This is a genomic window from Pseudomonas anguilliseptica (assembly GCF_900105355.1).
Lineage (GTDB): Bacteria > Pseudomonadota > Gammaproteobacteria > Pseudomonadales > Pseudomonadaceae > Aquipseudomonas > Aquipseudomonas anguilliseptica.
In genome coordinates, this window is sequence record NZ_FNSC01000001.1 from 2056508 (window position 1) to 2165855 (window position 109348).

The 109348-nt window shown below is 61.4% G+C and carries 120 protein-coding genes, 2 other RNA genes and 8 pseudogenes; 93 read left to right on the top strand and 37 right to left on the bottom strand.

The window, feature by feature from the left end; all coding sequences use genetic code 11:
* Positions 1 to 154: 154 nt before the first annotated feature.
* Complete coding sequence (locus BLW24_RS09880; RefSeq protein ID WP_244161128.1) at positions 155 to 760, bottom strand: XRE family transcriptional regulator; 606 nt, start codon at positions 758 to 760, stop codon at positions 155 to 157.
* A gap of 292 nt (positions 761 to 1052) precedes the next feature.
* Here BLW24_RS09880 and BLW24_RS09885 point away from each other — a divergent pair, with 292 nt between their 5' ends.
* The 29 genes from BLW24_RS09885 to BLW24_RS10020 all read left to right on the top strand — a co-directional run bounded on the left by BLW24_RS09885 (position 1053) and on the right by BLW24_RS10020 (position 16962).
* Positions 1053 to 1391, top strand: coding sequence for a helix-turn-helix domain-containing protein (locus BLW24_RS09885; protein WP_090379832.1), 339 nt, complete (start codon positions 1053 to 1055; stop codon positions 1389 to 1391).
* Between the two features lie 2 nt (positions 1392 to 1393).
* Positions 1394 to 1834 (top strand): hypothetical protein, encoded by a 441-nt coding sequence (locus BLW24_RS09890; RefSeq protein WP_090379835.1) that lies wholly within the window; start codon positions 1394 to 1396, stop codon positions 1832 to 1834.
* A complete protein-coding gene (locus BLW24_RS09895) occupies positions 1827 to 2330 on the top strand; it encodes a DNA-binding protein (RefSeq protein WP_090379838.1) in 504 nt (167 codons plus the stop codon). Before BLW24_RS09890 ends, BLW24_RS09895 begins: the two co-directional genes overlap by 8 nt.
* Before the next feature lie 40 nt (positions 2331 to 2370).
* Entirely contained in the window at positions 2371 to 3351 is a 981-nt protein-coding gene (locus tag BLW24_RS09900) for an IS5 family transposase (RefSeq protein WP_090376416.1), read from the top strand.
* 223 nt (positions 3352 to 3574) lie between these two features.
* Positions 3575 to 5080, top strand: a complete 1506-nt coding sequence (locus tag BLW24_RS09905) for a Mu transposase C-terminal domain-containing protein (protein WP_167360351.1) — start codon at positions 3575 to 3577, stop codon at positions 5078 to 5080.
* A gap of 17 nt (positions 5081 to 5097) precedes the next feature.
* Positions 5098 to 5820, top strand: a complete 723-nt coding sequence (locus BLW24_RS09910; RefSeq protein ID WP_090379844.1) for an AAA family ATPase — start codon at positions 5098 to 5100, stop codon at positions 5818 to 5820.
* Positions 5820 to 6422 (top strand): hypothetical protein, encoded by a 603-nt coding sequence (locus BLW24_RS09915; protein ID WP_090379847.1) that lies wholly within the window; start codon positions 5820 to 5822, stop codon positions 6420 to 6422. Before BLW24_RS09910 ends, BLW24_RS09915 begins: the two co-directional genes overlap by 1 nt.
* The gene (locus BLW24_RS09920) at positions 6419 to 6808 is read left to right on the top strand and encodes a hypothetical protein (protein WP_090379850.1); all 390 of its coding nucleotides are present in this window, start codon (positions 6419 to 6421) and stop codon (positions 6806 to 6808) included. Before BLW24_RS09915 ends, BLW24_RS09920 begins: the two co-directional genes overlap by 4 nt.
* Positions 6792 to 7124: a hypothetical protein gene (locus tag BLW24_RS09925; RefSeq protein WP_090379853.1), complete on the top strand. Its 333-nt coding sequence runs from the start codon at positions 6792 to 6794 to the stop codon at positions 7122 to 7124. The genes BLW24_RS09920 and BLW24_RS09925 overlap by 17 nt, the downstream gene beginning before the upstream one ends.
* Before the next feature lie 11 nt (positions 7125 to 7135).
* On the top strand, positions 7136 to 7759 hold the full coding sequence (locus tag BLW24_RS09930; protein ID WP_090379856.1) for a DUF3164 family protein: 624 nt from the start codon (positions 7136 to 7138) through the stop codon (positions 7757 to 7759).
* 1 nt (position 7760) lies between these two features.
* Positions 7761 to 8048, top strand: a complete 288-nt coding sequence (locus tag BLW24_RS09935; protein ID WP_090379859.1) for a hypothetical protein — start codon at positions 7761 to 7763, stop codon at positions 8046 to 8048.
* On the top strand, positions 8049 to 8468 hold the full coding sequence (locus BLW24_RS09940) for a hypothetical protein (protein ID WP_090379862.1): 420 nt from the start codon (positions 8049 to 8051) through the stop codon (positions 8466 to 8468).
* Positions 8469 to 8476: 8 nt separating this feature from the next.
* Entirely contained in the window at positions 8477 to 8689 is a 213-nt protein-coding gene (locus BLW24_RS09945) for a hypothetical protein (RefSeq protein ID WP_090379865.1), read from the top strand.
* Positions 8688 to 8760: hammerhead ribozyme type II (locus tag BLW24_RS09950), an RNA gene on the top strand. The genes BLW24_RS09945 and BLW24_RS09950 overlap by 2 nt, the downstream gene beginning before the upstream one ends.
* An 11-nt stretch (positions 8761 to 8771) precedes the next feature.
* Entirely contained in the window at positions 8772 to 9443 is a 672-nt protein-coding gene (locus tag BLW24_RS09955) for a DUF2786 domain-containing protein (RefSeq protein WP_090379868.1), read from the top strand.
* Positions 9441 to 9510: hammerhead ribozyme type II (locus tag BLW24_RS09960), an RNA gene on the top strand. Before BLW24_RS09955 ends, BLW24_RS09960 begins: the two co-directional genes overlap by 3 nt.
* Positions 9510 to 9791 (top strand): hypothetical protein, encoded by a 282-nt coding sequence (locus tag BLW24_RS09965; protein ID WP_090379872.1) that lies wholly within the window; start codon positions 9510 to 9512, stop codon positions 9789 to 9791. The genes BLW24_RS09960 and BLW24_RS09965 overlap by 1 nt, the downstream gene beginning before the upstream one ends.
* A complete protein-coding gene (locus BLW24_RS09970) occupies positions 9788 to 10192 on the top strand; it encodes a gp16 family protein (RefSeq protein WP_090379875.1) in 405 nt (134 codons plus the stop codon). The genes BLW24_RS09965 and BLW24_RS09970 overlap by 4 nt, the downstream gene beginning before the upstream one ends.
* Positions 10189 to 10620, top strand: a complete 432-nt coding sequence (locus BLW24_RS09975) for a Mor transcription activator family protein (RefSeq protein WP_090379877.1) — start codon at positions 10189 to 10191, stop codon at positions 10618 to 10620. Before BLW24_RS09970 ends, BLW24_RS09975 begins: the two co-directional genes overlap by 4 nt.
* Before the next feature lie 4 nt (positions 10621 to 10624).
* Positions 10625 to 11092: a hypothetical protein gene (locus BLW24_RS09980; protein ID WP_090379880.1), complete on the top strand. Its 468-nt coding sequence runs from the start codon at positions 10625 to 10627 to the stop codon at positions 11090 to 11092.
* Between the two features lie 82 nt (positions 11093 to 11174).
* Positions 11175 to 11516 (top strand): hypothetical protein, encoded by a 342-nt coding sequence (locus BLW24_RS09985; RefSeq protein ID WP_090379885.1) that lies wholly within the window; start codon positions 11175 to 11177, stop codon positions 11514 to 11516.
* Positions 11506 to 12006 (top strand): lysozyme, encoded by a 501-nt coding sequence (locus BLW24_RS09990; RefSeq protein ID WP_244161130.1) that lies wholly within the window; start codon positions 11506 to 11508, stop codon positions 12004 to 12006. The genes BLW24_RS09985 and BLW24_RS09990 overlap by 11 nt, the downstream gene beginning before the upstream one ends.
* On the top strand, positions 12003 to 12623 hold the full coding sequence (locus tag BLW24_RS09995) for a hypothetical protein (RefSeq protein WP_090379891.1): 621 nt from the start codon (positions 12003 to 12005) through the stop codon (positions 12621 to 12623). Before BLW24_RS09990 ends, BLW24_RS09995 begins: the two co-directional genes overlap by 4 nt.
* Before the next feature lie 5 nt (positions 12624 to 12628).
* The gene (locus tag BLW24_RS10000) at positions 12629 to 13003 is read left to right on the top strand and encodes a hypothetical protein (protein WP_090387687.1); all 375 of its coding nucleotides are present in this window, start codon (positions 12629 to 12631) and stop codon (positions 13001 to 13003) included.
* A complete protein-coding gene (locus BLW24_RS10005) occupies positions 13000 to 13311 on the top strand; it encodes a hypothetical protein (protein ID WP_244161131.1) in 312 nt (103 codons plus the stop codon). The genes BLW24_RS10000 and BLW24_RS10005 overlap by 4 nt, the downstream gene beginning before the upstream one ends.
* Before the next feature lies 1 nt (position 13312).
* Positions 13313 to 13825 carry a DUF3486 family protein gene (locus tag BLW24_RS10010; RefSeq protein ID WP_090379894.1) on the top strand — a complete coding sequence of 171 codons (513 nt, stop codon included), beginning with the start codon at positions 13313 to 13315 and terminating at the stop codon, positions 13823 to 13825.
* Complete coding sequence (locus tag BLW24_RS26465) at positions 13822 to 14082, top strand: hypothetical protein (RefSeq protein WP_244161132.1); 261 nt, start codon at positions 13822 to 13824, stop codon at positions 14080 to 14082. Before BLW24_RS10010 ends, BLW24_RS26465 begins: the two co-directional genes overlap by 4 nt.
* The gene (locus BLW24_RS10015; RefSeq protein WP_244161133.1) at positions 14072 to 15406 is read left to right on the top strand and encodes a hypothetical protein; all 1335 of its coding nucleotides are present in this window, start codon (positions 14072 to 14074) and stop codon (positions 15404 to 15406) included. Before BLW24_RS26465 ends, BLW24_RS10015 begins: the two co-directional genes overlap by 11 nt.
* Positions 15406 to 16962 (top strand): DUF935 domain-containing protein, encoded by a 1557-nt coding sequence (locus tag BLW24_RS10020; RefSeq protein WP_090379897.1) that lies wholly within the window; start codon positions 15406 to 15408, stop codon positions 16960 to 16962. Before BLW24_RS10015 ends, BLW24_RS10020 begins: the two co-directional genes overlap by 1 nt.
* A gap of 3 nt (positions 16963 to 16965) precedes the next feature.
* On the opposite strand, the gene BLW24_RS10025 is transcribed toward BLW24_RS10020, so the two are convergent.
* Positions 16966 to 17235, bottom strand: coding sequence for a hypothetical protein (locus tag BLW24_RS10025; RefSeq protein WP_208600164.1), 270 nt, complete (start codon positions 17233 to 17235; stop codon positions 16966 to 16968).
* Positions 17236 to 17306: 71 nt separating this feature from the next.
* Here BLW24_RS10025 and BLW24_RS10030 point away from each other — a divergent pair, with 71 nt between their 5' ends.
* From BLW24_RS10030 to BLW24_RS25905, 28 genes are all read left to right on the top strand, one after another.
* Positions 17307 to 18584 (top strand): PBECR2 nuclease fold domain-containing protein, encoded by a 1278-nt coding sequence (locus tag BLW24_RS10030; protein WP_090379900.1) that lies wholly within the window; start codon positions 17307 to 17309, stop codon positions 18582 to 18584.
* A 103-nt stretch (positions 18585 to 18687) separates the two neighbouring features.
* Positions 18688 to 19251, top strand: a complete 564-nt coding sequence (locus BLW24_RS10035; protein ID WP_090379903.1) for a phage virion morphogenesis protein — start codon at positions 18688 to 18690, stop codon at positions 19249 to 19251.
* 241 nt (positions 19252 to 19492) lie between these two features.
* Positions 19493 to 20470: a phage protease gene (locus BLW24_RS10040; protein ID WP_090379906.1), complete on the top strand. Its 978-nt coding sequence runs from the start codon at positions 19493 to 19495 to the stop codon at positions 20468 to 20470.
* A gap of 33 nt (positions 20471 to 20503) precedes the next feature.
* Positions 20504 to 20869, top strand: a complete 366-nt coding sequence (locus tag BLW24_RS10045; protein ID WP_090387690.1) for a hypothetical protein — start codon at positions 20504 to 20506, stop codon at positions 20867 to 20869.
* A 26-nt stretch (positions 20870 to 20895) separates the two neighbouring features.
* Positions 20896 to 21801 (top strand): Mu-like prophage major head subunit gpT family protein, encoded by a 906-nt coding sequence (locus BLW24_RS10050; RefSeq protein WP_090379910.1) that lies wholly within the window; start codon positions 20896 to 20898, stop codon positions 21799 to 21801.
* A 9-nt stretch (positions 21802 to 21810) separates the two neighbouring features.
* Positions 21811 to 22227, top strand: a complete 417-nt coding sequence (locus BLW24_RS26170; protein ID WP_090379913.1) for an HI1506-related protein — start codon at positions 21811 to 21813, stop codon at positions 22225 to 22227.
* Between the two features lie 4 nt (positions 22228 to 22231).
* On the top strand, positions 22232 to 22399 hold the full coding sequence (locus BLW24_RS25900) for a hypothetical protein (protein ID WP_167360301.1): 168 nt from the start codon (positions 22232 to 22234) through the stop codon (positions 22397 to 22399).
* Positions 22396 to 22887: a phage protein Gp36 family protein gene (locus BLW24_RS10060; RefSeq protein WP_090379916.1), complete on the top strand. Its 492-nt coding sequence runs from the start codon at positions 22396 to 22398 to the stop codon at positions 22885 to 22887. Before BLW24_RS25900 ends, BLW24_RS10060 begins: the two co-directional genes overlap by 4 nt.
* Positions 22887 to 23450 (top strand): phage protein Gp37, encoded by a 564-nt coding sequence (locus BLW24_RS10065; RefSeq protein ID WP_090379919.1) that lies wholly within the window; start codon positions 22887 to 22889, stop codon positions 23448 to 23450. The genes BLW24_RS10060 and BLW24_RS10065 overlap by 1 nt, the downstream gene beginning before the upstream one ends.
* On the top strand, positions 23450 to 23695 hold the full coding sequence (locus BLW24_RS26175; RefSeq protein ID WP_208600165.1) for a hypothetical protein: 246 nt from the start codon (positions 23450 to 23452) through the stop codon (positions 23693 to 23695). Before BLW24_RS10065 ends, BLW24_RS26175 begins: the two co-directional genes overlap by 1 nt.
* On the top strand, positions 23695 to 24792 hold the full coding sequence (locus BLW24_RS10075; protein WP_090379922.1) for a phage tail sheath C-terminal domain-containing protein: 1098 nt from the start codon (positions 23695 to 23697) through the stop codon (positions 24790 to 24792). Before BLW24_RS26175 ends, BLW24_RS10075 begins: the two co-directional genes overlap by 1 nt.
* 14 nt (positions 24793 to 24806) lie before the next feature.
* On the top strand, positions 24807 to 25178 hold the full coding sequence (locus tag BLW24_RS10080) for a phage tail protein (protein WP_090379925.1): 372 nt from the start codon (positions 24807 to 24809) through the stop codon (positions 25176 to 25178).
* A 6-nt stretch (positions 25179 to 25184) separates the two neighbouring features.
* Positions 25185 to 25658: a hypothetical protein gene (locus tag BLW24_RS10085; protein ID WP_244161134.1), complete on the top strand. Its 474-nt coding sequence runs from the start codon at positions 25185 to 25187 to the stop codon at positions 25656 to 25658.
* A 49-nt stretch (positions 25659 to 25707) separates the two neighbouring features.
* A complete protein-coding gene (locus BLW24_RS10090) occupies positions 25708 to 27969 on the top strand; it encodes a phage tail tape measure protein (protein ID WP_090379927.1) in 2262 nt (753 codons plus the stop codon).
* Positions 27966 to 28688 (top strand): DNA circularization N-terminal domain-containing protein, encoded by a 723-nt coding sequence (locus BLW24_RS26470; RefSeq protein WP_244161135.1) that lies wholly within the window; start codon positions 27966 to 27968, stop codon positions 28686 to 28688. Before BLW24_RS10090 ends, BLW24_RS26470 begins: the two co-directional genes overlap by 4 nt.
* 115 nt (positions 28689 to 28803) lie before the next feature.
* Complete coding sequence (locus BLW24_RS26475) at positions 28804 to 29292, top strand: hypothetical protein (protein ID WP_244161136.1); 489 nt, start codon at positions 28804 to 28806, stop codon at positions 29290 to 29292.
* A complete protein-coding gene (locus BLW24_RS10100) occupies positions 29282 to 30394 on the top strand; it encodes a phage baseplate assembly protein (RefSeq protein WP_090379930.1) in 1113 nt (370 codons plus the stop codon). Before BLW24_RS26475 ends, BLW24_RS10100 begins: the two co-directional genes overlap by 11 nt.
* The gene (locus BLW24_RS10105) at positions 30394 to 30990 is read left to right on the top strand and encodes a phage baseplate assembly protein V (RefSeq protein WP_244161137.1); all 597 of its coding nucleotides are present in this window, start codon (positions 30394 to 30396) and stop codon (positions 30988 to 30990) included. The genes BLW24_RS10100 and BLW24_RS10105 overlap by 1 nt, the downstream gene beginning before the upstream one ends.
* Before the next feature lie 471 nt (positions 30991 to 31461).
* The gene (locus BLW24_RS26180) at positions 31462 to 31809 is read left to right on the top strand and encodes a hypothetical protein (protein ID WP_208600166.1); all 348 of its coding nucleotides are present in this window, start codon (positions 31462 to 31464) and stop codon (positions 31807 to 31809) included.
* A gap of 64 nt (positions 31810 to 31873) precedes the next feature.
* On the top strand, positions 31874 to 32224 hold the full coding sequence (locus BLW24_RS10115; protein ID WP_090379935.1) for a phage GP46 family protein: 351 nt from the start codon (positions 31874 to 31876) through the stop codon (positions 32222 to 32224).
* 1 nt (position 32225) lies between these two features.
* Positions 32226 to 33296, top strand: a complete 1071-nt coding sequence (locus tag BLW24_RS10120; protein WP_090379937.1) for a baseplate J/gp47 family protein — start codon at positions 32226 to 32228, stop codon at positions 33294 to 33296.
* On the top strand, positions 33293 to 33868 hold the full coding sequence (locus BLW24_RS10125; protein ID WP_090379940.1) for a YmfQ family protein: 576 nt from the start codon (positions 33293 to 33295) through the stop codon (positions 33866 to 33868). Before BLW24_RS10120 ends, BLW24_RS10125 begins: the two co-directional genes overlap by 4 nt.
* Positions 33868 to 34803: a gp53-like domain-containing protein gene (locus BLW24_RS10130; RefSeq protein WP_090379943.1), complete on the top strand. Its 936-nt coding sequence runs from the start codon at positions 33868 to 33870 to the stop codon at positions 34801 to 34803. Before BLW24_RS10125 ends, BLW24_RS10130 begins: the two co-directional genes overlap by 1 nt.
* A gap of 13 nt (positions 34804 to 34816) precedes the next feature.
* Positions 34817 to 35407, top strand: coding sequence for a hypothetical protein (locus tag BLW24_RS10135; RefSeq protein ID WP_090379946.1), 591 nt, complete (start codon positions 34817 to 34819; stop codon positions 35405 to 35407).
* 2 nt (positions 35408 to 35409) lie between these two features.
* Positions 35410 to 35901: a C40 family peptidase gene (locus BLW24_RS10140; protein WP_090379950.1), complete on the top strand. Its 492-nt coding sequence runs from the start codon at positions 35410 to 35412 to the stop codon at positions 35899 to 35901.
* 135 nt (positions 35902 to 36036) lie between these two features.
* A complete protein-coding gene (locus BLW24_RS10145) occupies positions 36037 to 36282 on the top strand; it encodes a Com family DNA-binding transcriptional regulator (RefSeq protein WP_090379953.1) in 246 nt (81 codons plus the stop codon).
* Positions 36200 to 37021: a Mom family adenine methylcarbamoylation protein gene (locus BLW24_RS10150; RefSeq protein ID WP_208600167.1), complete on the top strand. Its 822-nt coding sequence runs from the start codon at positions 36200 to 36202 to the stop codon at positions 37019 to 37021. The genes BLW24_RS10145 and BLW24_RS10150 overlap by 83 nt, the downstream gene beginning before the upstream one ends.
* A complete protein-coding gene (locus BLW24_RS25905; RefSeq protein WP_167360302.1) occupies positions 37011 to 37190 on the top strand; it encodes a hypothetical protein in 180 nt (59 codons plus the stop codon). Before BLW24_RS10150 ends, BLW24_RS25905 begins: the two co-directional genes overlap by 11 nt.
* Positions 37191 to 37379: 189 nt before the next feature.
* Here the strand turns inward: BLW24_RS25905 and BLW24_RS10155 are convergent.
* The 11 genes and pseudogenes from BLW24_RS10155 to dibA form a co-directional block, all read right to left on the bottom strand.
* Positions 37380 to 38678: pseudogene (locus tag BLW24_RS10155) on the bottom strand (glutamine synthetase family protein).
* Between the two features lie 23 nt (positions 38679 to 38701).
* A complete protein-coding gene (locus tag BLW24_RS10160; protein WP_090379955.1) occupies positions 38702 to 39259 on the bottom strand; it encodes a helix-turn-helix domain-containing protein in 558 nt (185 codons plus the stop codon).
* A gap of 11 nt (positions 39260 to 39270) precedes the next feature.
* Positions 39271 to 40287: pseudogene (locus BLW24_RS10165) on the bottom strand (NAD(P)/FAD-dependent oxidoreductase); the annotation flags it as partial.
* Positions 40288 to 40429: 142 nt separating this feature from the next.
* Positions 40430 to 40537: pseudogene (locus BLW24_RS25580) on the bottom strand (IS5/IS1182 family transposase); the annotation flags it as partial.
* Positions 40504 to 40710, bottom strand: a complete 207-nt coding sequence (locus BLW24_RS10170) for an FAD-binding protein (RefSeq protein WP_090379961.1) — start codon at positions 40708 to 40710, stop codon at positions 40504 to 40506. The pseudogene BLW24_RS25580 and the gene BLW24_RS10170, both read right to left, overlap by 34 nt.
* 85 nt (positions 40711 to 40795) lie before the next feature.
* The gene (locus BLW24_RS10175) at positions 40796 to 41251 is read right to left on the bottom strand and encodes a GNAT family N-acetyltransferase (protein WP_090379964.1); all 456 of its coding nucleotides are present in this window, start codon (positions 41249 to 41251) and stop codon (positions 40796 to 40798) included.
* Between the two features lie 8 nt (positions 41252 to 41259).
* Positions 41260 to 42911 (bottom strand): annotated as a pseudogene (locus BLW24_RS10180) (diguanylate cyclase).
* Positions 42904 to 43290, bottom strand: coding sequence for a response regulator (locus BLW24_RS10185; protein WP_090379967.1), 387 nt, complete (start codon positions 43288 to 43290; stop codon positions 42904 to 42906). The pseudogene BLW24_RS10180 and the gene BLW24_RS10185 overlap by 8 nt, the downstream one beginning before the upstream one ends.
* Positions 43283 to 47764 carry a PAS domain S-box protein gene (locus tag BLW24_RS10190; RefSeq protein ID WP_244161138.1) on the bottom strand — a complete coding sequence of 1494 codons (4482 nt, stop codon included), beginning with the start codon at positions 47762 to 47764 and terminating at the stop codon, positions 43283 to 43285. The genes BLW24_RS10185 and BLW24_RS10190 overlap by 8 nt, the downstream gene beginning before the upstream one ends.
* Before the next feature lie 40 nt (positions 47765 to 47804).
* A complete protein-coding gene (locus BLW24_RS10195; protein ID WP_090379970.1) occupies positions 47805 to 48938 on the bottom strand; it encodes an HDOD domain-containing protein in 1134 nt (377 codons plus the stop codon).
* A gap of 10 nt (positions 48939 to 48948) precedes the next feature.
* Positions 48949 to 51237, bottom strand: a complete 2289-nt coding sequence (gene dibA, locus BLW24_RS10200) for a phosphodiesterase DibA (protein ID WP_090379973.1) — start codon at positions 51235 to 51237, stop codon at positions 48949 to 48951.
* A 168-nt stretch (positions 51238 to 51405) separates the two neighbouring features.
* Between dibA and desA the strand changes: the two genes are divergently transcribed.
* Positions 51406 to 52593, top strand: a complete 1188-nt coding sequence (desA, locus tag BLW24_RS10205) for a delta-9 fatty acid desaturase DesA (protein ID WP_090379978.1) — start codon at positions 51406 to 51408, stop codon at positions 52591 to 52593.
* A gap of 161 nt (positions 52594 to 52754) precedes the next feature.
* Entirely contained in the window at positions 52755 to 53726 is a 972-nt protein-coding gene (locus BLW24_RS10210) for a GGDEF domain-containing protein (RefSeq protein ID WP_090379981.1), read from the top strand.
* 78 nt (positions 53727 to 53804) lie between these two features.
* On the opposite strand, the gene BLW24_RS25910 is transcribed toward BLW24_RS10210, so the two are convergent.
* Entirely contained in the window at positions 53805 to 53972 is a 168-nt protein-coding gene (locus BLW24_RS25910; protein ID WP_167360352.1) for a hypothetical protein, read from the bottom strand.
* Positions 53973 to 54204: 232 nt separating this feature from the next.
* Between BLW24_RS25910 and BLW24_RS10215 the strand changes: the two genes are divergently transcribed.
* From BLW24_RS10215 to BLW24_RS26480, 11 genes and pseudogenes are all read left to right on the top strand, one after another.
* Positions 54205 to 55467 (top strand): OprD family porin, encoded by a 1263-nt coding sequence (locus tag BLW24_RS10215; protein WP_090379984.1) that lies wholly within the window; start codon positions 54205 to 54207, stop codon positions 55465 to 55467.
* 177 nt (positions 55468 to 55644) lie between these two features.
* Complete coding sequence (locus BLW24_RS10220) at positions 55645 to 55971, top strand: ArsR/SmtB family transcription factor (RefSeq protein ID WP_090379987.1); 327 nt, start codon at positions 55645 to 55647, stop codon at positions 55969 to 55971.
* Entirely contained in the window at positions 55968 to 56399 is a 432-nt protein-coding gene (locus BLW24_RS10225) for a YeeE/YedE family protein (protein WP_090379991.1), read from the top strand. Before BLW24_RS10220 ends, BLW24_RS10225 begins: the two co-directional genes overlap by 4 nt.
* A gap of 2 nt (positions 56400 to 56401) precedes the next feature.
* Positions 56402 to 56818: a DUF6691 family protein gene (locus BLW24_RS10230; RefSeq protein ID WP_090379994.1), complete on the top strand. Its 417-nt coding sequence runs from the start codon at positions 56402 to 56404 to the stop codon at positions 56816 to 56818.
* Between the two features lie 38 nt (positions 56819 to 56856).
* A complete protein-coding gene (locus tag BLW24_RS10235; protein WP_090379996.1) occupies positions 56857 to 57720 on the top strand; it encodes an MBL fold metallo-hydrolase in 864 nt (287 codons plus the stop codon).
* A complete protein-coding gene (locus BLW24_RS10240; protein WP_090380000.1) occupies positions 57710 to 59431 on the top strand; it encodes a SulP family inorganic anion transporter in 1722 nt (573 codons plus the stop codon). Before BLW24_RS10235 ends, BLW24_RS10240 begins: the two co-directional genes overlap by 11 nt.
* Positions 59432 to 59537: 106 nt before the next feature.
* Positions 59538 to 59711: a hypothetical protein gene (locus tag BLW24_RS25915; RefSeq protein ID WP_167360353.1), complete on the top strand. Its 174-nt coding sequence runs from the start codon at positions 59538 to 59540 to the stop codon at positions 59709 to 59711.
* Between the two features lie 3 nt (positions 59712 to 59714).
* Positions 59715 to 60416, top strand: coding sequence for a PAS domain-containing protein (locus tag BLW24_RS10245; protein ID WP_276326460.1), 702 nt, complete (start codon positions 59715 to 59717; stop codon positions 60414 to 60416).
* Positions 60417 to 60459: 43 nt separating this feature from the next.
* Positions 60460 to 60855: an IS66 family insertion sequence element accessory protein TnpB gene (gene tnpB / locus BLW24_RS10250; RefSeq protein ID WP_244161054.1), complete on the top strand. Its 396-nt coding sequence runs from the start codon at positions 60460 to 60462 to the stop codon at positions 60853 to 60855.
* Between the two features lie 18 nt (positions 60856 to 60873).
* On the top strand, positions 60874 to 62430 hold the full coding sequence (tnpC, locus tag BLW24_RS10255) for an IS66 family transposase (protein ID WP_090375563.1): 1557 nt from the start codon (positions 60874 to 60876) through the stop codon (positions 62428 to 62430).
* Between the two features lie 142 nt (positions 62431 to 62572).
* Positions 62573 to 62926, top strand: a pseudogene (locus BLW24_RS26480) (methyl-accepting chemotaxis protein); the annotation flags it as partial.
* Between the two features lie 99 nt (positions 62927 to 63025).
* Here the strand turns inward: BLW24_RS26480 and aguA are convergent.
* The 5 genes from aguA to BLW24_RS10285 form a co-directional block, all read right to left on the bottom strand.
* The gene (gene aguA, locus BLW24_RS10265) at positions 63026 to 64132 is read right to left on the bottom strand and encodes an agmatine deiminase (RefSeq protein WP_090380013.1); all 1107 of its coding nucleotides are present in this window, start codon (positions 64130 to 64132) and stop codon (positions 63026 to 63028) included.
* A 74-nt stretch (positions 64133 to 64206) separates the two neighbouring features.
* Entirely contained in the window at positions 64207 to 65088 is an 882-nt protein-coding gene (gene aguB / locus BLW24_RS10270) for an N-carbamoylputrescine amidase (protein ID WP_090380016.1), read from the bottom strand.
* Positions 65089 to 65387: 299 nt separating this feature from the next.
* Positions 65388 to 65597, bottom strand: a complete 210-nt coding sequence (rmf, locus tag BLW24_RS10275; protein WP_090380019.1) for a ribosome modulation factor — start codon at positions 65595 to 65597, stop codon at positions 65388 to 65390.
* Positions 65598 to 65746: 149 nt separating this feature from the next.
* Positions 65747 to 67327, bottom strand: a complete 1581-nt coding sequence (gshA, locus tag BLW24_RS10280; protein ID WP_090380022.1) for a glutamate--cysteine ligase — start codon at positions 67325 to 67327, stop codon at positions 65747 to 65749.
* Positions 67328 to 67550: 223 nt separating this feature from the next.
* Complete coding sequence (locus tag BLW24_RS10285; RefSeq protein ID WP_090380025.1) at positions 67551 to 69866, bottom strand: Tex family protein; 2316 nt, start codon at positions 69864 to 69866, stop codon at positions 67551 to 67553.
* 224 nt (positions 69867 to 70090) lie between these two features.
* Here BLW24_RS10285 and ompR point away from each other — a divergent pair, with 224 nt between their 5' ends.
* The 6 genes from ompR (at position 70091) to BLW24_RS26975 (ending at position 77262) form a co-directional block, all read left to right on the top strand.
* Positions 70091 to 70825, top strand: a complete 735-nt coding sequence (gene ompR, locus BLW24_RS10290; RefSeq protein WP_090380028.1) for an osmolarity response regulator transcription factor OmpR — start codon at positions 70091 to 70093, stop codon at positions 70823 to 70825.
* Positions 70826 to 70920: 95 nt separating this feature from the next.
* Positions 70921 to 72234 (top strand): ATP-binding protein, encoded by a 1314-nt coding sequence (locus BLW24_RS10295; RefSeq protein WP_090380031.1) that lies wholly within the window; start codon positions 70921 to 70923, stop codon positions 72232 to 72234.
* 67 nt (positions 72235 to 72301) lie between these two features.
* A complete protein-coding gene (locus BLW24_RS10300) occupies positions 72302 to 72910 on the top strand; it encodes an MASE1 domain-containing protein (RefSeq protein WP_090380034.1) in 609 nt (202 codons plus the stop codon).
* Positions 72911 to 73018: 108 nt separating this feature from the next.
* Entirely contained in the window at positions 73019 to 73999 is a 981-nt protein-coding gene (locus tag BLW24_RS10305) for an IS5 family transposase (protein WP_090375570.1), read from the top strand.
* 112 nt (positions 74000 to 74111) lie between these two features.
* Positions 74112 to 76313, top strand: coding sequence for a sensor domain-containing protein (locus tag BLW24_RS10310; RefSeq protein ID WP_338062059.1), 2202 nt, complete (start codon positions 74112 to 74114; stop codon positions 76311 to 76313).
* Positions 76201 to 77262 carry a putative bifunctional diguanylate cyclase/phosphodiesterase gene (locus tag BLW24_RS26975; RefSeq protein ID WP_338062060.1) on the top strand — a complete coding sequence of 354 codons (1062 nt, stop codon included), beginning with the start codon at positions 76201 to 76203 and terminating at the stop codon, positions 77260 to 77262. The genes BLW24_RS10310 and BLW24_RS26975 overlap by 113 nt, the downstream gene beginning before the upstream one ends.
* Before the next feature lie 3 nt (positions 77263 to 77265).
* Here BLW24_RS26975 and rimK read toward each other — a convergent pair whose 3' ends face one another.
* Entirely contained in the window at positions 77266 to 78171 is a 906-nt protein-coding gene (gene rimK, locus BLW24_RS10315; protein WP_090380038.1) for a 30S ribosomal protein S6--L-glutamate ligase, read from the bottom strand.
* Positions 78168 to 78635, bottom strand: coding sequence for a retropepsin-like aspartic endopeptidase RimB (gene rimB, locus BLW24_RS10320; RefSeq protein ID WP_090380041.1), 468 nt, complete (start codon positions 78633 to 78635; stop codon positions 78168 to 78170). The genes rimK and rimB overlap by 4 nt, the downstream gene beginning before the upstream one ends.
* Positions 78636 to 78734: 99 nt before the next feature.
* Between rimB and BLW24_RS10325 the strand changes: the two genes are divergently transcribed.
* Positions 78735 to 79166 (top strand): RNA-binding S4 domain-containing protein, encoded by a 432-nt coding sequence (locus BLW24_RS10325; RefSeq protein ID WP_090387693.1) that lies wholly within the window; start codon positions 78735 to 78737, stop codon positions 79164 to 79166.
* A 53-nt stretch (positions 79167 to 79219) separates the two neighbouring features.
* Here BLW24_RS10325 and BLW24_RS26485 read toward each other — a convergent pair whose 3' ends face one another.
* Both BLW24_RS26485 and BLW24_RS10330 read right to left on the bottom strand, forming a co-directional pair.
* Entirely contained in the window at positions 79220 to 79444 is a 225-nt protein-coding gene (locus BLW24_RS26485) for a hypothetical protein (protein ID WP_244161139.1), read from the bottom strand.
* Positions 79445 to 79485: 41 nt separating this feature from the next.
* The gene (locus BLW24_RS10330; protein WP_244161140.1) at positions 79486 to 80013 is read right to left on the bottom strand and encodes a hypothetical protein; all 528 of its coding nucleotides are present in this window, start codon (positions 80011 to 80013) and stop codon (positions 79486 to 79488) included.
* A gap of 215 nt (positions 80014 to 80228) precedes the next feature.
* Between BLW24_RS10330 and hslO the strand changes: the two genes are divergently transcribed.
* The 3 genes from hslO (at position 80229) to BLW24_RS10345 (ending at position 85482) form a co-directional block, all read left to right on the top strand.
* The gene (hslO, locus tag BLW24_RS10335; protein ID WP_090380045.1) at positions 80229 to 81116 is read left to right on the top strand and encodes an Hsp33 family molecular chaperone HslO; all 888 of its coding nucleotides are present in this window, start codon (positions 80229 to 80231) and stop codon (positions 81114 to 81116) included.
* 159 nt (positions 81117 to 81275) lie between these two features.
* Positions 81276 to 82817, top strand: coding sequence for a phosphoenolpyruvate carboxykinase (locus BLW24_RS10340; protein ID WP_090380048.1), 1542 nt, complete (start codon positions 81276 to 81278; stop codon positions 82815 to 82817).
* 754 nt (positions 82818 to 83571) lie between these two features.
* Positions 83572 to 85482 carry a RecQ family ATP-dependent DNA helicase gene (locus tag BLW24_RS10345; protein ID WP_090380051.1) on the top strand — a complete coding sequence of 637 codons (1911 nt, stop codon included), beginning with the start codon at positions 83572 to 83574 and terminating at the stop codon, positions 85480 to 85482.
* A gap of 21 nt (positions 85483 to 85503) precedes the next feature.
* Here BLW24_RS10345 and BLW24_RS10350 read toward each other — a convergent pair whose 3' ends face one another.
* A complete protein-coding gene (locus BLW24_RS10350; RefSeq protein ID WP_090380055.1) occupies positions 85504 to 86247 on the bottom strand; it encodes an ArsR/SmtB family transcription factor in 744 nt (247 codons plus the stop codon).
* A 74-nt stretch (positions 86248 to 86321) separates the two neighbouring features.
* On the opposite strand from BLW24_RS10350, the gene BLW24_RS10355 reads away from it, so the two are divergent.
* Positions 86322 to 86669, top strand: coding sequence for an NIPSNAP family protein (locus BLW24_RS10355; RefSeq protein ID WP_090380058.1), 348 nt, complete (start codon positions 86322 to 86324; stop codon positions 86667 to 86669).
* Entirely contained in the window at positions 86666 to 87016 is a 351-nt protein-coding gene (locus BLW24_RS10360; RefSeq protein WP_090380060.1) for an antibiotic biosynthesis monooxygenase family protein, read from the top strand. Before BLW24_RS10355 ends, BLW24_RS10360 begins: the two co-directional genes overlap by 4 nt.
* Before the next feature lie 37 nt (positions 87017 to 87053).
* On the opposite strand, the gene BLW24_RS10365 is transcribed toward BLW24_RS10360, so the two are convergent.
* Genes BLW24_RS10365 through BLW24_RS10390 form a run of 6 tightly spaced genes read right to left on the bottom strand, consistent with a single transcriptional unit; the run spans position 87054 to position 91962 of the window.
* Positions 87054 to 87491: a nucleoside deaminase gene (locus BLW24_RS10365; RefSeq protein ID WP_090380063.1), complete on the bottom strand. Its 438-nt coding sequence runs from the start codon at positions 87489 to 87491 to the stop codon at positions 87054 to 87056.
* A 28-nt stretch (positions 87492 to 87519) separates the two neighbouring features.
* Positions 87520 to 88131 (bottom strand): ABC-type transport auxiliary lipoprotein family protein, encoded by a 612-nt coding sequence (locus BLW24_RS10370; protein ID WP_090380066.1) that lies wholly within the window; start codon positions 88129 to 88131, stop codon positions 87520 to 87522.
* Complete coding sequence (locus BLW24_RS10375; protein ID WP_090380070.1) at positions 88128 to 89045, bottom strand: MlaD family protein; 918 nt, start codon at positions 89043 to 89045, stop codon at positions 88128 to 88130. The genes BLW24_RS10370 and BLW24_RS10375 overlap by 4 nt, the downstream gene beginning before the upstream one ends.
* The gene (locus BLW24_RS10380) at positions 89046 to 89834 is read right to left on the bottom strand and encodes an ABC transporter ATP-binding protein (protein ID WP_090380075.1); all 789 of its coding nucleotides are present in this window, start codon (positions 89832 to 89834) and stop codon (positions 89046 to 89048) included.
* On the bottom strand, positions 89831 to 90976 hold the full coding sequence (locus tag BLW24_RS10385) for an MlaE family ABC transporter permease (protein ID WP_090387694.1): 1146 nt from the start codon (positions 90974 to 90976) through the stop codon (positions 89831 to 89833). Before BLW24_RS10385 ends, BLW24_RS10380 begins: the two co-directional genes overlap by 4 nt.
* 59 nt (positions 90977 to 91035) lie before the next feature.
* A complete protein-coding gene (locus BLW24_RS10390; RefSeq protein ID WP_090380078.1) occupies positions 91036 to 91962 on the bottom strand; it encodes a DHH family phosphoesterase in 927 nt (308 codons plus the stop codon).
* Between the two features lie 191 nt (positions 91963 to 92153).
* Between BLW24_RS10390 and BLW24_RS10395 the strand changes: the two genes are divergently transcribed.
* Positions 92154 to 92495 (top strand): cupin domain-containing protein, encoded by a 342-nt coding sequence (locus tag BLW24_RS10395; RefSeq protein ID WP_090380081.1) that lies wholly within the window; start codon positions 92154 to 92156, stop codon positions 92493 to 92495.
* A gap of 11 nt (positions 92496 to 92506) precedes the next feature.
* On the opposite strand, the gene BLW24_RS10400 is transcribed toward BLW24_RS10395, so the two are convergent.
* The 4 genes from BLW24_RS10400 to BLW24_RS10415 form a co-directional block, all read right to left on the bottom strand.
* Positions 92507 to 92998: a DUF3313 domain-containing protein gene (locus tag BLW24_RS10400; RefSeq protein ID WP_090380084.1), complete on the bottom strand. Its 492-nt coding sequence runs from the start codon at positions 92996 to 92998 to the stop codon at positions 92507 to 92509.
* Between the two features lie 72 nt (positions 92999 to 93070).
* A complete protein-coding gene (locus tag BLW24_RS10405; RefSeq protein WP_090375425.1) occupies positions 93071 to 94051 on the bottom strand; it encodes an IS5 family transposase in 981 nt (326 codons plus the stop codon).
* A gap of 40 nt (positions 94052 to 94091) precedes the next feature.
* Positions 94092 to 94355 carry a DUF3313 family protein gene (locus tag BLW24_RS10410; RefSeq protein WP_090380087.1) on the bottom strand — a complete coding sequence of 88 codons (264 nt, stop codon included), beginning with the start codon at positions 94353 to 94355 and terminating at the stop codon, positions 94092 to 94094.
* 131 nt (positions 94356 to 94486) lie between these two features.
* Entirely contained in the window at positions 94487 to 95425 is a 939-nt protein-coding gene (locus tag BLW24_RS10415) for a class I SAM-dependent methyltransferase (RefSeq protein ID WP_090380090.1), read from the bottom strand.
* Between the two features lie 152 nt (positions 95426 to 95577).
* Between BLW24_RS10415 and BLW24_RS10420 the strand changes: the two genes are divergently transcribed.
* The 4 genes from BLW24_RS10420 (at position 95578) to BLW24_RS10430 (ending at position 98920) form a co-directional block, all read left to right on the top strand.
* Complete coding sequence (locus BLW24_RS10420; protein WP_090380092.1) at positions 95578 to 96180, top strand: nitroreductase family protein; 603 nt, start codon at positions 95578 to 95580, stop codon at positions 96178 to 96180.
* 175 nt (positions 96181 to 96355) lie between these two features.
* Positions 96356 to 97846, top strand: a complete 1491-nt coding sequence (locus tag BLW24_RS10425) for a flavin-containing monooxygenase (protein WP_090380095.1) — start codon at positions 96356 to 96358, stop codon at positions 97844 to 97846.
* A 181-nt stretch (positions 97847 to 98027) separates the two neighbouring features.
* Positions 98028 to 98198 carry a hypothetical protein gene (locus BLW24_RS25920; RefSeq protein WP_167143638.1) on the top strand — a complete coding sequence of 57 codons (171 nt, stop codon included), beginning with the start codon at positions 98028 to 98030 and terminating at the stop codon, positions 98196 to 98198.
* 218 nt (positions 98199 to 98416) lie between these two features.
* The gene (locus BLW24_RS10430; protein ID WP_139272658.1) at positions 98417 to 98920 is read left to right on the top strand and encodes a DUF7482 domain-containing protein; all 504 of its coding nucleotides are present in this window, start codon (positions 98417 to 98419) and stop codon (positions 98918 to 98920) included.
* Here BLW24_RS10430 and BLW24_RS10435 read toward each other — a convergent pair.
* The 3 genes from BLW24_RS10435 to BLW24_RS10445 all read right to left on the bottom strand — a co-directional run bounded on the left by BLW24_RS10435 (position 98877) and on the right by BLW24_RS10445 (position 102888).
* On the bottom strand, positions 98877 to 101279 hold the full coding sequence (locus BLW24_RS10435; RefSeq protein ID WP_090380101.1) for a putative bifunctional diguanylate cyclase/phosphodiesterase: 2403 nt from the start codon (positions 101277 to 101279) through the stop codon (positions 98877 to 98879). The two genes, BLW24_RS10430 and BLW24_RS10435, sit on opposite strands and share 44 nt — an antisense overlap.
* Entirely contained in the window at positions 101276 to 101920 is a 645-nt protein-coding gene (locus BLW24_RS10440; protein WP_090380105.1) for a methylamine utilization protein, read from the bottom strand. Before BLW24_RS10440 ends, BLW24_RS10435 begins: the two co-directional genes overlap by 4 nt.
* Before the next feature lie 68 nt (positions 101921 to 101988).
* A complete protein-coding gene (locus BLW24_RS10445) occupies positions 101989 to 102888 on the bottom strand; it encodes a LysR family transcriptional regulator (RefSeq protein ID WP_090380108.1) in 900 nt (299 codons plus the stop codon).
* 99 nt (positions 102889 to 102987) lie between these two features.
* On the opposite strand from BLW24_RS10445, the gene BLW24_RS10450 reads away from it, so the two are divergent.
* The 6 genes and pseudogenes from BLW24_RS10450 to BLW24_RS10475 all read left to right on the top strand — a co-directional run bounded on the left by BLW24_RS10450 (position 102988) and on the right by BLW24_RS10475 (position 109320).
* Complete coding sequence (locus BLW24_RS10450) at positions 102988 to 104226, top strand: 3-hydroxyacyl-CoA dehydrogenase (RefSeq protein ID WP_090380111.1); 1239 nt, start codon at positions 102988 to 102990, stop codon at positions 104224 to 104226.
* Positions 104223 to 104690 (top strand): annotated as a pseudogene (locus BLW24_RS10455) (acyl-CoA dehydrogenase family protein); the annotation flags it as partial. The gene BLW24_RS10450 and the pseudogene BLW24_RS10455, both read left to right, overlap by 4 nt.
* A 50-nt stretch (positions 104691 to 104740) precedes the next feature.
* Complete coding sequence (gene tnpB / locus BLW24_RS10460; protein WP_244161054.1) at positions 104741 to 105136, top strand: IS66 family insertion sequence element accessory protein TnpB; 396 nt, start codon at positions 104741 to 104743, stop codon at positions 105134 to 105136.
* An 18-nt stretch (positions 105137 to 105154) separates the two neighbouring features.
* Positions 105155 to 106711, top strand: coding sequence for an IS66 family transposase (gene tnpC, locus BLW24_RS10465; protein ID WP_090375563.1), 1557 nt, complete (start codon positions 105155 to 105157; stop codon positions 106709 to 106711).
* A 45-nt stretch (positions 106712 to 106756) separates the two neighbouring features.
* A pseudogene (locus BLW24_RS10470) lies at positions 106757 to 108085 on the top strand (acyl-CoA dehydrogenase C-terminal domain-containing protein); the annotation flags it as partial.
* A gap of 70 nt (positions 108086 to 108155) precedes the next feature.
* Positions 108156 to 109320, top strand: a pseudogene (locus tag BLW24_RS10475) (iron-containing alcohol dehydrogenase).
* Positions 109321 to 109348 lie beyond the last annotated feature (28 nt).

Genomic DNA, 109348 nt, shown 5'->3' on the forward strand with positions numbered 1-109348 from the left:
AGCCGGGATTAGGCGCAAGGCCAGGCGCGGCGCGGGTTTGGGTGGTTGACGCGGCGGGCCGGCAGTGCCAAAGAGTTGCGAGAAGAAAACAGGCCGTTTTTGAGGGGTAAGGCCTGATTTAGCAAAGTCTTTGGCACAGCGAACTCCCCGTAACTCAGACCAGCCAGCCGCCAGCCCACACCGCCCGCCCGACAATCTGCAACTCGGCCAGGCGATCCTTGGGCACGGTCATTTCCTTGTATTCCTTGTTGTGGCTGATGATCAGCACTGAGCCATCAAACTGGCGCTGCAGGCGCTTGGCGTACAGGTGGTCATCAAGCATCACGACATAAACACCCTCACCCTCAAGGGTATTGCGGCGCTGGTCGATCATGACCGTGTCGCCGTCTTCCAGCAGGCCTGTCATCGAGTCGCCATCCACGCGCAAACACGCCAGGTCGGAGGGCGTCAGGCCCTTCTTGCGCAGGCTGTAGCGCGTGAACGATAGCTGTACCAGAACGCGGGAACGCTCGTTCCATGCGCCACTGCCTGCGCTACAGCGCGCGTCATAGAGAGGGACGAAGGCATAAGCATCGTCCTCAACCACCAGTGATGCGGACTGATTGGCAAATTTGTTGCCTTCGCCAGTCATGAGCCATACCAGGTTCACGCCACTGCATTCGGCCAGGCTAATCAGCACCCGGCGCGTTGGTTCCCCACCCTTCAGATAGCGCTGCAGCCCACCTTGGGAAATTCCTGCGGCTTTCGCTAAAGCACTCACGCTACCCGCTATAGAAGCGATTTCGCGGAGCCTATCGATGAACGCGGTATCACTTTCAGGTTCGTTACCCGAACCTGAAAGCCCAGCTGCTTCGTCGCTTTCAAGTTTCAACTTGCATAACCCTTTGAAATTAAAGGAATAAATTCTATAGAGTCACTCTTTCAATCATTTAGAAGTTGAAAGCGCGCTATAGCGCTTGTCTTTCAGCTTCTATAGAGCTATTTTTATGCCGTAGGTAACGTTAAACACCCCAAAAAACCACCCTGCCAGGTGGTTGAAATGGACGCCAAGCATGAACACAGCCGATATCCCCCTTGACCCCGCCCAGCGTTGGGAATGGATCAAGTACCAGCTCCGCACCAACGGTACGTCACTGGCCAAACTCGCCCGAGAGCTGCGCGTATCCGGCCCAGCCCTCAAGAACGTGAAGCGTACTGCTTATCCGCGCATGGAGCGGGCAATCGCCCAGGCACTCGACCTCCAGGTCGAGGTGCTCTGGCCGGAGCGCTGGAATGCCGATGGCACCCCGCAACGTCTGCGACCAAAGCGCCCAGAAGCTATAGCAGCGGATATGCAAAAGCATAACCCAGCCTATGACCTTGGGCACCGTAAAACCGGCACGGAGGCCTAGACATGCGTCACGGAAAAGACGACCGCACCTTGGACATCTTCGTTGTTCCCCAACCCAAGCTGGCTATCCCTGGCCACGGCAACTACGCCGCCCAGGTCAGCGAGTATGTAGGCGAGCTGCTGAAAGCCACCGATCTGGATCGTTATGAGATCGCCGCCCGTATGTCGCGCCTGTCCGGCGATGACGTGAGCAAGAACATGCTGGACGCTTGGGCCAGCCCGGCCCGCGCCGACCATAACCTTCCTTTCTATAGAGCGGCGCTGCTGGAAGAGGTGTGCGCGAGCCATCTGCTGACCAACTGGCAGGTCAACCAGCGTGGCGGTCGGGTGGCCTATGGCCGCGAAGCTCTGGATGCAGAACTGGGTCGACTGGAGCGTGTTGCTTCGGATGCCAGCCGCAAGGCGCGAGAACTGAAAAAGATCTTGGGGGATAACCATGCGTAAGTGGTTCACCGCCCAGGAACTGGCTGGACTGCCAGGTCTGCCTGGCACTGTTCAAGGTGTAAACCTTCGGGCCAAGCGTGAGGGTTGGGAAGCCCAGCTTCGTCTCGGGCGCGGTGGTGGTCAGGAGTACTGCCTCGCTGTACTGCCCGCCGAAGCACAGACCGCCCTGCTTGCGCGCCTAGTCAGTGACGAAGCGCCTCAAGCGGCTCCGATAGAGGCTAAAGAAATCGTATTGCGTGACGCGATTTCAGCATCACGCCTTACCGATGATCAACGCAACGTGATGACCGCGCGAGTGGCGATCATTCGCGAGATCGAGCGCATGAGTCAGATGACCAGCCAGCAGCGGGCCATCATGACCCTGGTCGGCCTGGCCCGTGATGGGCAGCTCAGCCCTTACCTGCAGGGGCGTGTGCAGGTAGCAAACGACCGCTTGAGCGATGACCGCACGCTGAGCGAGCGCACCCTTAAGGATGGTCTGAAAAAGACTTCCTGATTTTGGCAAAATATCCGCACTCCACCCGCCGAGTTTTCCGATGAAGCAGATGACCTTCGCCGACGCCGAGTACGCCGGCAAGCGCAAGCAGACCCGCAAAGAATTGTTCCTGATCGAGATGGATCGGGTAGTGCCATGGAAAGGGTTGATCGCTTTGATCGAGCCGCATTATCCAAAGGGTGAAGGCGGCCGACCGTCCTATCCGCTGATGGCGATGCTGCGAGTGCATCTGATGCAAAACTGGTTCGGTTACAGCGATCCGGCGATGGAAGAGGCGCTGTACGAGACCACCATCCTACGCCAGTTTGCCGGGCTGACTCTGGAGCGCATTCCTGACGAAACCACCATCCTCAACTTCCGCCGCTTGCTGGAAAAACACGAACTGGCTGCCGGCATCCTGGCCGTGATCAATGGCTACCTGGGTGACCGTGGTTTGTCGCTGCGCCAAGGCACCATCGTCGATGCCACGCTGATCAACGCGCCGAGTTCAACCAAGAACAAGAACGGTAAGCGTGACCCTGAGATGCACTCAACCAAGAAAGGCAATCAGTATTACTTCGGCATGAAGGCGCACATCGGGGTGGATGACGAGTCTGGCTTGGTGCACAGCGTGGTGGGTACTGCCGCCAACGTGGCGGATGTCACCCAGGTCGATAAGCTGCTGCACGGCGAGGAAAACATGGTGGGGGCCGATGCCGGATATACCGGTGTCGAGAAGCGCCCCGAGCATGAGGGCCGTCAAGTGATCTGGCAGGTTGCAGCACGGCGTAGCACTTACAAGAAACTCGGTAAGCGCAGCGCGCTGTACAAAGCCAAGCGCAAAATCGAGAAGGCCAAGGCCCAAGTGCGAGCCAAGGTCGAGCATCCGTTTCGGGTGATCAAGCGTCAGTTCGGTTATGTGAAGACGCGCTTCCGTGGCCTGGTCAAAAACACGGCGCAACTGGTGACTTTATTCGCGCTGTCAAATCTGTGGATGGCGCGCCGAGATTTACTGACGAATGCAGGAGAGGTGCGCCCGTAATGCTGGAAATGGCTGCCGCGAGGTGCTCGCGGCGGCTAAAAACACAGAAATGAGCCGGTAATCTGATCGTTTTTGATCGATTTATCACTTTCGAAATCAGCAGAGGCTGACGTCAGCCAGAAATGCATGGCTACTTCAGAGGATCCTTAAACGCTGGCTGGCGGACTTTCGCAAGCTGGGTGAAGTAGGCCTGGCCCCGGCCCGGCGCAAGGCGGATATGGGCGTGCCTGTCTGGGCCCTTGAGTTCCTGCGTTGCTACCAGCGCCCGACCAAGCCAGCGGTAGAGCGTGCTTATGCCGAGTTCAGCGAGAAGTACAAGGGCGACCGGCCGAGCATCCACCAGGTGCGCCGCTTCCTGGACAAGCTGAGCCCGGAGGCCCGCGAGCGTGGCCGCTACAGCCCGCAGGAATTGAAGGCATTCAAACCATTCCGCCGCCGCACTACCAAGAACATGCTGCCGGGCGACGTGTACACAGCGGACGGCCACAAGTTCGATTCCGAGGTGATCAACCCGCGCACCGGCAAGCCTTTCCGGCCGGAGATCACCACCACCATGGACGTGGCAACACGTCGCGTCCTAGGCGTGTCCGTCGGCGAGTCGGAGAACAGTATCGACGTGATGCACTCCCTGCGCGACGCCATCGAGCGCGGCGGCATGTTTGCCCTGTTCTACGTCGACAACGGCAGCGGCTTCGCCAATGACGCGGTGCGCGAGGTGGTTGATCGCCTGGGCGGTGAGATGGTGCATGCGCTGCCTTATAACAGTCAGGCGCGTGGCCTGATCGAGCGAGTGCACCAGTCGATCTGGGTGGCAACAGCCAAGCAGCTGGTCAGCTACATCGGTGCAGACATGGACAAGCATGCCGGTACCAAGGTGCACCGCATCAGTCGCAAGCAGCTGCGCGAGCATGGCACCACACGGCTGATCCCTACCTTGACCGAGTTTATGACCCTCGCCACGGTCGAGATCGAGCGATACAACAACCATCCACACCGGGCGCTGGGCAAGATCTGCGACCCGCAAACCGGGCGCATGCGCCACATGAGCCCCAACGAAGCCTGGGAAGCGGCCCGCGACTCAGGCTGGGAGCCGATGCTGGCCCCGCCTGAACTGGTCAGCGACCTGCTGCGCCCGCAAGTGGTGCGCCGCACCCTGCGCGGCGAGGTCTCCTGGGACAGCAACCGCTACTTCCTTAACGCGCTGCGCGATCTGCATGGCGAGGACGTGCGCATTGCCTACGACGTGCACGACGCCAGCCGCATCTGGGTGCGCACCTTGGAAGGTGAGCTGATCGGCGAAGCCCTGCTGGACGGCAATGCCAGCGACTACATGCCGCTGAACCGTATCGAGAAAGGACGCGAGAAGCGCGAGCAGGGCCAGATCAAGCGCGGTATCGACAAGATCGAAACCACCACCGGCAAGCGCGTCGAGTTGGTGGCCAGCCCGATCACGCCGAGCGCCAACCTGCTGCCCGCCCAGCTGGCAGCCGCACAGAACTATGCCGTCCTAGCCATGCAAGCCCAGGCCGAGCAAGAACAGTTCGAGGTGCCGAGCGATGCCATGGCCCGGTACCGCCTCTGGAAACAACTGGAAGTCCGCCAGCAGAGCGGCGAACCACTCACCGAAGACGAAGCCCGCTGGTATGGCCGCTACCCGGCACACCCGGACTTTGCCTCCATTCAACGCATGTTTGACCAATTCGCGGAAGCCGAACAGGCCCGCGCTTGACCTGGGGAGTAACACCAATGAGCGTTTCCAAGATCGTACCCTTGACCAACGTCGGCCTGCTGGCCAGCGCCATCGAGCGCGCCATGCTGCGCCCCCAGGGCCTGCCAGGCCTGGTGGTGAAGTACGGCCCCAGCGGCCTGGGCAAAAGCGTGGCCGCCGCCTGGGCCGCCAATCAGCACCGCGCCTACTACGTCGAGTGCCGCGACACCTGGACAAAAATGGCCTTCCTCAAGGCAGTGCTGCGCGAGATGGCCATCACCCCGGCCCGCACCTTGAGCGAAATGGTTGACCAGGTGGCCGAGCAGCTCGGCCGCAGCGGTCGCCCGCTGATCGTTGATGACGTGCAGTACCTGCTGGATAAGTCTGCCGCCAACATCCTCACCGACCTCTACAACGCCAGCCAAGGCACCATCGTACTGATCGGCGAAGAGCGTGTGCCGAGCAGCCTGGCCAAGCTGGAGCGCCTGCATAACCGCGTCCTGGAATGGGTGCCGGCGCAGCCAGCCACCCTGGATGACATGCAGCAGCTGGCGCGCAGCGCCTACCCCAATCACCAAATGGCCGAAGACCTGCTGGAGGATCTGCGCAAAGCCACTCGCGGTTGCCTGCGCCGCATCGCCGTCAACCTCTACCGCGTGCACAGCGAAGCCCAGGCCCTTTGCCTGGACGCCATCGACATGGCCACCTGGGGTAAGCGCGGCTGGTTTACCGGCGAGGCCCCAGCACGGAGGGGCCTGTAATGGCTGTAGGTCGCAAACCCGCCAACCTCGAAATGCAGGGCGGCAAGGGCAACCGCCAGCGCATCTGGCCAGCACTGCGCAAGAACCGGGAAGGCATCAGCCTGTACAGCCTGGCCCGCGCCTCGGGCGTGGAAGATGACACCGTACTCAGCTACCTGCGCTGCCTGATTGCCGGCGGCTACGTGGCTCGCAACGGCCGTACCTACGCCGCCGCCAACTACAGCCTGCTGCGCGATATCGGAGCCGAGGCCCCCAAGCTGAACCGTGACGGCACGCTCAACACCCAAGGCCGTGGGGTCGAGGCCATGTGGCGCATCCTGCGCGAAGTGGATGCCCGCGACCTGGTGCAGAGCACCCTTGCCTGTGGCGAGGCCGTCAGCCTGAACACGGCCAGGTCTTACCTGCAGTGGCTGCACAAAGCCGAGTACTTGGTGCTGGTTGTGGCCGGCAAGCCTGGTACTCCAGCCACCATGGCGCGCTACCGCCTGGCCCGTGGTGCCGACACCGGGCCGCGCCCGCCGATGATCCAGCGCATTGGCCAGGTGTTCGATCCCAACCTGGCTGAAGTCGTGTACCGCCAGCAACTGGGGGCCGACCAATGAGCCAGGCAGCCCGTGTAGATCTGACCGCTTGGGGCGCAGAGCCGCCCCAATGGATCAACCTGCTAGCCCGTGAGGTCGAGCAAAGCAACCGCACCCGAACCGGGGAGCGCATTGGCATTAGCCGCAGCGCGGTGAGCCTGGTACTGGCAAACAAGTATCCATCGCCGAGCACCGCCGCCATCGAGCGTCGCGTGATGGATGCCCTAGGCCGTATCGACTGCGTAGCCCTGGGCGAGGTGATCACCGCCGAGCAGTGCCAAAGCTACCGCGAACGCAAGGCACCCACTCACAACCCGATGGCTATGCAGCACTGGCGCACCTGCCAGAACTGCCCAAACAACCCCAACTGCAACGCCCAGGAGAACGCCCATGCACGCATCCACTGAACGGCCGTTGAAAGTATTGACCCCGCAACTGGCAGACCGCCTGCGCGTGTTCAACAGCGCCAGCCGCACTTTGCAGGCCATGGGTATTCGCCTGCATCGCATTGACCCAGTGGCAAACCTGCTGGTGGTCGGCCCCGAAGACGGCCACCGCCTTGTGCGTGACCGCCTGACCGAGGGCTATCAGTGCCACCCGTCAGCAGGCAGCACCCGTTACACCGTGATGTTCCAGGGCGTGTCCCTGGAGTGGCGCGAACCGATTAGCTACCGCGACTACGCCACCCAAGGCCCGTCCGGCATCGACCTGACTTTTCACTGAGGACAACCGACATGCAACAAGCACAACAAATCGTTATTCCAGAGGGCTGGGTGCGCAACGCCATTGGCAACCTGGTGCATGAAACTGAAATTCGCGAGCAGGACAAGCTGCGTGATGGCGTCGTGACCGAGATTGCCAAGAAGGCGGTTGATCTGAGCGCCGCACTCAAGGCGCTGAAAGAGAAGGCTCTGGCCGATATTGCCGACCTGATCACCATTGCTGGTGAGAAATACGACATGAAGCTGGGCGGGCCGAAGGGCAATGTCACGCTGACCAGCTTTGACGGCCGTTTCCGAGTGCAGCGGGTATGCGCAGACCGGATCACTTACACCGAAGAAATGGAGGTCGCGAAGGCCAAGGTATTCGAGTGCATTCGCTCCTGGAGCGATGTTTCGCATAAGCACCTGGTCACCATCGCTACCAATGCTTTTCGCCTCAACCGCCAGGGTGAAATCAGCGTCGCGCGTGTTGCCGAGCTGATGCGTATTGAGATTGACGACCCCGAGTGGCGTAAGGCTATGGAGGCGGTCAAGGACAGCTTGAGCGTAGCTGGCAAAGCGGTCTACATCCGAATCCAGGAACGCCAGACCGACGACTCCTACGAAACGATCATTCTTGATATTGCGGGGGTGTGAGATGGCCAAGACTTATGCTGTTTGCCAAATCGACGGCCTGATTAAGTTTGTCGAGCAGCCACCCGCCGAGGGGCACTTTGCCCTCGCCGTGGGCGACCTGGCAGTGGTTCGCCAGGTAATCCGCGAAACCTGCGCGCCGCACTCGGATGGCCAACGTCCAGGCATCACGCTGCACGTGCCTGGTATCGACCCGAAGGCCACCGACCGCGACAACCTCGGCAGCATTGCCCGTTACATCCAAACCCTTGGCAAACACAACGCGCCCGGTTTCCGGGCACTGGGGGCTTGAATGCAGCGCTACCACGACCCGCGCATAGACCCATTGCCGCAGCGTTCCGCGCATCTGGAAAACGAGGCAGCGCGCATTGAGCAGGCAACCCAGGCGTTTCTGGCCAATGGCGGAAAGATCGAGCAGATCGGCTACCAGATGAGCGATGCGCCAGCGGTATTCGTCATCAACGCCGAGAAAACGCCTGTCTATGCGCACCTGTTTCAGGCACCTGCCCCAACTGTTGTGGCTGACGAACCGCAGGCTGAACCAGTACCAGATACGGCCAGCGACCTAGAAACCAAGCAGGCCGCGCAGATCATGGCGCGCGCAGCCCTGGGCGAGCCGCCGAAGTGGATCGCCAAGCAGTTGCATATGACCGAAAAGCGCGTGCGCCAACTGGCCCGCGATTACCACATTAACTTTCGTGCGCAGCGTTAGGAGCATCAATGGCCAAGGTCACCATCACCCTGGAAGACAACATCGACCGCGTAACCGTATCCATGGATATGGCAGGCGCTCCGAGCAACTTGCTGGGCATGCCGCAACCAACGCGAGCCGTGCAGATGTCGCAAACGCTGTTCGATCTAGCAGCCGTAGACGCCAAGCTCAGCCGCTTACCGGCCTGCGCCCGCCAACCATCGAGCATGACCATTCACTGAGCGAAACCGCCCCGGCCTGGCCGGTGGTGGTCTGCCCAGCGTGGTTGCTGGGCACTGATGAGCAGCCAATACCGAGGACGATATGGATCACAAGAAAGCCCTGGACAAGATCAAGAAGTGCTTGAGCCTGGCCAATAGCAGCAACCCGCACGAGGCCGCTGCAGCAATGCGTCAGGCCCGCGCACTGATGGAGAAGTACCAGCTCGAACAGTCGGACGTGGACATGATCGACATCGAGGAGCACGGCACCCGCAGTTGCTCGAAAATGAAGCCCGTGCAGTGGGAGGCAAACTTGGCCGGCACAGTGGCTAAAGCCTACGCCTGCCGGCTGCTTTTCATGGCTGGACTCGGTGAATGGCGCTTCATCGGTGAAATGGCCGAGCTGACCAGCTACACGATGAGTGTACTGCTGCGTCAGGTACGCCAGGCGCGCCGCGACTACATCGGCACGGCACTCAAACGCTGTAAGTCGACAACCAAAACCAAGCGCGCCGACCAGTTCTGTGAGGCCTGGGTGTGGGGCGTCAGCTCCAAGGTAGCCGAGTTCGCAGGTGCTAAACCATCAGTTGCCGCTGATGCGTACATGCTCAAGCACCACCCCGAGATTACAACGGGCAAGACAGTGGATCGTAATGCCAAAACCAAGGCTTTGAGCCAGCGCGCCATGGGCGATGCAGCTGCTGGGTTATGTGCTGCCAGCGACGTTCAGCTAAACCATGGCGTCCAGGGGCAAGCCCCGCTAGCACTTCACTAGCGAAACCTCGCCCACCAGGGCGAAGGTCTGCCGGGCGTGGTTGCCCGGTACTGATGAGCAGCCAAGATGAGTAAGACAAAACGGACGGAGCGCATCCGCAAGCAGGATGCCGACCGGCAGCAGGACAAGCGCAACCGCGACGCGGCGCATCGAGAGCGTGTGGGCGCGGAAGTGACAAAACTGACCACCTACCGGGGCACCCGTGCCGACTGGGCGCTGATGCAGCAGGTTGGTGAGTTTGAGGAAGTCGAGGAAGTGATCACGCTGATGACCCGGTATATGGCGGGCATGGCCAGGCGCGACCCGCAGGCATTCCGCGATGCAATGAATCCGAGGAACCCGGTATGAGCGCAGGTAAGCAGAAAATCCAGATCGCGCGCCGCCAGCTCGGCCTAGACGATGCTGCGTACTACGCAATTCTGGCGCGCGTTGCAGGTGTGAAAAGCTCCAAAGAGCTGACCCCAGGTCAGATCAGCCGCGTACTGATTGAGCTGGAACGCCTGGGCTTCAAGCCAAAGCCAACGAAGAAAACCAGCCGTGCCGCCCCAAAGCCAGCGCCAGACCGCACCGCCCAGGTGGCCAAGATCGAGGCTTTCCTGGCCGAAGCAAAACGCCCTTGGAGCTATGCCGATGCTTTGGCCCTGCGCATGTTCAAAGTCGAGCGTGTTGAGTGGTGCGGCAGCGACCAACTGCGCCGCCTGATTGCGGCATTAAATTACGACGCCAAACGACACGGGAGAGCGAAATGACTGGTCAGCTTTTTGAGGATGACGCCAGCCGACTAGACCCGGCCAAGGTGCTTGCGCACATGTCAGACCCGACAGTGCTCAGCCGCTGGGAAGGCTCGATGCGCGAAATGGTTGAGATTGCCGAAGCGGCATTGCGTAAGAGCTTGGGCGATAATGAGCGGGTGCCTGAATTCGCCCGGCAAGTTGTGTTTGCCATCTGCGATACCATGGGTGGCAGTGTTATCTATCTGCCCCGCGGCGAGCTGCTAAAGAAGGCCATGCGGGATGCAACCATCTACCACGAATGGAAGCATGGCAGCGTCCAGCCTGCTCAACTGGTACGTAAGCACAGGCTGGCCCTGCAAACAATTTATGACATCATTGCCCGTCAACGGGCGCTGCATCGTCGGCAGGAGCCGGACTTATTTGGGTTTGATAAGGAGCTATAAACTGATGAAAACAATTGCAGCAATTGGGGTCACATTCCTAGCGCTCGTGGCGAACGCCTACGGGCAAAATTATACGAATGCCTCCATTGCCAATATTTTCGTCAGTAATGACGAAAAGCGCGGCATGCCAACTAGCGATGCTCGTATTGAACAAGTGAACTCTATGTTGGGTCGAGTAACGGAGCAGTGTCATAACAATCTCTCGGCTGGCCAAGAAGCCGAGAACATTGGGAACATGGTGATCTTCGTTCGGCAGAAATTGGACGCAGCGAACATCCCAATTACTCATTACGAGCTGCTTGATGTTCTCTACAGTACCTTGGCAGATGGTCGATCTAACTGGGACTGTGCTGCTGTGCTTTCGGTCTATCTGACTACCCGCACAGCCGATAAGGCCATGACTCACATCGCCGCCTATAAGACTGTTCAGGGGCTGCGAGATACTGGAATGATTGGTCTGAAAAGCAGCTAGCCCAAAGCCCCGCACCTCGCGGGGCTTTTTCTTACACCCGCCTGAAACTCTCGCCAAAGTCTTGCCGCAGCAACATAGCGGCATGAACAATCAAGCCCCTGTATCCCAAGCGAACCCCCGCGATCTGGCCGCCGCCGTACTGGCCGAGCCATTGCTGGAACAGCGCCGTCTGCTGCTAGAGCGCTGCCCGGAAGAGCTGCTGCCGCTGGTTCAGGAATACGTGAGGATCGGCTTTGCCAAGGTCAAAAGCTACCGAGCACACATCGACCGTCGCGCGCAAAGCGCACGCGAAACCCCACCAGCGGCACCCCGTCGCGAAGCCAAAAACAGCGTCATTCACCACACCAGTTCCGCGCCTGAGTTCGGTAACCAGCGCTTGGCCGAACTGCGCGCGTTGATCGGAGGTGCATCACGTGGGCATTAAAACCCGTATCGCGTTGGCAATCGTCGCCGCCACGCCTGTTGTCGCGCTCTATGAGGGCCGCAATTTGCTGGCCCACCTCGACCCGGTTGGTATTCCGACCATCTGCGAGGGGTGGACGCGCGGCGTGCGCCTTGGCGATGTTGCGACGGATGCCGAGTGCGACCAGAAAACCCAGCTCGCCCTCCAAGAGGCAGCGGCCGTTTTCGAGCGCTGGGTGCCTGTCAAGGTTATCGCTGGCATGGACACCAAAAGCATCGCGGCCTTTCTGTCCTTTATCTACAACGTCGGCCCAGGCAAACCGGGAGTAAAAGACGGCTTTGTCTGGCTCAAGAATGGACGTCACTCGACCATGCTGCTGCACCTCCAGGCCGGGCGTGTCCAGCCGGCCTGCGCACAACTCAGCTACTGGGTGAGCGCTGGCGGTCGCAAGTTCCGTGGGCTTGAGCGCCGCCGTGCTGCTGAACGCCAACTTTGCGAGGCCGCCCTATGAGTTGGGCAAGCCTGCTGCGCCCGCTGGTGCCGTTGCTGCTGATCGCCGCTTTGTTCTGGCTGCATGACTCAATGCTCCAGGACGCCCACGACGCGGGCTTTGCCCAAGCCAAAAGCGATGGCGACTTGGCCCTAGAAAAGCTGCGTCTGGAACATGCCGAGGCACAACTCGACCTGGCACGGCATGCCGTTTCCAGTGCCAAAGCCGCCGCTAAAAAGCTGCTCGATGAGCAAGCCCGCAACGACAAATTGGCCGCCGACCTGGCCGAGCAGCAGCGCACCCACCGCACCACCACCGACCGCCTCACAGGGGAGATTGCCCGTGTTAACGACCTCTATCGCGATGCCCTTGATGCGCCGCCTAAGCCTCTGCCTGCTTGCGTATTCACTGCTGGCTGGGTGCGCGTTTATGACGAAGCAACCGGAGCCACAGCGCCTGCCACCACAGATACCAGCCGAGCTACTGCGCAAGTCGCCGAAGGTAAAGCCGCTGAGCAACTCGATTCAGGCATCAGCCAGCGCGCAGTCCTGGAACACCACGTCAGCTACGCCGAGCAGTGCCGCAACACCTCCGCGCAGTTGGACCTTCTGATCGACGCCGTACAGGGGAAGCACTAATGCAAATGGACTTTGTGGAGGCTGTCGGTTGGGCGTTAACCCTACTGGGCATTTTCACCACGTTGATGTTCGGCCTAGTCAAGCTGCTGCTCGCGCAGTTCGAGAAGCGCCTGGCCGAGAGCTTTGCCGCACAGGACAAAGCGCGCCAGGAAGCGGGCAAGCACTGGGACGATAACTTTACCAAGGTGCTGGAGCGCCAGGACAAAGACGCCGAGGCAGTCAGAAGCCTGGAGCATTCCTTCCTGCGCTTCCAGGCCGAACTGCCTTTGCAGTACGTGCGGCGCGAAGACTACGTGCGAAACCAGACAGTGCTGGAAGCCAAGATCGACAGAGTGTTTACCAGGCTCGAATTAATCCAGGAGCGGAGCAATAAACAATGATCCCAATCGACGTAGCAAAAGTTCGCCGCGAATCCATGCGCTGGTACATCTTGGTCGCCCTTAACCATGCCCGGCCGGTAGACCCGCATGAAGCCCTGGTGCTGTCCACCATCCAGGGCATCTATACAGATGCCACCCAGCACGAGGTTCGCCGTGAGCTGGATTACCTGAAAGACCGCAGCCTGGTCACCCTGGATAAACAGCCCAGCGGTGTATGGATTGCTGGCCTGACTCACTACGGCGTGGATGTTGCCGAGTACACCATTCCCTGCAACCCAGGCATTGCCCGCCCGGCTCAGGGGGTCTGATATGCCGCCGCGCAGCAAGGTCGCCGCATTACCGGTCGAGGTCAAATCCTGGCTGGATAAAGCCCTGGCCGAGAACAACTTCAGCGATTACGAGGCGCTCGCCGATGAGCTGTCAGGTCGTGGCTTTGCTATCAGCAAATCTGCCTTGCACCGCTATGGGCAAAACTTCGAAGAGCGCTTATCTGCCCTCAAGATCGCCAGCGAACAAGCGCGAGCCGTGGTTGCTGCTGCCCCGGATGAGGAAGGTGCGGTCAACGAAGCCCTGATGCGTCTGGTGCAAGAACACCTGTTCAAGCTGCTGCTGACCGAGGGAGGCCAGATTGACCTGCCCAAGGTGGCCAAGGCCGTGGCCGAGCTGGGCCGTGCCTCGGTTGTGCAGAAAAAGTGGCAGGCCGAGTACCGTGAGAAGGCCGAGGCAGCAGCTGCAAAGGTTGAGAAGATCGCCAAGAAAGGTGGGCTCAACGCCGAAACAGTGGCCGAGATTCGCCGGGAAATTCTCGGGGTGGCGTCGTGACACGCACCCCCACCGCCGCACCGAAAAAGCCGGCGCTCGACCCGCTTTATCAGGCCATCAGCAACACCGCCAACGTGGCGGTCGTGCCTGCGGTTCTGCTCGGCTACCAGAAAGGTTGGATCGGCATACGCGCACCGCTCAAGGTTGGCGAGAAGAGCCGGCGTATCGGTCTGACCTGGGCCGAGGCAGCGGACAACGTGCTGGTCGCGGCCTCGGCCAAGGCCGCAGGCGGTCTACAACCAGGACATGACGGTTGAATACATCCAGGCGTGCGCCATGTGGTCGCGAGCCTTTGACTATGCAGCCGGGGAAATCGAGGAAGGCATCTGGCCGGACAGTGACCCGGACAAGCACATCAAGACGTACACCATCGTCTTTCCATCCGGTCACCGCATCGTTGCCTTGACCAGCCGCCCGAGCAACCTGCGCGGTCGCCAGGGCATCGTGGTGATCGACGAAGCCGCATTCCATGCTGACCTGGCACAGCTACTTAAAGCTGCACTGGCCCTGCTGATCTGGGGCGGTGAGGTGCATGTAATCAGCACCCATGATGGTACTGATAACCCCTTCAATGAATTGATCGAAGAGATTCGCGCCGGTAAGCGTAAGGGGCTGCTGTTTCGTTGCACCTTCAAAGAGGCCGTAAATGACGGGCTCTATCAGCGCGTGTGCCTGCGTAAGGGCATCGAGTACTCGCCCGAGGAAGAGGCCGCCTGGATGCAGGATGTCTACGACTACTACGGCGACTCAGCTGAGGAAGAACTTGACTGCGTACCGTCCCAGGGCGGCGGTGCCTACCTGAGCCTGGCGCTGGTTGAGGGGCGTACCAGCCGGGATGTGCCGGTGGTACGCCTGACTTACCCCGTCGGGTATGAGCTGATCGATGAGCACCTGCGCCTGGCCGAGTCGCTGGAGTGGTGCGAGCGTGAGCTATTGCCGCTGCTCTCGGCCATCCCCACCGATGTGCAGAGTTATTACGGCATGGACTTCGCGCGTAGCGGCGACCTGTCGGTGATCTGGCCGCTGGTAAAGGAGCAGAACCTGCGCAAGCGCACACCTTTTGTGGTTGAGCTGCGCAACGTGCCGTTCGCACAGCAACGGCAGATCAAGTTTTACATCATCCGCCGCCTGCCCAACTTCCTTAAAGGTGCGGATGACGCACGGGGCAACGGCTCCCAGCTTTCCGAGGAGACGGCGGTCGAGTTCGGCTTCAACCGCATCGAGCGGGTGATGCTGACCGAGGGCTGGTATCGGGACAACATGCCGCCCTTCAAGGCCGCGCTTGAAGACGACAGCTTCTATGCCATTCCCGCCGACAAGGATGTGACCGGCGATATCCGCGCCTTCCGCATGGTTAAGGGCGTCGCGCGTATCCCTGAGAAGCGCACTACGGAGAAAGGCGACTCCGGCCAGAAAGGCCTAAAGCGCCACGGCGATGCGGGTATTGCCGCCGTCCTGGCCGACTACGCAGCACGGCAAGAAGTTGAAATTTTTGAATACCACCGCGTACAGCCCACCGCGAATGCCGACCGGCAGATTCAAAGCGGCGCGGGCTGGCGCTCTAAGAAAGGCATCTGGTAATGGCTCAGTCACGCATCCTCGACCAGTACGGTCGCCCTATTGAATATGCCCAACTTAGCCAAGAGCTGGCCGCGCCCAGCCTGACCGGCATTCGCCAAGTCTGGCACCACACCGTTGCCAGTGGGCTGACGCCAGATCGGCTGGCCAACATCCTGCAAGCCGCTGCCGAAGGTAATGCCAACGACTACCTGACCCTGGCTGAGGAAATGGAAGAGCGTGACCTCCACTACGCCAGCGTGCTGGGTACGCGCAAGCTGGGCCTTGCTGGGCTCCAGGTGCGTATCGAGTCTGCCAGTGATGATGCCGAGGATGTGCGTCGGGCCGATGCCTTGCGTGAGGTGGTTGGGGCTCCAGAATTTGGCGAGATGCACTCTGACCTGACCGACGCCCTGGGCAAGGGTTATGCCGTGTCCGAGGTCATCTGGGATCGTAGCGGTAAGACCTGGATGCCTGAGCGTTTCGAGCCGCGTGATCAACGGTTCTTCCAGTTTGACCGGGCGACTGGGCGCGAGCTGCGTCTGCTCGATGAGGCTGACCCGATGAATGGCATCGCGCTAGCCCCCTACAAATTCGTTGTGCACTACCCGCGTATCCGTTCCGGCCTGCCGATCCGTGGTGGCTTGGCGCGCCTGGCGGCTGTGGGTTACATGTGCAAGGCCTGGACGTGGAAAGACTGGATGGCCTTCGCCGATATTTACGGCCTGCCCATGCGCGTCGGTCGCTATGGCCCAGGTGCCAGCAAGGACGATATCGGTGTACTGATGGACGCCGTCGCCAACCTGGGCAGCGATGCAGCGGCGGTGATCCCGGACAGCATGCGCATCGACTTTACCCAGGCAGCCAATGTGGCCGGTGCTGGCGACTTCTTCCAGGGTTTGGCCGAGTGGTGGGATAAGCAGATCAGCAAGGGCGTGCTGGGCCAGACCATGACCGCCGACGATGGCAGCAGCATGGCGCAGGCCCGCGTGCATGACGGCATCCGCCTTGATCTGCTGGAGGCCGATGCTAAGGCGCTCTCCAATACATTGCAGCGCCAGGTGGTGCGGCCGTTCTGTGATCTCAACTTTGCACCAGGGCGCGCCTACCCGCGCGTGGTTCTTGTTGTCCCACAGCCGGAAGACACCAAGCTGCTGGTTGAGGCTCTGACCAAGTTGGTGCCGCTGGGGCTGGAGGTGGAGCAGTCAGTGGTACGCGACAGGCTTAACCTGCCAGACCCAGACAAGGGCGCCAGCCTACTGCGTGCGCCCGCTGCGTCGCCTGTTGCGCCGGCTTTGGCACAAGCCAGCAACCGCGAGCAGCCCATCAGGCAGGCGGAGCCGTTGGATGTCGTCGACAACCAGGTGCGCACCCTGGAGCAATCCGCAGGTGTCTCTATAGATGACATGGTTGATCAGATTCGGGAGCTGCTGGATTCAGTGTCCAGCCTGGAAGAGTTCCGCGACCGACTGATTGAGGCCTACCCGGATATGAGTACCGGGCAGCTCGCCGACGCTATGGCTGATGGCTTAGCGGCGGCGAGTCTGGCGGGGCGGTATGACGTACTGCGGGGGTTGTAAACCCTAGGGGATCAGCTTGCTGACAGCGAACGCCCCTGCAAACCAGCCCACCAGGTAGATGCCTTTTTGAATGAGCAGGGTGAGGTTGCTGAAAATGTCAGAGAGGTTTTCCGCGTTCCCTGCACCAGGAAAGATAAAGACAACCACGATGAATGCCAGAACGGCAGTTATTAGACCGGCAAGCCCCTTGTCCTTCTTGGTCATCCAGTACGACAGACCATATACAGCAGCACCAGCAAGTGCCGCATAAAGCAGAAATTCATTAATCAGCATGTAGTCCTCAGTCCTTGGTATCCGTTGTGATGCCATGCACCAGTCGGCATGCATAGCGCTCGGAGATCATAATGGCCACTAGCCGTGGCGCTCTACCTTTCCGTGAGCAAATCGACTTTTTCCGCAGCAAGGTCAGTTTGCCCACCCGTGCCTGGACGGACGTTTATAGCGTTGAGCATGACTGGGCTTTCGTCGTGGCGGGCGCGATGAAGCAATCGCTGCTGGCCGATCTGCGTGGCTCGGTGGAAAAGTCGATCAGCAAAGGCCTTACCCTGGAGCAGTTCCGCAAAGACTTCGACCGGATCGTCAGCACCCACGGCTGGCAGTACAAGGGGGAACGCGGGTGGCGTACCCGTACCATCTTCGAAACCAACCTACGGCAGAGTTACAACGCCGGACGTGAAGCGCAGATGGCCGACCCTGAATTGCGCAAGCGCAGGCCTTATGGACTGTACCGCCACGGCGATAGCGCCAACCCACGCCCACAGCACCTGGCTTGGAATGGCACCGTATTACCGCTGGATGATCCCTGGTGGAGCAGCCATAGCCCGCAAAATGGTTGGGGCTGCAAGTGTAAGAAGTTTATGCTCAGCGAGCGTGATGTAACGCGCCAGGGGCTTAAGGTCGGCCCCGCACCCGTGGTTGAGTACGAAGATCAGGTGATTGGCAAGAACAGCCCCAATGGCCCGCGTACTGTAAGGGTGCCCAAGGGCATCGATCCCGGCTTCGAATATGCACCAGGTCAGTCCAGGTTAACTTCTGCCGTGCCTCCACTGCGAGCGTATGACCCGCTGCCCAAGCCAGGTCCCGGTGCCAAATCAAGCGCTACGGCGGTCGGGTTGCCCAATCGCCGGCCTGTTAGCGCCTTGCCTCCACCCCGCCCAGCATCGGCCGAGCGGTTGCTGCCGGAGGGGCTGGCCGATGAACAGTACATGGCACGCTTTCTGGGCGAGTTCGGCGGCAGCGCTGCTGCCCCGACGGTGTTCCAGGACGTGACCGGCGATGCCGTAGTGATTGGCCGCGAGCTATTCACTAACGCCAAGACAGGCGCGCTTAAGGTGGGCAAGCCCGGCCACTGCCGTGAGTTGCTGTTACTGGCTGATGCGCTCAAGTCGCCGGATGAAGTATGGGTGCGCCTTGAGTGGCAGTACGCCCAGGGCAAGGCCGTGGTGCGTCGTCGCTACATCAGCCGCTTTGAGGTCGAGGGCGAGTCAGTCCCAGCACTGGCGGTATTTGAGGTGGGCGATGATGGCTGGGATGGCATTACTATCTTCGCTCCGCAGAGCGGGAGCCCCGACTATCTGGAGACCCTTCGCGTGGGGGTACGGCTGTACCGGCGCGGGCAATAGCAAAACCACGCGCCGCCACACGTGGTTTTCCCCGGCTGTAGGGTTGGGCGTCCTGGCGGGGACTGCTCAGCCGATGGGTGTAGATCAATAGTAGGAGATGACCATGGCCGGTGCAATGCTGGATGTACAGGTAGACGATAGCCAGGTCGGTGCGGTGCTGGCCGAGCTGATCGAGCGCCTGGGCGACATTCGCACACCGCTGAACGATATCGCCGAGTACTTGCACCAGGCCACCGATGAGCGCTTCTTGCGCCAGGTCAGCCCCGATGGTGCGCCCTGGGCACCGCTCGCACCCTCGACCCTGGCCAGGAAGAAAGGCCCGCGAACCTTGCGCGAATCTGGTTTGCTGCAAGACACCATGCGTCACCAGGTCAGCGGTGAAGAACTAGAGTTCGGCACCGACCGGCCCTATGGTGCGATTCACCAGTTCGGCGGAACTATCGAGCAGGCCGCTCGTTCGCAGCAGGTGTATTTCAAACAGGGTAAAGATGGCAGCGTTGGCAACCGCTTTGTGAGTAAGCGCAAGGCGAACTTTGCCCAGTGGGTGACACGCGGTGCGCAGAGCGCGGAGATGCCCGCGCGACCCTACCTTGGGTTATCGACTGCCGATGAAGGCGAGATACTCACCATCGTTTCTGACTACCTTGTGGATGGTCTGGCGAGCTAGCTGCCAGAATCGCGCCTGACGAATTGAGCGGCAGTACAACCTAGAGCGGCCCCACATTGCGCGGCCGTACGCGTTAGACCTGCGTTAGATTCGGCTTAAGTGCTATTTGCAGCGCCCATGTAAGGTGGGCTCCCCATTCTCTACGTATAGAATGGGGTTGGCGTGCCAGCCATGATGCTGGCAATTGTTCTTGCGCCGTCCTGAAACACTGCCCTGCTGACATGCCGCCGACACTGGCGGCATGAACACTCAAATCGCCCTCAATACAGACCTCTCCGCAGCGCTGGCCAATGGCCAAGCGCCGGAGTGGGTCGAGCTGATTCCAGCAGGCCCGACCGTAACCGGCCGCGACGGTCGCCAATGGCTGTTCGATGAGTTCGCGCAGCAACTGGTGCAATCCAGTTTCACCGAACGCGCTATTGAGCTGCCCATCGACTGGGAGCACGCCACCCAGCACAAGGCCCCGAAAGGCGAAGAGGCACCCGCCGCCGCCTGGGTCAAGCAACTGGATGTCCGCGATGCCGCCCTGTGGGGCCAAGTCGAGTGGACTGCGCGTGCCGCTGAGCAGGTCGTGAGCAAGGCCTACCGCTTCCTTTCCCCCGTGTTCGACTTCGACCCCGATACCGGGCGCATCGCGCGTCTGGTCAGCGCGGGCCTGACCAATAAGCCGAACTTCCTGCTGACTGCACTCAACCATGAAACCTCGGAGACACCGCCTGTGAAAATTTCACCTGCGCTGTTGGCGTTGCTCGGCTTGGCCGAAACCGCCACAGAAGACCAGGCCATTGCGGCCGCCACTCAACTCAAGGCCACTGCCCAGGCGAGCAATAGCGAAAAGCCGAACCTGGCTCAGTTCGTTCCGCGCCCGGACTACGACGCCTTGATGCAGCGGGCAACCAATGCTGAGCAAGCGTTGGCCACCCAGAAGAAGGACGAACACGAAAAGGCCGTCGAGACGGAACTGGCCGCTGCCAGCAAGGCCGGCAAGATCACCCCGGCCACCCTCGAATATCACCGTGCATCGTGCAGCGACCAAGCCGGCCTGGAGCGCTTCCGTGCGTTCGTCGGTGCTGCTCCGGTGGTTGCCGATCCATCCGACCTGGGCGAGCGCCAGGCCCCAAAAACCGCCACTGCATTGAACGCCGAGGAACAGGCCATGTGCCTGCAACTGGGTGTAGATCCGGTGGAGTTCGCCAAAACCAAGCAGAGCGAGGGTTAAGCCGTGCCGCTGACTCAAGATCGCAACACCCCAATGAAGGCCACCGAAGTGCTGGTGGTTCCCGTAGCCGCTGGCGTGCGCATTTTTGGCGGCGCGTTGGTGATGGCTAACGCTGCCGGCTTGGCTCTGAGTGGTTCGACCGCTGTCGGCCAGACCTACCTGGGTCGCGCCGAGGAATACGTGGACAACCGAGACGGCGCTGCCGGTGCTGTCTCAGTCGAGGTGCGCCGTGGCAAAGCCTTCAAGTGGGCCAATGACGGCAGCGTCACCCAGGCCCACCTCCTCAAAACCGCCTACATCGTCAACGACGAAACCGTTGCCGCCACCGATGGCGGTGCCACTCGCTCGGCTGCCGGTCGCATCGTCGGCATCGACGCTGACGGCGTGTGGGTTGAGTAACCCTTCTATATAGGAGCGCATAGCGCATGCTGGTAAACAAAGATTCGATCCGGGCGGCGTTCGTTGCCCTGAAAACCCTGTTCAACAACGCTTTCGCGGCTGCCCCCAGCACCTGGGACAAGATCGCCATGAAAGTCCCTTCCACCACGGGCAGTAACCTGTATGCCTGGCTCTCGGCCTTCCCGAAGATGCGCCGCTGGGTGGGCGAGAAGCACATCAAGAACCTCAAGGCCTTCACCTACACGGTGGAGAACGAAGACTGGGAAGCCACCGTCGAGGTGGATCGCAACCACATTAAGGACGATCAGCTGGGCATCTATGCGCCTCAAGCGCAAATGGCAGGCTTCTCGGCCAAGCAATTGCCGGATGAGATCGTCTATGAGCTGGTCAACCGTGGTTTCACCAGCCACTGCTATGACGGCCAGTATTTCTTCGATACCGACCATCCAGTAGCCGGGGCAAGTGTCAGCAACAAGGGCACGGCAGCGCTCTCGGTTGCCACCCAGGCTGCGGCTAAGGCCAGTTATGGCGCGGCACGTACTGCCATGCGCAAGTTCAAGGATGAAGACGGCCGCCCACTGGGTGTGAATCCCCGCGTGTTGCTGGTTGGCCCAGGTGGTGAAGACACCGCCAAGGCACTGTTAACCAACGACCGCCTGGAAGACGGCAAAGCCAACCCTTACAAGAGCACGGCCGAGCTGGTGGTAGATGCCCGTATCGAATCGGACACCGCGTGGTTCTTGCTCGACACCAGCCTGCCGGTCAAGCCGTTCATCTACCAGGAACGCGAAGCACCGAACTTCGTGCAGCAGACCGACCCGGAAGCGGATGACGTGTTCAACCGCAAGAAATTCAAGTTCGGTGCGGAAGCCCGTGCGGCTGGTGGCTACGGCTTCTGGCAGCTGGCCTACGGCTCCACTGGCGAAGCGTAAGGGGGTCACATGGGTATTCGCATTACAGCTAAGCGTGATGGGTTTCGCCGCTGCGGCTTCGCCCACTCGGCGGCGGGCCACACCTTTCCCGATGCCTTCTTTACCCCAGAGCAGCTCGTTGAGTTGAAGGCAGAGCCGCAACTGGTGGTTGTGGAAGGCGTGGAGCTTGACCTGGAACAGGATGGTGGCGATGAGCAGGCCGGCACGAATCTGGAGCTTTCCAGCGGAGCTAAAGCGCCGCAGGGCGCGGCGGCGAAACCGGCAAAGCCTAAGGCAGCTCCTGCTAAGGCCAAGCCTGCTGCGGGTGCAGCTAAGCCTGTAGCCAAAGCAGCTGCCAAGCCAGCCGCATCTGCTGCCAACCCTGTGGAAGGTGCCCAAGAAGACCAGGACGGCGGTGATTCCAAAGACCAGGGCGAGCAGGAGTAAACGTATGAACCTGGGCCATGCCATCGCAGAGCTGACCATCGTGGCCGAGAACGCCACGCACAATGCCCCAATTCACGAGGCTGAGGGCAACCACGCCCAGGCCGAGCTGAGTCGGGCAGTCGCTGATGAGTGCCAGCAGGCCATTGCGCAGCTTGAGGAAGCTGCGCAATGAACCTTTCACTGCCGTCCGCCAGCCAGCTGCTGCTGCGCTTTGGTGCCCGCCAGGTCACTGAACTGTCGGTGCCAGATACAGAGCGCGTGATCGAACCGGAGCTGCTGCAAGCCGCTGCGGCCGGTGACGCCCTGGATACCTGGCCCGCCGATGACGTGGCCATCGCGGTACAGGCGTTGGCACGGATTGCCGACGCGGTGACGCGGGCGCGCAGTGAGGTCTCCTTTTACCTGCGGTTTCGCCCGAATGGGGTGGATGCGCCGGAGTGGGGCACGGATGACCTGATGGAGCTGGCCCGGTATCACCTGGTTGACGATGCGGGTAAGGAAGAATCGACCATGCGTGCCCGCTACAAGGATGTGCTCAAGCGCCTGGAAACACTGGCGACCGAGGATGAGGCGCGTGGTGCGGCCGAGGCCGGGCGCTCGGGGTTGCAAGTAAGTAGCCAGCCGCGGCTGTTTCGCCGCGATGGCTTAGGGCGCTTGTAATGCTGGGCGAACTGGAAGACTTGATCCAGGCCCGCCTGGAAGCGCTGCGCGAAAAGCTGCCGCGCCTCACCGTAGAGACCTACGGCGGCGAGCTGGGCGCCCCGGACTTATTGCCCGGCCTGCTCAAGCGTTGCCCGGCGCTGCTGCTGACCACGCCCCGCGCGGTCTTTCGCAAACGTGCCCAGGGGCGTTACGGCATTGCTATCACCTTTCGCCTAGTCATTGCGACCCGCCACCTGCGTGGCGAGCGTGAGGGCCGGCGCGGCAGTGCCGTCGATATCGGCAGCTATGCCCTTTGGCAGGCGTGCATGCACCAGTTGGTGGATTGGCAGCCCTGGCCGGATCGGTCGCGCATTGAGCCGACCGACCTGGCCAACCTGGTTAACGGCAAGTTCCAGGCTGACAGCCTGTCGGTGCTGGGTCGGTCGTTCGCCATCGAGCTGGATTGGGTCAAGCCCGAGGAGGCGCTGCCAGACCTGCTGGGCATCGACATGACCTACCACACACCGAACGGCCCACCCGAGGGGACGGCCACCGACTCAATTGAACTGAGGGACTTGTAATGCGTGTAACCGCCGCTCCCGAACTGCGTGTGCCCATGGAGGGACAGACGCGCAAATTCATCGACCATGCCCCCGATAAACCGGTGGACGTGCCTGACAACTCTTACTACCGCCGCCGCGTGGCGGCCGGTGAACTGGTGCTGGTTGCCGCTGATATGGCCGTGACCGCAACGGATGAGGCAAGTCCTGCCGCACCGGCAAGTGCCAAAGAAACCGCCAAACCCAGAACCAAAGGAGCATCCTGATGCCCGTCGCCTTTGACACGATCCCGGCCTCGATCCGCAAGCCGGGTGCTTACTTCGAGTTCAACACCAGCCTGGCCGTGCGTACCCTGCCGACCAATGCACAGAGCATTTGCTTGATTGTGCCGTTGGGCGAAGGCGCGCTTGCGCAGCCTCTAGTGCCTGCCCAGGTGTACAGCGCCGATGAAGCCAAGAAGCAATTTGGCGCGGTGGCTGCTGAAATGGTAGCGGCCGCCATCGCAGCCTATCGCTATGTGGCCATCTCCTGCGTAGGTGTGACCGTGGTCGGCGAAGCCGAGCCCGACATTACCGCTGCACTGGATGCTACGGCACTGGGTGGCTTTACCCTTCTTGTGCCTGCGTGGTTCAGCCAGGCGGCCATGACCGCACTGCGTACCCACCTCAACACCTACACCAACTCCATCGAGCAACAGGGCATCCTTGGCATCTGTGCAGTAATCAGCACCCTGTCCGCAGCCACCACCCTGGCCGACGTGCTGAATAGCGGCCCAATCAGCACGGCACTGCTGCCAGGCACCGCGTCTACTGTGCGCGAAGTGGCGGCGGCTTTTGCTGCCGTGCTGGCATCCGAGGAAGACCCGGCCCGGCCACTCAATACCCTGCCACTGGCGGGGATCAAGCCGCCGCCTGTGGCCAGCCGCTTGGGTCGTGTCGAGCAGGAAACCTGCTTGGCCAATGGCGTGACGCCGCTGGAAGTTGGCCCAGGTGAAGTGTTGCAGATCGTTCGTGCGGTCAGCACCTACACCACCTCGCCGGCTGGCGCAGATGACGTGTCGCTGTTGGATATCACCACCATGCGCACGCTGTATTACGTGCGTAAGGCGTGCCGTGACCGCATTCGCTTGCGCTTCCCGCGCTCCAAGCTATCTAGCAAGACGCCAGCGGCCGTGCGCGGCGAGCTGCTCGATGTGCTGAGAAAGTGCGAAGAGCTGGAGATCGTCGAAGAGGTGGACGCCAACGCCGATGGCCTGGTGGTGGAGCGCTCGCTCCAGGACGTGAACCGCCTCAACGCCTCCATTCCTGTTGACGTGGTGAACGGCCTGCACGTTTTCGCCGGGCGCATCGACCTGTTGCTCTAATTAGGAGAATTAGCATGGCTGACAATTACGTTGGGCAGATCGTTCTGTCCATCAATGGTGCGGATTACGAGATCAAGAGTCTCGACCACACCACCAAAACCGGCCGCACCGTGGTCAAGACCATGAACCGCAAGCGCCGCCCATTAGGCACGGCTGCGGGTGTGGCTGATCACGAACTGCGCGTAAGTGTGGCCATCCCCAAAAGCGGCGAGCCGAAATGGGTGGCCATGATGGACGCCAAGATCACCATCGAACCGGTGGATGGCGGTGGCCAGCGCGAAATCTGGACCGGTGTGGCGCTGATCGAAATGGGCAGCAAGTACCAGCTCGACGGCGAAGCCACCCGCGACCTGACCCTTTCGGCTTTGGATTACTACACGGAGTAAGCCCCTATGAACCAAGCAGACAACCGCTGGGATGGCCTGACCATTACCAAAGAGCTGGCCATCGGGGTGTACTACGCAGGCACCCGCCACAAATCGTTCACCTTGCGCGTGGCCATGGCCGGCGATCTGATCGCCGCTCAAGAAGCCCACCCGCAGGGGCCACTGCAACTGGTGACGCTGGAGGTTTATCGCCAGCAACTGCTGAGTTTGGGCGCTATTCCGGCCGAGGCGCTAACCACTGAGCTACTGCGTGCCGAGCTGTCCGAAGGTGACTTGGCACTGATTGCGGCCGCTGATGAGGCGCTGGAAAAAAGCTCGCGCCGCCGAGCGCGGCATCGCCGACTGGCGACGCATCGAGCACGCCTTTATCCGCCACGGCTACCGCCTAGAAGAAATCCGCTGCATGACCAGGCCAGAGATCGACGCTCGCGTCGATCTGCTGGTGGGTCGCAAGTCGGGCGGCACCCGTTACGTCAGTAAACGCCAGAGCAAGCCCCGCAAGAAATAACCCCACACTGGAGTCCCGCACATGAGTTCCGACCTGCGCGTCGCGCTGCGCATTCAGGCCAACTCTGGCAACAGCCGCCGCGAGGTGCAGGCGCTAGAGCGTGACCTGCGCAAAGCCGGTAAAGACGGTGCCAAGGCGCTGGGTGATGAGGCCGGCAAAGCCGGGGTCGCACGGACCCGGACGGCCCAGACCGGGGCCGCCAGTTACCGCATCGTGCGCCAGGTAATGCGCGATGCTGCCAGCCAGGGTGCTGGGGTCTTTCGCCAAGATGTAATGAAGACTCAGGCCGAACTCAAGCAGCTCGGACAGGTCGGCCGCCAGGCAGGGCGAGAGGCCAAAGCGGAACTGGTGAAGGCCGACCGCGAAGGCGTACAGCCGCTGGCCCGTAGCGTGGATAAAGCTGAAACCAGCTTGCGCCGCCTGGCGCAGAACGGCGGCCGTCACTTACGTGCACTGAAAACCGTTGCCGCTACTGTGCGCACTGAATTTGACCGACTGAAGAGTTTCGGCAGCTCGACCATGGGCCAGCTCGCCGGCTTTGGCGTGGGTGTCGGTGTGGCCTCGGGCTTAACGGGCAGTGCCAGGCTCGACCGCCAGTTAATCCGTACCCAGCAGACGGCAGGTATGTCGGTGGCCGAACGGGGGGAGTGGTGTGGTGAGCAGTGGCGTCTGGCGAAAGACTATGGTGTTGAGCGCGAGCAAGTACAAGTTGGCTTCGACACGCTTATCGCCAGTGGCCTTAGCTACCCGCAGGCGAAGAACAGCGCTGGCGCTATTGCTCAGGCCACAGCTGTAACTGGCGCAGATTCGGGGATTCTGGCCAAGGCTTTGGTATCCGGCGCTAATGCTTATGACATAGACCTTTCGCAGCCCAAGGCCGCTTACGACCTTTTGCAGAAGATGATTGTCGCTGGTCGTCTGGGCAATGCCGAGCTGGAGAACCTGGCCGACATCTTCCCCAAAGTTGGTGGTGATGCAAAAAAGGCTGGCATGAGCATGGCGCAGTCACTCTCTTTCGTGGAGACCTTGTCGCTGATCGAACTGGCCCCTGATCGCCTTGGCACCCTGGCGCAATCGACACTGCGCATGTTCACCAATGGCGCATATCGTGAGGATGTCACGGACAAGACAGGCGTTGAGTTTTTCAAAGGCGGAAAGACCCGCAACGCCCAGGATGTATTTGTTGACCTGCAACGAAAATATAAAACGCTAAAGAGCGACGAAGAACGCGCAAAGTTTATGAGCGTTGTATTCGGCAAGATGGATCAGGACACCCAGAAAGGCGTGAATGCCTTCATGACTGGTAATCGTCTTGATAAGTTCGCCGCCAGCACTGGCGATATCGACAACGCCAAGGGTGTCATCGAAAAAGACTTGGCGGATAACCTATCCAGCTCCACCGCTGTAGGCTCCAGGATGAAAGCCACTCTCGGCGAAGCCATCGACCGTATGGCTCAGCCGCTGAATAAGGGCTTTGCCGATATGGGCAGCTACCTGCTCGATGACCTCAATCTATCGGGCGAGCAGATGCTGGCCGGTGGCGTTGCGGCGGGTGTCGGTGGTTACTACGCCGGGCGTAGTGCCAAAGCCGGTGCAGGGGCATTGCTGAACAAGTTCATCGGCGGCCCGGACACCCTGAAAAACCTTGCCGTGGGCAAAGTATTGGAAGAGGCAACCGGGGTGAACTCGGTATTCGTCACCAACTGGCCTGCGGGGTTTGGTGGTTCCATGCCGGGGGTCGATATGCCTGGCCGGAAACAACCAGGTGGCAAACCGGGCGGTGGATGGTCGCCCCTATTGGCGTGGGCCGGTTTAGGTTTAACTGCCATGCAGCTGGGAGGCTCAACTGGCCAGAGCAGTGATGCAGAGCGCCTGGCCATGGTGCCGCGCAACAAGCTGCTGAACGATGGACAGCAGGCCTATCAGGCCGCGTTCTACCGTAACCGCATGGAGCTGGACAACCAGACTCCAACGGGACAGCCCTACGCAGAGCGGCAAACCTGGCTCAATGATTCGGCGCGCCGTTTGGCACAGGACGAAACGGGCCTCACCTCTTATGGCAGCCCGGTTGCCGGTGCCCAGGGCTGGGCTGCTGGGGTGGCAAACCGTCTTACCTCGGCGGCGCTGGTTCCGCCAGGCCAAGGCGCTGCACCTGGTGCTGCGGAAAGCCGCCTGGCTGCTTTGCTGAGTAAACCCCTGGTGGTGGAGGTGCGGACAGACAGCCATATGTTTACGGCTGAGGTTGAGCGCCGGACTGATATCCAGATGAGGCGCGGCCAATGAGCTGGTCAGAAACCCTGCTGGATGCCTCCTATCGGGGTGTGCCGCTCAACGTCGTTGATGAGAACCTGCAAGCGCAGCGCTCTATCGCCCAACATGGCACGCCTTACCGAGACGGTGACTCTTGCGAGGACTTAGGTCGGGGTGCTCGCCACTTCCCCATGCGCGTGGTGTTGTTCGGCGTTAACTACGAGATTGAGTTGCAGAACCTGCTGTTGGCGCTGGACATGATCGGCCCAGGTGAACTGGTGCACCCGGTCTATGGCAGCGTCACCGTGCTGGCCCAGTCCTGGGATGTAAAGCACTCGGCCGAGCGCCCGGACTATGCCGAGGTGAGCCTGCACTTCATTGAACAGAAACCGGATGAGCCTTTCTTCGAGCGGCAGTTCGAGTTTGTCGATGTCGGCACGCTCGCGCTGGAGGATGTCGAGACGTGGCAGGACGGCCTATTCGACATGCTGGGCCGGATCGACTCACTGATGGCCGAGGTGCAGTCCTGGATCGGCGGCGGATGGGTGGGATTGGTTGAGCAGGCACTGGGGCTGCCAGGTATCGGCTTACGCCTCCAGCAGCTGCGCTCGCAGATTCTGGGCGTTGTTTCGAGCGTCACCTCGTTGGCCGGCACCAGTTCCAGTGGGTTCGACCCGCTGACTGATGTGCTGCGCACACCAGCCGAGATCCGTGGCGCAATGCAAACTCAAACCCCCGAGTACGGCACGTGAGCTGCTATCCCGTAATGCAGTACCGGCCAGCATGCCAGGTGCTGGCTCGCTTACCACGGATGCGGCCCAGGTAGGGACGGCCTTGCTGGCCAGTGCGCGCCAGGGTGGCGAGCTTGTGACTGGGTCGTTGCCCGACACCATGCCTACTGACCCGGTAGCCGCCACTGCGTTCGGCCTGGTGGTGTTGGTGGTGACCGAATTGGCACTGGCCCAAGCCCAGGCTGTGGCGGTGATCATTGAGGGCGAAGCCGAGCGCCCAACCTTGAGTCCTGCCGACTTGGAGGGGCTGGCCAACCTTGGCCGAGCATTATTGCAGGCCGCCATTTTGCTGCACCGTCGGTTGTATGGCGTGGAAACAGCTCTGCCGGTGATCGAGGCGCTGCGCGCTATCGCGGCATTGATCCAGGCTCGTGCGCGCTTAGTGATCCTGCAAAGCCCGCCACTGCTTGAGCGTGTTGTGGAGTCGCCGGCCAGCCTGCGCCTGCTGGCTCACCGCTGGTACGGTGACCACGACCGCGCCATGGAACTGCTGCGCCTTAACCCTGGCTTGCGTACGCCGCACAACATCCCGCCCGGCGAGGTGCTGCGCGCTTATGCAGAATGAAACGATTCGCTTGGCCATTGGTGGAGTTACCCATGCCACCTGGGACGGCTGGTCGGTGGAGTCCGATCTGCTGACACCCGCTGATGCCTTTGAAATGGAGCTATACACCCGCGAAACCGTGCGCCTGCCTGATGTATTGGCTGAGGGTGCCCCTTGTACGTTATCGCTCGGGCGTGACCGGGTACTGACTGGGCAGATTGATGAGTTCGAACACGATGTGTCGCGTAACGGGGTGTTCATCCGTATCAATGGCCGCGACCTGGCTGCGCCGTTGGTGGACTGCTCATCACCCTTTGTGGCAATGCGTGATGCCGGCCTGGCTGAGATCATCGAGCAGGTGGTCAAGCCCCTGGGTATTAGCCGGGTAGATATCCGGGCCGCCAGCGCCAAGACGCGCCGACGCATCCAGATCGAGCCGGGCCAGACAGCCTGGGAGGCGCTATTGCAAGTGGCCGAAGCCAACGGCCTTTGGCCTTGGATGGAGCCGGATGGCCGCCTGGTTGTAGGTGGGCCTGACTACAACGCCGCGCCCGTGGCGACCCTGATAATGCGGCTTGATGGTCAGGGCAATAACGTCGAGCGCTTGTCCGTGCGCCGCTCCATTGCCAACCGCTTTAGCCAGATCACCGTGCTTGGCCAGCACGGCCAGTACGACAATGACGGCTACGACACCAGCCGTTCACACCTGCGCTCCGTGATCAGTGATGACGTGCTGGCCAAGCGCGGCATCTTTCGTCCCAAGGTGGTTATCGACAGCTCCAGTGAAAGCCAGGATATGGCCACCACCCGTGCCCGCAAGCTGTTGGCCGATAGCCGGCTGGAGGGCTTTGAAATTCGTGCGGTGGTAAAGGGACACCGTGCCGGTAACGGCAAGGTGTGGGCACCTGGTCAGCGCATCATCGTGCGCAGTGAACCGCACGGGATTGATGCGACTTACTTCCTGATGAGCCGCACCCTGCGCCTGACCCGCCGCGAGGGGGCCATTACCGAACTGCGCCTGCGCGAGGACAAGCTCTGGGTGCTGGACGCTAATCCAGTGAAAAAGCGCAAAGGCAAGGCCGACGCAGACGCGGCATTTATCGAAAAGATCAGGGCCAGTTGATGAAGAACATGGCGCGCATGATGCGCGAGCAAGCGGGCCGCGAACGGGCCAATTTCCGCCAAGCCTTTCGCGCCGTGGCCGCTCGCAATAAGCACGGTAAGTTGATCGGTGTAGAGATGCAGGGGCTTGCTGGCGAGTCGGTCAGTGGCGAGCTGTTCCAGCACTATGGCTTCACCTCGGCACCGCTGGCCGGGGCCGAGTTCATCGCCTTGCCTGTAGGTGGCAACAGCAAGCACACGGTTGTAGTGGCCAGTGAAGATGGCCGTTATCGCATTCAGCTCAAGGATGGCGAGGTGGCGCTTTACACCGATGAAGGTGACTACGTGCACCTGAAGCGTGGCCGGTTAATTGAGGTGGTAACCGAGACGCTGCTGGTCAAGGCCGGTACAAAGGTGCGCTTTGAAACGCCGCTGATCGAACAGACTGGCAACGTTGATATCGGCGGAAATACTCATGTGGTCGGCAATATCAAAGCTGACGGCGAGATTGCTGACCATACGCGCAGCATTCAGGCAGATCGGGGAGTCTATAACGGGCATGTGCATGGCTCTAGCCCAGGGCCTAGCGCACAGCAGTGGCTATCTGCTATTACATAGGCTCCTTGGTTTGGAGCAGTAACAATGGATGTAGCACTGTGTACAGCGGATGGAAAAGAGTATACGGGCAAAGATTTTGAGGATCTCCCGCCCCAAGATAAAGCTGTGAAACGACGCAATCGATGCAGCACCCCTGCCTTCTTTCGTAAGCGCGCGAAAAGCGGCCAGGCCGCATGCTTTGGTGCTAGACCGCATGAGAACTGTTCGCTCGCGGCACCTGAAAGTAATAGTGGGCCAGGCGGCGGCCCTGACCGGGATATCCTTCAAAACCCCGGTAATCATATAGTCATCGACGTACAGTTTGGTGGCGCTCCAGCTGGGCCTTTCGGGCCTAATGAGCCGGGTGCAAATGCTGGGCGGGGCGGTCGATTTGTTGGGCATGGGCAGCGCCAAAATGCTGTGATGCATAGGCGGCTGAGGCCCCTACTGAAAACACTCATATACTCCCAGGCGTTTCGCCAGTCCTTACAAATGATCGAACTGCCGGATCATGGTGCCTGGCCGGTACGGGAGCTATTTGTCAATTTTGCGGATATTAGCGCTGCGGATGTTGGCCGTTTCAAAGGATTCTGGGGGCCGGTCTATGACATCGGCGTTGGTATGAACGGTACTCGCTGGATCAATACCGGAAAGCGGGATGATGTAAGTGTGCCTCTCGCAGAAGAACAGCTTCGTCCTTTTAATAGTTACCACCGGATAGACGCCGACGACTTAGAGGGGACGCATATATTGGTCTTTGGCACTCTCAATCGCTCGGCTCAAGGAAAACTCTGGATCGATCTGGTAAGCATCGAGCATTTTGCCGTATGCGACGATTGACTGGATTGATCTTAAAGCCCGCTGAAACTCCGCCCCGCGCATACGCGGGGCACTCTGCCTGCCTATGGACGCAGGCATTGACCCCACCTCAGGCGACTTAAGCGGCGAGCGCATCAGCTCGCTGGCTAACGCCGTCTACATCCGCCTCACAACGCCGCTTGGCAGTTGGTGGGCGGACAAGTCTCTGGGCTCACGCCTGCACGAACTTAAGCGCAGTAAAGACCTGTCACGCATCGGCAAGCTTGCCCGGCAGTACGCAGAGCAAGCACTACAGCCGCTGCTCGATGACGGCCGGGCGAAGACCATCACTATCAGCACCGAGCAGCCGCACAACGGCTGGTTACTCATGCTGATCGAGGTCGTTGATGCCAGCGGTGCGCCACAGGTCTTCCGCCACTTGGTACGGGTAATCTGACATGGCCTACAGCGCGCCGCCTTTCGAGAGCATCCTTGCCAATATCCTGCGTGACATTCGCAGCCTGCAACCTGAGGCCGATATCGGCACGGACAGTGACCACTATGTCCGCTCGGCCGCCGTCGCAGCGGCTATCGAAGGCATCTATCAGAAGCTTGCCTGGCTGTACCGCCAGATTTTCCCTGACACAGCCGACAAAGACGAACTGGTGCGCACCGCAGCGGATCGCGGTGTGTTCCTCAAGCTGGCCGTAGGCGCTGGCGACAGCGTTGCACTAACCGGCGCACCGGGCGTCGAGTTGCTCCAGGGCGCCACGCTCAAGCACCTGGCCAGCGGTGAGCTATTCACTGCGACTTCTAGCGCGATGATTGGCACAGGTGGCACTGCCACGGTGAGCGTGGTTGCGCAGACGCCGGGCACTGCCCTCAATGATTTGACCGGGGCACTCACCCTCACCAGTCCGCCTCTAGGCATGGATGCGGCTGCCGCATTCATTGGCAGCACGACCGGTGGCGAAGATGAAGAAACTATCGAGTCGCTGCTGGTACGGCTGCTGGAGATCATGCAAGAACCGCCAGCCGGTGGCGCGACCTATGACTACGAACGCTGGGCCAAAGAAGTGCCAGGAGTAGTTGATGCGCTGGTGCTACCTAAGCGCCGTGGCGGCGGAACTGTCGATGTGGTGATTACTGGCAGCGATGGCGTTCCATCGGCCGAGGTAACCGCCGCCTGCCAGGCGCATATCGAAGATCAGTGCACTGTCATTGGTGACATCTGGGTTTTCGTCCCGGTTGAACGGGCAGTGAATAGCACAGCTCAAGTGGAGCTGAATGGCGACTACACGCTAGCGGAAGTTCGAGGCTTCGCGCAGAAAGCCTATACGGCGTTGCTCGGTGCAAAGAAGCCACGAGAGCCGCTCAAGCGCTCGCAGATCGAGGCGATGATCAACAACCTGCCAGGTGTGTCTGATCGAGTGGTGAATACGCCTGCGGGCAATGTGGCCGCGTCGGACGACCCTGCCCAAATCGGCTGGATTCGCCCAGGCACCATCACTCTTGAGTTGATGCCGTGACGCGCCTGGCTGACCAACTGCGGTTATTGCTCCCACCTGTTTCGTATGACAGCAACGCCCCGCGTCTTTCCGCTGTCATCGAGGCAGAGGCTGCGGCTCTCGAAGACGGGGAGAAAAGCGCCGAGAACGTTTATCTGACGATATTTCCCGACAGCGGCGAAGGCCTAGCGGATTGGGAGCGTGTACTGCGTTTGCCCGATCCGTGCTTGGCCGGCGAGCAGCAGACCGTTCGGCAGCGTGTGCAGGCTGTTCTCAGCAAGCTGCAAAGTCGTGGCGGTCAAAGTCGTCCTTTCTTTATCGCGCTGGCCAAGGCCCTTGGTTACGACATCACCATCACTGTCTTTCGTCCCGCACGCGCCGGCCTGGCCCGTGCGGGTGACGCCGTCAACGGCGGCGACTGGTCATTTACCTGGCGTGTTAATGCCCCAGCCGTAACGGTCACCCATGCAGCTGCCGGCTTAGCCGGTGCGGGAGCCCCGCTCGCTGCCTGGGGTAACAAGGCTCTCGAATGTCGGCTGGGTCAAATGAGGCCCGCCGAATCCATCCTCATCTTCGGCTATGGAGACAACTGATGCAGAAGATCAGCGACAGCACCGCGACGGCAACGCCAGCGGGTGAATTTACAGAAGGCAGTGCGGCCGGAGGTGTTCCGTCCACTTTAATCAAGGCAGCTTGGCTGACCACAATTCAGCGTGAGTTGATTGCTCTGCTTCAAGCAGCCGCATTGGAGCCGGATGTTGAAGATGATGCCCAGGTTTTGGCCGCCGTTCAGGCCTTGATCAGCGCCGGTCTTGCTAACAAGCAGCCGCAAGACGCAACCCTCACAGCTCTGGCCTCGCTGGGCACCGCCGCGAATCAGATGATTTACTCGACAGGGCCGGATGCTTTCGCACTGACCGCGCTCTCAGCCTTTATCCGTACCCTGCTGGATGACGCCGATGCAGCAGCTGCGCGCACCACGCTGGGCGCTGCACCACTGGCCAGCCCTGCGCTCACCGGCACGCCGACAGTGCCAACTGCTGCGCCTGGGACTAATAACACCCAGGCCGCCTCTACGGGCTTTGTGCAAGCTGCAATCGCGGCGATAGCAACGGCTACAGAAGTGCTGAAAGGCATCCTGCGGATTGGCACTCAAGCAGAGGTCAATGCGGGAACGCTCGATGATGTTGCCGTCACACCCAAGAAGCTTCGTTTCGGATTCTCCATGAGTCTCACGGCGAATGGCTACATCACATTCCCGACCTGGCTGGGCGGGCTGATCGTCCAATGGGGAACCTCTGGGGCGGTGACGTATGACGCCCGCCTAACAGTCAGCTATCCCATCGCATTCCCGAATGCCTGCTTCGCGGTTCTAACGAACTACAAAGCACCTGCCACCCAGACTGATCACTGCCAGTCATACGGCGTTGCCAACGTTGGTACGACCTCATTCCAGGTGGAGAACCAATGGGTTTATGGCGGCAACGCGGGCAACTTCACGGCCGTCTGGGTTGGATTCGGTTACTAAGAGGAAGCAGAAAATGCGCTATTACAGTAAGACTACCGGCTGCACCTATTTGGCGGGTGTCCACCAAAACCAAATGCCGGGCGATGCCGTTCCAATCACCGAGGAGCGCTATCTCTCGGTCATTGCCAACCCTCCACTGGGCAAGGTTAGAGGCCACGACTCTGAAGGGTTGCCGATCCTGATTGATCCGCCAGTGCAACCACTATCGGCTGCCGCCATATGCAGTTCAGTCGATGCCGCAGCTGACAAGGCCCGCGCCAAAGTCGCCGGTGACCCGCTGCGAGCCGTTGAGTACGAGCGTGCCGCCACCGATGCGCAGACCTTCGCCGCCGCCAACTACCAGGGCGCTGTGCCGCCAATGGTCGCGGCCTGGGCCATCAACGGCCGCACAGCCCAGCAAGCAGCAGATGACATCCTGCGCGAGGCCGCCCAATACAACGCCGCCCTGGTGCAACTGCGCACCGTGCGTCTGAATGCCAAGGAAATGATTCGTACGGCCATGGCCGCAGGCAACATCGAGCAAGCCCAGGACATCGCAGCGGAAACCATCGCCAGCATCGAGGCCGCCGTGGCAGGTGTGGGTAATAACGCGGTGGGAGCTTAACTATGGGCTCCGTTCGCGTTCTATTTACCCGCCGCCACCACCCTGGCAGCGTTGCTATTCGCGCCGCCACCTGGTCGGCTTGGTCGCACGTTGACCTGGTCGATGACTTGGGCACTGCGCCGGTACTGATCGGAGCCATCGCCTTAAAGGGCGTTGTCGCGGAAAGTCTTGAGCGCCGTCTGACCCTGGCCAGCCGCGCCGCCCTGGTCAAGTTCCCGGCCGCCAATCCGGCCGCCGTGATCGCCGCCGCCCGCAGCCAGTTGGGCAAGCCCTATGACTGGTCAGGCATTGCCGGCCTGGTAGCCCGCAACCGGGATTGGCAAGAAGACGACAGCTGGTTTTGCAGTGAGCTAGTGCCTTGGGCCTTCGCCCAGAGCGGATCGCCGATATTCCGCCAAGACATGGTCGGACGCATCACACCGCAACACCTATGGATGCTCGCCCACCCATACCAGCGGCCAGAACGGCCACTGGAGTTATTGAATTTGATGTAAGAGAGGGCGGCCAGTTCTCGTGTTCCAGCACCAGAACTGACCGCCAGCCAGCAGTCCAAGCCTGCAAGCCAGCCAAGGCCCTCCCACTCTCGCGAGAGCGGGGCAAGCCTATCTGAAATAAGGCTTTTTTGCAGAATGATTGACATACGTTGTGGCGGCTGTAGCCGCCTACTTGTCCGCGTTAGCGGGTGCTACACCCTACAAGTCAAGTGCCCGCGCTGCCGGACACTTAATAGTCAGACAGCCACGAGCTGCCCCCCTGAACGCCCACGAGCGTCTCCAAATATGGAAACGACTCGTGGCAAAACAGAAACCCTCGTATCACCCGCAACACCCAGGCACGTTCACTGCGCCGACAACAACGCAGCCAGGCTTCATTGAAGGGGCTGACGCCACCGCTGGCTTTGGGCACCGCGACTTCTATATCGCGGTCATCCCCAGGGTCGAGGCGGTTGGCATCATCAGGGCCAACCACTACTCCAGGCGCATTGTCGCCAATAGCTTTATTCACCTGGGCGTTTGGGTGGATGGGGTTATGCGTGGCGTGTTGCAGTTCGGCTATGCCCTCAACCCGAGGGCGGCCGACAAGATCGTGGCAGGCACGGAGATAGGCCAGTACCTGGAGTTAAACCGCATGTGGCTCGATGACGTAGCGCCCCGCAACAGCGAAAGTCGGGCGCTGAGCTACTGCTTCAAGTACATCAGACGAGCATGCCCAACCGTGGCCTGGATTCAGTCCTTCGCGGATGAGCGCTGCGGGGCTTGGGGAGTTGTCTATCAGGCCGCGAACTTCCATTACTTTGGCCACCACTGGACAAGCTTCTACGAGCTGGACGGCGAGACCTACCACAGCCAGCTGTTAAGCCGGCACAAAGCCAGTGGTGGGCGAGCGCAGTACCTGCGAGAGAACCTAGGCCGTGCAACCATCCACAGGCTCAGGCAGTTCCGCTACATCTATATGGTTAAGCAGTCCTGGCTGAAGCGCTGCAAGGTTGCCCCGTTGCCCTACCCAAAGCCCGGCCAACCTCTTCCAGATCGGCGCAGGCATCGCCGGCTTGCCCAGGTGCCAAACACCGCGCAAAATTTACCGGTGAGGCGCACGCCGCGCGATGCCAAATAGCATGCAAGGCGGTGCCAAAACCGCTGCGCGCTTACACTTTGCCGGCAGCGTTGACTGGCCGTCGGCACTGCTGGCCGTGGCGGCGGCGCTGCTGCGCTTCAAGCGTGGGGGGATGGAGGTGCTGCTGGTGTCGGCGCTGGCCGGGTTGGCGGTGTATCTGCTGCGTTGAAGTCGCGCGCCCGCTGCCAAGGCAACGGGCGCGCGGCGCAGTTACGGTTTGCAGGTTGTTGAAAACGTAGGCGAGGCCGGCAAGACAAGGCAAAAACAGGCGAGGAAGCGGAGTTTACGAGCTGTAAATGAGCATTCCGAGCCTGTTTTTAACGCAGTATTGCCAACGTAGGTAATTTTCAACGACCTGTTACATAAACCAGCGGTATTCCCGCGCACTCACTTCCTGCATAAAGGCCAGGTGGTCCTGGCGCTTGTTCTCGCAATAGACCATCACGAACTCACTGCCCAGACCCTGGTTGACTACCGGGTGGTCGCGCATGGCACTGACCGCGCCGAGCATGTCCTGGGGAAAGTCGATGCCGCTCTGGCGGTTCTCGTTGAGCGGTGCGATGGGTTCCCTGCCGGCATCCAGGCCATGTTCCATACCGGTGAGGATCGCCGCCAGCACCAGATAAGGGTTGGCGTCGGCGCCGGCCAGGCGGTCCTCGAAGCCCCAGCTGGCGCGGCTGGCGGCGTTGACCATGGCGCCATAGCGGCGGAAGGCGTTGTGGTTGGCGGCGAAGATCGGCATGCAGTGCGGCAGCAACTCCAGGCAGCCGGCCACCGCATGGCGCAGCGGTCGTTGTTCGTCGGCGGCCAGCAGGTTGTTACCTGCGTCGTCGTACAGGCTGACGTGCACATGCATGCCGCTGCCCGGCGCGTGCAGGTAGGGCTTGCTCATAAAGCTGGCGCGCTGGCCGTGCTTGAGCGCCACACCGCGGGTGCTGCGACAGAACAGGGCGGCCCAGTCGGCGGCGCGCAGACCGTCGTCACAATGGCCGAAGTTGATCTCGAACTGGCCGGGGCCGAGTTCGGCGGTAATCACATTGGCGTCCACGCCCTGTTCATTGGCAGCGTCGACGATCTAGTGCAGCACATCGGCGAAGCGCGACAGCCGTTCGATATGCATATTCGGCTGGTCGTCGGCATCGTCGGCATCGTCGCACAGCGGGTCGCGGGGGAACTGCGGCAGGCCGTCCTGCAGCTTGCGGTCGAACAGGTAGAACTCCAGCTCGAACGCCACCACCGGGCGGATGCCTCGCGCTTCCAGGCGTTTGAGCACGCGGGCGAGCACTTCACGGGGCTCGAATTCGATCGGTGCTTCGGTGCCATCGGAGCTGATCAGCATCTGCGCCAGCGGCTGGTTTTCCCAGCGCACCGGTTTGAGCGTTCCAGGGATCAGCCGGCGCGGCGCGTCCGGGTCGCCGTCGTTGAAGCAGTAATCACCAATCGGGTGCAGGCCGCCCTGCACGCCGAGCAGCACGCAGTTCTGCGGGATTTTCAGCGGGCTGCCGGCGGCGACCTTCTCCAGCATCTCGATGGGGTAGCGCTTGCCGTAGAAATGTCCGGGAATATCCAGGCTGATCAGGTCGACATAACGCACCTTGGGGTGGGCGCTGCGGAAGGCGCGGACTTCGCTGAGCAGGTCGGGGAATGCTGTTGTTATTGTCATGGGGGTATCTGCGCGGATCAGGTGAAGATCCAGAGCACTCGTGTGGGTAAGTCGGTGAGGTTGGCGTAGCGAAATTGCGCGTGCGGCGGCAGCTGGAAGCTGTCATTCGGGCCGAGGGTGACCGGCTCGGCAGCGTCGCCGTACCAGATCGTCAGCTCGCCTTCGAGGACAAAGCCGCCCTGTTCGGAGCTGTCGTTCAAATGTCCATCGCCGCTGGTGGCACCGGGGGCCAGGCGACTTTCGAGCATGGAGAAACCGCCCGACATGGTCGGCGAGGCCAGTACATCGGTGATGCCGCCGGCGTAGTACAGCGTGCGGCGCTCGCCGGGGCGGGTGACCCAGGGCACAGCACGAGGCTTGCTCAGGCTGTAGAAATAGGTGGTCGGCACGCCGAGGCTTTCGCTGATTGCCGTCAGGTCGGCCACAGTCGGGCGCGACAGGCCGCGTTCAACCTGGGAGAGAAAGCCCACCGAGCGGTCGATGCGTGCGGCCAGCTCACCCAGGGTGAGGTTCTTGTGCTTGCGCAGGTCGCGGATCAGGATCGCCAGGCCTTCGATTTCTTCCTGCATGTCCATGGGCACCTTCCTTAAATAACGTCACGCAGGCGATACCAGGCCTTGCCCACGGCCTCGATGGGCGCAGCGAGCAGGTCGCCGCCGGGGAAGCGCGGGTTGCTCAGGCCTTGGTACAACTCGAGCAGCTCGCTGTCGCCGAGGATCGCGTCGCTGACCGCACGGGCGGCGGCCAGGGTCGGCAGGATGCCGTGGCCGGAGAAGCCTTGTAGCCAGTACTTCTGAGCGCTGCGGCCGACGTCCGGGGTGCGGTGCATGGTGCAGTCGATATGCCCGCCCCAGCCATAGTCGATCTGCACGCCGCGCAGTTGCGGGAACACCCGCTCCAGATACGGCCGGGTGGCTGCCGGCACGTCCGCCGGAATACCGCCGAGGTAGGTGCAGCCGCCGCCGAACAGCAGGCGGTTGTCCGGGGTGACGCGGAAATAGTCCGGTACGAACTGGTTATCGATGGCGCAGGTGCCGCGTGGGAACAGCGAGCGCGCCAGCTGAGGGTCCAGTGGCGCAGTGGCGACCTGGTAGGAACCGACCGGCAGCAGGCGCTTCGACAGTTGTGGATCGAGCTTGTCGATATAGGCGTTGCAGGCCAGTACCAGCAGATCGCTGCGAATCTCGCCTTGTTCGGTGCGTGCCAGATAACCGTCTGCCGTTTCTTGATAGTTCAGCGCCTTGCTCTGCTCGAAGATCTTGCCGCCGGCTTTCTCGAAGGCATCGGCCAGCCCCTGGGCCAGTTTCAGCGGGTTGAGGTGGGCGGCGCCGCGGTCATGCAGGGCAGCCAGGTAACGCGGGCTGGCGATCCACTGCGGCAGTTCGTCCTTGGGGATAAAACTCAGCTGCGTATAGCCGTATTTCTGCTCGGCTTCTTCCAGGCTTTCCTGCAGCTGGCGCACGCGGCGTGGCAGCACGGCGGTGTAGATCGCGCCGGTGTGGTAGTCGATATCAAAGTTGTGCCGTTCGGGCAGCTCGCGCATTTCCTCGGCGGCCCAGACCATGCTGTCCCACAGGCGGCGGGCGCGTTCCAGGCCTAGGGATGGTCTGAAGTAGCCATGTATTTCTGGCTGACTTCAGCCCCGCCGATTTTGAAAGCGGCAAATCGATCAAAAACGATCAGATTACCCATTCATTTCTGTGTTTTTAGCCGCCGCGAGTAGCTCGCGGCAGCCATTTCCCGCATTACAGGCGCACCTCTCCTGCATTGGTCAGTAAATGTCGGCGTGCCATCCACAGGTTCGACAGCGCGAACAGCGTCACCAGTTGCGCCGTGTTCTTGGCCAAGCCACGACCTTCTTGCCCGCCAGGGCCAGGCGCAGCGCCGTGTGCAGCCCGCTGAAACCGCCACCGATAATCAGCACCTCACGCTGCAACGCTTCCTGCAGGCGCGGCCGCAGCGGGATCGGACCCGGATAGGTGCCGGCGTAGTAGGTGCCGATATGCTGGGCGGATTGTCTGAACATGGCGCGCCTCATGAAATTCTATTTGGTTAATTTCATGAAAATCTACGTGATAAATTTCATAAAGCCAAGCGAGAAGACACCTGAACTAGCCGAAGTCGATAGCCAGACGCAGGCGATCCCTATGCTGCAGGCCCTGTTCGAATAGTGGCTCGAGGTAGTGTTGCAGGAAGTAATCCGGTTCGACCGCGTACACCCGCAGGCCGGCGCGCTGGTAGAAGGTCAGTTGGTGGCCGAAGCTGCCGGTGGCGACTTCCAGGCGTGTAGCGCCCAACTGCCTGGCGCTGTGCAGAGCATGTTGCAGCAGCTGTGTGCCGATGCCCTGGGCCTGGCAGTTCGGCGCGACGGCGATATTCATCAGCTCCAGCGTGCCGAGGCTGCGCGCCTGCAGCACATAGGCGCCGACAGTCACGCCATTCTGTTGCGCGCGGTAGCAATGGCCGGCCGCCAGGTAGGCCTGTACATGCGGCAGATGCGGATCGGCTTCCAGCAGCAGGTCCATGGGTAGCTGCGCGGCGTCGCAGGCGCGAATATCCAGGCTCATGGTCAGCTTCAGCGCACCTGATTGCGGCCGTTGTGTTTGGCCTCGTACAACGCGCGGTCGGCCTTATCCAGCAGGTCGTCGGCACTCGCCGGGGGGCTTCGGTGGAGGCGATGCCAGCGCTCAGGGTTACCGAGAACTGCTGGCCATGGGCGATAAACTGCAGCTCGGCAAAGCGCTGGCGAATTTCATCGAGGATGCGCAATGCCTGATCCGACGGGCAGTCCGGCAGTACCACGAGGAATTCTTCGCCACCATAGCGGCCCAGGCTGTCGATGCGTCGCAGGCGTTGGCGCAGCAGGTTGGCCAGGGCGCGAATCACGTTGTCACCGGCGGCATGGCCGTAGCTGTCGTTGACCTTCTTGAAGAAGTCGATATCCAGCATCGCCACGCTGGCCGGCTTGCCGCTACGCAGTGCGCGTTCCAGTTCGACCGCTGCCTGCTCCTTGATATCGGCGTGCTTGAGCAGCCCGGTGAGGCTGTCGCGCGCCAGCGCATTGCTCAACAGGCGCGCGCGCTGGGCGCGGGAGAACACGGCGGCGACCAGGGCATTGTCGGAAATCGGTTTGGTGACGAAGTCATCGCCGGCCTTGATCAGTGCGTTCATCTGACGGTTGATATCGGTTTCTGCCGACAGGTAGATGATCGGCACGCGCAGCCAGTCGTCGTTCATGCGGATGATCTGCGCCAGCTCTGGGCCGGTGCAACCGGGCATGCTGACGTCCAGTAGGACTACCTCGGGGTTAAAGCTGCGCATGCTGGCGAAGATGTCGGCGGGCTCGTGAAGCATCTCCACCAGCATATTGGCGCCGCGCAGAATCAGGCTGAAACGGCTGGCCAGCTCGAGGTCGTCGTCGATGATCAGCACCCGATACGGCTCGCCCTGTTGCTGGGCGAAGCAGCGCTCCAGGCGGTTCTCCAGTTGCGGAATGTCCACCGGCTTGGTGAAAAAAACCATGGCGCCAACACGCACGGCTTCCAGGTAGGTGGCGAAATCGTCCTGGGTGGTGATCACCAGCAGCGGCAGCGGTTCGTCCAGGCGCTGTTGCAGACTGGCGGCATATCCCAGGCCGGTGAGGCTTTCGTCGGGCAGGTTGACGTCGACGATCAGCGCATCGGGCAGTTGCTCTTGCAGCGCGGCGTCGAGCTCGCTGATGCGGCTGAAGTGCTCGGCGTGATAGCCGAAATTGTTCAGCGTCAGGCGCATGTTTTCGCCAATCGACAACTGGTCTTCGAGGATATAGATGCGCCGCGCGCTGCTGTTCGGCCGCGGCGGCTTGACCGTGCGGGTAGCGGTTTCCTGGCTACGTTCGGCCTGAAACTGTTGGCGCGCCAGTTGCTGCAGGCTGCGGCTGAAGTCCTGCAGGCTCTGTTGTTCCTGCTGCAGGGTTTCCAGCCACTGATCGGCTTCCAGTTCCAGCTCGCGGGCGCGCTGGCCGAGGCTGCTGAAGCCGAAGGTTCCAGCGGCGCCGGCCAGCTTGTGCAATTGGTCGCGCAGGCTTTGCAGGTGCTGCAGCTGCTCCTGCGGGTCGGCGGCGTGCAACAGGCGTTCGGCGTTCTGTGCGAGGGCGGGCAGTTCTACCTGCAGGCGCACGGCGAAGGCATTGCTCAACTGCTGCAGATGTTGCTGCAGTTCATCGGCGGTGTTTTTGCCTTTACTCAAGGGCCAGGCTCCAGATCTTGCGCACCTGCGCGGCCAGCTGCATGGGGTCGAAGGGTTTGATGATCACGTCGCGGGCGCCGAGGCTACGGTAATGGGCGACTTCCGTCGGTTGCACCTTGGCGGTCATAAAGGCCACTGGCACCTGGTTGATGTCGATCAGCCGGGCGATCTGCGCCAGGGTTTGTGGGCCGTCCATGTCCGGCATCATCACATCCAGCAGGATAAAGTCCGGAGCAAAGCCCTGCAGTTGATCCAGCGCGTCCCGACCGGATGAGCAGCTGAGCACCTGAAAGCCGCCCACCGCTTCGAGTGCCAGCTTGGCTACGGCCTGGATCGATGGATCGTCTTCCACGTGCAGGATGCGTTGCAACTCAGGCATGCCGATTTTCCTCGGGGCTGGCGGGCGATTCGGGCGTCGTCTCTAGGGCCAGGGTAGCCAGTTCGAACCAGAAAGTCGCGCCGTGACCGGGGCTGGAGTGGAAACCGATCTTTCCGCCTATGCGTTCGATGATTTCCTTGCTGATCGCCAGGCCCAGGCCAGTGCCGCCTTTCTGCCGGGTGTCGGTGGCGTCGGCCTGGGAGAATTTGCTGAAAATCCGCGCCTGGAAATTTTCCGGCACACCGGGGCCGTGGTCGGTCACGCTGACGCGGACAAGCGCGTCGTGTTGCTCTACCCGCACTTCCACTGTTTGCCCCTGAGGCGAGAACTTCGCCGCATTTGATAGCAGGTTGGCCAGTACCTGGGCCAGACGCAGTTTGTCGACGCGCACGCGGGCCTGGGTCGGCGGGCCTTGTAGCTGCAGTTGCACCTGGTAGTGGCTGGCGTATGGCTGGTTTTCTTCGATGGCCTGTTCCAATAGTGGTTGCAGCGCTTCATCGTGCAGCTCGAAAAGCATCTTGCCGGCCACCAGCTTTTCCATATCGAGCAGGTCGTTGATCAGCAGGTTGAGGCGTTGGCTGTTGTCCTGGGCGATTTGTAGCATCTGCTGAATAGCCTCAGGTACTTCGCCCAGCACGCCACCATTGATCAGGCCAAGTGAGCCTGAGATGGCGGTGAGCGGGGTGCGCAGTTCGTGGCTGACGGTGGAGACGAATTCGTTTTTCATTCGCTCGATGCGTTTGCGCTCTTCGATATCCCGGATTACCGCGATAAAACGCCGCTCGCCCTGGTGGCTGATCTGCGAGATGGCCAGCTCGATGGTGAATGTCTCGCCATTGCTGCGCATGGCGGTCAGCTCGATTTCCTTGCCGAGCATCTGTTGGATGCCGGTTTTCAGGAAGTGGCTGAGGTAGCGTGCGCGCATCGAGCGCTGTGGTTCGGGCAATAGCAAGGTCCCGCGGTGCCCGGACACCTCCAGGTGGCTGTAGCCGAAGATGCGCTCGGCAGCGTGGTTGAAGGTTTCGATATAGCCCTGCTGATCGATGGTAATAATCGCGTCGAGCACGTTGTCGAGCAGGGCGCGTAGGTAGTCCTCGCGTTCCCTAATGGCCATTTCTGAAGCGATACGCTCGTTGAAGTCCTGAATCTGCACCACGAAGTGCACCGGCTTATCGTCGCTGTCGCGTACCAGCGATACGCTCATCAGTACCCAGATGATCCGCCTCTGGCTGTCCAGGTAGCGTTTCTCCATCTGGTAGGTGCTGATCTCACCGGCTAGCAGCTCCTCAATATGCTGCAAGTCGGCTTCCAGGTCGTCTGGGTGGGTGATCTGCTGGAAGTCGCTGCACAGTAACTGCTCGCGGCTGTAGCCGAGCATTTCACAGAGTTGATCATTAACTTCCAGCCACTGCCCTTGCAGCGAGACCAGAGCCATGCCCTGAGGCGCCAGGCTGAACGCGTTGCTGAAGCGCTGCTGGCTAAGGCGCAGCTGATCCTCCACCGCCTTGCGGTCGCTGATGTCCCAGATAAAGCCGGAAATCCATTGCAGCTCGCCGTGGTTATCGTATTCGCCGCGGCCCTTTTCCCGTACCCAGACGCTGTGGCCGTCGGCATGCAGCAGGCGGTAGGTCAGCTCGAAGGATTCCTGGCGCTCGATAGCAGCTACTGCGCGGTAGGTGATGGGCAGGTCGTCGGGATGCACCACGCTGGAAAAGCTGCGTACGCGGTTGTTGATAAAGTCGCTAGCCGGGTAGCCGCTGAACGCTTGAATTTCTTCACTGAGGTAGCTCATCGACCAGTCGGCATCGTTGCGGCAGCGGTACACCGCGCCTGGCAGGCTGCTGACCAGGCCACGGAAACGACTTTCGCTTTTTTGCAGGGCGCGGGTGGTCTGCTGCAGGTCGTTGATATCGCTGGCGATGCCCAGGTAACCGGTGATCACCCCTTCGGCATTCCGCATGGCGCTGACGGTGAGGTTGACGATGCGTTGCTCGCCGTTTTTGCGCCGGTAGGTCCACTGGCGGGTTTCCGGCTCGCCCAGGTCGGGGAGGCGAGTAAACACCGTAAAACCGCTGACTTCAGTGCCGAACTGATGACTTAGTTGCTGACCACGCTCCTGTATTTCCTCGGCCAAGTGGAACAGCGCCGGACTGTGCCGACCGATCACTTCTGCGCTGCGATAACCCAGCAGGCGTTCGGCGCCGGAATTGAACAGGGTGATCAGGCCGTCGCAGTCGCTGGTGATGATCGCCACGCCGGTGGCCGAGTCGAGCACCGCTTGCAGGAAGCGTCGTGCCTCTCGCGTCTGCTCTTCATGGCGCATGCGCTCCAGGGTGGCGCCGACCCAGCGGGCGAACAGGCGTATGAATTCTTCGTCGGCATCGTCAAACGCTGTGCTGCGCACTTCGCTTGAGGCGAAGCACAGGGTGCCGAAGCGCTTGCCAGCGACCCAGATACTGGTGCCGATATAGCTTTCCAGGGCGAACAGTGGGTAGCAGGGGTGTGCGGCATGTTCGCTTTGGCCCATGGCTGCAATGGCCAGCACATCGTTGCTGCGCAGGGTGATGCTGCAATAGGTGTCGCCGAGGGTAAAGCACTGGCCGTCCTGCAGGGTATCGGGCGGCGACACCTGCACCCTGACCTGGTAGGTGTCCGCGTCGATCTGACTGATGATGCCGATCGGCATGCCATAGAACTCGGCGCCCAGCTGCAGGGCTTGGCGCAGTTGCTCGTGGGTGCTCAGTTTCGGCAGTGCGGCAATCTCGTTGAGCGCGCGCAGGGCTGCCTGCTGGCGCTGCATGCGCTGCTGGGTCTGCGTGCGCTGGGTATCGCGACGCAGGGCTTCAAGTAACTGGCCGAGGGTGGTCAGCAGCGGTTGCAGTTGGGCGGCGAACTGTTCGTCGTAGCCGCCTGTGCGATTGGCCAGGCCGAGCATGCCGCGCAGCTCGCCGTTGGCGTGAATGGGCAGGCCGGCAAACGCCAGCAAGGGCGGATGCCCCGGCGGCAGACCAGCGCTGTGCGGGTGATTGATCGGGTCGTTGCTGATCAGCATCTGACCGCTGCGGATCACCTGGCCGAACAGGGTGTCGAGGTTGCGAAATTCCAGGCCCTGCGGCGCATGGGCGGCATAGAAGGCGCGGCTTTGTGCGTCCCAGGCGATATTGCTGATGGCGAAGGTGCGCAGAAAAGGCGTGCCGGCTTCGTCATGGCGGATTTCCCCGACAAAGCCGAACTGGCTGGCGCTGACCTCGAGAATGCGCCCGAGCAGGGTGTCGAAAGCCTCGCGCTGGTTGTCCGCGTTGATATAGGCCGCCTGGGTCTGGGTAATCAATGCCAGCAACTGGCGCGACTCTTCAGATTGCTGGTGCTTGTTTTGCAGCTCGGCGTGGTGGCGGCGCATGACCAGTTGGCTGCTGTGCCTTGTGGCCTGCAACAGCAACAGCAAGAGCATTTCCGCGGCGAGCCAGGCCAGCAGCCACTTGATTACCAGCCAGCGCTTGTCGCGCTGGTGCAGGTTGTACAGCGCGGTGATATCGCGCCAGGTCAGGGCCAGTAGCGGGCTGCCGATATTGGCAGGATCAGCCTGATAGCCGTTCAAATACACCTGGTTGAGCAGGTAGGTGCGGCCTTGAACGTCGAGTAGCTTGAAGGTATTGCCTGCTTCGGGGTCTGGCAGACGATGTTGTGTTTGCCAGCGCTGCACCTGCACCTGGGAATAACCTGCCAGGTGCCATTGATTGCGCTTTGTAACCGGTGCGCGCAACGTTTCACCGCTACTGCCTGGCGCTCGTAGTTGGCGCTTGATCAGTAAGGCCACTCCTGCATCCAGTTCGCGGTCCAGCTGTTGCAGGTTGCTCAGCACATCCAGGCTCACCTCCAGCGCGCCGACACTCAGCAGGCCTGCTGGGCTTTCCACCTGCAGGGGCACGATGGCGCGCATGCTCAGGTTGTCGCCACTGGTCGCCAGGCCTGCAGTTGCCACCCCATAGTTCAGGCTGTCGAGCAGCATGGGCCGCTGTGCAGCAGGGAAGTCAGCAAACCACTGCGGCTTATGCACCCGCAGCAGCACCTCGGCCGTAGGCGCCAGATGCACATACAGGGCGAACGGGCGGATGCCTTGCAGGTTGCGCCAGCGCGGGGCGATACGGGTGTACAACTGGCTGCGGATGGCACTCAGGCTGTGTGTGTCTGTCGGATCATTGCTTTGCAGCGCATAGGCCTGGCGCACCAGCTCGACCAGCCAGGAGTCGGCGGCAATGGTTTCGGCCAGCAGCTGCGCCTGTTGCTGCAGCTCCTGCTGGCTGTTGCGCAGGGTCAGGCTTTGCAGTTCATGCTGCTTGGCGATTTGCAGGTTCCACAGGGTTTCCCGCTCATTCAGGGCAAAGCCGCCGAGCACACTGAAAAACAGCGCCAGGCCCAGGCTGCCGAGGCCGACAATCCAGTGGATGGTGTTGGGTTTGAATGGCTTAAGCATCCATCCGCTCCATCGCCTGGCTAGGCATGCAGAACGTCACTCAGCTCAGCCCCGCCAGTCGGCGCAGGCGCGCCAGCTCAGGGTCATCAGGTGCGCTGTTGAGTTCGCAGGCGGCCAGGCGCATGAGGATGTTCTCGCGTTTGACGTTATTGGCCGGCAGGTTGTAGCACGCGCCGATCAGCTCGCGCAGCTGCATTGGCAAGTGCCATTGGGCCTTGATGCTGATGGCAAAGGGGCTGCTGAACTGATCGAGTGCCTGCATAACCTGGGCCTCGCTGAAGCTTTGTCCGCTGTCCTGCCACACCTGCGCCAGATACAGCACACAGAGCTCGCCCATACGGTGTAACAGCGCGGCGGTATGGAAGGGGGCAGGGTCCATGGCGCACTGACGGGCGAGGTGGGTGCTGCGTTCGATCAGCTGCTCGGTACTGTCCAGATGCGCCTGGGCAAACAGGCGCAGCAGGGCGTTATCCAGCGCGCTGCATTGGCGTAGGGCCAGGCTCAGTGCCAGGTTGAGGCTGTTGATCGCGCCGAGTTTGTGCAGCGCCTCAAGTAGATTGGTGCAGGGTTTTTCGACTTGGTTGTAGGCACTGCTGTTGGCCACGGCGAGCAGGCGCGCGCTAAGTGCTGGATCGTGCTGCCACTCGTTGGCCAGCTCGCGCAGGTCGATCTGCTCGCCCTTGAAGTTTTGCAGCAGACGATCACGCACATGCGCCTTGAGTGGTAATTGCAAGGCGCTGCTGGGCAGGCTGCGCAGGTGGTCGAGCAGGTCGTGCGGGGTGTTGCTAGCCTGGGATGGCTGCTCGTCGTTGTCTGCGGGCAATAGGGTTGCCAGGCAAGCCGCAACATGCGCGGCCTGGAAGGGTTTGCTGATAAAAGTGCTGATTTTCAGGGCACGCACGGCCAGTACGCTGGCGCGGTCGGAGCGGCCAGTGATCACCACCAGCGGCGTGCTGCTGTTGTCGCGGCGTACCTGCTCGAGCAGGCGCGTGCCGGGGCCATCCGGCAGGTTCCAGTCGCAGATGACCATGTCGGCCGGGCGCTGCTGCCATTCGCGCAGGGCCGCGCTGACGTTCTCCAGGCATACCACCTGGCAGCAGGGGCGCAGGCTGAGGACGATCTGCTTGAGTAGATCGGCGATCCAGCTGTCGTCTTCCAGAATCATGATCCGCATACGGGGTGCCTTAGTTCGTTGTTGCGGCGCTCAGTGCCAAGTGTGTGGCCAGCTGCTTTGCAGGTTGCGGACGGCCGAAATAATAGCCTTGGGCGTGGTCGCAGCCGAGTTTCTGGAGCAATTCGGCCTGTTCGAGCTGTTCAATCCCTTCTGCCAGCACCTTGAGGCCCATGCTGTGGCCGAGGGCGATCACCGCGCGGGTGATGGCTATATCATCCTGATCATGCGGCAGGCCGCTGACAAAGCTCTGGTCGAGTTTGAGTTTGTGTACCGGCAGACGCTTGAGGCGTGCCAGGGAGCTGTAGCCGGTGCCGAAGTCATCGATGGCCAGGCGTATACCGAGGGCGCGCAGGCGTTCGAGCAAGGCCAGGGCTGCGTCGGGGTTTTCCATCACCGCGCTTTCGGTGACTTCCAGCTCCAGGTGCGCCGGGGCGAGGCCGGTATCGCGCAATACCTCGGCCACCCGCAGGTCGAGCTCGCCACGGCCGAACAGGCGGCTGGAGACATTCACCGCGACAAACCTCAGCTGATGTCCGGCGAGTTGCCAGGCGACCATCTGCCGGCAACTCTGTTCCAGCACCCAGGCGTCGATGGCGCCGATCAATCCGGTCTCTTCGGCAATCGGGATAAATTCGCCGGGCGCCACCAGCCCGCGTTGCGGATGCTGCCAGCGCACCAGGGCTTCGACGCCGATCATCTCCTGGCTGCGCAGGCAGATCAGTGGCTGGTAATAGACGCGCAGTTCCTGATGATCGAGGGCATGGCGCAGGGCGCTGGCCAGCTCGACCCGCTGGCGCGCGTGTTCGGTCAGTTCCTGGCTGTAGAAAGCATAGCTTTCGCGGCCACTGTTTTTTGCCTTGAACAGCGCGGAGTCCGCGTTGCGCAGTACCTGGCCAACATCACTGGCCTCACTGGGATACAGGCTGATGCCGATGCTGGCGGTGATAAACAGCTCCTGCTGGCTGGTTTTGAAGGGCTGGGTCAGGCAGGCCTGTAGACGTTGGGCAATCACTGCCGCCTGTTCGGCGCTGCTGCAGCTTTCATCGAGTAGGCCAAACTCGTCGCCGCCCAGGCGCGCGAGCGTCATGCGTTTGCCGAGCTGTTGGCTAAGGCGCTCGCCGACGTCCTTGAGCAGCAAATCGCCAATGGTGTGGCCGAGGCTTTCGTTGATGTGCTTGAAGTGGTCGAGGTCGATCAACAGCACCGCACCACTCAGCTCATCGTGTTTGGCACGTTCGAGGGCGTGTTCGACACGCTCGGTGAACAGCAGGCGGTTGGGCAGGTTGCTTAACGGGTCGTGATGCGCCAGGTAATCCAGCTCGTGTTGTGAGCGTTTTAGCGCGCTGATATCAGAGAACACCGCGACGTAGTGGCTGATTTCGCCCAGTTCATCGTGGATCACCCGGATGCATTGCCACTGCGGGTAAATCTCGCCGCTCTTGCGCCGGTTCCACACCTCGCCACTCCAGGCTCCGCGGCTTTGCAGGGCATTCCACAGACTTTCATAGAAGCCTTTATCGTGCCGCCCGGATTTCAGCATGCTCGGTGACTGGCCGAGAATCTCTTCCTGGCTGTAACCGGTGATGCGACTAAAGGCCGGGTTGCAGTGGACGATACGCTGCTGCGCATCGGTGACCAGTACACCTTCCTGGGTGGCATCGAATACTGCTGCAGCCTGGCGCAGGCTGTCTTCGTCCTTGCGCCGCTGGGTGATGTCGCTGGCGGTGCCGATCAGGCGTTCGGCCTGGTTGTGATCGTCGAGCAATAGGCGGCCACGTGACTGAATCCAGCGGTAGCTGCCGTCCTCATGCCGCAGGCGATAGTTGACCTCGTAAGGCGCCGGGTTGCGCGCGGCCAGACGCTGCTCCAGGTTGCTGTCGAAACTGGCGCGGTCATCGGCGTGCAGGCGTTGCAGCCAGTGTTGTGGGTCTGTGCCCAGGGCATCGGGAGGCAGGCCGAGCAGAGCCGCATAACCAGGGGAGAAATACAGCGTCTGGGTCTGCAGATCCCAGTCCCATATACCATCTTTGGCCGCTTCCAGTGCCTGATGCAGGCGCTTCTCGCTGCGCTGCAATGCTTGATGCGTCTGGCGCTGCTGCGCGTGGTGGGTGCGCAGCACGGCGTACAGCAGGCCTGCGGTAAGCAGCACAAACGCCAGCCCCTTGAACAGTTGCGCGCGTTCCAGTTGCGGCAGCGACAGGCCGAGGGCGACCAGCAAGCCGTCGCTGAACAGCACCCAGAGAGCAGCGGCGAGCATATAGCTGAGAGTCAGGCGCCAAGCGCCTTGTGGTGCATTCATGGGGTTTAAGTCAGTCCTTTGTCTAAGACCGGCAGTATAGATGCTGATAAGGGGGCGGCATTCTTATGCAAAAGACCAACTGGTTTTCTGATCCTGGTCAGGGATAATGGCTGGCGACGTGTGCTAACAATAAGCGGCGTCTTTCCTTCTGCACGAGGCACACGATCCATGTGGTACAACGGTTTTCTTGACCTGTCGATCTGGCAGTTGATCGCGGTCACCCTGCTGATGACGCACGTGACCATCGTCAGCGTCACGGTTTATCTGCATCGCTACTCGGCGCATCGCGCCCTCGAATTGCATCCGGCGCTGAAACACTTCTTCCGCTTCTGGCTGTGGTTGACCACGGCGCAGAATACCCGCGAGTGGGCCGCGATTCACCGTAAGCACCACGCCAAATGCGAAACCGTCGATGACCCGCACAGCCCGGTGATCAAGGGCCTGAGCACCGTACTGCGCAAGGGTGCGGAGCTGTACCGCGAAGAAGCGCAGAACCCGGAAACCCTGCGCATCTACGGCAAGAACTGCCCCGAAGACTGGATCGAGCGCAACCTCTACTCGCGCTTCCCGGTTGGCGGCGTGGCGCTTATGGGGACCATCGACCTGGCCCTGTTTGGCGCTGCCGGCATCACCATCTGGGCAATCCAGATGATGTGGATTCCGGTGTGGGCGGCGGGCGTGATCAACGGTCTCGGCCATGCTGTCGGCTATCGCAACTTCGAGTGCCGCGATGCGGCGACCAATCTGCTGCCCTGGGGCATCCTGATCGGCGGCGAAGAGCTGCATAACAACCACCACACCTACCCGAACTCGGCCAAGCTGTCGGTGAAGAAGTGGGAATTCGATATGGGCTGGTTCTGGATCAAGCTGTTCAGCCTGCTTGGCCTGGCCCAGGTGCAGCGTGTAGCGCCCATCGCCCATCGTGTCGAAGGCAAGCGCAGCCTGGACATGGACACCGCCATGGCCATTCTCAACAACCGTTTCCAGATCATGGCGCAGTACCGCAAGCTGGTGATTGCACCACTGGTGCAGCAGGAACTGGCCAAGGCCGATGCCTCGGTACGCCATCATTTCCACCGCGCCAAGCGCTTGTTGTCGCGTGAGCCGAGCCTGCTCGATGAAGGCCATCAGGCGCGTATCCAGCGCATGCTGGAGCAGAGCCAGGCGCTCAAGGTGATTTACGAGAAGCGCCTGGCCCTGCAGCAGATCTGGGTGAAAACCAGCGCCAATGGCCACGACATGCTTGAGGCCATCAAACACTGGGTCAGTGATGCCGAAGCCAGCGGTATTCAGTCGCTGCGCGAGTTTGCCGAGCAGCTGAAAACCTACTCGTTGCGTCCTGCAGGGGCCGTCTAACGCCTGCGCTGTCGCTCAAGCCCGCCACTTGGCGGGCTTTTGCTATCTGAGTTGCGCCCGGCGGTTGTCGCGGGGTGATGATGCAAATGCCCCCCGACCCTTGTTTATTTCTGGCGTATGCTTCAGCCATTGCCCGGTAACTGAGTGCAATGGCGATGGCTATGGATGAAGTCAGCAGGCAGCAGCTCGAACAGGAAGAATTGACCCTGGCGCTGTTGCATACCCGCGCCGAGGTGGCGCGCCTGCAGGAGCGCGAGCAGTTGTTCAGCACCTTGCTGGGCAGCGTCAATGCAGTGCTCTGGGCGTTTGATTGGGATACCAAACGAGTGATTTACGTCAGCCCAGCCTACGAGCGGGTTTTCGGGCGTTCCGCCGCGCTGCTGCTGGCCGGTTATGAAGAGTGGCGCAACAGCATCTACCCCGACGACCTGGATTACGCCGCCGAAAGCTTTGCCCAGGTGCTGGAAACCGGTGCGGTCGAAGCCCGCGAATACCGCATCATCCGTGGCGACGGCCAACTGCGCTGGCTTAGCGACAAGTGTTTTGTCAGCCGCGAAAGCTCGCCGGGCAAGCCGCATATCATCGTCGGCATCGCCGAAGACATCACCGAGAAGAAGCAGCTGGAAGGCGAGTTACACCGCCTGGCCACCACCGATGTACTGACCCAGAGCAGTAACCGTCGGCATTTCTTCGAATGCGCCCAGCGCGAGTTCGAGCAAGCCCGTGAATACGGCAGCCCGTTGGCCTTTCTGCTGCTCGATCTCGACGATTTCAAGCAGGTCAATGATCGTTATGGCCACCAGATGGGCGATCAGGTGTTGCAGCGTCTGGCCTACAGCGGTGCTACCACCTTGCGCCGGGGGGATCTGTTCGGGCGCATCGGCGGTGAGGAATTTGCCGCGCTGTTTCCACGCTGCGAGCCGGAACTGGCCGAGCAGATTGCCGAACGTCTGCAGCGCGAGGCGCGCCGCCTGAGTTTCAGTCACGAGGGCAGCACTTTCGGCGTGACCCTGAGCCAGGGCCTGACCAGCCTGCGCCCTGAAGATGCCAGCCTGGATGCTCTGTATGCACGCGCCGATGCCGCGATGTACCGAGCCAAACGCCAGGGCAAAAATCAGATCGTGGTGGATTGATCACGCGCGGGCATGCCGTTGGTTTGGGGTGCTGGCGATAACCCGCCTTTTGGCTTTTTGCTGTCGGCAAAAAACCGCTTATTGCTTCTTTGTCAGGCCTGCAAAGACCTCGTCATAAATCTGTAAAACCTTGTAATAGATGCGTCGGCGAGCTGTTTTGGGCAGCTGGCACAGTATCTGCGTAGGGCTCAGCGCATAACGGCCGGGATGATCGGCCGACAATAAAAATGAAGAGACCTGCGCCATGATTTTTACCTGTCCGCTGCTATGTCCTCATTTCCCAGCTCGCGCTGATTGCCTTCACACGCTCACCTGATTTAGCTTATTGCACGGCCGGCCCTGGCTGCGGCAGCTGTTCGCCTGCCCGGTGTCTGGCCCTGCAATAACTCCCCGAATTCGGTGCGCGCCTGCCGCTTCACAGGCTGAAGACAGTACCCGCGTCGATGTGCAACCCACACACACAACTGGAGAACACATAATGAGAAAGACCTCCCTGGCCCTGGCCGTCGCGGCCAGTACCCTGGGCTTGTCCCTGAGCCAAGTCGCCCATGCCGACTTTATCGGCGACAGCAAAGCCAGCCTCGAAGCGCGTAACTTCTACTACAACCGCGACTTCCGTGAAGACGCGGGTCCGCACAAGTCCGAAGAATGGGCCCAAGGCTTTATCCTGCGCGCTGAGTCGGGCTTCACCGAAGGCATCGTCGGTTTCGGTCTCGACGCCATCGGCATGTTCGGCTTCAAGCTGGACTCGGGAGATGGCACTGCAGGCAGTGGTCTGCTGGTTCCGGATCGTTCGTCCAAGGGCTCCCAAGATAACTACTCCGGTCTGGCTGTAGCGGCCAAGGCCAAGGTTTCCAAAAGCACTCTGCGCGTCGGCCAGATGCAGTTCAAGAATCAGGCGATCGCCTCCAGCGACAGCCGCCTGCTGCCGCAAGTTTTCCGTGGCGGTAACCTGGTATCCCAGGAAATTGATGGTCTGACCCTGGATGCGGGTTACCTCGATGAGGTCAACAACCGCAACTCGCAAGACTACGAAGACATGAGCCTGAATACCTACTCCTTGAGCGGTATCCAAATCAAGGGTGGTGCCGTCAACCAGTCCAACGAGTTCGTCTTTGCTGGCGGTAACTACAAACTCACCAAGGATCTGACGGCGGGTTATTACTATTCCAATCTGGAAGACCTGTACAAACAGCATTCTTTCAATCTGGTGCATGTAATGCCGCTGGGCGACAAGCAGAGCCTGAAGACCGACGTGCGCTATGCTCGCTCCACCGATGACGGCCTGAGCAATGTCGATAACAAGGCATTCGGTGCGATGGTGACCTATGCCCTGAGCGGTCATAAATTTGGCCTCGGCTACCAGAAGATGAGTGGTGACACCGGTTTCGCCTATGTCGGTGGTACTGATCCGTTCCTGGTCAACTATGTGCAGATTGGCAACTTCGCGGCCAAGGACGAGAAGTCCTACCAAGCACGTTATGACTTCGACTTTGCTTCTGTTGGCGTGCCTGGTTTGACCTTTATGACGCGCTTCCTGTCGGGCGACAACATCGACCGCGGTCGCAACGTTTCTGAGGGTAAAGAGCGTGAGCGCAACACCGAACTGATGTATGTGTTCCAAGAAGGCGCCCTGAAGAACCTGGGTGTGCGCTGGCGTAATGCGACCATGCGCAACAACTTTGGTCGCGACCTCGACGAAAACCGTCTAATCGTCAGCTACACCCTGCCACTGCTCTGATTGTGGCGGTTTCAGGCTGAGCTGTTGCATCCAGCCCAGCCTGAGTAGCAAACCAAACCCGGACTCTGTTCCGGGTTTTTTATCGCCTGCGATTGACCTCTGTGCGGTGACTGGGCGGTGCTTGCCATTCAATATACAAAAGAATAGATTGTTTTTATCTCAATTGAGTCGCTTGCCATGACGCTTGAACACCCTCCGCTCGATATCCAGCAACTGCGCGCCAATGCCGATGCGGCGGGGCAGTTGCTCAAGGCCCTGGGCAATCCGGATCGGCTGCTGTTGCTGTGTCAGCTCTCTCAGGGCGAGCGCAATGTCAGCGAGCTGGAAACCCTGCTGGGTATTCAGCAGCCGACGCTGTCGCAGCAGCTGGCGGTGCTGCGCCGTGAAGGGCTGGTGGCGACCCGTCGTGAGGGTAAGCAGATCTATTACTGCATCAGCAGCCCGGCGGCGCTGGCGGTGATCAACACCCTGTATCAGCTGTTCTGCGCCGGTGAGCAACGATGAGTATCGATTGGTACAACTTCACGCCCTGGAGCGCCCTGGCAGGTGGCGCATTGATCGGCCTGGCCGCCAGTCTGTTCGTTGTGATGAATGGCCGGGTGGCTGGTATCAGCGGCCTGCTCGGCAGTGTGTTGGAGCGCGGTGAAGGCTGGGGCGAGAAGGGCCTGTTTCTGTTGGGCGTGCTGCTCGCGCCGCTGCTCTGGCAGCTGTTTAGTCGTCTGCCCGAGATTCAGATCGACAGCGGCTGGCTGGCGCTGACGGTTGCCGGTCTGCTGGTCGGTGTTGGCACCCGCTATGGCGCGGGCTGCACCAGCGGGCATGGTGTCTGTGGTTTATCCCGGCTGTCACTGCGTTCTCTGGCGGCCACCTTGAGTTTTATGGCCGCCGGTTTCGTCACGGTGTTTGTCCTGCGTCATCTGCTGGGGGCTTGAGCATGCGCAAACTGTTGGTCTTTCTCGCCGGTGTGACCTTTGGCATCGGTCTGCTTAGCGCAGGCATGGCCAACCCGGCCAAGGTGCTGGCCTTTCTCGATCTGGCAGGTCCTTGGGACCCATCGCTGGCTCTGGTGATGGTGGCGGCAATTGGCGTGGCGTTTCTGCCGTTCAGTTGGGCGCGTGCGCAGCGCAGCAGTCTGCTCGGTGCGCCGATGCAGTTGCCGGGCAAGCGTAAGCTGGATCGGCGGTTGATCGGTGGCAGCCTGTTGTTCGGTATCGGCTGGGGGATTGCCGGCATCTGTCCGGGGCCGGCCGTGGCGATTCTGCTCACCGGGCGCTGGCAGGTGCTGCTGTTCGTGGTGGCCATGCTGGTGGGCATGGTTGTGTTTGCTGCGCTGGAACGCCGGCGCGGGTAATTGATGATCGGGAGATCACGTTCAAAGCAGGAGCTACCATGTCACCGTTGATTCAGGCCTTTTTCGACCCTGCCACCTCGACCTACAGCTATGTCGTCAGTGACCCGGCCACCGCGCAGTGCGCCATTATCGATTCGGTGCTGGATTACGATGCGGCGGCCGGGCGCACCGCTACCACCAGTGCCGACCGTCTGATCGCTTACGTGCGCGAGCAGGGCCTGAGCGTGCAATGGTTGCTGGAGACCCATGTGCATGCCGATCACCTGTCTGCTGCGCCCTATCTCAAGGCTGTCTTGGGTGGGCAATTGGCAATCGGTGAGCAGATCCGCGTGGTGCAGAACACCCTCGGCCAGTTGTTCAATGCCGGTAGCGAATTCGCCGTTGATGGCCGCCAGTTCGATCAGTTGTTCCGCGATGAACAGGTGTTTCAGCTCGGCTCGCTAAATGCCCGCGCCCTGCATACCCCTGGACATACCCCAGCCTGTATGACTTACCTGATCGGTGATGCGGCGTTTGTCGGCGACACCCTGTTTATGCCGGATTACGGCACCGCGCGCTGCGACTTTCCCGGTGGCGATGCGCGGGCGTTGTACCGTTCGATTAGCCGGCTGTTTGCCCTGCCCGATAGCACCCAATTGTTCATGTGCCACGATTACCTGGCGCCGGGGCGTGAGCAGCATCGCTACCAGAGCACCGTAGCCGAGCAGCGCGCGCATAACGTGCATGTGCACCAGGGCGTCGACGAGGAGGCCTTTGTCGCCATGCGCCAGACCCGCGATGCCAGCCTGAGCATGCCTGCGCTGATACTGCCCTCGGTGCAGGTGAATATGCGTGCGGGCCATCTGCCGCCCGCCGAAGACAATGGTGTGCGTTACCTCAAGGTGCCGCTGAATGTTTTCTAGGTGGACGCTGCTTACTACCTTGCGTCGTTACGACCGTGATCAGGCTGGCCGCGATCTGCTCGCCGCCTACCTGGTCTGTCTGCTGCTGGTGCCACAGGCGTTGGCCTATGCGCAGCTGGCCGGGTTGCCGGCGGTGGCGGGGTTGTACGCGAGCATTCTGCCGCTGGTGGTGTATGCCTTGATCGGCGCCAGTCCGGGCGTGGCACTGTCGTTCGGCCCGGTGGCGGTGCTCTCGCTGATGACTGCCGCGGCCTTGGCCCCGGTGGCGGCCGCCGGTACTGCGGCGTATCTGGCCGCGGCCACCACCTTGACCCTGCTGGTCGGCGTGTTACTGCTGCTGATGGGGCTGCTGCGGATGGGCTTTGTCGCCAACTTTCTCAGCCATCCGGTGATTTCCGGCTTTGTCAGCGGCTCGGCGCTGCTGATTGCGGTTAGCCAGTTCAAACATTTACTCGGCATCTCCGCAGACGGGCTGACCCTGCTGCAGGTGTTGCCCGCGCTGTATGCGCAGCTGCCGGCGCTGCACCTGCCGACGCTGCTGTTGGGGCTGGGCAGTCTGGCGCTGCTGCTGGTGCTGCGTAACCTGGGCATGTTCGGTATGCCTGAGGTGCTGGCGCTGCGTATCAGGCAGTTGAGTGCGTTGCTGTTGATGCTGTTGGTGATGGCCCTGGGCGCGGCGCTGCAGCTGGAAGTTTATGGCGTGCGGGTGGTTGGCACGGTGGCCGCGGGTCTACCGCCACTAGAGCTGCCGGGCCTGGAGCTGGGCTTGCTGCGCGAGTTGCTGCCGGCGGCCGTGTTGATTGCCCTGGTGGGGTTTGTCGAGTCGGTATCCATCGCTCAGAGTCAGGCGATGCGCAAGCGTCAGTCGATCAACCCTGATCAGGAATTGCTCGGCCAGGGTGCAGCCAATATCGCTGCCGCCTGCAGTGGTGGTATGCCGGTCGCCGCAAGTTTTTCGCGCTCGGCGCTGGCGTTGCAAAGCAATGTGGCCACGCCGTTGGTCGGCATATTTGCTGCCGGCCTGATGCTCGCGGCGGTTCTGGGGCTGGCGCCGTTGCTGCAGCACCTGCCACAAGCAGTGTTGGCCGCGAGCATTATTGTCGCGGTAGTGGGGCTGATTGATGTATCCGGCCTGCGCCGCACCTGGCGCTACTCGCCGCAGGAAGGCATGGCGCAGCTGGCAACGCTGGTCGGCGTGCTGTTGTACGGTGTTGAGGCTGGCATTCTGCTCGGTGTAAGTCTGTCGCTACTGTTGTTTCTCTGGCGTACCAGCCGGCCGCATATGGCGGTGGTCGGCCAGCTGCCCGGCAGCGAGCACTTTCGCAATGTCGAGCGCTATCAGGTTGTGGAAAGCCCCAGCGTGCTGTCGCTGCGGGTCGATGAAAGCCTGTACTTCCCCAATGCGCGGTTTCTGGAAGAGCGTATCGGCGCGCTGATCGCCAAACGTTCAAACGTGCGCCATCTGGTGCTGATGTGTTCCGGGGTCAATCAGATTGATGCCAGCGCCCTGGATACTCTGGAGGCGATCGGCGAGCGCCTGCACAGCGCTGGCGTGCAGCTGCATCTGGCAGAAGTGAAGGGGCCGGTGATGGATCGGCTGCAGCGTTCGGATTTTCTGCAGCGCTTTGGTGGGCAGGTATTTGTCAGCCAGTACCAGGCTTTGCGCACGCTGGATGAAGAAAGTACGGCGCGGGCCATGCGAGCGCAGTGAGTCTGAGCTAAACGTTAAGCATCGCGTGTCGATACGCTGGTTGGTTCAGGGATGAATAGATTGCCGTGTGCCCTGAGCAAATATTGCCCTTTCTGAGGCGCTTCATATGTTCGGATCACAGCTTCGCAGTGAGTTGCAGCAGTGCCTGCTGCAACTGGCAACCAGCCGGCAGGTTATCGAGTCCATCCGACAAACCTTCGCCATGATCGAGTTCACCGCCCAGGGCGAGATACTCGATGCCAACCCGCCATTTCTCGCAGCCATGGGCTATCGCCTGTAAGATATCCGCGGCCAGCATCACCGCATGTTCTGCAGCAAGGAGCAGGTGGCGAGCCCGGCTTATGCGCAGTTCTGGCGGCGTCTGGCCGATGGCGAGAGCTTCAGTGACCGCTATATGCGTATTGCCAAGGGCGGCCGTGAGGTCTGGCTGGAAGCCAGCTATATGCCGGTGCGCGACCCCCAGGGAGTGGTCATCAAGGTCATCAAACTGGCTGCCGACATCACCGAGCGCATGCATGCCGAGCATCAGCATGATAGTTACCTGAAGGCGATCAACCGTTCGACGGCGGTGATCGAGTTCAATCTGGCCGGTGAGGTGCAGGATGCCAATGAGAACTTCCTCAGCACCATGGGCTATCGCCTGGAGGAAGTGCGTGGCGTGCATCACCGTCAGTTCTGCACCCATGAGGATGCGGCGAGTGATGACTATCGGCGCTTCTGGCAGCGCCTGAACCAGGGCGAGTTTATTTCCGATCGCTTCAAACGCGTGACCAAAAGTGGTCGTGTGGTGTGGCTGCGCGCCACTTATAACCCCCTATATGACGCGGCTGGTCGGTTATATGGGGTGGTCAAGTTCGCCAGTGACATCACCAACCAGGTGGAGCATCGCGAGGCCGAATCCGCCGCTGCCCAGCTGGCTTTTGATATCGCCCGGGAAACCGATGAAAGCGCGATAAAGGGCGCCGAAACGGTCGAAGAAACGTAAGCGCTCCATAAACCTCATCTACAAATGATCCGCAGGCCAGCCAATGCTGAGCTCCAATTTCTTTCTGGAGCCAGCCGTCATGATGCGCCCCGACGCCAAAGTCGAAAAAGTCTATCTATACCCCAAGCCGGTGGATTTCCGAAAATCCATCGATGGCCTGGCCGCCCTGGTCGAGCTGGATATCAAGGTGGCGGTGTTCGACCCGGTGCTGTTCGTCTTCCTCAACCGCGCGCGCAGCCGGGTGAAGATTTTGTATTGGGAGCGCAACGGCTTTTGCCTGTGGCTCAAGCGATTGGAGGCTGAACGCTTCAAGTCGCATCCGGAACCTGGCGAAGATGCGATCGTGCTGACGGCCCAGGAGTTGAACTGGTTGTTGGACGGTATCGACCTGTGGCGCAACCGGCCGCACCAGGTTTTGACCCCTAGGTTCGTCACCTGAGCCGGTATAATCCACGGCATGATTTCTGTGCCCGAAACCCTTCCTGATGACCCCGCCGCGCTCAAGCAATTGCTCGCTGAGGTGTTGTCGTCGGCGCAGGAATTGGCCAAGGACAAGGATGGGCAGATCGAGCGCCTGCGCGAACAAAACGCGCTGTTGATCCAGCGCCTGTTCGGCCGTAAATCCGAGCAGAGCAGCGACCCGGATTCACCGCAGCTAGAGATGTTCAACGAAGCGGAAAGCCTGGCCGAAGCGGCGGCTGAAGCTCCGGCCGCTGAGGTCGAGGAAGAAGTCGTTGCGCCGACCAAGCGCCGCGGCAAGCGCAAGCCGTTACCGGCCGAACTACCGCGTGTCGAGGTCATCCACGAACTGCCCGAACACGAACTGACCTGCGAATGCGGTTGCCGCAAGCAGGCCATCGGCGAAGAAACCAGCGAGCAGCTGGAAATCATCCCGATGCAGGTTCAGGTGATCCGCCACATTCGCAAGACCTATGCCTGCAAGGCCTGCGAAAGCGCGCCGGTCACCGCTGACAAACCGGCCCAACTGATCGAGAAAAGGCTGGCCAGCCCGAGCGTGCTGGCGATGCTGCTGACCAGCAAATACGCCGACGGCATCCCACTGTATCGCTTCGAAAAGATGCTCAGTCGCCATGGCATCGACATCCCCCGGCAGACCCTGGCGCGCTGGGTGATCCAGTGCGGCGAACTGCTACAACCGTTGCTCAACCTGATGCGCGACAGGCTGCTGGACAGTCCGGTGATCCACTGCGATGAAACCCGCGTGCAGGTGCTCAAGGAGCCTGGGCGCGATCCGAGCAGCCACTCCTGGATGTGGGTGCAGACCGGTGGCCCGCCTGGCAAACCGGTGATCCTCTTCGACTACACAACCAGCCGCGCGCAGGAGGTGCCGCTGCGCCTGCTCGACGGTTATCGCGGCTACCTGATGACCGACGATTACGCCGGCTACAACGCCGTGGCCGCACAACAAGGTGTTGAGCGCCTGGCCTGCTGGGCGCATGCGCGGCGCAAGTTCGTCGAAGCGCAAAAGGTGCAACCGAAGGGCAAAACCGGGCGTGCCGACATCGCGTTGGGGATGATCAACAAGCTCTACGGCATCGAGCGCGAACTTAAGGATGCCAGCGATGAACAGCGCTACCGGGGCCGCCAGCAGCACAGCCTACCGCTCCTCGATCAGCTCAAGACCTGGCTGGAGAAAACCCAGCCGCAGGTCACGGCGCAGAATGCCCTGGGCAAAGCAGTGAACTACCTGGCGAGCAACTGGAGCCGACTCGAACGCTACATCGAGGCTGGCCACCTGCCGATCGATAACAACGCTGCCGAGCGCGCGATCCGGCCCTTCGTCATAGGTCGCAAGAACTGGCTGTTCAGCGACACGCCGAAAGGCGCGACCGCCAGCGCCCAACTCTACAGCCTGGTGGAAACCGCCAAGACCAATGGCCAGGAGCCCTACGCCTGGCTGCGCCATGTCCTCGAACGCCTGCCGCTGGCCAACAGCGTTGAAGCCTACGAAGCGCTGCTGCCTTGGAACTGCCAACCAACGACGCCACTGTAAAACGCAAAACCTCTCCAGAGGGAGGTGGGGTCTATGGAGCGCTTACGAAGAAACCATGCAGATGGTGCGCGGCATTGCCGCTGAGTTGACGCATGTTTCCGAGAATGTTGGCGCTTTGAACACTCAATCCGAGCGTATCAGTAGCATTGTTCAGGTTATTCGTGGCATCGCCGAGCAGACCAATCTGCTGGCCCTCAATGCGGCCATCGAAGCTGCCCGTGTAGGCGAGCAGGGACGCGGTTTTGCCGTGGTGGCTGACGAGGTGCGCAACCTGGCGGCCCGCACCAGTCAGGCGACGGTCGAGATCAACGACGTGGTGCGTCTCAATCATGACCTGGCGCTGAAGGCGGTCAGTGGCATGGATGGCAGCAAGCAGAAAACGGAACAGGGCGTGCTATTGGCCAACAAGGCGGGTGAGGTGATGCTGGAAATCCGCGATGAGGCGCAGCGCGTGGTGGATGCCATTGGGCAATTTACCCAGGCCATGCAGGACTAAGAACCTGTTTACCATCTGCGGTATGTCGGCCATTCGGCGCTAGCTCGCGCGATCGTAAACAGGTTTTGCCTAACGCCCAAGCTGGCTGGGCATTAGCCCTTAGCGTTTCTGCGCTGCAGGCTGCTGCTGGGTGATGCAGTGGATATTGCCGCCGCCCAGCAGAATTTCCCGGCCCGGCACCATCACCACGCGGTGTGCGGGGAACAGGCGACGCAGGATGGCTTCAGCCTCGGCATCCTTGGGATCGTCGAACTTGGGCGCAATGATGCCGCCGTTGACGATCAAGAAGTTGACGTAGGAGCCAGCCAGGCGGATCGACGGATCGCGCTCCTGGGTGCCGGCCACCAGATCCACCCCCGCACACTCTTCATCGCTGGCATACAGCGGGCCGGGTATCGGCATCTTGTGCACGATCAGTTGCCGGCCCTTGGCATCCCGAGCGCTTTCCAGCACGCGCATGGCCGCCTGACTGCGCGGGTAGTTGGGGTCTGCGGCATCGTCGGTCCAGGCCAGCAGCACTTCACCGGGGCGCACGTAGCAGCAGAAGTTGTCGACGTGGCCGTCGGTCTCGTCGTTGAACAGGCCGTCCGGCAGCCAGATCACGCTGTCGATTGCCAGGTGATCAGCCAGGTACTGCTCGATCTGCTCGCGGTTCAGGTGTGGGTTGCGGTTGGGGTTGAGCAGGCATTCCTCGGTAGTGATCAGGGTGCCTTCACCGTCGACATGGATCGAGCCGCCTTCGAGGATCAGCTCATCGGTGCGATAACGCGCGCAACCTTCAATCTGCAGGATCTTGCGCGCCACCTGATCATCACGCACCCAGTTGGCGTACAGCCCGCCATTCAGACCGCCCCAGGCGTTGAACGCCCAGTCCACGCCGCGTACTTCGCCGCTGTTATTGGTGACGAAGGTCGGCCCGGTGTCGCGCACCCAGGCATCGTCGGTGGTGATCTCCACCACGCGGATATTGGCGTGGGCCAGGCGCTCACTGGCGTTTTCATACTGGCCGGCGGGCACGCACACGGTCACCGGTTCAAACTCGGCAATCGCCTTGGCTACTGCAGTGAACGCGGCTTGCGCAGGCTTGCCGCCCAGGCGCCAATTGTCCGGGCGCTCGGGCCAGACCATCCAGGTCTGGCTGTGGCTTTCCCATTCGGCAGGCATGCGGAAGCCGTCGGCGCGTGGGGTAGTCGTCAGGGTTGTCATAGGGTCACCAAAACATTGAGCGGCACGGATGGGTATTAACGCAGTACGTCGCAACCCACCTTACAGGGGCGTTTTTACTCGGAGGCCAGATGGCCGTCGAGGGTTTTTAGCGGGCTATAGAGGTTGGGGCGACGGTCACGGAAGCTGCCCCAGGCGCTGCGGATATGCTCCAGCTGATCCAGGTCGAAGCTGTGCATCAGCACCGCTTCGTCGGTTTCGTTGGCTTCCTGTACCTTGGCACCGAACTGGTCGGCGATAAACGACGAGCCATAGAAGTTGATGTGGTAATCGCCCTGATCTTCACGGCCGATGCGGTTGCTGGCGATCAGCGGCATCAGGTTGGCGCCGGCGTGGCCCTGCTGCACACGCTGCCAGTGGTCGCGTGAGCTGATGCTCGGGTCATGCGGCTCGCTGCCGATGGCGGTCGGGTAGAACAGAATCTCGGCACCCAGCAGCGCCATGCTGCGCGCGCACTCGGGGAACCACTGGTCCCAGCAGATACCCACACCGATCTTGGCGTAGCGGGTGTTCCACACCTTGAAGCCGGTGTCGCCCGGGTTGAAGTAGTACTTCTCGTGGTAGCCCGGGCCATCCGGAATATGGCTTTTCCGATAAATCCCGAGGTTGCTGCCGTCGGCGTCGATGATCGCGATGCTGTTGAAGCGCGCGCGGCCGGCCAGCTCGTAGAAGCTGATCGGCAGGACCACTTGCAGTTCCTTGGCGATTTTCTGGAAGTGCAGGATCGCCGGGTTGCTCTCGGCCGGGGTGGCCAGTTGCAGGTAGTCCGGGTTGGGCTTCTGGCAGAAGTACGGCGCCTCGAACAGCTCTTGCAGCAGGATGATCTGTGCGCCCTTGCCGGCGGCCTGACGCACCAGCCGCTCAGCATTGGCGAGATTCGCAGCGGTGTCCCAGGAGCAGGCCATCTGGGTGGCGGCGACGGTGACGATACGGGGCATGGTTTGGCACCTCAAGAGCAGTTGGGGCGGTCATCTGACACTAGCAGAGGCCGGCGACTGTGCCATGCCTCGCGGGCGAGTCATGGCAGTGGATGGCCTATTTATATCCGATAAAAATCGACATTAAAAGCAAAATGTACGGCGAAAGATCAGTTTTTACCGATTTATATCGAATAAAAATCGAATTAATCTGCGCGGGCAAACTAAAGGTCGATCAAAGGCAAAGCGATACGTTGCCACGCAGGCTGAAGTGCTGCGGGCGAGGAAGAGTTTCAGAGGGGGTTGGGTAGAGCGAGGGGTCAGGCGCTGTAGCGTTTGTGCAGCTCGAATTGCTCGTGGCCGTCGTCCCAGCCGGCTTCCCAGGCGGCGATCAGCACATCGGCAGCGAGTCTGCGCGGGGCGTTGGTCTGTCCGGTCAGCCCTGCCATGTAGCCCTGTTGGTAAGCCTTGTTGAGGCTTTCCAGGCTCCAGTGCTGGTCATCTTCCGTGTTGAGGTCGGCGCAGGCCATGGCGGCAGCTCGCAGTGGATTTACCCATGCAATGCTAGCCGTATCACCTGGACAGGGCTGCGCCGCTGATCCCGCTTTTGCCACCGCTGGCGGTTTATGTGATGCAGTTGGCGAAATGCCGGCTGCATGCGAGCCGGCATTTTTCGGGGTTAGACCGCGTGGGCCAGGATGGTGGCCTGATAGGCTGCGGCAAAGCTGTCGAAATCGCCTTCTTCCTGGGCTTCCAGTTCCGCTTGGTCCTGCAGCGATTGCGCAGCGCTGGCCTCGAAGGCCGCTTGCTGTTCGGTGCTCAACGGCTGGCTGCGGAAGTACTCGGCGTGCAGCTTGCTCTGATGCAGGGCGAACTCGGTAAAGCTCAGGCCCTGTTGCAGTTGCGCCAACACCTGGGCGGACGGAGTCAGGCTGGGATCGACAACCTTGGCCTGTTGCGCCTGCAAGGCCAGGCTATGGGCGCTGTCGCCGTGGCTCTGGTCGAGCAGCTCGGCCAGCGGGCGGATCTGCTCCAGCAACTCGTCAGCCCAGGCCTGCAGCACCACCGGCTGGCCATTGCGCTGCAGGTGCAGGCCCGGCCGGCGACCTTCCTTGACCACGGCCAGGAAGTTGTCGGTGCAGGCATGGCATTCGCCGCTTTCCAGCAGCGGGCTGTCGGCCAGCGCGCAGAACAGCAGGAAGGCGTCGAGGAAGCGCGACTCGATCAGATCGATACCCAGCGGCAGGAACGGGTTGATATCAAGGCAGCGCACTTCAACGTACTGCACGCCACGGGCCATCAGTGCCTGAATCGGCCGCTCGCCGCTGTAGGTCACGCGTTTCGGGCGGATATTCGAGTAGTACTCGTTCTCGATCTGCAGGATGTTGGTATTCAGTTGCAGCCACTCGCCGTTCTTCTTCGCGCCGATCTCCACGTAGGGCGGGTAGGGCGTACCGACCGCCTGGCGCAGGCTGTCGGTGTAGCTGGCCAGATCGTTGTAACAAGGCGTAAGGCCGGCCTGGGCAGTGCTCTGATAACCCAGATCACTCATGCGCAGGCTGGTGGCGTAGGGCAGGTAGAGGGTTTCTGCGCCCAGTTCCTGCAACTGATGTGGGCGGCCGCGCATAAAGCCCTTGTGCAGCGCCGGTGAGGCACCGAACAGGTACATCAGCAGCCAGCTGTAGCGGCGGAAGTTGCGGATCAGCGCGATATAACGCGCCGACTGGTAATCCCGTGCGCTGCGCGTATCGCCTTCGGCCTGCTGCTGCAGTTGCCACAGTGCTTCCGGCAGGGAGAAGTTGTAGTGGATGCCGGCAATGCACTGCATGGTCTTGCCGTAACGCAGGGCCAGGGCTTTGCGGTAGACGTACTTGAGTTCGCCGATATGCGAGCTGCCATAACGGGCGATCGGAATCGTCTCCTCGTCCGGCAGGGCGCAGGGCATCGACGGGCTCCACAGGTATTCGCCGTCCAGCTTGCTGTAGGCGAAGCGGTGGATCTGCTCGAGATCGGCCAGGGTCGCCGCCGGATCAGCCTCGGCCGGGGTGATAAATTCCAGCAGCGATTCGGAATAGTCGGTGGTGATCTGCGCGTGAGTCAGCGCCGAGCCGAGGGCGACCGGGTGCGGCGTGAGGGCCAGTTGGCCGTCGCCATCGACGCGCAGGCATTCGCGCTCGATACCGTGCAGGCATTGGGAAAGCAGGGAGAGGTTGGCGCGCTCGCCAAGCTGGGCCAGGCGGCGGTTTAACAGGTCGCTCAAGATTGCATTCCTTCACGCATCGGTCGCCTCAATATGGGGACGACAGGCGTGCTCTACAAGGGGGCGAGAAAACCGCGATCAGCGGTCGATAGCGCTTTATAACCCGAGGCGGGTGAAGAAGGTTATAGCTGGGCGCTGTGCTTTTGCGCCAGAGCGACGCGCGAGAGGCGGGCGCGGGGCCCACGGACATAGATCGTATGTCCGTGGGCCTGCGGGCGTTGGCTTATTTCTTCAGTTGTTTGGCGTTGGCAAACAGCGCCGCCATGCCACCGCTGGCCGGCGCCGGCTTTTCCTGGCTGGAGTGACGTTCGCTACGCGGTGCATTGCCGCCACGGGATTGCCCGCCACGCGTCCCCTCGATTTTCTCACCTGGGGTGTCGCCCATGCGCATCGACAGGGCGATACGGTTACGTGGAATGTCCACTTCCATGACCTTGACCTTGACCACGTCGCCGGCCTTGACCGCCTCATGCGGGTCTTTGATGAACTTCTCCGACAGCGCCGAGATATGCACCAGACCGTCCTGGTGCACGCCGATATCGACGAAGGCGCCGAAGTTGGTCACGTTGGTGACTACGCCTTCGAGCATCATCCCCAGTTTGAGGTCGTTGAGAGTTTCCACGCCTTCCTGGAACTCGGCAGTCTTGAACTCCGGGCGCGGGTCGCGGCCGGGTTTTTCCAGCTCGCTGAGGATGTCGCCGATGGTTACCAGGCCGAACTTGTCGTCGGTGAATTGCTTCGGGTCTAGGCGCTTGAGGAAGCCCGAGTCGCCGATCAGCGAGCGAATATCGCGGCCGGTGTCGGCAGCGATGCGCTGCACCAGCGGGTAGGTTTCCGGGTGCACGGCGGATGCGTCGAGTGGGTTGCTGCCGTTCATTACACGCAGGAAGCCAGCGGCCTGTTCAAAGGTCTTGTCGCCCAGACGCGGCACTTTGAGCAGGTCGGCGCGGCTGTTGAACGCGCCGTTGGCGTCGCGGAAGGCGACGATATTCTGCGCCAGGGTCGCGTTCAGCCCGGAGATGCGTGCCAGCAGGGCGGCGGAAGCGGTGTTCACATCCACGCCGACGGCGTTTACGCAGTCTTCGACCACCGCATCCAGCGAGCGCGCCAGCTTGAGCTGCGACACGTCGTGCTGGTACTGGCCGACACCGATGGATTTCGGGTCGATCTTTACCAGCTCCGCCAGCGGGTCTTGCAGGCGGCGGGCGATGGACACCGCGCCGCGCAGCGACACGTCCATGTCCGGGAATTCCTTGGCGGCCAGCTCGGACGCCGAGTACACCGAGGCGCCGGCCTCGGACACCATGACCTTGGTCAGGTTCAGGCCCGGCAACTTCTTGATCAGCTCCAGCGCCAGCTTGTCAGTCTCGCGGCTGGCGGTGCCGTTGCCGATGGAGATCAGGTCGACTGCGTGTTTGGCGCACAGCTTGGCGAGGATCGCCAGGGTGCCGTCCCAGTCGTTGCGCGGCGCGTGCGGGTAGACGGTGGCGGTTTCCAGCACCTTGCCGGTGGCATCGACTACGGCCACCTTGCAGCCGGTGCGCAGGCCCGGGTCCAGCGCCAGGGTGGCACGTGGGCCGGCCGGCGCGGCCAGCAGCAGGTCGTGCAGGTTACGGGCGAACACGTTGATCGCCTCGTCTTCGGCGGCTTCGCGCAGTTCGCCGAACAGGTCGGTTTCCAGGTGGGTGTAAAGCTTGACCTTCCAGGTCCAGCGCACCACTTCGCCCAGCCACTTGTCGGCGGCGCGGTCACGGGCGCTGATGCCGAAGCGCTCGCCGATCATGCCTTCGCAGGGGTGCATGGCCCCTGGGATTTCCTCGCCGACTTTCAGGCTGGCGCTGAGAATGCCTTCATTGCGCCCGCGGAAAATCGCCAAAGCGCGGTGCGAGGGTGCGCCCTTGAGCTTCTCGTCGTGCTCGAAGTAGTCGCGGAACTTGGCACCTTCGTTTTCTTTGCCAGCGACCACGCGGGCACTGAGGATGGCGTTGTCCTTGAGGTAGCTGCGCAGGCTGGCCAGCAGGTTGGCGTCTTCGGCGAAGCGTTCCATAAGGATGTACTTGGCGCCTTCGAGCACGGCCTTGACGTCGGCAAAGCCCTTTTCGGCGTCGATAAAACGCTCGGCTTCGCTCTCGGGATTAAGCTCGGGGTCGTTAAACAGTGCGTCGGCCAGTTCGCCGAGGCCGGCTTCCAGGGCGATCTGGCCCTTGGTGCGGCGCTTCTGCTTGAACGGCAGGTACAAATCTTCCAGGCGGGTCTTGGTGTCGGCCAGGTTGATGTCGCGGGTCAGCTCAGGGGTCAGCTTGCCCTGTTCCTCGATGCTGGCGAGGATACTGGCGCGGCGCTCGTCGAGTTCGCGCAGGTAGCGCAGGCGCTCTTCCAGGGTGCGCAGCTGGGTGTCATCCAGGCTGCCGGTGACCTCTTTGCGGTAGCGCGCGATAAACGGCACCGTGGAGCCTTCATCGAGCAGCGCCACGGCGGCGGCGACCTGTTGCGGGCGTACGCCCAGTTCTTCGGCGATGCGGTTGTTGATGCTGAGCATAGAAAAAGCTACCCACACTGAAACGAAAAACCAGCCACGCAGATCACGGGCCAGACACGAAAGCCGCGCATTATAAACACTGCCCGGCAACGCACCGGGAACCAGTCGGGGAAAAATCTGCTAACAATGGCTGCACGTCGGCTGCGGCTCCTGAGCCATAATGCCGGCCATTGCACACTGCCAGCGCGTCCGCGCCCGGCGGATGCCCGGACAAGGAGCCCTGAATGAGCAGCACTGCACTTCCCGCTGAAGGCGAAAAAATCCTGATCGTCGATGACGACGCCCGTCTACGTCGTCTGCTTGAGCGCTTCTTCGACGAGCAGGGCTACCGCGTGCGTGCGGTGGAAAACGTCGAGCAGATGGACCGTCTGCTGGCCCGCGAACTGTTCAATCTGGTGGTTCTCGACCTGATGCTGCCGGGCGAGGACGGCCTGTCTGCCTGCCGCCGTCTGCGTGAGGCGAACAATCAGGTGCCGATCATCATGCTCACCGCCAAGGGCGACGAGGCCAGCCGTATCCAGGGCCTGGAACTGGGCGCCGACGATTACCTGGCCAAGCCGTTCAACCCGCGCGAGCTGCTGGCACGGATCAAGGCCGTGCTGCGTCGCCAGGCGCCGGTAGTACCAGGCGCGCCGGGCAGCGAAGACGAGAGCGTGAGTTTCGGCGACTACGAGCTGTCCTTGGCCACCCGCGAACTGAAGAAGGGTGACGAGGTACATATGCTCACCACCGGTGAGTTCGCTGTGCTCAAGGCGCTGGTGCAGCACGCCCGCGAGCCGCTGACCCGCGACAAGCTGATGAATCTGGCCCGGGGCCGCGAGTGGGACGCGCTGGAGCGTTCCATCGACGTGCAGATCTCCCGTCTGCGCCGCCTGATCGAACCCGATCCGTCCAAACCGCGCTATATCCAGACGGTCTGGGGCGTGGGTTATGTGTTTGTGCCGGATGGCAATAAGTAACTGCCGTAGGGTGGATGACGCTTTATTCATCCACCTCTGTTTCTGCTCGGTGGATCGATGAGGCGCGATCCACCCTACGACCACATCGAGTCACCATGAAAACCCCTCTCTGGTTCCCGCAAAGCTTTTTCGCCCGCACGCTGTGGCTGGTGCTGATCGTGGTGCTGTTCTCCAAGGCGCTGACCCTGGTTTATCTGATGATGAACGAAGACGTGCTGGTCGACCGCCAATACAGCCACGGCGCCGCGCTGACCCTGCGTGCCTATTGGGCGGCGGCCCCGGAAGATCGCGCCACCATCGCCGAAGCGGCCGGGCTCAAGCGCGTGCCGCACGAGCAGGTGCCGGCCACCGAGCAGCATTGGCCGTATAGCGAGATTTTTGCTCGGCAGATGCAGACTGAGCTGGGCCCGGATACCGAAGTGCGGGTGCGGGCCAAGAGCCCGCCAGCGCTCTGGGTGCATGCGCCGGCGCTGGGCGATGACTGGCTGCGGGTGCCGTTGTACCCGCATCCGCTGCGTGGCCAGCGGATCTGGAGTGTGCTGGGCTGGTTCCTGGCGATCGGCCTGTTGTCGACGGCGGCGGCGTGGATTTTCGTACGCCAGCTCAGCGCACCGCTCAAGCGCCTGGTGTTTGCCGCCCGACAGATCGGCAAGGGGCGCAGCGTGCGCCTGCCAGTGGGTGATACGCCGAGCGAGATGGCCGAGGTCTACCGCGCCTTCAATCAGATGGCCGAAGACGTCGAGCAGGCCGCCCGCGAACGTGAGCTGATGCTCGCCGGGGTGTCGCATGACCTGCGTACGCCGTTGACCCGCCTGCGCCTTTCCCTGGAGTTTCTGCACACCGATTCGGAGCTGACCGAAGATATGGTGCGCGATATCGAGGACATGGACGCGATCCTTGATCAGTTCCTCGCGTTTATCCGTGATGGTCGTGATGAGCCATTGGAGCAGCTTGATCTGCTCGAACTGATCCGTGAAGTGGTCGCGCCCTACAACCAGAAGCAGGAAATGGTCCGCCTGTGCCTGGAAGCGGTGCCGGCTTTCCCGCTGCGTCGGGTATCGCTCAAACGGTTGCTGGTCAATCTGATCGAAAACGCCCTGCGCTACGGCGGCAATGCGGTGGAGGTGGCGGTTTCCCTGTCCGGCGATCACCGCGCGCCTTATGTGGTGCTGAGCGTGCTGGATCGCGGCGCGGGCATTGATCCGGCCGAACTGGGCAGCATCTTCAACCCCTTTATCCGTGGCGACCGCGCCCGTGGCGGGCAGGGTGCCGGCTTGGGCTTGGCCATCGTCAAGCGCATCGCCGCCTTGCACGGAGGCAGCGTTGAATTGCGCAACCGCAGCGGCGGCGGCCTGGAAGCGCGGGTTTGCCTGCCGTTGGGGCTGCTGTTGCCGCGCGACGCGGTCTAGAGGGCACTGGCATACTGTCATCACTGCGCTGAACTATGCTTTATCAGCGCGATGACATGAGGTCAGCATGCCTGCCGTTCCCCACCGCCTCTCACCATGGACCTGGTTGCTGCCGCTGCCACTGTTCCATCTGGCTACCTGGCTTTCCTTGGCGACGCAGTTCACCGACGGGGCGGCGCTGTGGTATCCGCCGTTTGCCCTGGCGCTGGTGTTTGCCCTGTGGTGGGGCCCGCGGGTGCTGTTGGCGGTGTACCTCAATGCCATGCTGTCGATCCCGCTCTGGGGCCTGGAATGGCAGTGGGCGCCGCTCTATGCCCTGCCGGAAACCCTCGGTATAGCGCTGGCCTGGTTGTTGCTGCGGCAGCGGCCGTTTGATCCGGCCCTGCCCGACCTCAGCCATTTGCTGCGCTTTATGCTGCTTGGCGTACTGCTGCCGACTGTTCCCATGGCGCTGGGAGTGCAGGGCAATCTATGGCTGCTCGGCCATGCGCCGCTGGAGGATCTGCCCTCGGGCAGCATGACGTTGTGGCTGGCCGATAGCCTCACGGCCCTGGCCATCGCCATCCCCTTGTTGGTTTACCTGACGCCCTGGTTGCGCCGCTGCTCAGCGGTTGCGAGCAGGTGCCCGAGGTGTTGCGCCAGCTGCCGCCCTGGCCACTGCTGGTGCTGCTGTTGATCGGCATGCCGGGGTTGCTAGGTGTGTTGCCGCTGACCCTTAAGGAAACTCTGAAGAAGACTTCCTGATTTTGGCAAAATACCCGGATTCCACCCGTCGAGTTTTCCGATGAAGCAGATGACCTTCGCCGACGCCGAGTACGCAGGCAAGCGCAAGCAGACCCGCAAAGAGTTGTTCCTGATCGAGATGGATCGAGTAGTGCCGTGGGAAGGATTGGTCACCCTGATCGATCCGCACTACCCGAAGGGCGAAGGTGGCAGGCCCGCCTATGCGCTGATGGCGATGCTGCGTGTGCATCTGATGCAAAACTGGTTCGGTTACAGCGATCCGGCGATGGAGGAAACGCTGTACGAGACCACCATCCTGCGCCAGTTCGCCGGCTTAAGCCTGGAGCGCATTCCCGATGAAACCACCATCCTCAACTTCCGTCGCTTGCTGGAGAAACACGAGCTGGCTGCAGGCATCTTGGCCGTGATTAACGGCTACCTGGGCGACCGTGGTCTGTCACTGCGCCAGGGCACCATCGTCGATGCCACGTTGATCAATGCGCCGAGTTCGACCAAGAACAAGGACCGTAAGCGCGATCCGGAAATGCACCAAACAAAGAAGGGCAACCAGTACTACTTCGGCATGAAGGCGCACATCGGCGTGGATGACGAGTCGGGTCTGGTGCACAGCGTAGTAGGCACGGCAGCCAACGTGGCGGATGTCACCCAGGTAGACAAACTGCTGCACGGCGACGAAAACGTGGTGTGTACTGACGCAGGTTACACCGGTGTCGAAAAGCGTCCGGAGCATGAAGGTCGGAAGGTAATCTGGCAGGTGGCGGCACGCCGCAGCACCTACAGGAAGCTCGATAAGCGCAGCGGGTTATACAAAGCCAAGCGCAAGATCGAGAAGGCCAAAGCCCAAGTGCGCGCCAAGGTCGAGCATCCGTTTCGCGTGATCAAGCGCCAGTTCGGTTATGTGAAGACGCGCTTCCGTGGCCTGGCCAAAAACACCGCACAACTGGTAACGCTGTTCGCCCTGTCGAACCTGTGGATGGCCCGTCGACATTTGCTGACGAATGCAGGAGAGGTGCGCCTGTAATGTGGGAAATGACCGCTGCGAGGTGCTCGCGGCGGCCAGAAACACCGAAATGAGCGGATGACTTGATCGTTTTTGATCAGTTTTCCGCTTTCAAAATCAGCGGAGGCTGAAGTTGACCGGAAATACAGGGCTACTTCAGACCATCCTTAATCTGCCGCTGATTGGCGTGATGATGCTGGGGCTGGCGCTGGTCTGGGGCTTTGCCGGCGGCCTGTGTGGTGCGGTGCTCAGTGTGTTGATGGTGCTGATCCTGCCGCTGCTGAGTGGTCTGGTGAACAGTGCCGGTTGGCTTGACCCACAGCGCATGGAACTGCACTTCAGCGTGCTGCTATTCATGCTCGCCACCCTGCTGGTGGGGCGCAGCCTGAGTGATCTGCGCCAGGCCCTGGCGCGCAGTGCGCAGATGCAGCAGCAACTGGCCCTGGCCAATCTGGCGCTGGAGGCAAGCCCGCTGGGGGTCATCATCGCCGATGCGCGCCAGCCGGCGTTGCCGCTGATCTACTGCAACCCGGCCTTCGAGCAGATTACCGGCTACAGCCGCGAGGAGACCCTGGGCAACAATTGGAACTTCCTGCTGCGTGATGACCAGCAGCAACAGGGCTTGAGCCGCTTGCAGCAGGCGGTGCGCGAGGGCATGGGCTGTGATGTGGTGCTGCGTAACTACCGTAAGAATGGCCAGCAATTCTGGAACGAATTTACTCTGGCGCCGATGCGTGACGACCAGGGCATCAGCCATTTTGTCGCCCTGCAGAGCGATGTCACCGCCCGCGAGCAACTGGCCACTCAGGTGCGCTCACAGAGCGACGAGTTGCTCAAGCAGAGCTATCTGTTCAGCCAGACCGAACACATCGCCAACCTCGGCGGCTGGGTGCTGAATCTGCCAGAACAGGATATGGACTGGAGCGCCGGCTGCTTTCGCATCTACGAGCTGGACCCGAAAAACGGCACGCCTGATCTCAATGGTGCCTTGAGTTACCTGGATGCCAGCGGCCGCGTGCTGGCCGAACAGGTGCTACAGCAGCTGATCGATGGGCTGGAGCAATTCGATATCGAGGTACGCCTGCTCACCGCCAAGGGCAAGACGCGTTGGCTGCGTATCCGTGGCATTACCGAGCGCGACGGGGCTGAGCTGGTGCGGGTGTATGGCGCGCTGCAGGATGTCAGCGCGCGTAAATACGCTGAGCAGCAACTGCGCGAACGGGATGAGCATTTGCGTCTGTTCTTCGAGGCGCCGCTGATCGGCATGGCCCTGACCAGTCCGAACTTTGTCTGGGAAGAGGTCAACCACAAGCTCTGCAGCATTCTCGGGCGTTCGCGCGAACAGTTGCTGGCGTCGAGCTGGGAGGAACTGTCGCTGGACGACGACCTGCACAATGAACTGCCGCTGCTCGATCAGGTGCTCAGCGGCCTGCGTGAAGGGTTTGAGCTGGAAAAGCGCTTTCGTCGCGCCGACGACAGCCTGGTGCATACCCGCGTCAGCCTGCGCGCGGTGCGCCACAGTACTGGCCGGGTGCGCATGTTTCTGCTGCTGGTCGAAGACATCAGCGAGCGCCTGCAGGCGGAGGCGCGCTACCGCACCATCGTCGAGAATGCACCCGAGGCGATCATGCTGTTCGACCTGCATGGCACGCTGGTCGAGTGCAATGACAACGCCCTGCGTTTGCTGCGTTACAGCCGCGAGGAAATCGCCAGCAAGCGTGTGTTTGACCTGAGCCCCAGCAAGCAGGCGGACGGCCAGCTGACTAGCGAACTTGGTCAGGTCTATCTGCAACGGGCGCTGGCCGGTGAAGCGCCGGTATTTGACTGGTTGCACCGCGATAGCGAGGGCCGGCAGATTCCCTGCGAGGTGCGTCTGGTGCGCATGCCCGGCGAGCCGGTGTTGATTCGTTGCAGCATCACCGATATTTCCGAGCGTCAGCGTTATCAGCGTGAGATCGAGCGCCTGGCGTTCAGCGACGAACTCACCGGTCTGCCCAATCGGCGCTTGCTGCTCGACCGTCTGCAACACGCGATGGACCGCGAACAGCGCGAAAACACTCTGGGTGCGCTGCTGTTTATCGACCTCGATCACTTCAAGACGGTCAACGACAGCCTCGGTCATCTGGTCGGTGATGGTCTTTTGCGTGAGGTCACCGCGCGACTGGCCAGCGGCCTGCGCGATGAAGACACCCTGGCGCGGATGGGGGGGCGACGAGTTCGTGGTGCTGCTCGAGGGGCTCGACAGCAACCCGCAGCTGGCGGCAGAAGCGGCAGCCGTTACGGCGGAAAAACTGTTGAAAAGTCTGGTTGGCACCTGCTGGATCGACGGCCATGAGCTGTCGATCAGCGCCAGTATCGGTATTGCCTTGCATCCGTTCGGCAGCCAGATGGCTGCTGATGTGCTGAAACAGGCGGATACCGCCATGTACCGGGCCAAGCAGGGCGGACGCAATGCCTTGCACTTCTTCGCCCCGGAGATGCAGGCGGCCATCGATCAGCGCTTGCAGATGCAGAGCGAGTTGCGTCAGGCGGTGCAGCGCAACCAGCTGTACCTGGTGTTTCAGCCGCAACTGGCGCTGGCCACCGAGCGCATTGCCGGCGCGGAAGTGCTGCTGCGCTGGGTGCATCCGGAGCGCGGCGAAGTGATGCCCGGCGATTTTATCCCGCTGGCTGAAGAAACCGGCTTGATCGAGGAGCTCGGTGCCTGGGTACTGGAGCAGGCCTGCGCTGCTCTGGCGCGCTGGTTACCGCAGTGGCCGCAGCTGGTGCTGGCGGTCAATCTCAGCCCGCGCGAGCTGCGCCAGCGCAGTTGTGTGGCGCGCATCAGTGAGTGCCTGCAACGCCATCAGGTGCCTGCCACGGCGCTGGAGCTGGAAATCACCGAAGGCGTACTGCTGGAGGAAGTCGAGCAGTGCATCAGCAATATGCAGGCGCTCAAGGCGTTGGGGGTGCGTTTCGCCATCGATGATTTCGGCACTGGCTATTCCTCGCTGACCTACCTCAAGCGCTTGCCGCTGGATCGGTTGAAGATCGATCGCAGCTTTACCTGGGACATGGACGGTGAAGACGGCAGCGGCCTGATGCTGGTGCAGACCATCCTGGTGATCGCCCGCAACCTGGGCCTGGAGTGCGTGGCCGAAGGCATCGAAAGCCAGTGGCAACTCGACTGCCTGCGCCAGCATGGTTGTTCGCTGGGGCAGGGCTATCACTTCAGTCGGCCGCTAAAGGAAGCGGATCTTCAGGCCTGGATGCAGCAGTATCAGGACCCTCCGCCACTTGTGTGAGGCTCAGCCCTTGCCCTTGGTGCGCGTCAGATGCGGGCCGCTGTTTTTTTCCAGATGCTGAATCACCAGGCTGGCAACATCTTTACCGGTGGTGGTTTCAATGCCTTCCAGGCCCGGCGATGAGTTGACCTCCATCACCAGCGGGCCATGGTTGGAGCGCAGGATATCCACCCCGGCCACGCTCAGTCCCATCACCTTGGCTGCGCGGATGGCGGTCATGCGTTCTTCCGGGGTGATCTTGATCAGGCTGGCGCTGCCACCACGGTGCAGGTTGGAGCGGAATTCGCCGGGCTTGGCCTGACGCTTCATCGCCGCAATCACCTTGTCGCCGACCACAAAGCAGCGGATATCCGCACCGCCGGCTTCCTTGATGTATTCCTGCACCATGATGTCCTGCTTGAGGCCCATAAAGGCCTCGATCACCGACTCGGCGGCGGTTGCCGTTTCACACAGCACCACGCCGATGCCTTGGGTGCCTTCCAGCACCTTGATCACCAGCGGCGCACCATTGACCATGTCGATCAGGTCGGCGATGTCATCCGGGGAGTGGGCGAAACCGGTCACCGGCAGGCCGATGCCGCGACGTGAGAGCAATTGCAGCGAGCGCAGCTTGTCCCGCGAGCGAGCAATGGCCACCGACTCGTTAAGCGGGAATACGCCCATCATCTCGAACTGGCGCAGCACCGCGCAGCCGTAAAACGTCACCGACGCGCCAATCCGCGGGATGACCGCATCGAAGCCTTCCAGCGGTTTGCCGCGGTAGTGAATCTGCGGCTTGTGGCTGGCAATGTTCATGTAGGCACGCAGGGTGTCGATCACCACCATCTCGTGGCCCCGCAGTTGCCCGGCTTCTACCAGGCGGCGGGTGGAATACAGGCGCGGGTTGCGCGACAGCACGGCGATCTTCATTGGTCACCAGAAGGGGCAGCAAGGGTGGGTTTGTCTTGTACGTAGGTCAGTGCCGGGTTGACCAGCAACTGCCCGGCAATCAGCGCCTTGGAACCAAGCAGCACGCGGTAGCGCATGGTCTTGCGGCAGGTCAGGGTGAACTCTACCGGCCATTCGCGTTCGCCCAGGGTCAGGGTGGTGCGAATCACGTAGCGCGACTGGGTATGGCCGTTGGAGCTTTTGATGGTCTTTACCGACACCAGCGGTGCTTCGCAGCGGTGGCGGCGTTGCACCAGAGTGCCCAGGTGCGCAGTAAAACGCACCCAGGGTTCGCCATCGCGGTCGAACGGCTGGATTTCGCTGGCGTGCAGGCTGGAGGTGCTGGCCCCGGTATCAATTTTGGCGCGCAGGCCGACCATGCCCAGCTCCGGCAGGTTGATCCATTCGCGCAGGCCGATTACGCCAAGTTGGTCAAACGTCTTCAAAGGGCAGTTCCGGGCTATTTGCGGGCATTCTAGTTGGCCCTTATGACAACTGCATCAGGCAAAATGTCCACCTGCACAGCAGGTATCAACGGGGATCAGATGAGCGATAAAGACGACGACAAGGTGCGCCTGGATAAATGGCTATGGGCCGCGCGCTTTTACAAAACCCGCGCCCTGGCCAAGGCGGCTATTGAGGGCGGCAAGGTGCACCACCGTGGTGAGCGTTGCAAACCAGGCAAGGAACCGAAAATTGGCGATATCTATGTGATTCGCACGGGTTTCGAGGAACGCAGCGTTGTAGTGCAGGCGCTTTCAGTGGTGCGTCGAGGTGCACCAGAGGCACAGACGCTGTATGCCGAAACGGCAGAAAGCATCGCACGCCGCGAACAGGCGGCAGTGCAGCGCAAGGCCGGGGCCCTGGGCATGCAGACCGATGGCCGGCCAAGCAAGAAGCAGCGCCGGCAGATTCACGACTTTAATGAGCGGCAGGATGGCGGCTTGCGCCATCCCTGGGCTGACGACGAGTTCTAGGCTGTGCATCGCCACCGCCTTGCTCAGCGGCGCAGCACCTCCAGCTGCGTACGCTAGCGGCCGCTGATAATGCTTAGTCGGCCCAGCAATGGCAGCTTGGCCAGGTTCTTGAGTAGCGGCTGGGTAACATTCTCCAGCCATTCGCTGGTTTTGTAGGCAAACGGGGTGAAACAGGCCCAGGCCAAGCCCAGCAGGGCGAGGAATACGCCGCCTACCAAAGCGTCCGAGGCCCAGTGTGCGCCGGCTACCAGGCGCGGCAGCATAAAGATAGTGGCCATGCTCCAGACCAGCAGCAGGCGCCAGTTGCGCGCGAAAAAGCTCAGAAAAACGCCCAGATCAGCAGCGCCGATGCGTGATCGCCGGGGAAGCTACGTGTGGCACTGTCTTTCATATCCCAGCGCTCTTCCCAGGTTGGGAACAGTTCAGTCAGACGCGCTGCACCTTCCACTACCAGGGAGGCGCTCGGACGCTGCCAACCCATCAGTTTGACCAGCTCGGCGAAACCGACGCGAAACAGCAGCATCACGATCAGCGCCGCGAGAAAGGCATACAGCGCCTTGCGCACCTGGGCGCCGCTGAACACCAGATCAGCCTTGAGCATCACGGCCAGCATCAGCACGCCAACCCCCATGTCGACCGGACGCATGCTGCCGATCGCCCAGGTTTGCGCCCACAGGCCGGCGTTGTGCACGGGTTCGTTGAGCAGGGCAAACAGCTGCAGATCAAATTGATCCCACAGCGCGCGACTGGGCGCCCAGAGCCAGCTGGCGAGCAGCAGTAGGGCGACGATATGGCAGGCAACCAGCGGACGGATACGCCACTGGTCGTTGAGAAAGGAAGGGTTCATGCAGTGGCATCCTTGTCATCTGTAGGGATTAAGGCGGCGGGCATGCTAGGTATTCTGTCTTCTGATTGCAAAGATTCGCGCTGCCTTTTGTCGGCAACTGTGACTCGGGTTGGTATCGATAGCTTCCGCCCGCAGCGCTGATAGATAAGAGGCGCTTGGTCGGACGGGCGTTTGCGCCTAAAATCGCGGGCCGAATCGCATTCAGTGAAGTTGGCATGTCTGATTTTTCCCAACGTTTCTTGTTCGACGACAGCGATATCCGTGGCGAACTGGTCGGTCTGACCGACAGCTACAGCCATGTGCTGGCCAAACACACCTACCCGCAACCGGTCGCCCAACTGCTGGGTGAGCTGCTGGCTGCTGCCTCGCTGCTGATCGGCACGCTGAAATTCGAAGGCCTGCTGATCCTCCAGGCGCGTTCCTCCGGTGCCGTGCCCCTGCTGATGGTCGAATGCTCCAGCGAAGGTGAGCTACGCGGTATCGCTCGTTATCACGCCGAACAGATCACTGCTGATGCCAACCTGCGCGAGTTGATGCCCGATGGCGTGCTGGCCATGACCGTCGACCCGAAATCCGGGCAGCGTTATCAGGGCATCGTCGATCTGGAAGGGGAAACCCTGGCCGATTGCCTGACCAATTATTTCGCCACCTCCGAACAGTTGCCCACCCGCTTCTGGCTTAGCGCCGATGGCCAGCGCGCGCGCGGCCTGCTGCTGCAGCAGCTGCCGGCCGACCGTCTGAAGGAAGCCGATGAACGTGAGGCCAGCTGGCAGCATGCCATGGCCCTGGCCGACACCTTGAAGGCCGAGGAACTGCTCGGTCTGGATAACGAAACCCTGCTGCACCGTCTGTATCACCAGGAAGCACTGCGTCTGTTTGACCCGCGCGCCTTGCGGTTCCGCTGCGGCTGCTCGCGTGAGCGCTCCAGCCGTGCGCTGATCAGCCTCGGCCAGGCTGACGCTGAGGCACTGGTGCAGGAGCATGGCGGCAGTGTGGAAATCGATTGCCAGTTCTGCAACGAGCGCTACCTGTTCGATGCGGCGGATGTGCTGCAACTGTTTATCGACGGCAGCACCGATGCGCCGTCAGACACGCGCCACTAGGGCGCGCGGCTCTAAATCGAGGCGCGGAGAACTGATCAGAGGCTGCACCCGCAGCTAAATTTTTCTGGCATAATCCGCGCACTTTTTCGCTGTAGTAGTGCTCCGCTTTCTACTACAAAACGTTCGGAAGACTCGGCCGCGTGGCCGACGGGGACCCACATGACGCAAGCCAACAACGCCGTGTACACCGACATCAGCGCTGCCCAACTGGTCGAAGAAGCCCTTCGTCGCGGTGAAGGCGAGCTGGCCGCCAACGGCTCGCTGGTCGTACGCACAGGCCATCGCACTGGTCGTTCGCCGGCTGATCGCTTCATCGTGCAAGAGCCGAGCACCGAGGCGAAAATCGCCTGGGGCGCAATCAACCGTCCGTTCCCGGCTGACAAGTTCGATGCCCTGTGGGATCGCGTTCAGGCGTTCTCCGACGCGCAGGACAGCTTCGTGTCCTACGTTCATGTAGGCTCTGCCGACGCGCACTACCTGCCGGTCAAGATGATCACTGCCACCGCTTGGCAGAACCTGTTCGGCCGTTGCCTGTTTATCAACCCAGAGCAGTACAACCCGGCCGGCAAAGACGAGTGGCAAGTGCTCAACGTCGCCAACTTCGAGTGCGTACCGGAGCGTGACGGCACTAATTCCGACGGCTGCGTGATCCTCAACTTCGCTGCCAAGAAAGTCCTGATCGCCGGCATGCGCTACGCCGGTGAAATGAAGAAAGCCATGTTCAGCGTGCAGAACTTCCTGCTGCCTGAGGCCGACGTGCTGCCGATGCACTGCGCCGCCAACATCGGTGAAGAAGGCGACGTGACCCTGTTCTTCGGCCTGTCCGGCACCGGCAAGACCACCCTGTCCGCCGACGAAAGCCGCTACCTGATCGGCGACGACGAGCACGGTTGGGGCGTGGGCGTGGTGTTCAACATCGAAGGCGGTTGCTATGCCAAGTGCAGCGACCTGTCCGAGAAGAACGAGCCGGTGATCTGGAAAGCCATCCAGTTCGGCGCCGTGCTGGAAAACGTCGTTCTCGATGAAAACCGCGTACCGAACTACGCCGACGACAGCCTGACCCAGAACAGCCGTGCGGCTTACCCGCTGGAGCTGGTTGAGAAGCGCAGCGAGAAGAACCTCGGCGGCGAGCCGAACGCGGTGATCTTCCTCACCTGCGACCTGACTGGCGTACTGCCGCCGGTGTCGATCCTCAACGAAGAGCAAGCAGCTTACCACTTCCTCTCCGGTTACACCGCGCTGGTCGGTTCCACCGAAATGGGCAGCGGCGGCGGCATCAAGTCGACCTTCTCCACCTGCTTCGGCGCGCCGTTCTTCCCGCGTCCGGCTGGCGAGTACGCTGAGCTGCTGATCAAGCGTATCCGCGGCTTCGGCTCCAAGGTCTACCTGGTCAACACCGGCTGGACCGGCGGTGGCTACGGCGTGGGCAAGCGCTTCAATATCCCGACCACCCGTGGCGTGATTGCAGCGATCCAGAGCGGCGCGCTGATTGGCACCGAAACCGAGCTGCTGCCAATCATCAACCTGAGCGTGCCGAAGTCGGTACCGGGCGTGGAAACTAACCTGCTCAACCCGCGTAACACCTGGGAAGACAAAAACGCCTACGACGAAGCCGCCAAAGGCCTGGCCGGTCTGTTCATCGACAACTTCAAGAAGTTCGATGTGTCCGACGCCATCCGCAACGCCGGCCCGCAACTCTAAGTTGTAAGTGTCGTACTGAAAAAACCGCCTTGATTGGCGGTTTTTTTATGCATGGGAAATTGCAGAGATAGCCTGTAGGAGGCGTTTTAGCTGCGAGCGTTTAAGACGTTGTCGCGGTTAAAGCCCTTCCACGGCGCTTTGCATGTGCGATAAGAAACGGAAAAGCCGCCCGGAGGCGGCTTTGGGTGCGTATCTGCCAGCAGATCAGGCACGTTTGCGAGTGTTGCGCGTTGCATTCTTGCTCAGGTGGCCGCTCTGCACGGCCTTAGCTGTTGCTGTATGGCTGTCTCGGGCCACAGCGCTAACAGGGTTGGCAACTCAGGCGATTTCCCGAGCCTTTGTCTGCGACTGTCGACTTCAGCATGACTGGCGAGTGCCAGGTAGGTATCGATATGTCGCGGTTGAGCACTGGCGCTTTCGAATTGCATAACGGCGTTAGGTCTATGGTTTGGCACAACTCACGGCGAACCTGAGTTTTCCGCCAGACTGCGCATCGGCCTGTGGTTCGCATCAGCTACTCCGGTTCCGCCGGGGTCTTTGCTGCGCGGCCATCTGGCCTGGGTGGTGAGCGATCTAGTGGATAACCGGCAAGCTGCCGCTGAAACCAGATACCTGCATACTCATCTCCTTTTTTATTGGCATGGTTTGAATGTACGCCTGTGTTGCCCATGGTGTTAGTTGGATTGGCAATAGTGGCGCGGCCTGTAGGAATTAATCATTGTTTACCGCTGCGGCGGTCAATGGAGTGACAGCCATGAGTACCCTGGAACGTGTGTTCGGCTTCAAGCAATTGCGCCCCGGTCAGGAGCGTGTGGTCACGGCCGTACTGGCCGGACGTTCGGCGGCGGCGATCTTTCCCACCGGTTCGGGCAAGTCGTTGTGTTATCAGCTGCCGGCGTTGCATCTGCCGCACCTGACCCTGGTGGTCTCGCCCTTGCTGGCGCTGATGCAGGATCAGCTGGCGTTTCTGCATGGCCGTGGCATCAGCGCCGGCAGTATCGATTCGGCGCAAAGCCGTGAGGAGGCCAGTGCGGTGATGGCGCGGGCGAAATCCGGCGAGCTGAAGATTCTGATGATCTCGGTCGAGCGTCTGAAGAACGAGCGTTTTCGCAACTTTATCGCCCAGGTGCCGATTTCCCTGCTGGTGATCGACGAGGCCCACTGCATCTCCGAATGGGGCCATAACTTCCGTCCGGACTATCTCAAGCTGCCGGACTATCAGCGCCAGTTCGGCATCCCGCAGGTGCTGCTGCTCACTGCCACGGCCACGCCGCCTGTGATTGCTGATATGCAGCAGAAGTTCGCCATCGCTGCCGATGATGTGGTCACCACCGGTTTCTACCGCGCCAACCTCAACCTGCTGGTCGAGCCCGTCAGCGGCGCCGACAAGCAGCGTCGCCTGGAGCAGTGGCTGGGCGCCAAGGCCGGGCAGCCGAGCATCGTTTACGTGACCCAGCAGAAGACTGCCGAGCAAGTGGCCGCGCGCCTGAGCCAGCGCGGCCTTGCCGCCAGCGCCTACCACGCCGGCATGGCTTCTGATGCGCGCGAGGCGATTCAGCGACAATTTATGGCCGGGACGATCACCTGCATCGTCGCCACCATTGCCTTCGGTATGGGCATCGACAAGGCCGATATCCGTAATGTGCTGCACTTCGACCTGCCGAAATCCATCGAGAATTACAGCCAGGAAATCGGCCGCGCCGGCCGCGATGGCCAGCCGTCGGATTGTCTGGTGCTGGCCAATCGCGACAGCCTCAACGTGTTGGAAAATTTCGTCTACGGCGATACGCCGGAGCTGGACGGCATTCGTTGTGTGCTCGATAAGCTGCTGAGTGAGTGTGATAACGGCGAATGGGAGCTGATGCTCAACCAGCTGTCCGAGCACAGTAATATTCGTCAGCTGCCGCTGAAAACCCTACTGGTGCAGTTGGAGCTACGCGGCATCATTGCTCCACTTTATGCCTATTTCGCCGAATATCGCTTCAAATTTCTCCTGGAGCCCGAAGCGCTACTGGAGAAGTTCGAGGGCGAGCGGCGGCAGTTTGTCGAGGCATTGATCAGCACCTCGCAGCGCGCACGTACCTGGTGCACCGTGGATTTCGACCAGCTCTACCAGCAACACCAGGCCGAGCGCGGCCGGGTGATCAAGGCCCTGGATTACTTCCAGGAAAAGGGCTGGGTGGAGCTGGAAAGCAAGCAGATGACCGAGGTGTATGCGCTGCTTGAGCCGGGTTTCGATCCGGCGGCATTGAGCGTCCAACTGCATGGCTATTTCAGCCAGCAGGAAGCCAGTGAAATCAGCCGGATTCACGCCATGCTCGCGCTGTTTGCCAGCGAGCAGTGCCTGAGCCAACGCTTGGCCGCCTATTTCGGTGATGCCAACGCGCCGCAACAATGCGGGCATTGTTCGGTGTGCCGTGGACAGGTCGCCCGTCTGCCCGAGCCGCCAGCGTTGGTGGAGCTGGATATGCAGGCGCTCTGTGACGGTTTTGTGCGCAAACATCAGGAGCTCAAAGGCAGCGAGCCAAGCGCCGAGTGCCTGACGCGTTTTCTCTGCGGCATCAGCGTGCCGCTGTTTACCAAGCTCAAGGCGCGTCAGCTTGGCGGTTTTGCCGCGCTGGAAGACTATCCCTACGCCGAGGTGCGTAGCTGCCTTCAGGGCTAGGAAAGATTGCTGCGGCGGCTGTTAAGCGAGCGCATCCAGCGTTGTGGTTTGGCTATCGGCGGGGTGGCTGAGCGGCTCGTCAGGCGATGCTTGGAACCAGGCGCGGAATGACCGCTCACCGGCCGCAGTGAATGTCACCACGCGCGAGTCGCCCACGCACTTGGCCCAGCCAAGTTCCTGGATGCGCACAAACAGCGCGGCGCCGAGCGCGCCTGCCAGATGGTAGCGGCGTTCGCTCCAATCCAGGCAGGCCCGGCAGAATGAGCGGCGTTGCAGAGCCAGGGCGTCGGGATCGATACCAATCTGGCGAAACCACTGGCGCCCGCTGTTGGTGAGCGCTGGCCCGGCGTCCAGCTGTTGCAGCAGCTCGCGGCGCAGCAGCCCCTCGTAAGCCAGCACTCCCAGTTCACCGGCGAGGTGGTCGTAGCAGACTCGCGCGCGGCGCAAGGCCAGGTCACGTGGTCCGGTGCGTGGCAGCGGCGGTCCGGCGCGCAAGGCGAGGCCCATCATCGACTCGAGCAGTTGCGCGATTTCCCGGCCAGCCAGGCGGAAGTAGCGATGCCGGCCCTGCTGGTCGACGCTGAGCAGGCCGGCGTCGAGCAATTTGCCCAGGTGCGAGCTGATGGTCTGCTTCGTCACGCCGGCGATATCGGCCAGTTCGGTGGCGGTCAGCGCGCGATCAGCCATCAGTGCGGACAGCACCGCGGCGCGGGCGTTGTCGCCGAGCAGGGCGGCGATACGGGTGATGTTGGGGCCTTCGATCATGGTTCGATGCTAGTCGAACCATATGGCAGCGGCAATTGGCTAAGGTCTCCTCCACCAACCACAGGAGTGACCTTATGCAAGTCACGTGTGTAATCCGCTATGAAATCGACCCGTTTCAGCGCGCCGCCTTCAAGGAGTATGCGGAGAACTGGGGGCGCATCATTCCGCGTTGCGGCGGCCAGCTGCTTGGCTACTTCCTGCCGCATGAGGGTAGCAACTATGTGGCCTGGGGCTTGATCGGCTTTGCCAGCCTGGCTGCTTACGAGGCCTATCGGGCGCGTCTCAAGGATGATCCAGAGGGGCGCGCCAACTTCGCCATGGCGCAACAGATGCGCTTTATCCTGCGCGAAGAGCGCTCCTTCGTTGAAGGCGTGGAGGGCACCCTGGGTGTTCAGCCTGGTTTCGCGGGGATTGCAGCATGATCGCGGTGATCTTCGAGGTGCAGCCCCAAGCCGGCCGGGAGTCGGAGTACCTGGACACAGCAGCGGCGATCCGTGAGCAACTCGAGCAGATGGATGGCTTTATCTCGGTGGAGCGTTTTGCCAGCATCTCCCCGCCGGGCAAGCTGCTGTCGTTGTCGTTCTGGCGGGACGAGGCGGCGGTCAAGCGTTGGCGCACCCTGGAGGTGCATCGCCATGCCCAGGTGGCCGGGCGGGGCGGCGTGTTCGCCGACTATCGGCTGCGGGTGGCCGAGGTGGTGCGCGACTATGGCCTGCATGAACGCGAGCAGGCGCCGAGTGACTCGCGCCGGGTGCATGAGCCGCTGTAACCGCCAGGGAGCGGCTGGGGCGGCGCCCGGGTTGGGATTACTCGCCGATATCCTCGTTCCACAGCGTCGGCTGGGCGGCGATAAAGTCCTGCATCAGGTGCAGGCATTCGCTGTTGTGCAGCACGTCGAGCTGTACGCCGCGCTCGCGCAGCAGGGCTTCTTCGCCGAGAAAGGTCTGGTTCTCGCCGATGACCACCTTGGGGATGCCGTACAACAGGATCGCCCCGCTGCACATCGCGCAGGGCGAGAGGGTGGTATAGAGCACCGACTCGCGGTAGGTCTGCGCGCTCTGCCGGCCGGCGTTTTCCAAGGCGTCCATTTCACCGTGGAGGATAGCGCTGCCTTGTTGTACCCGGCGGTTGTGGCCGCGGCCGATAATCTGGCCGTTATGCACCAGCACCGAACCGATCGGGATGCCGCCCTCGGCCAGGCCCTGGCGGGCTTCGTCGATGGCCGCTTGCATAAACTTATCCATGGTTCACCCCTCGCTATAACAACTCAATTCACTGTTGCTGTGCCGCTTGTCCTTGTTGCAGGGTCCACTCCAGCACATCGCGGGCCAACTGGTCGCCGGCCTGGCCGAAGGCGTTGACCACCGCTGGCACTGAGGTGTCGCTGGCTGCCTGGCTGACTTCGAAACGCTGGCTGGCGAGGATGCGTAGGCTGCCGCTCTGCACCAGGCGCGCCTCGAACAGGATGCGTGCGGCCGGGCGGCCGTCTTGGTATTCGCTGTGGAAGGCGCGCAGGTCGCCGTCCAGCTCCAGATCGGCCTGCAGGCGGCTGTCATCGCTGCTCACCGCCTTGAGGCGGCCGTCGTCGAGGAAGGCATCGATCAGACGGTCGCGCAGCAGCAGTGGCGCGCGGTCACTCCAGCGTACGCCCTGGTAGGCGCTGATCTGGTCGCCCGGTGGCAATACGGCAATTCGCGTGCTGTCGAGTAACTGGCTGCTGTAGGGCTTGTTCACCCGCAGTGCCCAGTCAGCGCTGGTGTCATGGCCGGGCAGGCTGCTGGCGGGCAGGCGGTAGATGCTCAGCACCTGGCTTTTCGGCAAGACCGAGCAGGCGGTCAGGCTGCCGACCAGCAGCAGGGCGGCGAGCAGGCGAAGACGACTCATGGTTGAAACTCCTTGATGGTGTCGCTGCGTAGCAGGTAGCCGGTCGGGTCTTCCTCCAGGCGACGGGCGAAGGAGCGCAGGGCGCTGAGGGTTTCGCGCAGTTCGATAATGGTCGGGCCCAGCTCGCCGATGCCTTGCATGCCGCCGTCGAGGGCGGCGCGGTTGTCGCTGAGCAGGCGCTCGACGCTGCTGCTGCTGCGTTCCAGCGAGGTCATCAGCCGGTTGGCGCTGTCCATCGCTTCGCGGCCCTGGCCACTGAGCAGCTGATTGGCGTTGCGCATCAGGTTGGCGGCCTCCTGGCTGGCGCTGCTCATCTGTTGCAGTGCCGTGCGCAGCTCGTCGCGCTGTTCGGCGACGCTGGCGCTAGTCTGTTCGATGTTTTCCAGGGTGCGCGAGATGCGTCCGATATTGTCGCGAGAGAACAGCTGGTTGGCGCGGTTGAGCAGGCGCGTGACGCTGAGTACCAGGTCTTCGCCATTGGACATCAGCCTAGAGAGCGGTGAGCGGTCGGCGATGATTTCTGCGCGCTGATCGCTCTTGCTGATCAGCATGGGGCTTTCCGGCGAGCCACTGTGCAGCTGGATCAGCGCTGCGCCGGTGATCCCGGTGATCGACAGGCGGGCACGGGTGTCTTCCTTGATCGGCGTGTTCGCGTTGACGCGGATATGTGCGCGTACCTTGCGCGGGTCTTGCGGGTCGAGGCGCAGGCTGATTACGTCGCCGACCTTGATCCCGCTGTATTGCACGGCGCTACCCTGGGATAGGCCGCTGACGGCCTCGGTGAAAATCACATCGTAATCGTTAAGCTCCTGGTCTGAACTGGCTTTGCTCAGCCACAGGGCAAAGCCCAGTGCGGCGGCGACCATCAGTACGGTAAACAGGCCAATCAACACGTGGTGCGCGCGCGGTTCCATTCAGTTGCTCCCTGGCGCGCCGCTGGCGGCCTGTTCGGCTGCGCGTCCGCGCGGGCCGTGAAAATACTCGTGAATCCAAGGGTTGTTGGTGGCGGCCACAACGTCCAGGCGGTCGGCCACCAGCACGCGTTTTTCCGCCAGCACGGCCACCCGGTCGCAGATGGTGTAGAGCGTGTCCAGGTCATGGGTGACCAGAAATACGCTCAAGCCCAGGGCGTCGCGTAGGGTCAGAATCAGTTGGTCGAAGGCCGCCGCGCCAACCGGGTCGAGCCCGGCGGTGGGCTCGTCGAGAAACAGGATGTCTGGCTCTAGGGCCAAGGCCCGGGCCAGGGCGGCGCGTTTGATCATGCCGCCGGACAGTTCCGTCGGGTATTTATCGCCGGCTTCGCGCGGCAGGCCGACCAGCGCCAGTTTGACTTGTGCCAGGCGCTCGGCGGCCGGGCGCTTGAGGCCGGCATGCTCAAGCAGCGGCAGAGCGATGTTTTCGGTCACCGTCAGCGAGGAAAACAGCGCGCCACGCTGATACAGCACACCGAACCGCCGCTCCAGTTGCGAGCGCTGTTCGGGCGGCAGGCTCAGCAGCTCCTTGCCGAACACCCGCACGGTGCCGGAGTTGGCGCGGCGCAGGCCGAGGATGCTGCGAAGCAGCACCGATTTGCCGGTGCCCGAGCCGCCGACCACGCCAAGCACTTCGCCGCGGTACAGATCCAGCGCCAGGTCCTGGTGCACGGTCTGCGTGCCGAAGCGGTTGACCAGGTTGCGTACTTCAATGATTGCTTCGCCCGTCACCAGCCCATCTCCATCAGGAACAGCGCTGCCAGGGCGTCGAGCACGATCACCACGAAAATCGACTGGACCACGCTGGAGGTGGTGCGCTCGCCAACCGACTGCGCGCTGCCAGTAACCTTGAAGCCTTCCAGGCAGCCGATCACGGCAATCAGGAAGGCAAATATCGGCGCCTTGGCCATGCCCACGACAAAGTGCTTGAGGGCGATATTTTCCTGCAGCATGGCCAGGTACATGGTGGGTGAGATATCCAGACTCAGGGCGCAGACCACCGCGCCGCCTAGGATGCCGCTGAGCATGGCGATAAAGGTGAGGATCGGCAGGGCGATCAGCAGGGCGAACACCCGTGGCAGCACCAGCAGCTCCATGGGGCTTAGGCCCAGGGTGCGGATGGCGTCGATTTCCTCGTTGGCCTTCATCGAGCCGATCTGCGCGGTAAAGGCGCTGGCGGTGCGCCCGGCCATCAGAATGGCGGTGAGCAGCACGCCGAACTCACGCAAGAAGGAGAACGCCACCAAGTCGACGGTATAGATGCTCGCGCCAAAGTCGGCCAGCACCGTGGCGCCGAGAAAGGCCACCACCGCGCCGACCAGAAAGGTCAGCAGGGCAACGATGGGCACGGCATTCAGACCGCTCTGCTGCAGGTGCGCGACCAGCGAGGTAATGCGCCAGCGGCCGGGGCGCAGGAGGATGGCGAACATCGTCGCCAGGGTCATGCCGATAAAACCGAGCAGCGCCACGGCCTGCTGCCAGAGTTCTTCTATAGCCTGGCCGATCTGCCCGAAGAATTCGCGCCAGGCCGGGATGCGTTTGCTTGGCAGGGCATCACCAGCATCGGCAATCGCACTGCCTACCGCTTGCAGCAATGCACGGCGCTCGCTGGCCAGGCCGGGTGCATCCTTGGCCAGTTGCGCCAGGCGCTGGCTGCCGAGCAATTCCACCAACAGTGCGGCACCAGCGGTATCCAGTGCGCCAAGGCCTTGCAGGTCGATACTGGCGGCGCTGCTCAAGGTACCGCGCAGCGCCAGTACTTCGGCTTCCAGGCTGGCGTAGTGAGGCAGCGTCCAGTCGCCGCCGATGCGCAAGCCAGAGGGCGCATCCGTGCGGCTGGATTCAAGCGGCGTAATAAAGGGGGCTGTGCTCATGGCCACAGCTTAACCTTCTAGTCGAGGCTACGCCCAGTCTGCCTAGGGCTCATTGCGGCCTAACCGTCTGCGGTGATTTCAGCAATCAGCTCACGCAGCGCTGCTTCGGCATCCTCGTTGGCCACCTGGCAGGTGCCGGCGTTGGCGTGGCCGCCGCCGTTGTAGCTCAGGCACAGTTCGCCGACATTGGTGTTGGAGCTGCGGTCGAGGATCGATTTGCCGATGGCGAACACGGTGTTCTGCTGTTTAACGCCCCACATCACGTGGATCGAGATATTGCACTGCGGATACAGCGCATAGATGACGAAGCGGTTGACCGCATAGATCGTCTCCTCGTTGCGCAGATCGAGCACCACCAGGTTGTGATAGACCGTGGCGCAGCGCTGGATCTGCGCCTTGGCTTCGCGCTGGTGCTCCAGGTACAGCGCCACACGCTCATCGACATCCGGCAGTTCGAGAATATCCGCGATGCCGTGGGTCTGGCAGAAGTCGATCAACTGCATCATCAGTTGGTAGTTGGAAATGCGGAAGTCGCGAAAGCGCCCGAGGCCGGTGCGTGCATCCATGATAAAGCTCAGCAGTTCCCAGCCCTGCGGGTCGAGGATGTCGTCGCGGCTGAATTGCGCGGCATCGGCCTTGTCCACGGCCTCCATCATTTCGTCCCAGTCCCGTGGGAAGGCCTCGTGGCCGCCGTAATGCTTCCACACGACCCGCGCTGCCGAAGGGGCATCGGCATCAATCAGGTGATTACTCGCCGGCTGGTTGCGGATGGTTTCGCTGAGGTGGTGGTCGAAGGCCAGGTGGCAGCCAGGCACATAGGGCAGGTTGGTGGTGATGTCATTGCTGGTGATCGCCACTTTGCCGTCCTGCATGTCCTTGGGGTGGACGAAGAGGATGTCGTCGATCAGGTTGAGGTGTTTGAGCAGGGCGGCGCACACCAGGCCGTCAAAATCACTGCGGGTGACCAAGCGGTAAAGACTGGACATAAAGCATCTCCGGATCGGGCAAGCGGCGGGAATAAACCAACAGGCCCCCTTCAAAGTAGCACGCAGTTTGCCCATCAGCCTGGGTGAAGGAGCTGCGTTTCCAGACAGTTGCAGGTCGACCTCAGGACAGTCCCGGCAAGGTGGCGGTTCTAGGCTGGCGCTTGTTGTTCTACCGACCTCAGGAGCCACCCATGTCACCGATTACCGTACTGCGTGATACCCAGCCGACTCCGCTGCTGGATGCCTGCAAGTGGACGCGCATCGCCGGCGAGCCGCACACCGTCAACCTCAACGCCTACACCTCTGAGGACGGCAGCAAGATCATGGGCACTTGGATCTGCACACCCGGCACATGGCAGGTGGCCTATGAGAAATGGGAGTACTGCCACTTCCAGGAGGGGTATTGCATCATCACCCCGGAAGGTCAGGCGCCGATTCATCTGCGGGCTGGCGATATCTTTATCGTCGAACCCGGGATGAAGGGCACCTGGGAGGTGGTCGAGACGGTGCGCAAGTACTTTGTATTTGCCTAAGCCGTCAGACCTTAGGGCTTGAAGTTACGTGCATCCTTGGCCCACACATCCAGCGCCGGCTTGATGTCCTTGAGGGTCAGTTGGGTGCTGTCATTTTCCAGTTGCAGGCCATGGCCCTTGCGCACAACTCGTGCCATAGGCTGGCTGTTACGGCCGTCGATGGCTTCCAGCTCGACATAAATATTGGTGTTAAGGTCGCGGGTGCCGGCAGCGGTGCTGACGGCCGCGGCAACCAGGGCAATCGGGATCACTTCGTAGACCTTGAGGCCTTCTGCCGACAGGTTTACTGCGCTGATTGCGCTGCGTAATACCAGGGTGTCCTGATCGGCTTGTTGGACGACGCGATATTGCCCGGCCAGTTCGAGTTGCATGGCCTGTTGCAGGTAACTGGCAATTTCATCCAGAGTTTTTTGGCTGACTTGTTCGCTAGGGATGGTCTGAAGTAGCCATGTATTTCTGGCTGACTTCAGCCCCGCCGATTTTGAAAGCGGCAAATCGATCAAAAACGATCAGATTACCCATTCATTTCTGTGTTTTTAGCCGCCGCGAGTAGCTCGCGGCAGCCATTTCCCGCATTACAGGCGCACCTCTCCTGCATTGGTCAGTAAATGTCGGCGTGCCATCCACAGGTTCGACAGCGCGAACAGCGTCACCAGTTGCGCCGTGTTCTTGGCCAAGCCACGGAAGCGTGTCTTTACATAACTGAACTGACGCTTGATCACCCGGAACGGGTGCTCAACCTTGGCGCGCACCTGGGCCTTGGCCTTCTCGATCTTGCGTTTGGCTTTGTACAGCGGGCTGCTCTTACCCAGCTTCTTATAGGTGCTGCGGCGGGCAGCAACCTGCCAGATCACCTCGCGCCCATCATGTTCGGGGCGCTTTTCGACGCCGGTATAACCCGCATCGGCGCACACCACGTTTTCCTCGCCGTGCAGCAACTTGTCGACCTGAGTGACATCCGCCACGTTGGCCGCCGTGCCTACCACGCTGTGTACCAGCCCCGACTCGTCATCCACGCCAATGTGCGCCTTCATGCCGAAGTAGTATTGGTTGCCCTTCTTGGCCTGGTGCATCTCTGGGTCGCGTTTGCCGTCCTTGTTCTTGGTCGAACTCGGCGCATTGATCAGCGTGGCATCGACGATGGTGCCTTGGCGCAACGACAGGCCACGGTCGCCAAGATAGCCATTGATGACGGCCAGGATGCCGGCAGCCAACTCATGTTTCTCCAGCAGACGACGGAAGTTGAGGATGGTGGTTTCGTCGGGGATACGTTCCAGACTCAGCCCGGCGAACTGCCGCAGGATAGTGGTCTCGTACAGCGCTTCTTCCATCGCCGGGTCGCTGTAGCCGAACCAGTTCTGCATCAGGTGCACACGTAGCATCGCCATCAGCGGATAGGCCGGCCGACCGCCTTCACCCTTGGGGTAATACGGTTCGATCAGTGCGATCAAACCCTTCCACGGCACCACCCGATCCATCTCGATCAGGAACAACTCTTTGCGGGTCTGCTTGCGTTTGCCGGCGTACTCGGCATCGGCGAAGGTCATTTGCTTCATCGGAAAACTCGGCGGGTGGCGTCCGGGCATTTTGCCAAAATCAGGAAGTCTTATTCAGAGTTTCCCTAGGGGTTGGAGCGGGATAGAACACCGGCTTCTCCACTAGCACCGAACGGTAGTTCTGCGCTTTGAAGTCTGGCGATACCCAGCGCATCACCGGCGCCCCGCTGGCCGACTGCGCCGGCTGCAACTGCGAGTAATCACTGAGAAAGCCGGAGTATTGCGACGGTTGGGTGGTTTTGCTGGCGCAACCGGCCAGCAGCACGGTTACGGACAGGCCAAGGGCTAGGGCTTTGAGTTGCATAGCAGAACTCTCTGTTGGGGAAATTGGCATAACTGTAGACCAAGCTAGCATAACCGTTGGTCAACTTGTCAGCGGCCACAGTGCAGTCTGCAAACTGTGTATTAGCGCCCTCTAGGGGCAACTGCAAAGCCTTAATAGCGGCTAAATACCAGGGCCTTCAGCGCGCTGTCAGGCTGGCTGTCGGGGAATTCCGGCGGGTTCTGCAGGCGCTCGCTAAAGCGCAGGCTCGGCGCTTCGCTGGCCATGGCCTGGATCAGGTAATCCGGGCCGATTTCCGGCTCGTTACTGCAGGCCAGCACCACTCCGTTCGTACTCAGCAGCTCGGGTAGGCGGCGCAGCACCTTGGGGTAGTCCTTGCTCAACACAAAGCTGCCGCGCTGGAACGACGGCGGGTCGATGATGATCAGGTCATAGGGGCCGTGCTTGCCTACCTTGCCCCAGGACTTGAACAGGTCGTGGCCGAGAAACACCACCTGGCTGAGATCGTGCTGGTTCAGCCGATGATTATCGCGCCCCCGGCTAAGCGCGGCCCTGGCCATATCCAAATTGACCACCTGGCGCGCGCCCCCGGCCAGTGCGGCCACGGAAAATCCGCAGGTGTAGGCGAACAGGTTGAGCACGCGTTTGCCCGCCGCCTGGGCTTGTACCCATTGACGGCCATAACGCATATCGAGAAACAGCCCACTGTTCTGCTTTTTTCCCAGGTCGAGGCGGTAGTGCAGGCCGTGCTCGCAGATATCCCAGTGCTCAACCGCTTCGCCGATCAGCCACCGCGTCGGGCTCTCCGGCAGGTAGCGCTGCTGCAGCAACAGGCTGTGTGCACCGCTGTGCTGCCAGACGGCGGATTGCCCGAGGTCGAGCAGCATCTGCTGTAATGCAGCCAGTTCGGCATCGCTTACCGGCTTGAACAACGCCACTAGCAGCAAGCCTTGCAGCCAGTCCACTGTGATCTGCTCCAGCCCATGCCAGCAGCGGCCACGGCCGTGAAACAGGCGACGGGTTTCACTGGGCGGTGCAGTCAGGGCGTCAAACAGCTGTTGCTGGAGGGTGAGAAGGGCGTCTGGGGTCATGGGCTGTGGTCAGTTTGGCGAGGCGGCGATTTTAACAGGCGACCGCCTAGAATCGTCTTTGTCGATCATTGTTATCGGTAAAGGCGTTTGGCGTTACGCCTGGCAAGTGCCTAGCATTGCCCTCTTTCACACCCTGCATATAAGGAATGCCCATGCACATCGACGAAGCCATCCGCAGCCGCCGCGCCGTCAAAGGTTATGACCCGACCTTTACCCTGAGTGATACCGAGAAGGATGAACTGCTGCAACTGGCGCTGCTCGCTCCGTCTGCGTTCAACCTGCAGCACGTGCGTTTGGTTGAAGTCAGCGATCCGGCACTGCGCCAGCAGCTGCGTGAAGTCGCCTGGGGCCAGGCGCAGGTGACCGACGCCTCAATGCTGGTGGTGGTGTGCGCCAAACTCGACAGCTGGCAGGAGGATGTCGGCCGCGTCTGGGACGGCGCTCCCGCGGAAGTACAGGCCTATATGGCAGGCGCCATCGACACCTATTACCGCGACAAACCGCAGGTGCAGCGCGATGAAACCATGCGCAGCTGCGGCCTGATGGCACAGACCCTGATGCTCGCCGCACGCGGCAAGGGCCTGGATTCCTGTCCGATGGACGGCTTTGATTTCGATGCGGTGGGCAAGTTGATCAACCTGCCTGAAAACCATGTCATCGCCCTGATGGTCGCGGTTGGCAAGAAGACCATTGGGCCCAAACCGCGCATCGGCAAACTGCCGTACAGCGAGGTGGTGTTGCGCAATCGCTTCTGATCGCTGGGCAGATTGTTGAGCGTTCTGGTCATTGTTCAGCCATAACTGTGGTCAGCCTGCGGCTGATCACACCACTAAAGGTTGGATGACAAACGCGTATTAGGGGGTGAATCTGGCGGGCATACGGGGGCTACACATGGCCCCGCAGCCATAACAAGAAGCCTGAGGAGCCCCCATGTCTACCGAGCATCTGGACGTCTTGACCATTGGTGCCGGCCTGTCCGGCATCGGTGCGGCCTATCACCTGATGAAACACTGCCCCGGCAAGCGCTTCGCCATCCTCGAAGGTCGGGAAGCCCTGGGCGGTACCTGGGATCTGTTCCGTTACCCGGGCATCCGTTCCGACTCGGATATGTTCACCCTCGGCTACAACTTCAAACCCTGGACCAATCCGCTGGCTATTGCCGACGGCCCGTCGATCCGCAGCTACATCGAGGAAACGGCCCAGGAAAACGGTATTCAGGAGAAGATCCGCTTCCGCCACAAGGTGCTCAAGGCCGACTGGTGCAGCGAGCGCGCCACCTGGACCCTGCAGGTGCGGCGCGGCGATGAATCGGAGCCGATCAGACTGAGCTGTCAGCACCTGCTGCTGTGCACCGGCTATTACCGTTATGAAGCGGGCTACACCCCTGAATTCAAAGGCCGCGAACAGTTCCAGGGCGAATTTATCCACCCGCAGCTGTGGCCGGAAAACTTTGATTACAGCGGCAAGAACGTGGTGGTGATCGGCAGCGGCGCGACGGCAGTGACCCTGGTGCCGGCGATGACCGACAAGGCCAGGCACGTGACCATGCTGCAACGCTCGCCGACCTATGTGGTGAGCCTGCCGCAGGGTGATCCGATCTCTGACGTGCTACGCAAGTTTCTGCCGGAAACCTGGGTCTATCGCCTGGCGCGCACCCGCCAGGTGGCGATACAGCTGGGCTTTTACAAGCTCGCCAAGGCATTCCCCAACCTGGTGCGCAAGGCGTTGCTGGGTCTTGCCCGGCATCAGCTGGGCAAGGACTTCGATATGCGCCACTTCAGCCCGCACTACAAACCCTGGGATGAACGGGTGTGTGCGGTGCCCAATGGCGATCTGTTCAAGGTGCTGCGCAACGGCAAAGCGTCGGTGGTGACTGAACATATTGATGGCTTTACCGCCAAGGGCATTCGCCTGAAGTCCGGTGAGGAGCTGCCGGCGGATGTGATCATAAGCGCCACGGGTCTGGAGTTGCAGCTGTTTGGCGGCATGCAGGTGGCGGTCGATGGCGTGCCCTTCGATGCGGCCAAGAGCATGGGCTATCGCGGCATCATGCTGCGCGATCTGCCCAATACCGCCGTGGTGCTGGGCTACACCAACGCCAGCTGGACGCTCAAAGCGGACCTTTCCAGCGAATACTTCTGCCGCCTGATCAACCATATGGATGCCAACGGCATGCGCCAGTGCACCCCGCGCGACACGGCGCGGCAGGTCAAGAATGCGCCGTTCCTTGATCTCGCCTCCGGCTATATCAAACGCGTTGCTGACAAGATCCCCAGCCAGGGGGATCGTGCGCCGTGGAAGCTCTACCAGAACTACCTACTGGACCTGGCGCTGCTGCGTTACGGCGAGGTTGAGGACGGATACCTGGAGTTCAGCTCACCACATGTCGGCGAATCTGCCAGCACAGCCACAGCGGTCTAAACTGCAACACAATGTAAGCCAAACGCTATAGCTGCTTGGCGCGTTATGCCTACAGAGATGTGGCCATTTGTCGCTTTAGAAACAGGCACAGGGCCACTATGCTTTTGTGACAGATTTCACGGATGAACGGGCCGGTATACCTGGCTGCTGTCGCAAAGGAGTCCTCTAGAGGGTGAAAAGAATGGAATCGCTTCAGCAAGAGCAACGTTACCTGCCAGAGCTGCGGGCACATATCGACAAACTGCTGGCCAAAGGCTGGGTGATTGCCGAGCGCAGCCCACTGACCCTGCAGTCCGGGCGCAAGACCTATATGGTTGTGCACGGCATGTTGATTGGCGATAACGCGTTTTAACCTGCGCCCCACCGTTTTCCCGGGCCGCTGCTGATCAAGATGATCGGCAGCGGCCTTTTTTGTGCGTGTTGAATTGTTCAGGTGCCTACTGGCGATAGGTATGCCTGTATCGCGAGCACCGTTGGCATGGGGCAGCCGGGCTATGCCTGAGTCTGTAATAACGCCGAACAATCAGGCTCTACTGGCCTGATCACTGGAAAAGTCTAATGGAGCTGTGCATGCGTGCTTTGCTGGGTGTGTTTTTGTTAGCCGCGTTGTTGAGCGGTTGCAGCCGGTCGCACGTTACTCATATGAGCCTGCCGGTGTTGCCGGGTTGGTACAACGGTGAGCAGGTGTACTACCTGACCACCGATATTTCGGATGCGCAGATGGCGACAGTGATGCAGGCCAACTACGTGCCGCGACTGGCCAACGCGTTGCCCGACATGCCCGGTCCGCATCCGTTGGCTACTTATGATCGGGTCTACAAATTTGTTGATGACAGCCAGGCCAGCGTGTTCCCGTCTATCCCGCTGCCGTTAGGTGGGGATAACCATGACACGGCTTACAGCCCGTTGTGGCATGTCTATGAGGTGCGCTGGTTGAGTGGTACGCCAGGCAGCCCGCTGCGCTCGGCTGATGCCGTTTTGCAAGCGCAGGAGCAAGGCTTGGTCAGTGTGAGAGCCAGTGGGATTATCGTTAATTGCCCGGTGGTAGCGGTTGGCGAGCAGCGCCTTCAGTAGTTGTAGCGGGCAAGTGCCACTGGCAGTTCTCCAGCCAGCTGGAAAACGCGGCGGGTGGCAAGGGTTTGCTGAGCAAGTAGCCTTGGGCGATATCGCAACCGAGCTGATCCAGGCGTTCGAGAATAGCCTCGGTTTCCACCCCTTCGGCGACGATCTTCAGGCCCATGTTGTGGCCCAGCTCGATGGTCGAGCGGACGATGATGTCGTCATCGGGATTGCTCAGCAGATCAAGCACGAAGGACTTGTCGATCTTTAGCTCATGCACCGGTAGGCGCTTGAGTTGGGCCATGCTTGAGTAACCCGTGCCGTAGTCGTCGATCGACAGTTTCACGCCCAATTCGCACAACTCCTGCAACTGCCCCATGGCCAGCTCCGGGTCGGCCATCACCGCGCTTTCGGTGATTTCCACAATCAGGGCGGATGGCGGCACGCCATGCTCGGCCAGTTGTGCGGCGATAAAGCCGGCAAAACCGGGATCGGCTAGGTCCAGTGCAGAGATATTGATCGCGGTCTTCAGCTCCAGCCCCTGTTCCTGCCAGGCGCGACTCTGCGCCACAGCGGTGCGCACCACCCAGCGGGTCAGGGCGCAGACGTTGCCGGTCTGTTCGGCTAAGGGGATAAATTCGTCCGGAGGAATAAACCCATGCACCGGGTGAATCCAGCGCACCAGGCACTCCACGCCATACAGGCTGCGCGCGCGGATATTCAGTTTCGGTTGGAAGTACAGGCTGAGCTGGCCGCCTTCCACCGCGCCTTTCAGCTCGCTCATCAGCGCCAGGCGCAGCAGGCTGTGACGATCCAGCTCCGGGCGGTAGAGGGCGTAGGGCGAGCGCTGCTGCTTGCCCAGGTACATCGCCACCTCGGCGTGTTGCAGCAGGCTGCCAGCACTTTCGCCGTGATCCGGATACAGGGCGATGCCAATCGTGGCGTTGAGGGTCATGCTGATGCCGCGTACGGCGAATGGCTCATGAAGGGCGGCGCGGTAATGCTCGGCGGCGGGGATCAGCCAGCCGGGCTGGCAGGGGCTGATCAGCAGGGCAAACTCGTCACCGCCGAGGCGTGCCAGTTGCTCGCCTGGACGCAGCAGCGTCTGCAGGCGGGCAGCGAGCTGGCAAAGCAGCTGGTCGCCGGCGTCGTGGCCGAGGGTGTCGTTAAGATCCTTGAAGTTATCCAGATCCATCAGCAGCACGGCGACGCCTGCACCTGGCGGGCACTGCGTCAGGGCCTGTTGCAGCTCGGCGACAAAACGGTTGCGGTTGGCCAGTTCGGTCAGCGGGTCGCGGTAAGCGAGAAAGCTGATGGTGGTTTCGCGCTCGGCAATGCCTTGTTGCATGGCGACGAACTCGCGGGCGAGCAGGCCGACCTCGCCGCTGGCCTGAGTCGCCGGCACTTGCATAGCCACCTGATAGTCGCCACTGGCGATGCGTCGCACGTTGTCGACCATCTGACTCAGTGGCCGACTGACGGTATTGGCAATCCACAGGGCGCCGAGACCGGCCAGCAGCAGGGCGATGGCGAAGATGGCTGCCAGCTGCCATTGCAGTGGCTGGTAATCGGCCAGCTCGGCGGCCAGCGAGCGCATCAGGAGTACCTGTAGTTCGCTACTGGTGTTCACCAGCGGTGCACGCAGGGCGACCTGTTCCAAACCCTGTAATTCAAAGCGAAATACCCCTTCGGCATTCGTCAGTAATTGGCCGGCCAGTTCAGCCCTTGGCAGCGCCTGCAGGTTGCTGGCGAGTACCCGGTATTGTCCGGGGCTGCCGTCGAGCAGCGCGACATCGGCGCCGCTCAGGCGTGCCAGCTGTGCCGTGGCTTGATCATCCAGTTCAAAAGCCATTAGCAGCCAGCCCATCAGGTTGGGGCGTGGGGCGAAGATTGGTGTGGCGTTGATATGCAGTACCCGCTCGCCAAATACCACCAGGCGCTCTTTGCTCTGTGCATCGTCTGCGTCGAGCAGGTCATTCCAGGGCAATTGCGCGCCTGGCAACAGTTCGCCACTGGTGCCCGCCAGAATCAGCCCCTCGGGCGCACTGACCAGGGCAAAGCTGGCCTGGCTGCGTGACGCGAACGATTCCAGTGCGGCGGACAGCGATTGCGCTTCCTGCTGGGGACTGGCGATCAGGTCGGCGATTTCTCCGAGCAGGGTGAAGTCCTTGGCGATCAGATCAGCCATGGCGCTTTGCGCCTGACGCCGGCTCTGCAGTTCGTTACTTAGCACCGCATGGGCGAAGTTCAGTTGCCCGGCCACCTGGCTCAGGGTGTGCTGATAGGTGGAGCGGTAAACCAGTGCCAGTAGCAGCATCATCACCGCCAGCAACAGCAGTAGAAAGAAGCCGAGAATCTTGCCGCGCAGGGTCATGGCACGTAGCCGCCTTTACCCTGTGGACGCATGGTCGGCGCTTTTGGCCGTGGGTCGCGTTTCAGCGTGCCGCTTAGCTTCCATGTCAACGTGCCGTCACCGGGTACGGCGCGGCTCAGGGCCTCCTGCGGGTCAGCAATGCGCGGGTGCCAGAGCTGCAGGGTTTGCCCAGCGGCAGTCTCGAAGTTCAGTCGGGCCTTGCCCTGCTTGTCAGTCTGGGCGAACCAGGGGCTGTCGAGCACCAGGATAAAACCGAGCATCCAGTCGTGGATATTGCAGCCCAGGGTGACCAGACCAGGTTGGTCGAAGCGCATTTCCTGTGGCGCTGCCTTCTGCTGGTGCAGGCGCAGTTCGAAGCGCTTGGCCGGCGAGAAGGAATAGACGTGGTGGTTGATCGGGTCGGAGTTGGGAAAACTCACCGTGGTGCCGACCTGCACCGGCAGAACATAGGGGGTGAATTGGCGCTTTTTCTGGTCCATCGCCGCAGTGGCGGGTTGGCTTTGCGCCGGACCGGGTTCGATCCACAACACGGCGTCACTGAGCGGTTTGCCCTGATTATCGAGTAGCACGATCTCCAGAGTCTGGGCTTGCGCCAGTGTGCTCAGCAGCACCAGTAACAGTGCCAAAGCCGATTTCAGCATGATCGATTCCCCAAGACCGCACGACAGTAGCCATCAGTATAGGAAGGCTTTGTTCGGCTGCCGGGTGATCAGTGCTGATTGATCTGCTGGATCTGTTCAATTAGCCAATGCAGCGCCGGGTCGCGCTGGCGCTGGGCCAGGCTGACGATTTCCAGGTGAAACGGACCGAGGGCGAACGGCAGCTCAAACAGTTGCAGTGGCAGCAGGCGGGCGAAGTGGCGCGCCAGTTGGGTCGGCAGCACGGCAGCCAGCTCGCTGCTGGCAACGATATGCGCGGCCTGCAGGTAGTTGGGCGTGGTGTAGAGAATCTCCCGGCACAGGCCCTGTTCGCCCAGCCATTGGTCGACCATGCCGCGCGTCTGGCCACCGTGTACCCACAGATGACGCAGCTGCAGAAAGGTTGCTAGATCCATGGGGCCACTGGCTAGGGGATGCTCGCGACGTAGGGCCAGTTGCAGGGTTTCGCTCATCCAGTGCTGGCGGGCAAAGCGCGCGGGGATGTCCTCGAAGCGCCCCAGCACCAGATCCAGCTCGCCCTTGTCCAGAGCCTCGGCCGGCAGGCTGGGGCTCAGGTGGCGGATGTCGATACGCATGCCGGGCGCCTGCTGGCTGAGTTGTTCAAGCAGACGCGGCATGCAGATCAGCTCGACATAATCGGTGACGGCGATGCTGAAGTGCTGGCGGCTGCTGGCCGGGTCAAACACGTCGCCGGCACTGAGGCTCTGTTCCAGTTGCTGCAGGGCTGCGCGGATCGGCGTTTCCAGCGCCTGGGCGCGCGGCGTGGGCTGCATGCTGCGGCCCACCCGCACCAGCAGCGGGTCATTGAGCAGTTCGCGCAGGCGATTCAGGGCATTGCTCACCGCCGGTTGACTGAGCGACAAACGTTCGGCGGCGCGGGAGACATTCTGTTCGCGCATCAGTGCATCGAACACGCGCAGCAGGTTGAGGTCGAAGGTTGAGATATTCATTGGCTGAATACGACTTATCACAAGACTAAATTTCAAAAATAGTAACGCCTTGCTTATGGTGGTTGGCGAATTTCTTTAGGCAACTGCAGAGGGGTGGGCATGAGCAAGGCATTTGAGGTTCAGCAGGCCGCGGTGATCGGCGCGGGCACCATGGGCCGGGGTATCGTCATGAGCCTGGCCAACGCCGGCATTCAGGTGCTGTGGCTGGACAACAACCCGCAGATGCTCGACCAGGCCATGCAGGTGGTGGGCGAGACCAATGCTCACAACCTCAAGCTGGGACGGATCAGCGCCGAGCAGTCGGCCGCGCGCCTGGCCTGCGTGACCCCGGTGGGCGACTACGCTGCGCTGGCCGATGCCGATCTGGTGATCGAAGCGGTGTACGAGAACCTTGAACTCAAGCAGCAGATCTTCCGCACGCTCGATGCCATCCTGAAGCCCGGTGCGATCCTCGCCAGCAATACCTCGGCGCTGGATATCGATGCCATTGCCGCCGTCACGGCGCGCCCGCAGGACGTGCTCGGTCTGCACTTCTTCAGCCCGGCGCACATCATGAAACTGCTGGAAATCGTTCGTGGTGCCAAGACTGCGCCGGCGGTATTGGACGCGGCACTGGCCCTGGGCCAGCGTATTGGCAAGGTCAGCGTGGTGGCGGGCAACTGCGACGGTTTTATCGGCAACCGCATGTTGCACACCTATGTACGCGAGGCGCGCATGCTGCTGCTCGAAGGGGCTTATCCGTATCAGGTGGACGCCGCGCTGCAGGGCTTTGGATTCGCCATGGGCCCGTTCCGCATGTACGACGTAGTCGGTATCGACCTGAAATGGCGCGCCCGCGAGCTGGCCGGCAAGGACCAGGATGACCCGGCGGTGCAGGTCGATAACCGACTGTGTGGCCTCGGCCGTTTTGGTCAGAAGGCGCGCATGGGCTATTACCGCTACGCCGAAGGCAGTCGCCAGGCCGAGCATGACCCTGAGGTGGATGCACTGGTGCTGCAGGTGTCCGAGCAACTGGGCTTCACGCGCCGCGACATCGATCCGTCAGAGATTCTCGAGCGCTGCCTGCTGGCGCTGGTCAATGAGGGCGCGAAAATCCTCGAAGAGAATATCGCTGCCAACAGCCACGACATCGATCTGGTCTACCTCAATGGCTACGGTTTCCCGGCCGATAAGGGTGGGCCGATGAGCTGGGCGGACAGCCAGGGTGTGGCGGCGATTCATGAGCGTTTGAAAGCGTTGCAGGCGGCGTTCGGCGAGCACTGGCTGCCGGCGCGCTTGATTGAGCAGCTGGCAGCCAGCGCTCAGCGTTTCGCCGATGTGCAGGAGGGCCGGGTATGAGCTACCAAGCCCCGCTGCGCGATATGCGCTTTGTGCTGCACGAGCTGTTCGATATCAGCGGCCACTGTGAGCTGCTTGGTAACGGCCTCGATCGTGAGCTGATCGACGGCGTGCTGGAGGAGGGCGCGCGTTATGCCGCCGAGGTGGTCGCGCCGCTCAATCGCCACAGCGATGAGCAGGGTTGCCAGCTAAATGGCGGTCAGGTGCGCACCCCGGACGGCTTTGCCGAGGCCTATCAGCAATATGTCGATAACGGCTGGGCAAGCATGACCGGGCCGAGCGCGTACGGCGGTCAGGCGCTGCCGCAGATGCTCGCGTGCAACTTCCACGAGATGCTGATGGGCGCTTCGCTGTCATTCCGCGTGTATTCCGGGCTGACCGAAGGCGCGGTGCTGGCGCTGTACAAACATGGCAGCGAAACGTTGAAAGACACCTACCTGCACAAACTGGTCAGTGGCCAATGGACCGTAAGCGCTCCATAAACCTCATCTACAAATGATCCGCAGGCCAGCCAATGCTGAGCTCCAATTTCTTTCTGGAGCCAGCCGTCATGATGCGCCCCGACGCCAAAGTCGAAAAAGTCTATCTATACCCCAAGCCGGTGGATTTCCGAAAATCCATCGATGGCCTGGCCGCCCTGGTCGAGCTGGATATCAAGGTGGCGGTGTTCGACCCGGTGCTGTTCGTCTTCCTCAACCGCGCGCGCAGCCGGGTGAAGATTTTGTATTGGGAGCGCAACGGCTTTTGCCTGTGGCTCAAGCGATTGGAGGCTGAACGCTTCAAGTCGCATCCGGAACCTGGCGAAGATGCGATCGTGCTGACGGCCCAGGAGTTGAACTGGTTGTTGGACGGTATCGACCTGTGGCGCAACCGGCCGCACCAGGTTTTGACCCCTAGGTTCGTCACCTGAGCCGGTATAATCCACGGCATGATTTCTGTGCCCGAAACCCTTCCTGATGACCCCGCCGCGCTCAAGCAATTGCTCGCTGAGGTGTTGTCGTCGGCGCAGGAATTGGCCAAGGACAAGGATGGGCAGATCGAGCGCCTGCGCGAACAAAACGCGCTGTTGATCCAGCGCCTGTTCGGCCGTAAATCCGAGCAGAGCAGCGACCCGGATTCACCGCAGCTAGAGATGTTCAACGAAGCGGAAAGCCTGGCCGAAGCGGCGGCTGAAGCTCCGGCCGCTGAGGTCGAGGAAGAAGTCGTTGCGCCGACCAAGCGCCGCGGCAAGCGCAAGCCGTTACCGGCCGAACTACCGCGTGTCGAGGTCATCCACGAACTGCCCGAACACGAACTGACCTGCGAATGCGGTTGCCGCAAGCAGGCCATCGGCGAAGAAACCAGCGAGCAGCTGGAAATCATCCCGATGCAGGTTCAGGTGATCCGCCACATTCGCAAGACCTATGCCTGCAAGGCCTGCGAAAGCGCGCCGGTCACCGCTGACAAACCGGCCCAACTGATCGAGAAAAGGCTGGCCAGCCCGAGCGTGCTGGCGATGCTGCTGACCAGCAAATACGCCGACGGCATCCCACTGTATCGCTTCGAAAAGATGCTCAGTCGCCATGGCATCGACATCCCCCGGCAGACCCTGGCGCGCTGGGTGATCCAGTGCGGCGAACTGCTACAACCGTTGCTCAACCTGATGCGCGACAGGCTGCTGGACAGTCCGGTGATCCACTGCGATGAAACCCGCGTGCAGGTGCTCAAGGAGCCTGGGCGCGATCCGAGCAGCCACTCCTGGATGTGGGTGCAGACCGGTGGCCCGCCTGGCAAACCGGTGATCCTCTTCGACTACACAACCAGCCGCGCGCAGGAGGTGCCGCTGCGCCTGCTCGACGGTTATCGCGGCTACCTGATGACCGACGATTACGCCGGCTACAACGCCGTGGCCGCACAACAAGGTGTTGAGCGCCTGGCCTGCTGGGCGCATGCGCGGCGCAAGTTCGTCGAAGCGCAAAAGGTGCAACCGAAGGGCAAAACCGGGCGTGCCGACATCGCGTTGGGGATGATCAACAAGCTCTACGGCATCGAGCGCGAACTTAAGGATGCCAGCGATGAACAGCGCTACCGGGGCCGCCAGCAGCACAGCCTACCGCTCCTCGATCAGCTCAAGACCTGGCTGGAGAAAACCCAGCCGCAGGTCACGGCGCAGAATGCCCTGGGCAAAGCAGTGAACTACCTGGCGAGCAACTGGAGCCGACTCGAACGCTACATCGAGGCTGGCCACCTGCCGATCGATAACAACGCTGCCGAGCGCGCGATCCGGCCCTTCGTCATAGGTCGCAAGAACTGGCTGTTCAGCGACACGCCGAAAGGCGCGACCGCCAGCGCCCAACTCTACAGCCTGGTGGAAACCGCCAAGACCAATGGCCAGGAGCCCTACGCCTGGCTGCGCCATGTCCTCGAACGCCTGCCGCTGGCCAACAGCGTTGAAGCCTACGAAGCGCTGCTGCCTTGGAACTGCCAACCAACGACGCCACTGTAAAACGCAAAACCTCTCCAGAGGGAGGTGGGGTCTATGGAGCGCTTACAATGGACCGGCACCATGTGCCTGACCGAACCCCAGGCCGGCACCGATTTGGCCCTGCTGCGCACCAAGGCTGAGCCGCAGGCGGACGGCAGCTTCAAGGTCAGCGGCAGCAAGATATTTATCAGCGGTGGCGAGCAGGACCTGTCGGAAAACATCATCCACCTGGTGCTCGCGCGCCTGCCGGATGTCCCGGCCGGGGTGAAGGGCATCAGTCTGCTGCTGGTGCCGAAATTTATCGCCGCGGCCGACGGCACGCCGGGCGCGCGCAACGCGCTGTCCTGCGGGGCCATCGAGCACAAGATGGGTATCAAGGGCGCGTCCACCTGCGTGATGAACTTCGACGGCGCCACCGGTTGGCTGATCGGTGAAGCCAACCAGGGCCTGGCCTGTATGTTCACTATGATGAACGACGCGCGCTTTCAGGTCGGTTTGCAGGGCTTGGGGATAGGTGAAGCGGCCTTCCAGAGTGCGCTGCGCTATGCCCGCGAACGCCTACAGTCACGCGCGCTGAGCGGGCCGGCGGAGCCAAGCAAGGCAGCCGACCCGATCATCGTTCACCCCGATGTGCGGCGCATGCTACTGACGCAGAAGAGCCTGGTCGAAGGCAGCCGCATGCTCGCCGTCTACTGCGCGCGCCAGCTTGATCTGGAGCACGCACACCCGGACGTCACTGCACGCAAGGCCGCCGGTAAGCGCGCGGCACTGCTGATCCCGATCGTCAAAGCCTTCTTTACCGATATGGGCCAGGAGGTCGCCAGCCATGCGGTGCAGGTGTACGGCGGCCACGGTTTTATCCGCGAGTGGGGCATTGAGCAGCTGATGCGCGACAGCCGCATTACCCAGTTGTATGAAGGCACCAACGGCATTCAGGCGCTGGACTATATCCGCCGCAAGGTGCTCGGTGACGGTGGTGCCGAACTGTCGGCGCTGCAGGCCGAGTTCAGCGAGCTGTGCGACGCTCAGGTGGACCGCCCGGTGTTGGCCGCGATGGCTAAAACGGTGCAGGCGCGTCTGGGCGAGTGGCGCGAGCTGAGCAGCGCAGTGATTGCCGCCAGCCAGCGCGATGTGCAGGAGATCGGCGCGGTGTCGGTGGATTTCCTCCAGTATTCGGCCTATGTGCTACTGGCCGGTTTCTGGCTGCAGGCGGCGGCGCGGGCACAGGATGCGCTGGAGGCGGGTAGTGGCGAAGCCGCGTTCTACCAGGCCAAGCTGCAGTCAGCCGACTTCTACCTGCGTCGGGTGTTGCCACGGGCCAGCGCCCATCGCGAGTCCCTACTGGGCGGTGCCGACTGCCTGATGGCCATGGATGAGGCGAGTTTCGCCTTCTGACCGAAAGGCGTAGCGTGGGCACCAGCCACGCTGCGGCTCGCGCCAATAATTACAACAAGAGGATCACCCCATGCTGCCCTTTAGCTTTGCCACCACGGCGCAGATTCTTTGCGAGATCGGTGCGTCCCGGCGTCTGGCCGAGCTGTGCCGTGAGCGCGGCGCGCAGCGGGTGCTGATCGTCACCGATCCGGGCATCAGCAAGCTTGGGCTGCTCGACGAGGTGCTGGCGGGCTTTACTCGTGCTGGCTTGAGCGTCGAGGTATTCGATCAGGTGGTGGCCGACCCGCCCGAGACGACTCTGCTCGCTGCAGTGGCGCAGGCCCAGGCACTCAAGGCTGAATTGATTGTCGGTTTTTGGCGGTGGCAGCTCGATGGATGTGGCCAAGCTGGTGGCCTTGCTGGCGCACCCCGAGTGCAGTCAGGTGCTGGTGGACATCTATGGTGTCGGCAATGCCCGGGGTCAGCGTTTGCCGCTGTTTCTAGTGCCGACCACTGCCGGTACTGGCTCGGAAGTCACGCAGATTTCCATCATCACCACCGGTGCCACCACCAAGATGGGCGTGGTCTCGCCGTTGCTGCTGCCTGATCTAGCGATACTGGATGCCGAGTTGACCCTCGGTTTGCCGGCGGCCGTAACGGCGGCAACCGGCATCGACGCCATGGTGCATGCGGTCGAGGCGTACACCAGCAAGCTCAAGAAGAACCCGCTGTCTGACCTGCTCGCACGTGAAGCATTGCGCCTGCTCGCCGCCAATCTGGATGAAGTGGTGAGCAATGGCGGCAACCGTGAGGCGCGCCAGGCCATGCTGCTCGGCTCCTGCCTGGCCGGGCAGGCGTTTGCTAACGCGCCGGTGGCGGCGGTGCATGCCCTGGCGTATCCGCTGGGTGGGCATTTCCATATTCCCCACGGCTTGAGCAACGCGCTGGTGCTGCCCCATGTACTGGGCTTTAACGCTCGTTCGGCTGCACCCTTGTATGCCGAGTTGGCGCCGCTGGTGCTGGGTGACGCGCTGCGCGCCGGCAGCGAGCTGGAGCAAACCGAGCAACTGATTGGCGCGCTGGCTGATTTCAGTGTGCGCAGTGGCTTGCCGACCCGTTTGCGTGATGCGGGGGTGCCTGAGTCCATGTTGCCGACCCTGGCCCGCGACGCCATGCAGCAACAGCGCCTGCTGGTGAACAACCCACGGGAAATGACCGAGGCCCATGCCCTGGCTATCTATCAAGTCGCCTATTGACCGCGTTCGCGGCTAAAGCCCCTCCCGC

Excerpts from the sequence above, each read along its gene's own strand:
- BLW24_RS10225 (WP_090379991.1), top strand. The coding sequence starts at position 55,968 with ATGAGTATCGATTGGTACAACTTCACGCCCTGGAGCGCCCTGGCAGGT.
- BLW24_RS10350 (WP_090380055.1), bottom strand. The coding sequence starts at position 86,247 with ATGATCGAAGGCCCCAACATCACCCGTATCGCCGCCCTGCTCGGCGAC.
- BLW24_RS09895 (WP_090379838.1), top strand. The coding sequence starts at position 1,827 with ATGCGTAAGTGGTTCACCGCCCAGGAACTGGCTGGACTGCCAGGTCTG.
- BLW24_RS10410 (WP_090380087.1), bottom strand. The coding sequence starts at position 94,355 with ATGCAACTCAAAGCCCTAGCCCTTGGCCTGTCCGTAACCGTGCTGCTG.
- BLW24_RS09985 (WP_090379885.1), top strand. The coding sequence starts at position 11,175 with ATGAACAATCAAGCCCCTGTATCCCAAGCGAACCCCCGCGATCTGGCC.
- BLW24_RS10395 (WP_090380081.1), top strand. The coding sequence starts at position 92,154 with ATGTCACCGATTACCGTACTGCGTGATACCCAGCCGACTCCGCTGCTG.
- BLW24_RS10060 (WP_090379916.1), top strand. The coding sequence starts at position 22,396 with ATGAACCTTTCACTGCCGTCCGCCAGCCAGCTGCTGCTGCGCTTTGGT.
- BLW24_RS10160 (WP_090379955.1), bottom strand. The coding sequence starts at position 39,259 with ATGGACATGCAGGAAGAAATCGAAGGCCTGGCGATCCTGATCCGCGAC.
- BLW24_RS09980 (WP_090379880.1), top strand. The coding sequence starts at position 10,625 with ATGAAAACAATTGCAGCAATTGGGGTCACATTCCTAGCGCTCGTGGCG.
- BLW24_RS10220 (WP_090379987.1), top strand. The coding sequence starts at position 55,645 with ATGACGCTTGAACACCCTCCGCTCGATATCCAGCAACTGCGCGCCAAT.
- BLW24_RS10175 (WP_090379964.1), bottom strand. The coding sequence starts at position 41,251 with ATGAGCCTGGATATTCGCGCCTGCGACGCCGCGCAGCTACCCATGGAC.
- BLW24_RS10435 (WP_090380101.1), bottom strand. The coding sequence starts at position 101,279 with ATGACCCTGCGCGGCAAGATTCTCGGCTTCTTTCTACTGCTGTTGCTG.
- BLW24_RS10185 (WP_090379967.1), bottom strand. The coding sequence starts at position 43,290 with ATGCCTGAGTTGCAACGCATCCTGCACGTGGAAGACGATCCATCGATC.
- BLW24_RS10085 (WP_244161134.1), top strand. The coding sequence starts at position 25,185 with ATGAACCAAGCAGACAACCGCTGGGATGGCCTGACCATTACCAAAGAG.
- BLW24_RS09930 (WP_090379856.1), top strand. The coding sequence starts at position 7,136 with ATGCAACAAGCACAACAAATCGTTATTCCAGAGGGCTGGGTGCGCAAC.
- BLW24_RS09935 (WP_090379859.1), top strand. The coding sequence starts at position 7,761 with ATGGCCAAGACTTATGCTGTTTGCCAAATCGACGGCCTGATTAAGTTT.
- BLW24_RS10370 (WP_090380066.1), bottom strand. The coding sequence starts at position 88,131 with ATGAGTCGTCTTCGCCTGCTCGCCGCCCTGCTGCTGGTCGGCAGCCTG.
- BLW24_RS09925 (WP_090379853.1), top strand. The coding sequence starts at position 6,792 with ATGCACGCATCCACTGAACGGCCGTTGAAAGTATTGACCCCGCAACTG.
- BLW24_RS10445 (WP_090380108.1), bottom strand. The coding sequence starts at position 102,888 with ATGAATATCTCAACCTTCGACCTCAACCTGCTGCGCGTGTTCGATGCA.
- rmf (WP_090380019.1), bottom strand. The coding sequence starts at position 65,597 with ATGGCCTGCGCCGACCTCAACACGGAAGATGACCAGCACTGGAGCCTG.
- BLW24_RS10330 (WP_244161140.1), bottom strand. The coding sequence starts at position 80,013 with ATGAACCCTTCCTTTCTCAACGACCAGTGGCGTATCCGTCCGCTGGTT.
- BLW24_RS10300 (WP_090380034.1), top strand. The coding sequence starts at position 72,302 with ATGCCTGCCGTTCCCCACCGCCTCTCACCATGGACCTGGTTGCTGCCG.
- desA (WP_090379978.1), top strand. The coding sequence starts at position 51,406 with ATGTGGTACAACGGTTTTCTTGACCTGTCGATCTGGCAGTTGATCGCG.
- BLW24_RS10450 (WP_090380111.1), top strand. The coding sequence starts at position 102,988 with ATGAGCAAGGCATTTGAGGTTCAGCAGGCCGCGGTGATCGGCGCGGGC.
- BLW24_RS10390 (WP_090380078.1), bottom strand. The coding sequence starts at position 91,962 with ATGTCCAGTCTTTACCGCTTGGTCACCCGCAGTGATTTTGACGGCCTG.
- BLW24_RS10190 (WP_244161138.1), bottom strand. The coding sequence starts at position 47,764 with ATGCTTAAGCCATTCAAACCCAACACCATCCACTGGATTGTCGGCCTC.
- tnpB (WP_244161054.1), top strand. The coding sequence starts at position 104,741 with ATGCTGAGCTCCAATTTCTTTCTGGAGCCAGCCGTCATGATGCGCCCC.
- BLW24_RS09995 (WP_090379891.1), top strand. The coding sequence starts at position 12,003 with ATGAGTTGGGCAAGCCTGCTGCGCCCGCTGGTGCCGTTGCTGCTGATC.
- BLW24_RS10375 (WP_090380070.1), bottom strand. The coding sequence starts at position 89,045 with ATGGAACCGCGCGCGCACCACGTGTTGATTGGCCTGTTTACCGTACTG.
- BLW24_RS10195 (WP_090379970.1), bottom strand. The coding sequence starts at position 48,938 with ATGCGGATCATGATTCTGGAAGACGACAGCTGGATCGCCGATCTACTC.
- BLW24_RS25910 (WP_167360352.1), bottom strand. The coding sequence starts at position 53,972 with ATGGCGCAGGTCTCTTCATTTTTATTGTCGGCCGATCATCCCGGCCGT.
- BLW24_RS10025 (WP_208600164.1), bottom strand. The coding sequence starts at position 17,235 with ATGCTGATTAATGAATTTCTGCTTTATGCGGCACTTGCTGGTGCTGCT.
- BLW24_RS10440 (WP_090380105.1), bottom strand. The coding sequence starts at position 101,920 with ATGCTGAAATCGGCTTTGGCACTGTTACTGGTGCTGCTGAGCACACTG.
- BLW24_RS26470 (WP_244161135.1), top strand. The coding sequence starts at position 27,966 with ATGAGCTGGTCAGAAACCCTGCTGGATGCCTCCTATCGGGGTGTGCCG.
- BLW24_RS26180 (WP_208600166.1), top strand. The coding sequence starts at position 31,462 with ATGATCGAACTGCCGGATCATGGTGCCTGGCCGGTACGGGAGCTATTT.
- hslO (WP_090380045.1), top strand. The coding sequence starts at position 80,229 with ATGTCTGATTTTTCCCAACGTTTCTTGTTCGACGACAGCGATATCCGT.
- BLW24_RS10305 (WP_090375570.1), top strand. The coding sequence starts at position 73,019 with ATGAAGCAGATGACCTTCGCCGACGCCGAGTACGCAGGCAAGCGCAAG.
- BLW24_RS10240 (WP_090380000.1), top strand. The coding sequence starts at position 57,710 with ATGTTTTCTAGGTGGACGCTGCTTACTACCTTGCGTCGTTACGACCGT.
- BLW24_RS10015 (WP_244161133.1), top strand. The coding sequence starts at position 14,072 with ATGACGGTTGAATACATCCAGGCGTGCGCCATGTGGTCGCGAGCCTTT.
- BLW24_RS09955 (WP_090379868.1), top strand. The coding sequence starts at position 8,772 with ATGGATCACAAGAAAGCCCTGGACAAGATCAAGAAGTGCTTGAGCCTG.
- BLW24_RS10105 (WP_244161137.1), top strand. The coding sequence starts at position 30,394 with ATGAAGAACATGGCGCGCATGATGCGCGAGCAAGCGGGCCGCGAACGG.
- BLW24_RS10170 (WP_090379961.1), bottom strand. The coding sequence starts at position 40,710 with ATGTTCAGACAATCCGCCCAGCATATCGGCACCTACTACGCCGGCACC.
- BLW24_RS10120 (WP_090379937.1), top strand. The coding sequence starts at position 32,226 with ATGGCCTACAGCGCGCCGCCTTTCGAGAGCATCCTTGCCAATATCCTG.
- BLW24_RS10005 (WP_244161131.1), top strand. The coding sequence starts at position 13,000 with ATGATCCCAATCGACGTAGCAAAAGTTCGCCGCGAATCCATGCGCTGG.
- BLW24_RS10140 (WP_090379950.1), top strand. The coding sequence starts at position 35,410 with ATGGGCTCCGTTCGCGTTCTATTTACCCGCCGCCACCACCCTGGCAGC.
- BLW24_RS10295 (WP_090380031.1), top strand. The coding sequence starts at position 70,921 with ATGAAAACCCCTCTCTGGTTCCCGCAAAGCTTTTTCGCCCGCACGCTG.
- BLW24_RS26485 (WP_244161139.1), bottom strand. The coding sequence starts at position 79,444 with ATGGCCACTATCTTTATGCTGCCGCGCCTGGTAGCCGGCGCACACTGG.
- dibA (WP_090379973.1), bottom strand. The coding sequence starts at position 51,237 with ATGAATGCACCACAAGGCGCTTGGCGCCTGACTCTCAGCTATATGCTC.
- BLW24_RS10010 (WP_090379894.1), top strand. The coding sequence starts at position 13,313 with ATGCCGCCGCGCAGCAAGGTCGCCGCATTACCGGTCGAGGTCAAATCC.
- BLW24_RS09900 (WP_090376416.1), top strand. The coding sequence starts at position 2,371 with ATGAAGCAGATGACCTTCGCCGACGCCGAGTACGCCGGCAAGCGCAAG.
- BLW24_RS10235 (WP_090379996.1), top strand. The coding sequence starts at position 56,857 with ATGTCACCGTTGATTCAGGCCTTTTTCGACCCTGCCACCTCGACCTAC.
- BLW24_RS09965 (WP_090379872.1), top strand. The coding sequence starts at position 9,510 with ATGAGTAAGACAAAACGGACGGAGCGCATCCGCAAGCAGGATGCCGAC.
- aguB (WP_090380016.1), bottom strand. The coding sequence starts at position 65,088 with ATGCCCCGTATCGTCACCGTCGCCGCCACCCAGATGGCCTGCTCCTGG.
- BLW24_RS10075 (WP_090379922.1), top strand. The coding sequence starts at position 23,695 with ATGCCCGTCGCCTTTGACACGATCCCGGCCTCGATCCGCAAGCCGGGT.
- BLW24_RS10130 (WP_090379943.1), top strand. The coding sequence starts at position 33,868 with ATGCAGAAGATCAGCGACAGCACCGCGACGGCAACGCCAGCGGGTGAA.
- BLW24_RS09975 (WP_090379877.1), top strand. The coding sequence starts at position 10,189 with ATGACTGGTCAGCTTTTTGAGGATGACGCCAGCCGACTAGACCCGGCC.
- BLW24_RS09890 (WP_090379835.1), top strand. The coding sequence starts at position 1,394 with ATGCGTCACGGAAAAGACGACCGCACCTTGGACATCTTCGTTGTTCCC.
- BLW24_RS10145 (WP_090379953.1), top strand. The coding sequence starts at position 36,037 with ATGATTGACATACGTTGTGGCGGCTGTAGCCGCCTACTTGTCCGCGTT.
- rimK (WP_090380038.1), bottom strand. The coding sequence starts at position 78,171 with ATGAAGATCGCCGTGCTGTCGCGCAACCCGCGCCTGTATTCCACCCGC.
- tnpB (WP_244161054.1), top strand. The coding sequence starts at position 60,460 with ATGCTGAGCTCCAATTTCTTTCTGGAGCCAGCCGTCATGATGCGCCCC.
- BLW24_RS10080 (WP_090379925.1), top strand. The coding sequence starts at position 24,807 with ATGGCTGACAATTACGTTGGGCAGATCGTTCTGTCCATCAATGGTGCG.
- BLW24_RS10115 (WP_090379935.1), top strand. The coding sequence starts at position 31,874 with ATGGACGCAGGCATTGACCCCACCTCAGGCGACTTAAGCGGCGAGCGC.
- ompR (WP_090380028.1), top strand. The coding sequence starts at position 70,091 with ATGAGCAGCACTGCACTTCCCGCTGAAGGCGAAAAAATCCTGATCGTC.
- aguA (WP_090380013.1), bottom strand. The coding sequence starts at position 64,132 with ATGACAACCCTGACGACTACCCCACGCGCCGACGGCTTCCGCATGCCT.
- BLW24_RS26175 (WP_208600165.1), top strand. The coding sequence starts at position 23,450 with ATGCGTGTAACCGCCGCTCCCGAACTGCGTGTGCCCATGGAGGGACAG.
- BLW24_RS10405 (WP_090375425.1), bottom strand. The coding sequence starts at position 94,051 with ATGAAGCAAATGACCTTCGCCGATGCCGAGTACGCCGGCAAACGCAAG.
- BLW24_RS09915 (WP_090379847.1), top strand. The coding sequence starts at position 5,820 with ATGGCTGTAGGTCGCAAACCCGCCAACCTCGAAATGCAGGGCGGCAAG.
- BLW24_RS09885 (WP_090379832.1), top strand. The coding sequence starts at position 1,053 with ATGAACACAGCCGATATCCCCCTTGACCCCGCCCAGCGTTGGGAATGG.
- BLW24_RS10030 (WP_090379900.1), top strand. The coding sequence starts at position 17,307 with ATGGCCACTAGCCGTGGCGCTCTACCTTTCCGTGAGCAAATCGACTTT.
- BLW24_RS10415 (WP_090380090.1), bottom strand. The coding sequence starts at position 95,425 with ATGACCCCAGACGCCCTTCTCACCCTCCAGCAACAGCTGTTTGACGCC.
- BLW24_RS10065 (WP_090379919.1), top strand. The coding sequence starts at position 22,887 with ATGCTGGGCGAACTGGAAGACTTGATCCAGGCCCGCCTGGAAGCGCTG.
- BLW24_RS10215 (WP_090379984.1), top strand. The coding sequence starts at position 54,205 with ATGAGAAAGACCTCCCTGGCCCTGGCCGTCGCGGCCAGTACCCTGGGC.
- BLW24_RS10135 (WP_090379946.1), top strand. The coding sequence starts at position 34,817 with ATGCGCTATTACAGTAAGACTACCGGCTGCACCTATTTGGCGGGTGTC.
- BLW24_RS10325 (WP_090387693.1), top strand. The coding sequence starts at position 78,735 with ATGAGCGATAAAGACGACGACAAGGTGCGCCTGGATAAATGGCTATGG.
- tnpC (WP_090375563.1), top strand. The coding sequence starts at position 60,874 with ATGATTTCTGTGCCCGAAACCCTTCCTGATGACCCCGCCGCGCTCAAG.
- BLW24_RS09920 (WP_090379850.1), top strand. The coding sequence starts at position 6,419 with ATGAGCCAGGCAGCCCGTGTAGATCTGACCGCTTGGGGCGCAGAGCCG.
- BLW24_RS10045 (WP_090387690.1), top strand. The coding sequence starts at position 20,504 with ATGAAGGCCACCGAAGTGCTGGTGGTTCCCGTAGCCGCTGGCGTGCGC.
- BLW24_RS10285 (WP_090380025.1), bottom strand. The coding sequence starts at position 69,866 with ATGCTCAGCATCAACAACCGCATCGCCGAAGAACTGGGCGTACGCCCG.
- BLW24_RS10020 (WP_090379897.1), top strand. The coding sequence starts at position 15,406 with ATGGCTCAGTCACGCATCCTCGACCAGTACGGTCGCCCTATTGAATAT.
- BLW24_RS10040 (WP_090379906.1), top strand. The coding sequence starts at position 19,493 with ATGAACACTCAAATCGCCCTCAATACAGACCTCTCCGCAGCGCTGGCC.
- BLW24_RS10090 (WP_090379927.1), top strand. The coding sequence starts at position 25,708 with ATGAGTTCCGACCTGCGCGTCGCGCTGCGCATTCAGGCCAACTCTGGC.
- BLW24_RS10035 (WP_090379903.1), top strand. The coding sequence starts at position 18,688 with ATGGCCGGTGCAATGCTGGATGTACAGGTAGACGATAGCCAGGTCGGT.
- BLW24_RS25905 (WP_167360302.1), top strand. The coding sequence starts at position 37,011 with ATGCCAAATAGCATGCAAGGCGGTGCCAAAACCGCTGCGCGCTTACAC.
- BLW24_RS10340 (WP_090380048.1), top strand. The coding sequence starts at position 81,276 with ATGACGCAAGCCAACAACGCCGTGTACACCGACATCAGCGCTGCCCAA.
- BLW24_RS25900 (WP_167360301.1), top strand. The coding sequence starts at position 22,232 with ATGAACCTGGGCCATGCCATCGCAGAGCTGACCATCGTGGCCGAGAAC.
- BLW24_RS10000 (WP_090387687.1), top strand. The coding sequence starts at position 12,629 with ATGGACTTTGTGGAGGCTGTCGGTTGGGCGTTAACCCTACTGGGCATT.
- BLW24_RS10430 (WP_139272658.1), top strand. The coding sequence starts at position 98,417 with ATGCGTGCTTTGCTGGGTGTGTTTTTGTTAGCCGCGTTGTTGAGCGGT.
- BLW24_RS10345 (WP_090380051.1), top strand. The coding sequence starts at position 83,572 with ATGAGTACCCTGGAACGTGTGTTCGGCTTCAAGCAATTGCGCCCCGGT.
- BLW24_RS09940 (WP_090379862.1), top strand. The coding sequence starts at position 8,049 with ATGCAGCGCTACCACGACCCGCGCATAGACCCATTGCCGCAGCGTTCC.
- BLW24_RS10360 (WP_090380060.1), top strand. The coding sequence starts at position 86,666 with ATGATCGCGGTGATCTTCGAGGTGCAGCCCCAAGCCGGCCGGGAGTCG.
- BLW24_RS10355 (WP_090380058.1), top strand. The coding sequence starts at position 86,322 with ATGCAAGTCACGTGTGTAATCCGCTATGAAATCGACCCGTTTCAGCGC.
- BLW24_RS09910 (WP_090379844.1), top strand. The coding sequence starts at position 5,098 with ATGAGCGTTTCCAAGATCGTACCCTTGACCAACGTCGGCCTGCTGGCC.
- BLW24_RS10365 (WP_090380063.1), bottom strand. The coding sequence starts at position 87,491 with ATGGATAAGTTTATGCAAGCGGCCATCGACGAAGCCCGCCAGGGCCTG.
- BLW24_RS10420 (WP_090380092.1), top strand. The coding sequence starts at position 95,578 with ATGCACATCGACGAAGCCATCCGCAGCCGCCGCGCCGTCAAAGGTTAT.
- BLW24_RS09970 (WP_090379875.1), top strand. The coding sequence starts at position 9,788 with ATGAGCGCAGGTAAGCAGAAAATCCAGATCGCGCGCCGCCAGCTCGGC.
- BLW24_RS26170 (WP_090379913.1), top strand. The coding sequence starts at position 21,811 with ATGGGTATTCGCATTACAGCTAAGCGTGATGGGTTTCGCCGCTGCGGC.
- BLW24_RS10385 (WP_090387694.1), bottom strand. The coding sequence starts at position 90,976 with ATGAGCACAGCCCCCTTTATTACGCCGCTTGAATCCAGCCGCACGGAT.
- BLW24_RS25915 (WP_167360353.1), top strand. The coding sequence starts at position 59,538 with ATGTTCGGATCACAGCTTCGCAGTGAGTTGCAGCAGTGCCTGCTGCAA.
- BLW24_RS10425 (WP_090380095.1), top strand. The coding sequence starts at position 96,356 with ATGTCTACCGAGCATCTGGACGTCTTGACCATTGGTGCCGGCCTGTCC.
- BLW24_RS10050 (WP_090379910.1), top strand. The coding sequence starts at position 20,896 with ATGCTGGTAAACAAAGATTCGATCCGGGCGGCGTTCGTTGCCCTGAAA.
- BLW24_RS10100 (WP_090379930.1), top strand. The coding sequence starts at position 29,282 with ATGCAGAATGAAACGATTCGCTTGGCCATTGGTGGAGTTACCCATGCC.
- BLW24_RS10210 (WP_090379981.1), top strand. The coding sequence starts at position 52,755 with ATGGATGAAGTCAGCAGGCAGCAGCTCGAACAGGAAGAATTGACCCTG.
- BLW24_RS10230 (WP_090379994.1), top strand. The coding sequence starts at position 56,402 with ATGCGCAAACTGTTGGTCTTTCTCGCCGGTGTGACCTTTGGCATCGGT.
- BLW24_RS09945 (WP_090379865.1), top strand. The coding sequence starts at position 8,477 with ATGGCCAAGGTCACCATCACCCTGGAAGACAACATCGACCGCGTAACC.
- tnpC (WP_090375563.1), top strand. The coding sequence starts at position 105,155 with ATGATTTCTGTGCCCGAAACCCTTCCTGATGACCCCGCCGCGCTCAAG.
- BLW24_RS25920 (WP_167143638.1), top strand. The coding sequence starts at position 98,028 with ATGGAATCGCTTCAGCAAGAGCAACGTTACCTGCCAGAGCTGCGGGCA.